The following is a 115,343-nucleotide window of genomic DNA, read 5'->3' on the forward strand; positions in this document are numbered from 1 at the left end:
TGACAAGAACGACAACTGCATTATCGTCTGTGCAATTGAGAACTTTGACCCGATGGGCGTTCACACCGGTGATTCAATCACGGTGGCTCCAGCACAAACTCTAACGGATAAAGAATACCAAATTATGCGAAATGCCTCGATGGCGGTTTTGCGTGAGATTGGTGTTGAAACCGGCGGTTCAAATGTTCAATTTGGTGTGAACCCTGCGGATGGTCGCATGGTCATCATTGAAATGAACCCACGTGTAAGTCGCTCTTCAGCGCTGGCTTCGAAAGCAACGGGCTTCCCGATTGCGAAAATCGCGGCAAAGCTTGCTGTGGGTTACACGCTGGATGAATTGGCAAATGATATTACAGGTGGTGCGACTCCTGCGTCGTTTGAACCTGCAATTGACTACGTTGTGACTAAGATTCCTCGCTTTAACTTTGAAAAGTTTGCCGGAGCGAATGATCGTCTCACCACTCAAATGAAGTCTGTTGGTGAAGTTATGGCCATCGGCCGCAACCAGCAAGAGTCGTTGCAAAAAGCATTGCGTGGTCTTGAAGTGGGTGCCAATGGATTTGACCCTATTGTTGCGTTGGATGATCCCGATGCAAAAGCCACGATTACGCATGAATTAAAAGAAGCAGGTGCCGAGCGTATTTGGTACATCGCTGATGCATTCCGCCATGGTTTCACCGTTGATGACGTGTTCGAATTGACCAAGGTTGACCGTTGGTACTTGGTACAAATCTTCGAAATCATCGAACTGGAAACCCAAGTCGCAGAAGCGGGTCTATCGGGTCTGAATGCTGAGTTACTGCGTCAGCTAAAACGTAAAGGTTTTGCTGACGCTCGCTTGGCTGTATTGCTTGGCGTGTCAGAAAAAGAAGTGCGTAAGCTGCGTCATAAGCAAGGCATTGTGCCGGTTTACAAACGTGTAGATACCTGTGCTGCAGAATTTTCTACTAGCACGGCATACATGTACTCTTCTTATGATGAAGAGTGCGAAGCGAATGCGTCTGATAAAGATAAGATCATGGTTCTTGGCGGCGGTCCAAATCGTATTGGTCAAGGAATCGAATTTGATTACTGTTGTGTTCACGCTGCGTTAGCAATGCGCGAAGACGGTTACGAAACCATCATGGTGAACTGTAATCCAGAAACAGTATCAACTGACTACGACACTTCAGATCGCTTATATTTTGAACCTGTAACGCTTGAAGACGTGCTTGAAATTGTGCGTGTTGAAAAGCCAAAAGGCGTAATCGTCCAATACGGTGGACAAACACCTCTGAAACTTGCGCGTGCGCTAGAAGCCGCTGGTGTTCCGGTGATTGGAACGAGCCCAGATGCAATTGACCGTGCAGAAGACCGTGAACGTTTCCAACAAGCGGTAGAGCGTTTAGGCTTGAAACAGCCTGAAAACTCAACAGTAACAACGATGGAAGATGCGGTACGCGATGCTGAGCGTATTGGCTATCCGTTGGTTGTTCGTCCTTCGTACGTACTCGGTGGTCGAGCAATGGAAATTGTATACGACGAAATCGATTTGCGTCGTTACTTCACTGAGGCTGTATCCGTTTCAAATGAATCTCCAGTATTGCTTGATCGTTTCTTAGATGATGCGATTGAAGTGGATATCGATGCGATTTGCGATGGCGAGCAAGTTGTCATTGGCGGCATCATGGAGCACATCGAACAAGCCGGCGTTCACTCAGGTGACTCAGCATGTTCATTGCCTCCGTATACCTTGGGTGCTGACATTCAAGCGGTGTTGCGCGAACAAGTCTCCAAACTCGCATTTGAGTTGGGCGTGATTGGCCTGATGAACACTCAGTTTGCGATTAAAGACAACGAAGTTTACTTAATCGAAGTAAACCCTCGTGCTGCGCGAACTGTGCCTTTCGTATCAAAAGCGACAGGTATTCCGCTGGCGAAAGTTGCTGCTCGTGTTATGGCTGGCCGCTCTCTTGCTGAGCAAGGTGTCACTGAAGAGATTATTCCTCCGTACTATTCGGTCAAGGAAGTTGTATTGCCATTCAACAAGTTCTTGGGTGTTGACCCAATTCTTGGTCCAGAAATGCGCTCTACAGGTGAAGTGATGGGGGTTGGCGAAACGTTTGCTGAAGCATATTCAAAAGCTCAGTTAGGCTCGGTCAAAGATGTACCGAAACAAGGCCGTGCTTTATTGTCTGTTCGCCCTGGTGATAAAAAACGCGTTGCAGAACTGGCAAAGCAGTTAATTGCCCTGGGGTATGAGTTGGACGCAACACGCGGAACCGCGACTATTTTGGCTCAAGCTGGTATTGAAGTTCGAGCGGTGAATAAGGTTCAAGAAGGCCGTCCTCACATTCTCGACCGTATTAAGAACAGCGAATATTCATACATTGTGAATACCACTGAAGGTCGTCAAGCGATTGAAGATTCTAAAGTACTTCGTCGCGGGGCATTGCAGCATAAAGTGAATTACACCACAACATTGAATGGTGCATTTGCTGCCTGCATGGCCCACTCTGCTGATCCGAGTGAACACGTTCGTTCTGTGCAAGAGTTGCATGAGCAAATAGAGAGTTAATCAAACTCAAGATGACCTGACCGGAAATTCGTATTAGAATGTTCGGCTAGGCTGATTCAGAACCGTCTCTTAGCCGACTAAGAGGCGGTTTTTTTTGCCAACTGATTAACTGATTAACCGATTAAGTGTGGTAATTCATCGAATGAAAATTCCAATGACTGTGCATGGCGCAGAGAGCCTGCGTGAAGAACTTGAGTATCTAAAGGGAACTCGTCGTCCAACGATCATCCAAGCAATTGCAGATGCGCGCGAGCACGGCGATTTAAAAGAAAATGCTGAATACCATGCTGCGCGTGAGCAGCAGGGATTCTGTGAAGGCCGTATTCAAGAAATTGAAGCGAAGCTTTCAAACGCCCAAGTGATTGACGTAAGTAAAATGGAAAATACGGGTAAAATTATTTTTGGTACCACCGTCCTATTGTTAAACCTTAGCACTGATGCTGAAGTGACCTATCGGATTGTGGGAGACGATGAAGCCGATCTCAAACAAAACTTAATTTCCGTGAATAGCCCTATTGCTCGAGGACTCATCGGTAAAATGGAAGGCGACGAACTCGTCGTGTCTACACCCGGTGGCGACGTTGAGTTTGAAGTGTTGTCGGTTGAATATAAGTAGTACCGATATCTAGCATAAAAAACCGGCAATGCCGGTTTTTTATCAATGCGAATCTTTCAAACATTAGGCTTTGGGTAATGTTATTACGCCGTCAGGTTTATTCATGAACAACACGGCTGTTTTACCAATGATCTGAACCAGCAAACATCCAGTTTCTCGTACGATTGCATCACAAATAGCCTGCCGCTCTTCTCGGTCTTCGCCCAAAACTTTCACTTTGATAAGTTCGTGGTGATCAAGCGCTATTTCAATTTCGGCAATGACGCCTTCAGTGAGGCCATTATTGCCGAGCAATACCACTGGTTTTAGTGGATGTGCTTGGGCTTTGAGGAAGTTTTTTTGTTTGTTGCTCAGTTGCATCATTAAGTTTCTTTTTGAAATGACTTGAATTCCCCCTAGTTTACCTCCATGTGAGGGAATACTGGTAACTAAAGATCGAAATTACCCATGAGTGGCAAAAAACGAAGTTCGAGCAGTACACGTTGGTTGCAAGAACATTTTGAAGACAAATACGTGAAAGAAGCTCAAAAACAAGGACTTCGTTCACGTGCTGTATTTAAGCTCGACGAAATACAGAAAAAAGACAAAATTATCCGCTCCGGTAACACCGTGGTTGATTTAGGTGCTGCGCCTGGCGGTTGGTCTCAATTCTGTGTGACGCAAGTAGGACAGAGTGGGCGAGTGATTGCCTGCGATATCTTAGACATGGATTCCATTGCGGGTGTTGAATTTTTGAAAGGCGACTTTCAAGAAGAAGCAGTACTCAATGCATTACTCAAACGCGTTGGTGATTCCAAAGTCGATGTTGTGTTATCGGACATGGCTCCTAATATGGCCGGTAACCCCAGTGTTGATCAGCCTCGACGTATGTATTTGGTTGAGCTTGCACTAGACATGTGCCATCAGGTATTGGCACCAAATGGAAATTTTGCGGTCAAAGTTTTTCAAGGTGAAGGTTTTGATGATTACTTAGATGATATTAGAAAAGCATTCAAAACCGTTCGAATACGTAAACCAGATTCTTCTAGAGCACGTTCAAGAGAAGTGTTCATAGTAGCGACCGGTTACAAACTAAGGTAATCTTCAGTAAGAAAGATTGCTGTAAACAGAATAAAAAAGCTGAGAGAGGAAAACTCCTTTGAGTGATATGGTGAAAAATCTAATACTTTGGTTAGTCATCGCAGTGGTGTTGATGTCGGTGTTCCAAAGTTTTTCACCCGGTGAGTCGGCCAAAGGGCAGATGGATTACACCGGTTTCGTGCAGGATGTGCGTCGTGGCGATATTCGTGAAGTCACAATTGATAACCAGACCATTAGTGGTGTTCGCCGCAGCGGAGAGCCGTTCGAAACGATCATGCCATTCTATGATCGCGATTTAATGAACGACTTGGTAAAGCAAAACGTCAAAACTTTCGGTAAGAAACCTGAAGAGCCGAGCTTTATCTCTCAAATCTTTATTTCTTGGTTCCCAATGTTACTGCTCATCGGTGTATGGATATTCTTCATGCGTCAAATGCAAGGCGGCGGCGGTAAAGGTGCGATGTCGTTTGGCAAGAGCAAAGCTCGCCTGATGGGCGAAGATCAAATTAAAACTACATTTGCAGATGTTGCGGGTGTAGATGAAGCCAAAGAAGAAGTTGGCGAACTCGTTGACTACTTGAAAGACCCAACTCGCTTCCAAAAGCTAGGCGGTAAGATACCGACTGGTATTTTGATGGTTGGCCAACCAGGTACAGGTAAAACCTTGCTTGCACGAGCTATTGCAGGTGAAGCTAAAGTGCCATTCTTTACCATTTCAGGTTCAGACTTCGTTGAAATGTTTGTAGGTGTCGGCGCTTCACGTGTTCGCGACATGTTTGAACAAGCGAAGAAAGCAGCACCGTGTATTGTCTTTATTGATGAAATCGATGCAGTCGGTCGTCAGCGTGGCGCAGGTTTAGGCGGTGGTCACGACGAACGTGAACAAACGTTGAACCAAATGCTGGTTGAAATGGACGGCTTTGAAGGCAATGAAGGTATTATTGTGATTGCTGCAACCAACCGTCCTGACGTGCTCGACCCTGCACTCTTGCGCCCAGGTCGTTTCGACCGTCAAGTTGTAGTGGGTTTACCTGACGTTCGTGGTCGTGAACAAATTCTTAAAGTACACATGCGCAAAGTGCCCATTGGCGACGATGTGAATGCTGCTGTTATTGCGCGTGGTACTCCAGGTTTCTCCGGTGCCGATCTATCGAACCTTGTGAACGAAGCCGCTTTATTTGCTGCTCGCGGTGGCAAGCGTAAAGTTGCCATGGAACAGTTCGAAAAGGCGAAAGACAAAATCATGATGGGCGCAGAGCGCAAGTCGATGGTGATGACTGAGTCTGAAAAAGAGATGACGGCCTACCACGAAGCGGGCCATGCCATTGTGGGGCGTATCGTTCCCGAGCATGATCCCGTGTATAAGGTTTCGATCATCCCACGCGGGCGAGCGTTGGGTGTGACAATGTATCTGCCTGAGCGTGACCGAGTGAGCCACTCTAAGCAGCACTTAGAAAGCATGATTTCGAGCTTGTTTGGTGGCCGAATTGCAGAAGCCGTCATTTATGGCGATGACATGGTGACGACAGGAGCGTCGAACGACATTGAACGTGCCACTGACATTGCTCGCAAAATGGTGACTCAATGGGGTCTATCTGACAAGATGGGACCACTGCTTTATGCTGATGAAGAAGGCGAAGTATTCTTGGGGCGTACAGCTTCAAAAACTAAGCACATGTCCGATGAAACGGCGCGAGCGATTGATGAAGAAATCAAACTCTTGATTGATCGTAACTATCAGCGTTCATTGACCATTCTAAAAGAGAACATTGATATTCTTCATACCATGAAAGAAGCATTGATGAAGTACGAAACCATTGATGCGCTGCAAATTGATGATTTGATGGCGCGTCGCGATGTTCGTCCCCCAGCAGACTGGTCGAATGATGATTCTGCCAATTCAGGTTCGTCAGGCGATGACACCACTAAGATGGATGTCAACAAAAACGACGACAAAGATGCAGGCTCAGCAGAAGATGCTCCAGCGAAATAACCTTCTCAAGTGATTGAAAAAAGCCCCGTTATCGGGGCTTTTTGTTAGCTCAAATATAGTCACTACCACGATTCAGGTATTGAGTGCTTTATGTCTGATACGACACAAACCAAAATCGACTTCTCGAAGATTCAAGTAATGGGAATTCTAAACGTCACCCCTGATTCCTTTTCAGACGGAGGTTCGTTTAATTCCATTGATAATGCTTTGGCACAAGCAGAACAAATGGTCAAAGACGGAGCGACCATTATTGATATTGGTGGCGAATCTACACGTCCGGGTGCCGATGATGTGCTTGAGCAACAAGAGTTAGATCGGGTCATACCGGTGATAGAAGCGATTCGAGCTAATTTTGATATTCCCATATCCATTGATACGGTGAAAACCAAAGTGATGTTGGAGGCCGTGAATGTAGGCGCCAACATGATCAATGACGTGATGGCGCTGCAAGCTGCCGGAGCGGTGGATGTGGCGGCACAATTGAAAGTGCCTGTGTGTTTGATGCACATGCAAGGTTCGCCGCGAACCATGCAGCACAATCCGCAGTATGACAATGTCATTGCGGATGTCGAAAAATTTCTACTACAACGTGTTGAGGCGTGTTTAGCTGCGGGTATACCGAAAGACCTGATAATTCTTGACCCAGGCTTTGGTTTTGGTAAAACTCTCGACCACAATATAACTTTACTTGCACACACGTCCGAACTATTGAAACACGACTACCCAATCTTGATTGGGCTCTCGCGTAAGTCGATGTTTGGGCACCTACTGAATCGCGATGTAAGCGAGCGTTTAGCCGCAAGCCTTGCAGGCGTGATGGTGAGTGTGGAGCAGGGGGCAACCATTTTTCGCGTGCATGATGTGCGTGAAACAGTCGATAGTCTCCGTGTATGGAAGGCCATTAAGGAAAAGCAAAAATGACTGAACGTAAATATTTTGGAACCGACGGAATTCGCGGTCGAGTAGGCCAAGGGGCGATTACGCCAGAATTCATGTTGAAACTGGGCTGGGCTGCCGGTCGCGTCTTGTCAAAGCAGGGCACTAAAAATGTACTGATTGGCAAAGACACGCGTATTTCGAACTATATGCTTGAAGCTGCGCTCGAAGCAGGCCTTGCCGCTGCAGGCTTAAAAGCTAATTTAATGGGGCCAATGCCAACTCCAGCAGTTGCATACTTAACGCGAACATTCCGCGCTGAAGCGGGCATTGTATTGAGTGCATCCCACAATCCATATTACGACAACGGTATTAAATTCTTCTCTGCCGATGGCACCAAGCTCGATGATGAAATCGAACTTGCCATCGAAGCTGAAATTGACAAGCAACTGACCTGTGTTGACAACGCAGCATTGGGCAAAGCGGTCCGAATTGACGATGCGGCAGGGCGTTATATTGAGTTCTGTAAAAGTACAGTGTCTCAAGAAATGAACTTACAAGGCATGAAAATTGTTGTGGATTGTGCGAACGGTGCAACCTATGACATCGCACCATCTGTATTCCGTGAACTGGGTGCCGAAGTGGTTGCCATTGGTGTGAATCCGAATGGCATCAATATTAATGACAAATGCGGTGCAACGGATACTCAGCAATTAGTTGACACTGTATTAGCCGAAGGGGCGGATGTTGGTATTGCGCTAGATGGCGATGGTGACCGTTGTATCATGGTTGATCACACGGGCGAAGTGCTCGACGGTGACCAACTGATCTTTATCATTGCTCGCGATGCCATGCGCAACGGCCGCTTGAAAGGCGGGGTAGTGGGCACTCAAATGACTAACTTGGGAATGGAGATCGCTTTGGGTATTTTAGGTATTCCATTTGTTCGCTCTAAAGTGGGTGACCGATATGTGATGGAAATGCTCAAAGAAAAAGGTTGGATGTTTGGCGGCGAAGGCTCAGGCCATATCATTTGTCTTGACCGAACGACTACCGGTGATGGTATCGTTGCGGCGCTACAAGTGCTCAATGCCTCCTTTAACTCCGAGTTGACGCTCAACGAACTTGCCCGCGGTATGGAAAAATACCCGCAAGTATTGATTAACGTGCGCTTTACTGAAGGTTCCGATCCGCTTAATGCTGATTCAGTGAAACAAGCCGTGATTGATGCTGAACAAAAGCTGGGGCGAACCGGGCGTGTGCTGCTTCGTAAATCAGGAACTGAGCCGTTACTCCGAGTGATGGTAGAGGGCGATAACCACGAATTAGTACAAAAAAGTGCCGAATTAATTGCAGAGCAAGTGAAATTGGCTAGCGAATAACCGGTTGATCTTTTTGATGAAGAAAACCTCTAATTTACACTTGTAAGTTGGCAACAGGTTAGATACTATCTCGCCCGCCCTGAAGCTGGTGGGCTTGATAAGAGATAAGTCAGTACATCTGTACTGGTAAAGACAGAGTAAAACCATGTACGAACTAATTATCATTGTTTATCTGCTGGTAGCCCTAGCAATCATTGGATTGGTCCTTATACAGCAAGGTAAAGGTGCTGATATGGGCGCATCGTTTGGTGCAGGCGGCGGCGCATCAGCGAGTTTGTTCGGATCTTCTGGTTCTGGTAACTTTCTTACTCGTACCACAGCTTTATTAGCAACCGTATTTTTTGTGCTGAGCTTGGTGATTGGTAACCTTACCAACGAACGAGTAAAGCAAAGTCAGGAATGGGAAAACCTGGCAGACGACGCAGTAACAATTGTTGAAGAACAAGAAGTTCCAGCGACCGCACCGGAAAGTGATATTCCAAATTAAGTTTTAGCCGAGGTGGTGGAATTGGTAGACACGCTATCTTGAGGGGGTAGTGCTCGAAAGGGCGTGCGGGTTCAAGTCCCGCTCTCGGCACCAATTTATAACAAGTTGAACGCTTGAATACATTATAGTAAATCAAGTACAATTTGATGCAGTTACCGCGGGATGGAGCAGTCTGGTAGCTCGTCGGGCTCATAACCCGAAGGTCGTCGGTTCAAATCCGGCTCCCGCAACCAATCCTCCAGTCAAGACTTAGGTCTTGCAGGACAGGGTAAAGCAGCTTTAAGCCCCGTACCTAATGGGGCTTTTTGCTATGTGGGTTTTTGTCACAGGCAGAAACCAGACTGGGGCCTTTGAGCCCTTTTTTTGTTTCCGGGAGTTATATGGCGTCGTTGGAAAAACGTTTAACAGACATGCTTGAGCCTGCTGTTTCGGCAATTGGTTTTGAGTTGTGGGGGCTTGAATTTGTCCGTGCGGGCAGTCATTCAACCTTGCGGGTTTATATTGACCACGAAGATGGTGTGTCAGTTGATAACTGTGCTGACTGCAGTCGTCAAATCAGTGCCGTACTGGACGTTGAAGATCCAATTTCCAAAGAATATTATTTGGAAGTATCGTCTCCGGGAATGGAACGTCCACTCTACACAGTTTCACAGTACGAGGCCTATATTGGTCACGGGCTGAAAATTAAAACGCGGCTGCCTCAGTTTGGTCAGCGTAAATTCCAGGGAACCTTGCAAGCAGTCGATAACGGTATGATTACCATTGTGACGACGAAGCACGAGGTTGAGCTGATGTTTGATAATATTGAGCGCGCTCATTTGGTTGCAAAGTTTTAACTGGCGCGGTTAGGAAGAGGTCCAACACATGAACAATAAAGAAATCCTGCAAGTTGTAGATGCAGTTTCTAATGAAAAAGCAGTGCCGGAAGAGAAAATTTTCGAAGCACTCGAATTTGCCCTGGCTACAGCGACCAAGAAAAAGAACGCAGCTGATATCGAAGTTCGGATTGATATTGACCGTAAAACAGGCGAATTCGAAACGTTTCGTCGTTGGTTAATTATTGCCGATGATGAGCAAATGGAATTCCCAACAAAAGAATACACGCTAGAAGTAGCGCGTGCGCTTTGGGAAAACGAAGAATTAAACGTGGGTGATTATGTAGAAGAAACGATTGATTCAATCGTATTCGACCGAATCACCACGCAAACAGCGAAGCAAGTGATCGTTCAAAAGGTTCGAGAAGCCGAGCGTCAGCAGATTGTGGAGCAGTTTGCCGACCAAGAAGGCGAAATTTTAACCAGTACGGTTAAGAAAGTGAATCGCGACAGTGTTATCCTAGATCTAGGCAACAATGCGGAAGCGATCATGTACCGCGAAGATATGTTGCCGCGTGAATCATTTCGCCCGGGTGACCGAGTTCGTGGACTTTTGCATAAGGTTGACCCTGAAGCTCGTGGTGCTCAACTGTTCATTTCTCGTACCAAGCCGGAAATGCTAATTGAATTATTCCGCATTGAAGTGCCAGAAATTGGCGAAGAAATGATTGAACTAATGGGCGCCGCTCGTGATCCAGGAAGTCGTGCAAAGATTGCTGTTAAAACCAACGATCGCCGCATTGACCCCGTAGGAGCATGCGTGGGCATGCGTGGTTCACGTGTACAAGCCGTTTCGGGTGAACTTGGCGGAGAGCGCATCGATATTGTTTTATACGATGACAATCTTGCACAGTTTGTGATTAATGCGATGGCGCCAGCCGATGTCGCGTCCATTATTGTGGACGAAGACGCAGGCTCTATCGATATCGCAGTAGAAGCGAGCAATTTAGCGCAAGCGATTGGTCGTAATGGTCAAAACGTTCGTCTTGCCAGTCAATTGACTGAATGGGAACTGAACGTGATGACCCAAGAAGATATGGACAAGAAGCATAAAGCTGAGTCCCAAAAGTTTGTTGACGCTCTAACGGATTCGTTGGGGATTGATGAAGAATTTGCCGGTTTGCTAGTTGACGAAGGTTTCTCCACTCTCGAAGAGATTGCGTATGTACCTGTTAATGAGCTGCTGGAAATAGAAGAACTGGATGAAGAACTCGTTGAAGAGCTGCGTGATCGTGCAAAAGCTGCATTGACAACCAAAGCATTAGCTAACGAAGAATCACTAGATAAGAATGAACCTGCAGATGATTTGCTGAACCTCGAAGGCATGGAGCGTCAGTTGGCATTTAAACTCGCCAGCCGTGGAGTGGTGACGCTTGAAGATCTTGCAGAGCAGGGAGTTGACGATATCTCCGGAATCGAAGATTTAGATGAAACCTCTGCTGGTGAACTCATCATGGCAGCACGCCAGATTTGTTGGTTCAGCGACGAAGCATAATGCAGATTTAACGGGAGAGTAGCGAAGCATGTCAGAAGTAACTATCAATAAGCTCGCCACCGATGTGGGTACTAGCGAAGAACGTCTCGTAGAGCAGTTCAAAGAGGCTGGTATCACAAAGAAAGCTGGTGACATGGTCACCGAAGAAGAAAAGCAAACATTGTTGACTCACTTGAATCGCCAACATGGCGGTGAGGGTGATGCAGCACCAAAACGTATGACTTTACGTCGTAAGACCAAAAGCACTTTGGAAGTCACTGGTTCTGAAGGAAAAAATAAAAAAGTGACGGTTGAAGTCCGCAAGAAGCGTACTTACGTTAAGCGTGACCCTGAAGCAGAACAAGCGCAAAAAGAAGCTGAAGAGCAAGCGCAACGCATCGCGCAGGAAAAAGCTCAAGCTGAAGCTGACGCTAAAGCCAAAGCTGAAGCAGAAGCGAAAGCAGCAGCTAAGGCGAAAGCCGACGCGGAAGCCAAAGCCAAAGCAAAAGCCGAAGCTGAAGAAGCGCATCGCAAAGATGAAGCTAAACGCAGATTGGAAGAAGAGTCGATGACTCCAGAAGCCAAAGCAAAACGCGAAGAAGAAAACAAAGCTCGCGAAGCTGCTCGTTTAGAAGCTGAGGCTATTAAAGCGAAGCAAGAAGAAGAAGCTGCGCGTAAAGCGGAAGAAGAAGCGAAAAAGCAAGCTGAAGAAGCACGCAAACTCGCTGAAGAAAACGCTGCACGTTGGGCTGAGCAAGAAGCGAAGCAAAAAGCAGCGCTGGAGCAAGACGTTCACTTAACGAGCTCTCGTTATGCTCAAGAAGCCGAAGATCAACAAGACCGTGCCGACGAAACTCGTCGTCGCCGTCCGAAGAAAAAGAAAGGCCAAGATCGCCCGAACCGCAATGCTGGTCGTCGTGGACGCAACGCAAACAAGAGCGGTTCTTCATTGCAGCACGGTTTCAATAAGCCAGCTCAGCCTGTAGAACGTGAAGTTCGCATTGGCGAGACTATTTCGGTTGCTGAATTAGCTTCTAAAATGGCTGTAAAAGGCACTGAAGTGATTAAAGCAATGATGAAGATGGGAGTGATGGTGACGATCAACCAAGTGATTGATCAAGAAACCGCACAACTCGTTGCTGAAGAAATGGGTCACAAAACTGTTCTTGTCAAAGAGAATCAGTTGGAAGAAACCATTTTGGCTGAAGCGGAAGCTCAAGGCGAAACAACAGGCCGCGCGCCAGTTGTAACTATCATGGGGCACGTTGACCATGGTAAAACATCGCTACTTGACCGAATCCGCGAAGCTAAGGTTGCTGACGGCGAAGCTGGCGGTATTACCCAGCATATCGGTGCGTATCATGTTGAAACTGAAAACGGCATGGTTACCTTCTTGGATACTCCTGGTCACGCCGCGTTTACCGCCATGCGTGCCCGTGGTGCGAAAGCAACCGACATCGTGGTGTTGGTTGTTGCAGCTGACGATGGCGTAATGCCACAAACAGTTGAAGCGGTTCAGCATGCTCGTGCTGCTGGTGTTCCGCTTGTTGTTGCTGTGAATAAGATAGATAAAGAAGCGGCTGACCCAGATCGAGTTAAGAATGAACTGGCTCAGCATGATGTGATTCCTGAAGATTGGGGCGGAGATGTTCAGTTCATCCACGTTTCAGCGAAATCTGGCGAAGGCATCGACGCATTACTCGAAGGCATTCTGCTTGTTTCAGAAGTATTGGAGCTTGAAGCGGTTGCTTCTGGCCCAGCAAGTGGCATCGTGATTGAATCTCGTCTTGATAAAGGCCGTGGTCCGGTTGCATCAGTGTTGGTACAACAAGGTCAGTTGAACAAAGGCGATATTATCCTTTGTGGTCTTGAGTATGGCCGCGTTCGTGCAATGCGCGATGAAAATGGTCACGATATTGAATCTGCCGGCCCTTCAATTCCTGTTGAGATTTTAGGCCTGTCAGGCGTGCCATCTGCGGGTGATGAAGCAACAGCTGTTCGTGATGAGCGTAAAGCTCGTGAAGTTGCTTTGTATCGTCAAGGCAAGTTCCGTGATGTGAAACTGGCTCGCCAGCAGAAAGCTAAACTTGAGAACATGTTCGCTAACATGACAGATGGTGATGTTTCTGAATTGAACATCGTACTTAAAGCTGATGTTCAAGGTTCACTAGAAGCCATTACCGATGCCTTGTTGAAACTTTCTACTGACGAAGTGAAAGTGAAGATTATTGGTACTGGTGTAGGTGGTATCACAGAAACTGATGCAACACTTGCAGCAGCGTCTAGCGCTATTGTTCTTGGCTTTAACGTTCGTGCCGACGCAACTGCTCGCCGCGTGCTTGAGTCAGAAAGTGTGGATTTACGTTACTACAGCGTGATCTACAACTTGATTGATGAAGTCAAGTTGGCAATGACGGGTATGCTTGCTCCAGAATATAAGCAAGAGATTATCGGTTTGGCTGAAGTTCGTGATGTCTTTAAATCGCCTAAACTTGGTGCTATCGCCGGTTGTATGGTGACAGAAGGCCTTGTCAAACGCTCTGCTCCTATTCGTGTACTACGTGAAAATGTAGTGATTTACGAAGGCGAACTTGAATCGCTACGTCGCTTTAAAGACGACGTGCAAGAAGTGCGTAACGGCATGGAGTGTGGTATCGGCGTTAAGAACTACAACGATGTTCGCGCAGGCGACCAAATCGAAGTATTCGAAACAGTTGAAGTGGCTCGCACACTGTAGAAGTTATTGTTATCAAATAGCTTGAATGTGGGAGCCTTAGGCTCCCACATTTGTTTAAGGCGGTATACAAATGGCAAAAGCATTTAAAAGAACAGATCGTGTTTCACAGCAAGTGAAAAAGTCGATCGCGTTAATCCTTCAACGCGAAATTAAAGATCCTCGTATCGGCATGGTGACCGTGTCTGATGTTGAAGTGTCACGAGATCTGGCATACGCAAAAGTATATGTCACATTTTTGTTTGACGACCCCACTGAAATTGAAGGTGCTCTAGAAGCATTGAAAGATGCCTCGGGTTATATTCGCAGCCTAGTGGGTTCTCAGGTCAAAATGCGGTTGACGCCAGAACTCCAATTTATCTATGACAGTTCATTGACCGAAGGCATGCGTTTGTCAAACGTAGTATCGGGTGCAATTTCTGAAGATGAACGCAAACGAAAAGATAAAGAGCAAGATTCTTAATGGGAAGACGCAGGAAAGGGCGTCCAATCGATGGTGTTGTTTTAGTCGATAAGCCCACAGGAATGAGCAGCAATAATGTGCTGCAAAAGGTCAGGGCCATGTTTTTTGCGCAAAAAGCTGGCCACACCGGGGCTCTGGATCCGCTTGCAACTGGCATGCTGCCAGTCTGTTTGGGGGAAGCCACTAAATTTAGCCAGTACCTTTTAGATTCGGATAAGAAATATCGAGTGGTGGCTCGTTTAGGTCAACGGACGGATACATCGGATGCCGATGGTGAATTGATTAGCGAACGAGCTGTGAATGTTTCATGGGCTCAGGTTGACCAAGAACTGGAACACTTCCGAGGCCCAATTTTACAAACTCCTACCATGTTCTCTGCTTTAAAGCACGAAGGCAAGCCGCTGTATAAGTATGCACGCGAAGGCATTACCATCGATCGACCCGCACGTCCCATTGACATTTATTCGTTTGAGATCGTGTCACTAGACGCTGAACTGTTAACGATGGATGTGCATTGCAGTAAAGGTACCTATGTACGTACTTTGGTGGATGATTTAGGTGAAATGCTCGGGTGTGGGGCCCACGTTCAGGAGCTACGCCGTACCGCTGTTGCTCATTACCCCACCGATCAAATGATGACGATGGATGAACTCCAAGCACTGCGCGACAAGGCTAATGCTGAATCGAAGTGTCCTGGGGCTTATTTGGACGAACTATTGTTGCCCATAGATAGTGCTGTCGTGGCATTACCTAAAGTATGGATAGGTGAGTCGGCTGCCTCTTATGTGTTAAATGGAAACCCAGTACGTGTTGAGACTGAAGTCACAGACGGACAGGTGAGGATCATCCGCGAGGCATCAGACCAGTTTATCGGTGTGGGTGAAATTGTTGACGAACATATGCTCGCGCCAAAGCGACTGGTGGTGCCTACTCACGAAAGGGTTCCATCCTAAACTGCTGCAGAACATGGCCTATTTCTGTGAGTCGAGTAGAAGTTCTTGCAGTTTACCCGTGAAGTCGCTATATTACGCGGCCTCTACCAGCCGCTGAATTAGTGATCGGCGCTGGTTCATTCAATAAATCGGGAGATTTAATATGTCACTAAGTGCTGAAAAGAAAGCTGAAATTGTAGCGGAATACGCACAGGGTCAAGGCGATACTGGTTCTCCAGAAGTTCAAGTTGCTTTGTTAACTGCGCAAATCAACCACTTGCAAGGTCACTTCAAGACTCATATCCACGATCACCACAGCCGCCGTGGTCTTCTTCGCATGGTAAGTCAACGTCGTAAGTTGCTTGACTACCTTAAGCGTAAGAACCAAGAGCGCTACCAAGCAGTGATTGAAAAATTAGGTTTGCGTCGTTAATTCGAGGCTTATCCAAAAAAAGGGGCTTAATTGCCCCTTTTTTGTATCTAAAATTTAACACTTTTATGTCGTAGACCTTACCTTCCGCATACTCTGCACATTCATCGTCTATTTTCTGCGTGCAAAGCTTTGCAATACGCTGGATTCCAGTATACTTATGCGGCGAAATTGAAAGTGAAAATATAGAAAATTAATAGGAAATATAACGTGAAGCCGATTGTAAAAACATTCCAGTACGGTCAACACACTGTTACTTTGGAAACCGGCGTGATTGCACGTCAAGCTACCGCTGCTGTATTAGCAACGATGGATGACACATCAGTTTTGGTCTCAGTAGTGGGTAAAAAACAAGCAAACCCAGGCCAGGATTTCTTTCCACTGACGGTTAACTATCAAGAAAAAGCATACGCTGCAGGTAAGATTCCAGGTGGTTTCTTTAAACGTGAAGGACGTCCAACCGAAGGCGAGACACTGATTGCTCGTTTGGTTGACCGCCCAATTCGCCCTCTATTCCCTGATGGGTTCATGAATGAAGTGCAGGTGATTGCAACTGTTGTTTCATTGAATCCTGAAGTGTCTGCAGACATCGTTACTTTACTCGGTACTTCTGCAGCCTTGTCTATTTCTGGTATCCCATTTAATGGGCCAATTGGTGCCGCACGCGTTGGTTACATCGACAACGAATTTGTGTTGAACCCATTGCGCTCAGAACTACCAAATTCAAAATTGGATTTAGTGGTTGCGGGTACTGAATCAGCTGTATTGATGGTTGAATCTGAAGCTGAAGTATTGTCTGAAGAAGTCATGCTCGAAGCCGTTGTATATGGCCATGACCAGATGCAAACAGCGATTAATGCCATCAATGAGTTGGCTGCTGAAGTTGCTACTCCAGCGTGGGATTGGGTTGCTCCAGAGAAGAACGTAGCACTTTACGACCAAGTGCTGGCTGCTGCGGAAGCTCAATTTGTTGAAGCATACCAAATTACAGAAAAAGCTGAGCGTTACACCAAAGTTGGTGAGATTAAAGCTGCAGTCACAGCCGCTTTAACGGAAGCTGACGAAACAGTCGATGCACGCGAAGTAGGCGACATTCTTTACTCGGTAGAGAAAAACGTCGTTCGCCAACGTATTATTGCGGGTGAGCCACGTATCGATGGACGTGATCCAGAAATGGTTCGTGCGTTGCACGTAGGCACTGGCGTATTGTCACGTACGCACGGCTCTGCATTGTTCACACGCGGTGAAACGCAAGCGTTAGTTGCCTGTACATTAGGGACGAAGCGCGATGCTCAAATTCTTGATGAGTTGGCAGGAGAGCGCACTGACAACTTCTTGTTCCACTATAACTTCCCTCCATACAGTGTGGGTGAGACTGGTTTTATCGGCTCGCCTAAGCGCCGTGAAATTGGTCATGGTCGTTTGGCAAAGCGTGGTGTCGCTGCGGTAATGCCTGATGCCGAAGATTTCCCGTATACAGTTCGTATCGTATCGGAAATTACTGAATCTAATGGTTCAAGTTCAATGGCGTCTGTATGTGGCTCTTCACTTGCATTGATGGATGCTGGTGTTCCGATTAAAGCATCTGTTGCAGGTATTGCGATGGGCTTAGTATTGGAAGGCGACAAGTCAGTTGTATTGTCTGACATCTTAGGTGATGAAGATCACTTAGGTGATATGGACTTTAAAGTGGCCGGTACTAACGATGGTATCACTGCTTTGCAGATGGATATTAAAATCGAAGGTATCACTAAAGAGATCATGCAAAAAGCATTGCGCCAAGCACGCGCCGCTCGTTTGCACATCTTGACAGTGATGGACGATGCTATTGGTTCTGCACGTGAAGAAGTATCTCAGTTTGCTCCACGTATACACACTATCAAGATCAACCCAGAGAAGATCAAAGATGTGATTGGTAAAGGTGGTGCAACGATTCGTTCTATCACTGAGCAAACCGGTACAAGCATCGATATCCAAGACGACGGTACAATTAACATTGCTGCTGTTGATGGCGTTGCCGCTGAAGCTGCGCTTCAACGCATCAAAGAATTGACTGCGGAAATCGAAGTAGGTCGCATTTATGCTGGCCGTGTGACACGCATTGTTGATTTTGGTGCATTCGTTGAAATCTTACCGGGCAAAGAAGGCTTGGTACATATTTCTCAAATTGCTAATAAGCGTATTGAGAAAGTGACAGATTATCTCGAAAACAACCAAAACGTAGATGTGAAGGTTCTCGAGATTGACCGTCAAGGTCGTGTTCGCTTGAGTATCCGTGAAGCAAATCCTGAGCCAGCTGCAGAAACAACTGAAGCTGCTGCTCCTGAAGCCGCTGCACCAGAAGCAGAGTAATCTGCTCCTTATCGTCAACTAAAGTTGGCGATAAGATATCAAACACGCATAATGGGTCAATCAATCGATTGGCCCATTTTTTTGCACTAAGCGAATTCTATGATCAAATCTAATATCCTGGTTTTAATCGGGACACTATTGTTAGCAGCATGTTCTGCGACGTCCAATCACAGCGCTGATGCGCAAAACACCTTGTTGGCCGTTCCTCGCCAACCCGGTATTGAACAGCAAGCAGCCATTGCAAAGCTGACTGAAATTATCAATTTAACAGATGCATCCGAAGAGCAGCGTGCGCGTTTGTATTACGATCGTGGCGTGCGCTATGACTCTGTGGGCATGAAGGCTCTTGCTCATTTAGATTTTAATCGAGCATTGCACCTAAAGCCTGATTTTGCAGAAGCGTATAATTTCATTGGGATTCATTACACACAAGGTGAGCAGTTTGTAGATGCTTTTGAAGCGTTTGGCTCTGCAATAGAGCTCGATGCTAACCATCAATACGCGATGCTTAATCGCGGCATCGCTCGTTACTACGCTGGACGCGTTGAGCTAGCCACTGAAGATTTCTCTGAATTTTACCAACGCAGTCCGTCTGATCCGTATCGTGTGTTGTGGCTTTATATCAGTGAAGTCGAAACTGATGAAATCAAGGCTCAACAAAACCTCTTAACGCATCGCGAAAAACTGAATACTCAGGATTGGTCGACGAGTATTGTTGATTTGTACCTTGGACGCATCTCCGAAGAGCAGTTTTTATCACTTGTACCTTATGGTATTGAGAGCGAAGAAGCGTATGCAGAACGATTATGCGAAGCGTATTTTTACCTAGGCAAGCTCTTAGAGCATAACGGTGAATACAATGCCGCTGCCAAATACTTCAAATTGGCGTTAGCCACAAATATTTATGACTTCGTAGAGCATCGCTATGCACTGTTAGAACTCAAGCGAATCGCGCTGATTTCAATGAAAAACAATGAAGATAAAAGCGCATAGCGCCTCATGTCAGCTGTTTAAGTTACTGTAAAAAAGGGACCTTCGAGGTCCCTTTGTCATGTTTTGAGTGTTTAAATTTCAATGAAATTTCGATTTCGCTCAACGAGGGCAGATCCAACGCCTTTTACTTCGGTTAATTGATCGATCGAAGTAAAATCGCCATGCGCATCTCGATAGTTCACGATCGCTTCTGCTTTTTTCAATCCAATACCATAAAGTAAGTCAGCAATGACCTCGGCGTTTGCCATATTGATATTAACTTTATTAGTAATGACTGAGGTTTCAGAAGGGGCTGGTTCAGCCGCGATAGTGGGCTGAGATATGCATGTTAAAAGCGCAACAGAAACTGCTGCAACCAATTCTTTGGTCGATTTCATAATGCTTGTCCTTAAGCGTAATGTCATGAGAATGTCACAAACCGTGACGACATTACTTTAGAACGTAGATTAAATAAGGTCAAATTTTATACAAATAAGCACGTTAAAGAAAGGTTGCAGAGTCATCAACACGTCAGACTTAACCTTCGCCATATTTCAGTGTACTCTAGGCTACAAAATGTAAGATGTAGTCAGCTGTTCATTACTCAGCCGAGTATTTGGGCATTAAATGGCATGGATCGTAGCTATTTAAAATGGCCGATAAATAAGACTGAAGGACAAACAATGCAAGTAAAGAAGGCAGTTATTCCTGTTGCAGGTTTAGGCACTCGCATGCTACCCGCCACCAAAGCAATCCCCAAAGAAATGTTACCTGTTGTTGATCGCCCCTTAATCCAATATGTGGTTGAAGAGTGCGTTAAAGCAGGCATCAAAGAAATTGTGTTGGTGACTCATAGTAGTAAAAACTCCATTGAGAACCACTTTGATACAAGTTTTGAACTCGAAGCAACGCTGGAAAAGCGTGTGAAGCGTCAATTACTTGAAGAAGTTCAGGCTATTTGTCCAAAGGACGTAACTATTATGCATGTGCGTCAAGGCACAGCATTGGGTCTCGGCCATGCTATTTTATGTGCCAAACCATTAGTGGGCGAAGTACCATTTGCCGTTGTTTTACCTGATGTATTGATTGACCGTTACGATGCCGATCCAAAGCGCGACAACTTGGCCGAAATGTGCAGCATGTTTGAAACCACTGGTGCTAGCCAAATCATGGTTGAGGCTGTACCCCATGAGCAGATCAGTAATTACGGCGTGGTTGATATCGGCGGCAAAGATTTAGCCCCTGGTGAATCTTCGCAAATGCTTGGCACGGTTGAAAAGCCAGATGCAGATGAAGCTCCGTCTAACCTCGCTGTTGTGGGGCGTTATGTTTTAAGTGCTGAATGTTGGGATTTACTCGCATTCACACCTCCGGGAGCGGGCGGCGAAATTCAATTGACCGATGCGATTGGATCGTTGATGAAAGTTGAACCTGTTAATGCCTACTACATGAAAGGCAGAAGCCATGATTGCGGTAGTAAGCTGGGTTATATGCAAGCCAACTTAGAATATGGTGTGCGCCACAGTTCAATTGGTGAAGACTACAAAGCATTCTTAAAAGAATTTGTAGCGAAGCTTTAAGCGAGCATAACAATGGAAGTTTTAGTGACGGGCGGCGCCGGTTATATCGGTAGCCACACTTTGATTGCAATGATTGCTGAAGGCTATAAGCCGGTAGTGGTCGACAATTTATGCAACTCAAGCTCAATTTCACTGACCCGTGTAAAAGAAATTACCGGCCTTGATGAGATTCCATTTTATCAAGCCGATATTCGCGACGAAGAGGCTCTTGATGCAATCTTCAACGCGCACAATATCGACGCGGTGATTCATTTTGCAGGGTTGAAAGCCGTGGGGGAATCAACTCAGATACCACTGTCGTACTATCAAACCAACGTCGCAGGCACGTTAGTGCTTTGTGAGGCGATGAAAAAAGCGGGCGTTAAACGCTTAGTGTTTAGCTCATCTGCCACTGTTTATGGTGATCCGGCGTCGGTACCTATTGTTGAGTCATTTCCTACATCAGCAACCAACCCATATGGGCGTTCTAAACTGATTGTTGAAGAAATCTTAACAGACTTAGCTCAATCAGATGATGAATGGGATATCGTTTTATTACGATATTTTAATCCCGTTGGTGCGCATCAAAGTGGGTTGATTGGTGAAGACCCAAATGGCATCCCGAATAATCTGACTCCTTACATTACGCAAGTGGCCGTGGGTAAACTGCCCCAGCTCGGTGTGTTTGGAGGGGATTACGATACCAAAGACGGTACCGGCGTTCGTGACTATATCCACGTGTTAGACTTGGCTGACGGTCATGTCAAATCACTTCAGCATTTGAAACAGAAACCAGGTTTGGTGACCTATAACTTAGGCACCGGTATCGGCTACTCAGTGCTAGAAGTGGTTACGGCCTTTTCAAAGGCTTGTGCACGAGAAATCCCTTATCAAATTATGGAGCGTCGCCCCGGTGATATTGCAGAGTGTTATGCAGATCCGGAGTTGGCGTTTACCAAATTAGGCTGGAAAGCTGAGCGCGGCCTATCTGAGATGGCGATTGATGCTTGGCGCTGGCAATCGATGAACCCTGATGGATATCCATCGTAGTTGGGTGTGTTTCAACAAATTTATATTTATCTTAAAAAGTAGAAAGCGATGAAAGTTACTGTATTTGGAATTGGTTACGTTGGGCTTGTTCAAGCCGCGGTCATGGCGGATTTTGGTCATGAAGTCATGTGTGTTGATGTTGATGAAACACGTGTAGAGAACCTTAAAAAAGGAATTATTCCAATCTACGAGCCAGGCTTAACGCCACTCGTAGAGAGCAATTACAAAGAAGGTCGCTTGCACTTCACTACAGATGCTAAAGCGGGTGTTGAGTTTGGTGAGTTGCAATTCATTGCTGTGGGGACGCCTCCGGATGAAGATGGCTCTGCTGATCTAAAATACGTTTTGGCTGTGGCTCGGACTGTTGCACAGCACATGAATGGCTACAAAGTTGTCATTGATAAAAGCACGGTTCCGGTAGGAACAGCCGATAAGGTTAATGCGGCGATTGGAGAAGTCCTGAAAGAGCGCGGAGTCGATTTTGACTATGCAGTGGTGTCAAACCCTGAGTTCTTAAAAGAAGGTGCTGCTGTTAGCGATTGTATGCGCCCAGACCGAATCGTGATCGGCACTGATGATGAAAAAGCGCGTGAGTTAGTACGCGAATTGTACGCTCCATTTAACCGCAATCACGACCGTATCATTTTCATGGATGTACGTTCAGCGGAACTTACCAAGTACGCAGCTAACTGTATGTTGGCGACTAAGATCAGCTTCATGAACGAAATGTCAAATATGGCAGAACGTTTAGGTGCGGATATTGAAAAAGTTCGTCAAGGCATCGGTTCAGATGCGCGTATTGGTTATCACTTTATCTACCCAGGTTGCGGGTATGGTGGTTCGTGCTTCCCGAAAGATGTACAGGCTTTAGTTCGTACAGCCGATTCTATTGGTTATGATTCAGAACTCCTCAAAGCAGTTGAGTCTGTGAACTACGGCCAGAAAGAAGTCTTATTCAACCGCGTGAAAAAGTATTATGGCGATGACTTGAAGGGCAAAACCATTGCACTATGGGGGCTCTCTTTCAAACCCAATACGGATGATATGCGTGAAGCATCAAGCCGTGTATTGATGGAACGTTTGTGGGCTGAAGGCGCAAAAGTTCGTGCATTTGATCCAGAAGCGATGGAAGAGGTTCAACGTATTTACGGCACTCGCGAAGACCTTGAGTTGGTCGGTACGAAAGATGCTGCTCTGAAAGGTGCCGATTGCCTTGTGATTTGTACTGAGTGGAAAGTGTTCCGGGCGGCAAACTTTGAAGAGATTAAGTCTCAAATTTCAGATCCAGTGATTTTCGATGGTCGTAACTTGTACGAGCCAGAGATGGTTGAGCGTTATGGTCTTGAGTACTATGGCATGGGCCGTGGTGCCAGCATTAAACTCGAATCGTAAGGCTCGTTTATTACTATGAAAATACTGGTCACGGGTGCCGCTGGGTTTATCGGCTTCCATTTGAGCAAGCGATTGTGTGAGTCGGGTATTGAGGTTGTGGGTATCGACAACCTCAATAATTACTATGATGTGCAATTGAAGTTGGATCGTCTTGCGATTTTAGAGCCACTCGAAAGCTTTCGTTTTATCAAACTAGATCTGGCTGACCGTGAGGGCATGGCTCAACTATTTGAAACAGAGAAATTTGACCGAGTGATTCACTTAGCCGCTCAGGCTGGGGTTCGTCATTCACTCAAAGCTCCATTTGAATATGTTGATTCAAACCTAACAGGGATGATGTCAATCCTAGAAGGATGTCGACATAGTAAGGTTCAACATCTCGTGTTTGCATCATCAAGTTCAGTGTATGGCATGAATGAATCGATGCCTTTCACCACAGATGACAATGTTGATCATCCCGTGTCTTTGTATGCTGCGTCCAAGAAAGCGAATGAGCTGATGGCTCATAGCTATGCGCACTTGTATGGTCTGCCTACCACTGGATTGCGGTTCTTTACCGTATATGGCCCGTGGGGACGTCCTGATATGGCTTATTTCTTGTTCACTGATGCAATGTTGGCAGGCAAGCCAATCAAGGTATTTAATCATGGAAAAATGCGTCGTGACTTTACCTATATTGATGACATCGTAGAGGGAATTTTGCGGGTTGCAGACAAAGTGCCGCAACCGAACCCAGACTGGGCTTCTGCCGCGCCGTCGGCAAGCAAAGCACCTTATAAGATCTACAATATCGGCAATAACGAGCCTGAAGAATTGGGTGTATTTATTAGTACACTTGAGAAGCATTTGGGGATCGAAGCAGAAAAAGAAATGTTACCGATGCAAGCCGGAGATGTGCCTGCAACTGCTGCCAACATTGATGATCTCGTTCGAGATGTGGGGTTCTCACCTTCCACCACTATCGACAAAGGTTTAGGTGAGTTTGTGAAATGGTATAAGTCGTACTATTCCTAACTGATTGCTTAAAAAATAAAAGCTCCTTTGTAGGAGCTTTTTTTATGGATGACGTTTAATGGAGACTGAATGGAGTTATGCGTACTCTGCACTCAGTATTTCAAAGCATATATCCGTTAATGCTTGTGTATCTGAGTCTAAGTACGCCATGGTCTTTTGCAATTTAACCATTACCAAGTCAAAACCTCGATCGGTGACGTCAAACTGATGTTCTGCCAGTCGTTGTAAAAAGTGAACCTGAACTAAGGCAGGAAGGCATTCAAGCTCTTCTTTTGTCAAAGGTTGGCGCTCTGAATAGGTACCAATGATTAGCTTCAAACAATGACGCCAACCGTCTTCTCGGCTCGCTCTGCTTTCGCGTTGGCCATGCCCTTGTTCGACGCAATACAATGCGAACTGAAATAAGTCGTAAATTCTCAAATCTTTTCGCGCGTCATCTAAACCTAAACAGGCAACTAGCTTGGCATCATCATCGCAAAGAAAATTGGAGCGATGGAATGAGCCTAAAATATTAGTCTTTTGACATTTCTTGATAAGCTCAGGGGTCAACATACGCGACAAGCCCATCGCCATCGGCATGGCGCTGTGCATCAGGTTCAACATAGCATTAGCACATGCGTTGCTTTGTTCCAGCGTGTGTAACTCGCAGCGGTACGTCATTAACTTATTGGTTAATCCTGACAAGTTATAACTACAAATTTGTTGAGACGTTGAATTGAGCGCGAAGTCTTGACCCACTTGATGAAAAGTTGCCAGCCCTAAACTTAGGTTTCGAATGTGTTCATCGGTAATTCTTTCTCCTTCAGGAAATGTATTACCCTTGATAAATTCACTTGCTATGTACAGCTCTGAGCGCCGATATTCAGTGACCGGCTGCCCATTTTTATTCGCAATGACTCGCGGTGTAGGGCAACCGTTTTGATGAAGCTTTAAAGCAAATTCAGCTTCTTGATGAAGCCGACTCATACTGTTGTTTTGAATGTGGTGTTTTAAGGCGATCTTGCCGCGCTGAGTTTGAACAAAAAATATTTCGTTGACGCCAGATGTTGCGCAGATTTCAATATTGGCTTGAGGCTCCAAACCATAATGCTGAAGAACGTCTTCCAATCGCTTGAGAATTGGCGTTGCCATTGCATTCCCTCTAGTTACCGAACGTGCGTATCTATTTAGTATTAGCCGAGCTTTTTTAATTCGATAGCTCTTTCTATGTGAGCAAACATCGGATTTTGATAAATATTTACACTTCTGTGTTCCGGTGAGCCTAACAAATCTGACATAGAACGATGTATGAGCTTAGCTAAATCGGTTTTTTAGCAATCAGAGCAGCCCGCAGTGGGGCAGGATGGCCTTCGACTGTTTTATTGACGTCATTCGGGTCTAGAAAATCTGCAAGACTCTCATTTGTCATCCAGTCCGTTCGGCGTTGCTCGTCAATGCTGGTTTGATCCAAATCGATTAATTCAACATGGGTAAAGCCTACTCGATTTAACCACAATTCTAGTGCTTTTGCGCTAGGTAAAAACCATACATTTCGCATTTTTGCATATCGGTCGTCGGGCACTAGCACTTGCTGTTTGTCACCGGTAACGACCAAGGTCTCGAGGACGAGCTCGCCACCGGGTCTTAATAAATCGAATAATTGTTGAATGTGGTCAATAGGTGATTTGCGATGATATAAAACGCCCATTGAAAATACGGTATCAAATGACTGTAGGGCAGGCATTTGCTCTACCCCAATGGGTAACAAGTGAATGCCTGGGGGATTTCCAGCCAGTCGCTTGATTGCCATGAATTGCATTAAAAACAATTCAGCGGGATCGATACCGACCACCATACTTGCCCCAGCGCCTTTCATTCGCCACATGTGGTAACCATTGCCACAACCTACGTCGAGTATTGTGCGGCCTTCTAATGGCTGAATGTGGTGTTTGATCCGGTCCCATTTCCAATCCGAACGCCACTCGGTATCAATATGCAAACCATGTACGTGGTATGGGCCTTTTCGCCATGGGTGAAATTGAGTCAGTAAACCTTCGAGCTTGTTACGAAGACTTTCATCATTCCCTTCAAGCGGGCCAATTCGAACCATGTCTGAAAAGTTCACATCGGTGCAGGCATGCTCTGGTAATTTGTTCAACACGCGCTGCCAACCGGCAAACTTGCTATTGCGAAGCTCTCGTTGCCACTGACCGAGTTGCCCTGGAATGGTTTCTAACCAGTGGCTCATATTTGAATAGGCTAATTCACGGTAAAAATCGTCAAAATGAATCATTAAAAATACTCGGCTTAATCATGGTTGTTTGCGGTCCAATCTAATCGCATAGTTGGCATTGGAACGTCAGTTAGAAGTTTTATTTAATCGCGATGATAGAGCAGAAATTATAACTCTGGTACCACACGCCCGATTCGGAAAACCCAGCTTCACTAAGGCGCTGATGATGTAAATCAATGGTGTCGGTTTTCATGACATTTTCGAGCGCAGTTCTCTTTTGGCTAATTTCCAATTCGCTATAGCCATTGGTCCGCTTGAATTCGTGATGTAAATCGATCAATAGTTCATTCATCGATGCCGAATTATCGCGAACCTTTTCTGACAACAGCAGTAGTCCGCCAGGTTTTAGTCCTGCAGCAATCTTATTTAAGATGGCTTGGCGTTGCTCTGGTGGGACAAATTGCAAGGTGAAATTTAAAACAACGATGGAAGCGTTGGTAATTTCTGTGTCTTGAATATTCTGGCAGTGCAATTCGATAGGAGTGTCACCGCGATATGAGTCAATATGATGCTGGCATCGCTCAAGCATTGCTTCTGAGTTATCAACAGCAATTATTTTACAGTGGCTCTGAGTGTTGTGGCGGCGCATCATCAAGCTTGCTGCACCTAACGAGCAGCCTAGATCATATAGGTTTGTCTCAGCTTGTGCGTATCGCTCGGTTAGCAGTCCCAACGTGTGCAGTATGGTTTGGTAGCCCGGCACAGAGCGCTGGATCATGTCAGGAAAAACTTCAGCAACGCGCTGGTCGAAGTTGAAGTCGCTCATCTGTTCAATGGGCGAAGAGTATATGGTGTCGGTTAAGCGGTTAGTCACAATGGGTCAAAGCAAACAATTTATAATCCGCTAGTTTAACCGATGACGTGGCAGGAAGGTATTGTTCGGCGTAATCAGTTGCACGAACTTCCCTTGGGTGGGTAGCAGGTTGAGCTTGGTTTGCGTATAATTCCCCGCCGTTACAGGGTGTACCTAAACATTGATGTTGCATGCGGCAATATCAAAACACCCGAAGATCAGAAGATAGAGTTTTGAGGGTGTTATGCCAATTTACGAATATCGTTGTGATGATTGCGATCACGAACTCGAAAAATTGCAAAAGATGAGTGACGAGCCTTTAAAAGAATGCCCATCGTGTGGCTCACAAGGTTTGCGTAAACTGATCTCGGCGGCAGGCTTTAGGTTGTCGGGCAGTGGTTGGTATGAAACCGACTTCAAAAGCGGAAACAAGAAAAACCTTGCCGGAGATTCAGGTAAGTCGTCAAACTAAATTTGTTCGGTTTGAATGCAGATCTAGTCAGTTTTTAATTTCAGGCTTTACGGCGTGAAATCCAATATTTAAGGGAACAACATGCGCACAGTGTATTGCGGTCAGGTCAATCCTGAACAAGTCGATCAAACGGTTACTCTTTGTGGCTGGGTTAATAAGCGCCGAGATTTAGGGGGCCTTATCTTTGTTGATTTGCGCGACCGTGAAGGCATCGTTCAGGTTGTGTTTGATCCGGACAACACTGAAGTATTTGAAGTGGCCAACTCATTGCGCAACGAATACTGTGTGCAGCTTGAAGGTGTGGTACGCGCTCGTCCAGAAAGCCAAGTCAATGCCCAAATGGCGACAGGCGCAGTCGAACTGCTTGCAACCGGCCTTACCGTATTGAACGCCAGCGCACCATTGGCTCTCGACTTTAATCAAGAAAATAGCGAAGAGCAGCGTTTGAAGTACCGCTACTTAGACTTACGCCGCCCCATCATGAGCGACCGTATTAAGTTTCGCTCTAAAGTGACCAGTGCAGTGCGCCGTTTCCTTGATGACAATGGATTTTTGGACATTGAAACTCCAATTTTAACCAAGGCGACGCCAGAGGGCGCGCGTGACTACTTGGTTCCAAGCCGCACACATAAAGGCAAATTCTTTGCGTTACCACAGTCGCCACAATTGTTTAAGCAATTGTTGATGATGTCAGGCTTCGACCGCTATTACCAAATTGTGAAGTGTTTCCGCGACGAAGATTTACGTGCTGATCGCCAGCCTGAATTTACTCAAATTGATATTGAAACGTCGTTCATGAGTTCTGTGCAGGTCATGCAAACCACTGAATCAATGATTCGAGATTTATTCAATCAATTACTGGACGTTGATTTGGGTGAATTCCCAACCATGCCTTATTCAGAAGCAATGAAGCGTTTTGGTTCAGATAAGCCTGATTTACGAAATCCTCTAGAGCTGGTTGATGTAGACGATTTGCTCAAAGATGTAGAATTCAAGGTATTCTCTGGTCCTGCCAACGATGCGCAAGGCCGGGTAGCCGTATTGCGTATTCCTGGCGGCGCTAAACTCTCTCGCAAACAAATTGACGAGTATGGCAAATACGTTGGTGTGTATGGCGCGAAGGGCTTAGCGTGGATGAAAGTCAACAATGCGGCCGAAGGTGATGTGCAATCGCCTGTAGCAAAATTCCTCAATGAAGACGTTATTGCTGCGTTGATTGAGCGCACCGGCGCTCAAGATACCGATATTTTGTTATTCGGTGCCGACAACGCGACAGTCGTTGCCGAAGCGATGGGCGCATTGCGCCTCAAAGCCGGTGAAGACTTTGATTTAGTTGAAGACTGTTGGAAACCGCTTTGGGTTGTTGATTTCCCAATGTTTGAAAAACACAACGGTGGCCTAACGGCGATTCACCATCCGTTTACAGCTCCGATTGGCGTCAGCGCCGAAGAGCTCGAAGCAAACCCAGAAACAGCATTGTCGGATGCTTACGACATGGTACTAAACGGTGTTGAGCTTGGCGGTGGTTCGGTCCGTATTCACGACCAAGATATGCAAAGTGCAGTGTTCCGCATTTTGGGTATTAGCGATGAAGAAGCGCGCGAAAAATTTGGTTTCTTGCTGGATGCTCTGAAATTCGGTGCGCCACCACATGCCGGACTCGCCTTTGGTTTAGATCGATTAATTATGCTGATGACAGGTGCCACGTCTATTCGCGATGTGATGGCGTTTCCTAAAACCACAACAGCAGCTTGTCCGATGACAGAAGCTCCGGGATTAGCTAATCCTGCATCATTGGTTGAATTGGGTATTGAAGCCTATGCCGCCGATGAATCATCTTCTGAAAAATCAGCTGAGTAATATTGATGCTGAAGCGTCCAGTTTCGGTGCTGGTGGTTATCATCACTGAAACTGGCGACGCTGCGATCATGCAGCGAGCGGACGACGACCAATTTTGGCAGTCGGTCACCGGAAGTGTCGAATCAGGGGAAGACATAGAAAGTGCAGCGATTCGAGAGCTTGCTGAAGAAACCGGGCTGACCCCCAAAATGGGACGCTGGATCAATATGAATCATAGCGTTTGTTATACAATTCGCCCTCAGTGGAGGCACCGTTACCCCAGCGGTGTTGTCACCAATACAGAGCACTGGTTCGCATTGGTTTTACCCAAGACTGTTCCTTTGAAGCTCGCACCACTTGAACACCTCGATTACCGTTGGTTGACCGCGTCTCAAGCACAAAGCCAGTGCAGTTCGGCAAGCAACGCAAAAGCAATACAAAGATTACTCGACAGCATGTGATAACAGCACACGAGTCAAGGGAGTAGATTATGGCTGGCCACAGTAAATGGGCAAATATCAAACATCGCAAAGCCGCGCAAGATGCTAAACGCGGTAAGCTCTTCACCAAACTCATTCGCGAATTAACGGTCGCCTCAAGAGAGGGGGGGTCGGATGCCGACGCAAACCCTCGGCTGCGCGCAGCAATCGACAAAGCACTGTCGAATAATATGACCCGAGACACTGTAGAGCGCGCAGTAAAACGCGGTGCAGGCGAGCTAGATGGCCAAGAACTTGAAACGATTATTTACGAAGGTTATGGCCCCGGCGGCACCGCAGTCATGGTTGAAACCATGACTGATAATCGCAATCGAACGGTCAGCACTGTGCGCTCAGCATTTACCAAATCAGGAGGCAACCTTGGCACAGATGGTTCGGTTTCATACCTGTTTACCAAGCAAGGGCTCATTAGTTACGACGTTGGCATTGATGAAGACACGTTGACTGATGCCGCATTGGAAGCGGGAGCCGAAGATATTGTTGAGCATGACGATGGCACCTTTGATGTAATCACCACGCCTGAGACGTTTGGTGAAGTCAAAGACGCACTTGATGCCGCAGGTTTAGCGTCCGTAAATGCTGAAGTAACCCAAGTACCATCGACCAAAGCTGAATTGGATTTAGACACAGCAACTAAATTTATGCGTTTGATTGACACGTTAGAAGATGATGATGACGTGCAAGAGGTTTATCACAATGGTGATATTTCAGACGATGTTATGGCCCAATTAGGATAACCGCATTGGCAATTATTTTAGGGATTGATCCCGGTTCAAGAATTACCGGTTACGGTGTCATACGCGCCCAAGGTAGGCAGCTGGATTATATTGGCAGTGGATGCATTCGAGTTGCCGAAGCGAGCTTGGCAGAGAAGCTACGGCAAATCCACGATGGTGTGCGTGAACTGGTGATTCAATTTCAGCCCGAAGAGTTTGCGATAGAACGTGTTTTTATGTCGAAGAATGCTGATTCTGCACTCAAACTGGGGCAAGCTCGGGGCGCAGCGATTGTTGCTGCGGCCTGCCAAGGTCTACCCGTGGCGGAATATGCCGCCCGAGAAATTAAGCAGGCAGTTGTGGGGAGCGGGGCAGCAGACAAAGCACAAATGCAATCCATGGTGACTCATATCTTAAAGCTCAATGCCACGCCTCAAGCGGATGCGGCAGATGCGCTTGGAGTAGCTCTTTGTCATGCGCATACACGCCAAAGCCTCATTGCTATGGCAGGAAAAACGACCGGCACCACCCGCGGTCGATGGCGATAAACCTCCTTTACTCCTCAGAATACTGTTTTTTTTTACAGTGGTAATGCGCTCGTTTACTTTCTTGTGTTACTCTTCAACAAATTATTTGAGTTGTGGAAATAACACGTGATTGGACGTCTACGAGGTGAAGTTGCCGATAAGCAGCCGCCAGAGGTACTGCTGGAGGTTGGGGGCGTTGGCTACGAAGTTCAAATGCCAATGAGCAGTTTTTATAACTTACCTGAAATAGGTCAGCAAGCCACTATATACACCCATTTTGTGGTTCGAGAAGATGCCCAATTGTTGTTTGGCTTTGGCTCTAAGTCGGAACGCGCCTTATTTCGACAATTAATCAAAACCAATGGTGTAGGGCCTAAATTGGGCTTGGCTATTTTGAGCGGAATGACAGCAGAGCAATTTGTACGCTGTGTAAACCTAGACGATGTAACATCGTTGACCAAGCTCCCAGGCATTGGTAAAAAAACCGCCGAACGCCTTTTGATTGAAATGCGTGACAAACTCAAAGATTGGTCCGGAGATGAGACACAAGACTTTGAACTCACCGCGCCAAATAAAGATATTCAAGCACCAGAGCTCGACGCTAAAACAGATGCAATTAGTGCGCTTGAAGCATTGGGTTACAAACATGCACAAGCTAAACAAGCCGTTTCAAAAATTGCTCAAGCTGATATGAGCTCTGAAACGCTGATTCGCGAAGCTCTTAAATCGATGATGTAATCAAGTAATGGCGATGATACAAAGGATGATTCCATGATTGAAGCCGATCGTTTAATTCAAGCGGATGCGACGCGAGAAGATGACGTCATAGAGCGCGCCATTCGGCCTAAAACGTTGGCCGACTATGAAGGGCAGCCTCATGTAAGCGAGCAAATGAGCATTTTTATTGAAGCGGCTCGTAAACGCAGCGACGCGCTCGATCATTTGCTTATTTTTGGCCCTCCAGGGTTGGGTAAAACCACGTTGGCACATATTGTTGCCAATGAAATGGGCGTGAATATGCGTCAAACGTCCGGCCCCGTATTAGAAAAAGCGGGCGACCTTGCAGCCATGCTGACAAACCTAGAGCCCAATGACGTCCTATTCATTGACGAAATTCACCGCTTAAATCCTGCGGTTGAAGAAGTGCTTTATCCAGCAATGGAAGATTATCAGCTCGACATCATGATTGGTGAAGGGCCAGCAGCTCGCTCTATCAAGCTTGATTTGCCGCCTTTTACGCTCATTGGTGCAACCACAAGGGCTGGTTCTCTTACATCCCCGTTACGAGATCGCTTTGGGATTGTGCAGCGTCTTGAATTTTATAGTGACAAAGACTTAACCCGAATTGTTGGGCGTTCTGCTCAGTATCTGAACATGAACTTGTCGGATACGGGCTCGGAAGAAATTGCTCGTCGCTCAAGAGGGACGCCACGTATTGCAAACCGCTTATTGCGACGCGTGCGTGACTATGCTGATGTACGAAATGACGGGCAGGCCGATCATGATACCGCCAACAAAGCGTTAGATTTATTAGATGTCGACCCAAGGGGGTTTGATCTGATGGATCGAAAACTCATGCTTGCGATTATCGATAAGTTTGATGGTGGACCCGTGGGGCTAGATAACGTTGCGGCTGCGATTGGTGAAGAGCGAGAAACCATCGAAGATGTATTAGAGCCATTTTTAATCCAGCAAGGGTTTATTCAGCGCACTCCTCGGGGGCGAATCGCAACCGAAAGGGCGTTTTTACATTTCTCACGTACCATGCCTACGTCGAATTAATCTTAAGCAAATTTCAAGCAAAAAAAAGCCCGCGTAATACGCGGGCAAAATCTTATGCTTCAGGAAAGAAAATAAATTCAGGGAACTACAAATTCTTGAGATGAATAGGCTCTAGCAAAACCTATTCATCGTAAAAATTGTTGAAAACGAACGGTCATGCCGCTTTCGATGAGGTGCATACTAATGTGAGGGATATCGCGTTACAAACTAGATTTTCTTTGCTTTTTGATTAGAAAAACTAATGCTTTCAGGATTATTTTGATAGTGTGAATAATTTATTAAAATGCACCAGTATCGTTATCTTCTGTGATTGAATAAATCGAATAGATTTAGTGAATAACTACTCAATAATAAGTTTATTTCATTCATAACCATTCATTCGGAAGCGAACTGGCCTAGCATTCGATGAGGTGAGTTAAATTTATATGAAACTTTCTGTATCATTTGACGCTCTTATAAAGAGTGCATAGAACATCAATCAGGGACATTTGTGACAACGGAATTACTATCTTTTGAATGGCCGATACGAGTGTATTACGAAGATACCGATGCGGGGGGGGTCGTGTTTTATGCTAATTACCTCAAATTTATGGAGCGGGCTCGCACCGAGTGGCTCCGACAAATGGGTATTGAGCAAGATCTGTTTCTGACTCAAGGTATTGCCTTTATGGTGCGGCGTACAGAGGTTGATTATCGCGCTCCAGCAGTCTTCAATGACGAGCTCATTGTTGTGAGTCAAATTGTTCAAAAAAAACGCGCCAGCTTAATCTTCCAACAAACAATTCAGCGTAAAAATGAAGTTAGCGCAATCGTGACTGGTCAAGTGACGATTGCGTGTGTAGATTTAGAGCGCGGAAAACCTATTGCTATACCCAAATCTATCATGGAGGTGCTGGCACGTGTCGGCTGAAATTTCTATATTCGGGCTTTTCTTAGAAGCCAGCGTTCTTGTTCAGCTTGTAATGCTGACATTGCTCGGTCTTTCGGTTGTGTCGTGGGCCATGATTTTTCAGCGCAGTCGTATTTATCAGGTGGCACAAACTCGGTTGGGCAAGTTTGAAGACAAATTTTGGTCGGGTTTAGATCTCAATCGTCTTTATCAAGAGGTTAACTCTCGTTCCGATGTTGTTGGGCTCGAGAAGATTTTTCAATCTGGATTTAAAGAATTTGTAAAGTTACGCCGTGTTTCACAACGAGATGCAGGCCAAGCGCTGGAAGGCACTCGCAGAGCCATGCGTGTTGCATTATCACGTGAAGTCGACAAGCTTGAGGTCCATCTTCCATTTTTGGCAACAGTGGGATCTACGAGCCCTTACATCGGATTATTTGGAACAGTGTGGGGCATCATGAACGCCTTTATCGCACTGGGCGCAGTTCAGCAGGCAACGTTGCAAATGGTCGCCCCAGGGATTGCCGAAGCACTGATTGCAACAGCCATGGGGCTGTTTGCTGCTATTCCCGCGGTGATTGCATATAACCGCTTTTCAACGCGTGTTGAAAAACTCGAAAATGCATACATTAACTTTGCCGATGAGTTTCTTTCTATCCTCCAGCGTCAAACTGTTGGAGATGAGGCCAAAGAGTCTTAATTATGTCGTTTGAGCGTAAGCGCCGCAAAAAAGTTGCTGAGATCAATGTGGTTCCATACATTGATGTGATGCTGGTGTTGCTGATCATCTTTATGGTGACTGCTCCCCTAATTACTCAAGGGGTGAATGTTGAGCTGCCGCAGGCAGAAGCTGAACCGTTGCCCACCGATACCAAACCGCCTTTGATTGCATCGGTTGATATTGATGGCAATTATTTTCTAACAGTGGGTGATGAACAAGAAACTCCGCTAGAAGTCGATGAGCTTGCAGAATTAGTGGCGGCTCACCTTCAACTTGAACCTGAAACACCCGTCGTGGTGAAAGGCGACCGTCGTGTGCCTTATGAAACGGTCATCGATTTGATGGTGGTTTTACAAAAAGCGGGCGTACCTTCGGTAGGTTTGATGACTGATGATAGTGAGTAGATGTAGGAAGCTGTGGTGAAATCAGGCTCAATGCGCATTTATATAATTATTTCTGTGGTTGTTCATGTGGCAGCCATTGCTTTGTTGTCGCTCAATATGGCGGCCACCCCTAAACCTCCCAAGCAAAACAAACCTCAAGGTCAGCCTATCAAAGCGGTAGCCGTGAATCAAAGTGCGGTTGCTGAACAGGTTGAAAAACTTAAACAAGCGAAAGAAGACAAACGTCTCGCTGAGAAGAAGCGGCTTGAGGACTTGGAACGTAAGCTCAAAGAAGCGGAAAATAAGCGCAAAGCTGAAGAAAGTCGTCTTCGAAAACTTGAAGCAGAGCGTAAGCAAAAAATTGAAGAAAAGAAAAAGGCTGATGCAGCAGCCAAAAAGGCCAAACAGCAGCAGAAAGTAGAGGCAGAGAAAGCTAGAAAAGCTGAAGCCGAGCGCAAGAAACGCGAAGCCGAAAAGAAAAAGGCCGACGAAGCCGCTGCCGCCAAAAAGAGAAAAGAAGAGGCAGAGCGTAAGCGAAAAGAAGAAGCTAGAAAACGCAAAGAACAAGAAGCGCGTGAGCAAGCAGAGCTTGAGCGAATGATGGAAGATGAATTGAATGCCGAAAACCAAAAAATTGGAGAGCAACGTCAAGCTCAAATTTTGTCAGAAATGGACAAATATACAGCGCTCATTCGTGCCACGGTGCAGCGGCACTGGTTGGTTGATGACAGTATGGCTGGCCAGCAGTGCCAATTGAATATCAAACTTGCAAGTAATGGATTTGTCATTTCCGTTGATAACGGGGTGGGCAATAGACTTGTCTGCTCTTCGGCGCGCAATGCCGTCCTTAAAGCTGGCACCATGCCAATGTCTGCCGATCCCGAAGTAAACCAAAAAATGCGAAATATTAAATTGACCATGGAGCCAAATCTCTAATGAGTAAGTTGTTACGAACCTTAATCGCTGCCACGCTAGTGCTATTGGCTATCCCAGCGAAAGCTGCTTTGGAAATTGTGATTACTGAAGGAATTGATAGCGCGCGTCCAATTGCTATTGTTCCATTTAGCTACCAAGGCCAACCGCAGTTACCGCAAGATATTGCTTCGGTTGTTTCTTCGGATTTACGTCGCAGCGGTAAATTCAACCCGATCGCTGTGCAAGCGATGCCCGAGAGGCCTTCGCAAGCAGGCCAGGTTAACTTTGATAAATGGGCGACGTTGGGCGTTGAAGCCATTGTCACAGGCAACGTTACATATATTGGTGACGACAGATATCAGGTTAGCTTTGAGCTGTTGGACGTACTTCAAGGGCAAATGTCTAAGGGAGATGTGGCTATCTCTGCCGACGGCGCTGTCATTTCAAGCCAATCATTTATCTTGGATGGTCGTCGTACTGTCGTGACGGGTAAACAGATGCGTCAATACGGTCATCGTATTAGCGATATCGTATACGAGCGGCTCACCGGCGAACGCGGTGCGTTCTTAACTCGAATTGCTTATGTTGTGGTGCAAAATGATCAGAGCCACCCTTATCAGCTGATGGTTGCCGATTACGACGGTTACAATGAATTAAACCTGCTACGCTCTAAAAAGCCTCTGATGTCACCGGCTTGGTCTCCTGATGGGCGCAAACTTGCCTATGTGTCGTTTGAAAAACACAAAGCGCAAATTTATATTCAGGACTTATACACGAGTGAACGCACACTGCTTACTGATTTTGAAGGTATTAATGGTGCTCCTCGCTGGTCGCCAGATGGTAAGAAAATGGCCGTTGTGTTATCAAAAGATGGCAACCCTGATGTCTATGTTATTGATATTGAAACGAGGGCGGTAAAACGCGTTACAAGAAGTCGTAGCATCGATACAGAACCAAATTGGACCCCTGATGGTGGCAGCCTTGTGTTCACTTCTGAACGGGGTGGCAATGCTCAGCTTTATCGAGTAGAGTTAGCCTCAGGTAAGATAAAAAGGCTTACTTTTGAGGGCGATATGAACCTGGGTGGTTCAGTCAGTCCTGATGGTAAGCAAATGATTTTGGTGAATCGCACGCGCGGCAATTATCATATTGCACGGCAGGACCTGCAGACGGGTACTTTACAAGTGCTGACAGGGACTCGACTGGACGAATCACCGAGCATTGCGCCCAATGGCGGAATGATTATTTATAGCACCGTGCATGGAAATAAACAGGCCTTGGCACTGGTCTCAATGGACGGTCGTTTTAAAGCACGACTCCCTGCGGTAAACGGTCAGGTTAAAGCGCCTGCTTGGTCTCCGTTTTTGCAGTAAGTATAAATAATTAACTTAGATAAAAGGAAACTGTCAATGCAACTGAAACCTTTGACGAAAGGCCTTATGCTGGCTCTGCCGCTTATGGTTCTGGCCGCATGTAGCTCTACAGATGATAACGCTGCAGGTTCTACTGACGATTCAGCAATCACTGGTACTGCGACCCCAATGTTAACGCCTGAAGAAGAGCGTATGCAGCGTTACGCGGAAATGCGTAAAGAGCACATCATCTACTTCGACTTCGACCGTTCAGACGTTCGTGGTGAATTTGCAGAGTTGTTAGCAGCTCACGCAGACTACTTGGTGAAAAACCCAGGTGTAAGCGTTCGCGTTGAAGGTCATGCCGATGAGCGTGGCACGCCGGAGTACAACATCGCATTGGGCGAGCGTCGTGCAAAAGCTGTGACTAACTACCTCATGAGCTTAGGTGTTTTGGCAAGTCAAATCAGCACTGTTTCTTACGGTGAAGAGATGCCTTTAGTGGCTGGCCATAATGATGAAGCGTGGTCTAAAAACCGCCGTGCAGTATTAGTCTACTAATTAGAAACTAATGATCAGACGTCATATTGTTGTTTTGGCCGCGACCCTTTCGGGCGTGGCCTTTGCTGCTGTACCCGTGAGGGATGCCAATGGCAGCACAGAAGAGCGTATCTCACGTTTAGAGCGCATGGTTGAGTCGCGTAACCAAGTTCAGCTTGGAATGCAGCAGCAGCTATCAGAGCTCGAACTAGAGGTTCAAAATTTACGCGGAACGCTAGAACTTCATAGCCACAAGCTCGAAGAGATCCTGGCCCGTCAACGCGACCTATACCAAGACATTGACCGCCGATTAGGCAGCGGTGCTGGTGCTGTTCCAGCCGCTACTTCTCCGGCAGTTCCGGCGTCAGCAGCTTCAAATGTGTCCAGTGCTGATGTAACCGCTAATGTCGCGTATGAAAATGCATTTAAGCTGCTGAAAAATAAAAAGTACGATGATGCATCTGTCGCATTCTCAAAATTTGTGGCTGACTATCCTACATCCAGCTATGTAGCGAATGCGCATTACTGGACAGGGCAACTTAGTTATCGTGACGGTGACCTCGCAAACGCTAAAACGTCGTTTGCAAGTGTGGTAAGTAAATATCCACAGTCGTCTAAACGTGCTGAATCTATCTTTAAACTTGGCTTAATTGCAGAGAAAGAAGGCCAAGCCGAAGAAGCGAAAAGCTACTTTAAACGAGTGGTTGCTGAATACCCAAGCGCAAGCGTAGCGCAGATGGCAAAAGCCAAACTTTAGTCGTGACTTTGTTGTAACAATTGATTGAGCTTTGAGCAGTCGCATTAAAAGTTTCATTTTCTTGTTGCAACTCAGAGTCAGATAAGTATTATACGCACCGCGTCAGGGGTTACGGCAAATCGCACGAACTAGGTAGTCTGACCGAAATTAGATACGGGTTGTTAGCTCAGCTGGTAGAGCAGTTGACTTTTAATCAATTGGTCGCAGGTTCGAATCCTGCACAACCCACCATCTAATTCTAACTATTCCTACCAGTTAATCAGGTCTTCTTTACGGCTTGATGACAGAGAAGAAAACGGGTTGTTAGCTCAGCTGGTAGAGCAGTTGACTTTTAATCAATTGGTCGCAGGTTCGAATCCTGCACAACCCACCATTTTCTCTCACACTTTCTACTGTGGGTTGTTAGCTCAGCTGGTAGAGCAGTTGACTTTTAATCAATTGGTCGCAGGTTCGAATCCTGCACAACCCACCATTCTTTATGACCTCTTAAATACTTCCAAACCTTTAAGCACACATGCATTGGCTTCCTCGCAACCTAACATGTAATTGATTCAACAAATCTTTTTGATGTAGAAATGTGTTATGTCGGTACTCACTATCCGCATATTTATAATGCAATTATAGTGTTGTCGGGCTAGACTCAATTAATTAACAGCTCCGAAGCCTCAGTTCCTAATCGTTTGTAATCTCAAATGTATGGTGTTTTGGCCGTGACTCAGAGTCACCGGGTTTAGCTTGAAAAGGCTAAGCCTCCCGTGTTTGGAAAGGGGTAACATGGCCTTATCTGACCCATTCGGTCGGCAGTTTCACTATGTGAGGTTGTCGATAACCGACGTATGCAATTTTAGCTGCGATTACTGTTTGCCTGATGGTTATCAGTGCGACGGTGATCGTAACTTTCTGTCTGTGGATGAAATTCGACGCGTCAGTCGAGCATTCGCGAATCTTGGCGTAAAAAAAATTCGAATCACAGGTGGTGAGCCGAGTTTGCGCAAAGACTTACCAGAAATCATCCAAACTGTTGCCCAAACGCCCGGCATTGAACGGGTTGCACTGACCACCAATGGTCATAAAATGGCGCGTCATTTAGATAAATGGCAAGCGGCTGGCCTTCATGCCATTAATGTCAGCGTTGACAGTTTAAATCCTCACGTGTTCCACCAGATCACCGGGCATAATTCGCTCACCGATATTCTTGATGCGATGAACACTGCACAGGCAATGCCGTTTGATCGCCTGAAATTAAATGCAGTGCTGATGAAAGGCGTGAATGCTCATGAGCTTGAAAGTTACATGGGTTGGCTTAAAGACAAGAAAATCAGTTTGCGATTTATTGAACTGATGGAAACTGGCGATACGCGTGATTTTTTTAAAAAGCACCATAGCTCCGGCCAAGCCATTGTTGACCACCTTATAGCGAACGGCTGGGAACAAGTGCAAAGAGGTGTTACTGCCGGCCCAGCGCAAGAGTATTGGCACCCTGATTGGAAAGGCAGAGTCGGTGTGATCATGCCTTACAGCAAAGATTTTTGTGAAAGCTGTAATCGCTTGCGCATGTCATCTCGTGGCGATCTTCATTTATGTTTGTTCACTGAACACGGGCTTAGTGTGCGTCATTTGATGCAAAAAGATGAAGACATTCCTTTGTTGATGCAGCGTTTACAAGAGCTGCTCCATCAAAAGCATGCGACTCATTATTTGCCTGAGCATCAAGTGGGCGCGACTCGTAATCTATCGTCTATTGGCGGGTAGTCGCTGTGACTCGCCAAACAGACTTATCTCGTCGCGCTTTATTTCGTGCAAAAAGCAAGGCTAGCTTGCCGGTTCGCCCGCCGCATACATTGCCCGAAAGTCAATTTATTGATGCCTGTACCCGTTGCGAAAAATGTATCACAGCGTGTCCCACAGATATTATTGTCAAAGGCAGTGGCGGATTCCCTGAGATCGACTTTGCTCAAGGTGAAGGTCTCTGTGAGTTATGTGAAAAGTGCGCGGATGCCTGCCCAGACAATGCATTTGAAGAGGTCAGAGAGTCACCTTGGCCGTGGCATATTGCATTAGATGAGCAGACCTGTCTTGCTCACAAAGGTATAACGTGCCGCACATGTGCAGAGCAATGTGATCAGGGGGCCATTCGAATTAGGCCCCAATTGGGTGGCGTGTTCATTCCCAATTTTTCACTGGATGCGTGCAACGGCTGTGGCGCTTGCCTTGCTCCTTGCCCTGTGGATGCTATCTCTATTAAACGTTAGCCTTATGCTTTGATGCAATTTAGCGTATAATTCTCTTCCCAAATTTTGACCTAACAGAAACTCCCGTTGGAGCTTGCCATGACTGACGTATTAGACATTGATGTATTATCGCCGGCATATCCTTTTCCGCCCAAACCTGCACCCATGAGTGCGGTGGAGCGCGCAGCTGCGATAGAAAGAATTAAGCGTCTACTGAAAGAGAAAGATGCGGTCTTGGTGGCTCATTACTATACCGATGATGATATTCAGGCATTGGCAGAAGAAACAGGAGGTTGCGTTGCTGACTCACTTGAAATGGCACGTTTTGGTAATCAGCATCCAGCATCCACATTACTTGTAGCAGGCGTTCGCTTTATGGGCGAAACGGCGAAGATCTTAACGCCAGAAAAGAAAATTATCATGCCGACACTTGATGCGACGTGTTCGCTTGATATTGGTTGTCCTGCAGATGACTTTGCCAAGTTCTGTGATGAGCACTCTGATCGAACCGTAGTTGTATATGCCAATACCTCTGCAGCAGTAAAAGCCAGAGCTGATTGGGTTGTTACTTCAAGTATTGCACTGGATGTTGTGGATCATTTGGACAGTGAAGGTGAAAAGATATTATGGGCACCGGATAAGCACTTGGGTGGGTATGTTGCGAAGCAAACCGGCGCAGATATGCTGTTGTGGCAGGGAGCGTGTATTGTTCATGATGAATTTAAATCGAAAGCGTTGCACGATTTGAAAATTCAATACCCGAATGCTGCGGTACTGGTGCACCCCGAATCACCAGAAAGCGTTGTTGACATGGCCGACGCTGTGGGTTCAACAAGTCAATTGATCAAGGCTTCTCAAGAAATGGACAATGACATGTTCATTGTTGCGACTGATCGCGGCATTTTTTACAAGATGCAACAGTTGTCGCCAGAAAAGACCTTCATTGAGGCGCCAACGGGTGGACAAGGTGCAACATGCAGAAGTTGCGCGCATTGCCCGTGGATGGCCATGAATGGCTTACAGGCGATTGAGGAGGCGCTGTTGGACGGTACCGGCAAAGAAGTATTCGTAGATGCCGACATTCGCGAAAAGGCGCTTGTTCCTCTTAATCGAATGCTCAACTTTCAAGTGAATCGCTAAACCCTGCGCTCAATGTGTAACAATATTTGATTCGGTCGCTAGATTAAGGTTGCCAATAGGTGATAACCTTAATTTTTATAAAATTTTTAAAGTATTTATATGAATTACAAGGATGTAATCCGTTCTACTGTGTTCGCGGTATTGACGGTGGGTGTCATGTCGTGCGCTTCCCCTCATCGTAATGTCAGTCATTTGGACGCAGGTCAAGCAGCCCACGGTTCGCTTGAAGGCGAAGCTGAAGTGATTGAGCGTGCTGAGCAGTTCCATCAAAAGCTGATTGAGCAAGGCGTAATTATTCGTGCGGACAAAAAGACCAAAGAATATTTCGATGCCATTCTTGCTTCGTTATTAACCGAAGAAGAAAAGAACTCGAATGTTTACAAGGTCTACTTAACTCGTTCTCCCGATTTTAATGCCTTTGCATTAGGCAATGGTCATATATATTTCAATTTGGGCTTAGCTGCGGGCTTAGCCAACGCAGAGCAAATTGCATTTGTCATGGCGCATGAGATTGAGCACATCAATCAGCGCCATAGCATGGTGACATATTATCGTATTAAGGAGCAGCTCACCGCCGCAAGTGTAATTGATATTGTCCTCTTGGGAACCAAACTGTCTTATCTAGGCGCAGCGAGCAACCTATCAAAACATAGTCAGCAGCATGAATTAGATGCCGACCGATTTGCCATAGAGCGAATTGAGCGTTCTGGTTATGATGCATGCGTGGGCTATGCTGCTCTTGATCGTATTGAAGAGATTGCGCCTAAGTCCGATCCTGATGCATGGTTTGCGTCTCACCCTTCATTTATCGAGAGAACCTCGCAACTCGCTTCGTATCAGAGCGACGATTGCTATGCCGCAGATAACACCCCTGAATATTTAGAAATGCGTCAAAGCATTTTTGCCAAGGCTGTGGATTCAATGCTCAAAGGAGGATATGTACTTTTAGCGCAAAAAACGTTAAATGCGGCTCCGAATTTATTGCCTCAATGGCGTTTCCATCAGCTTAATGCGCAAGCTTACTATCAACTATCGATGCGCCCTGAGCAAGCAGGAAAAGAAACAGCATTATGGCAAGGTGAAGAGTATGAAGCCGAATACACGGAACCATTTAGACTTGCTCAAGACGACAATGCACTCCTCGCTGTTGAACAAGCAACGTTGGCCGTAGAGCTTGCTCCTCAAGAGCCACAAGCTTACAAAACGTTAGGAATGTCATTACAAGAGCAAGACCCAGCAAAGGCCGTACAAGCCTTTGAAACCTATATCGCGTTAAAGCCCAATGGGCGCGAAACTCGTTTTATCCAACATAAAATCAATACACTTAAACGTTCAAAGGAAATGAACCTATGATTCAAATTCTAAAATCCATTTTTGTCGGGCTATGTGCGCTCGTTATTCTCTCGGGATGTGCCGCGAATTACACCAGTGAGAGAGCTCACCCAGATTATGTAAATAACAAAGTCGACATCGAGCGCATTGCAATTGTGCCACCTATCGTTGAATACAACAGCCTAGAATTCTCAGGAGAAAATGTTCCGATTCCAGAGCGTGAAGAGGAAATGAAACAAATCATTGTCGATTTTGCTGCAGAAGAATTGAGAGCGCGAGGGTATGAACCCGTTGTTGTTAAACGCGAAGAAGTTGAAGCCGAATTAGATAATTACAACATTGATTTAGGCAAATTGCGTGAACAGTATTCTCAAATAAGAGATGTGCTTTACGAAAAGTCCGTGGTAAAAATTGAAGACTCTGTGAAGTTTGAACAGTCGGTGGGTGAAGCTGCGGCTATTGTTGCGAGCTACTCTGACGCCGATGCCGTGTTGCTGATGCGGTATTACGCCTACGAAAAAACCTCTGGAGCGATTGCGAAAGATGTAGCCGTGAGTGTTTTGGTTGCAGCTTTGACCGGGGGCGTAGGCGTACAGCCAACATCAGGAGAAGCCGTTGAAGTGGCCGTACTTGATGGCATTTCAGGCAATGTACTTTGGACAAACCATGCCAGCCTTCCTTCTGTTGAAGCCGCCTCATTGAAGCATGCGATGCAAAACTTAAAGCATGATATTGACGACATAGAAACGAATGGGCCTGAACATGTCGGTATTCCAGCAGCGCCGGAAACAGACGTTGATACATCTGCGGCTATTCTCCCTGAAAATGAAGTAAAAGTTGGCAGCTAAACATAGATAAAAAGCAATTAGCGTTGACGTAGGCTGTCGTTTTACTTAAGATACGCCGCGCTCTAGAGAGCGGCGTACGTGAGCTACACGGTTAAATAAAGCAGACAATCAGTTTTAAAGTGCGGTGAGGTGTCCGAGTGGCTGCTGAAGTTAAGCATGGAGTCACGCATAGCGTGCGACTCAGCCACTTAAAATAAAGCCAACGTGAGCTACACGGTTAAATAAAGCAGACAATCAGTTTTAAAGTGCGGTGAGGTGTCCGAGTGGCTGCTGAAGTTATGCATGGAGTCACGCATAGCGTGCGACTCAGCCACTTAAAATAAAGCCAACGTGAGCTACACGGTTAAATAAAGCAGACAATCAGTTTTAAAGTGCGGTGAGGTGTCCGAGTGGCTGAAGGAGCACGCCTGGAAAGTGTGTAAGGGGCAACCCTTCGAGAGTTCGAATCTCTCTCTCACCGCCATCTATTTGAGAGCCTGCGAGTATTCGCAGGCTTTTTTCGTCTTAGTCTTTCAAAATCTTCGTGTGAATTAACTTAGGCATCGACCCTAGCACTTTGTGGCGTTAGAGAGTTCGAGCTGAGCGCTTTGGCAAAAGCGCGAAACAACGTCGCTTTAGCGGCGGCCCGAAGGGAAGGTGCTTTGCACCGCATCATCTCTCTCTCACCGCCATCTATTTGAGAGCCTGCGAGTATTCGCAGGCTTTTTTCGTTTTAGTCTTTCAAAACCTTCGTGTGAATTAACTTAGGCATCGACCCTAGCACTTTGTGGCGTTAGAGAGTTCGAGCTGAGCGCTTTGGCAAAAGCGCGAAACAACGTCGCTTTAGCGGCGGCCCGAAGGGAAGGTGCTTTGCACCGCATCATCTCTCTCTCACCGCCATCTATTTGAGAGCCTGCGAGTATTCGCAGGCTTTTTTCGTTTTAGTCTTTCAAAACCTTCGTGTGAATTAACTTAGGCATCGACCCTAGCACTTTGTGGCGTTAGAGAGTTCGAGCTGAGCGCTTTGGCAAAAGCGCGAAACAACGTCGCTTTAGCGGCGGCCCGAAGGGAAGGTGCTTTGCACCGCATCATCTCTCTCCGCTATCGAGTTTCAAATGGAGCTGATTGTTCACTTAAGCGACTGTCTTATTTTTGGGAGCCATCTCAGTGTGGCAACCGGAGATGTAAAAAAGCCGTAGCATTCTAACTAAAGAAGCTACGGCTGATATGAATGGCTTAGCGCCATTTGAATAACAGGGCTTAGTTATTCAATTTCTTGCCACATCTCTGGCCAATAGCGGTAAATACTATGACCATACTTGGCTAGTTTTTCTTCCGCTTCAGCAAGATAATCTAGGCTCTGTTGCTTCGCAGCTGCTTGATCCCCAATCAGTAAGGTGTAGCAGTTGTCGGCTATTTGTTCGCCCTGTGCATTGCTCAAGGTAATCTCAATATCAAACGTACCTTCGGCATCCGCTGGAATGTCCCAATCAATGTCTACAAATTGCTCTGCACTGTCAGTCGCAACTTGAATTTCGACTGAGCCTGCAGCATCAGTTGCTTTAGACTGGTATTTCACAACCCAAGACAGTGTGAGGTCTGAGTAATCGAATTGATGGTCATTCACAACCCAAATGTCAGCATGGAATTTGGAGCCTGCAGACCAGCGTCTCTTCTCAAAGTTCAAACTTGGCAATAATGGTTGATACGTACGCTTGAGCCAGTCAAATGCTAATTTTTTCTTACCGTAGTAATCAATGATGCCCCACTTAATGTCAGGCACGTGTGTCATGAAGTGACATAACGACACGCCGCTCATTTTCGGCTTACGTCGGCGGTATGTTTCCAATGCAAATTGGATCACAGTGCCTTGCGCAATTTGGGTGGCCTCAACAAACTCTTCTAAAGAACCCATTTTGTAGTCATTGAAGACTTCAAAATTAAGGTTTTTCAAAATGTCGATATCAGCCCAGTGGTATGCCCAGCTGGGTCCCATAGGCCATAGTTCATCTTCAGGAATAAATTTTTTCAGACTGTCGATTGATGGAGCCGATGCAGCTGTGAGCTCAGGGATAATCGCGCAATCTAATGAAGGATAGTATTCCTCCATGAACTCTTTGCCGCCTTGATAATAGTGTTCGTTGGCATGCATGGATTCGTTGGGTCTAAAGCCAATATTCTGGCCTGACTCGGAGCTAAGCGGCGACGCCAAGCCATAAGGCACATTGGTGTATTGCGCCACAGTATCGCCAATCACTTCCATGAGCTGCTTGTTACCACTGCGCTCGTGAGCGCCTGAGAAGAATACTTCTTCTCCGCCCATCCAAAATATTTGAGAAGGGTGATTGCGTCGCGCTTTCACGGTTTCAACACACTCATGGAGTACGCCGTCTACAAATTCTTTGTCGCTTGGGTATGCTTGTGTGGCCAAGGTAAAGTTAGTCCAAACGGTGATTCCCAGCTCGTCACATAGGCGATAAAACTCTGGCGTTTCTGGTGGATGCCAGCCAAAGATTCGTAAGTTGTTGATGTTGGCTTCTTTCACCATGGCGACACGGTCTTCGTATTTTTTCAACGAGTTACGGCCATACAAAAATGACGGTTGGCCACCCCAGCACGCAGAACGCAAGAAGTGACGCTTGCCGTTGATCATGAATGTCCAAGGGAACTCATTGTCGTATCCTGGATTGAACTCCATCTTGACTTCACGCAGACCAATGACTTCGTCTTTGCTGTCTAGAACTTCATCACCTTCGCGAATAGAGGCCGTGAGTTGATACAGGTTCTGATCGCCCATATCCCAAGGCCACCAAAGTTTGGCATGAGCTACGATCATTTGGGTATGAACTGTGTTTACGCCGGGTTCAGCAATCACTTCTGTCTCAGCGCTGTACTCATGAGTTTCACAGTTGTGACCCACTAAGTGGCTGGCAATTGTCACAGACTTTGCTTTGTTGGAGTGGTTTACAATTTCATAGCTTGCCGTGAGCGTTGCTTTGTCTTCGCTATGAACTTTGACGTCAGTGCGAATGTTGTCAACGCGCACCATGTCTGTTGCTTCCACGCGAATAGGTCTCCAGATACCGAAAGGTACTAGCCCTGAGAAGTAGTCGCCGGAAAAGTTTACTTTTTTACCACCACAGTTACGATAGTTTTTAGGTGGCGGATCGAGTTTGATCATCAACATGTTTGAACCGTCACGCCAGTCTTCGTAACTCACAACATCCGTGATATCAAATTCAAATTCAGAGAACATGCCTTCGTGGCGTCCTAAGAATGTACCGTTTAGCCAAACGCTACAGCTATAGTCGACGCCTTCAAAAATAATACGTACTTTTTTGCCTTGCATTTCATCAGGTACAGCAAAACGATGACAGTACCACCACTCGTAATCGGCAACCCACTTCGCGCGGTGCATATTGCGGCCAAAGTATGGGTCTTCAATTTCGTTGGCTCGATGTAAGTCTGTGTATACATCACCCGGTACTGTGCCAAAGTTCCAGCTAAAGTGGGTGCCTTGGTATTCTGCGGGCAAAAGGTGCAAACCTTCAATTTCACCTTGGCCTGGACGCATGCGCTCCATTTGCCAGCGGCATCCGGTCAAATCTAAGTTTATTCTAGACATCAGGTGTTCCTCTAAATCGGTGCTCAATTCTTGTTATTTAGGTCAGCTGCTGTAATTGACGCGACATAATTCGCGTCAATCGAAGAGCAAACTGGGTAAAAATTAATTAGTCGTAATTAAAATAAATGGTTCTTTTTTGCAGGTAGTTTTCGATGCCGTAAACACCGTCTTCTCCGCCAGTGCCGCTGCGTTTGTGGCCACTGTGATAACCTTGTACGTAGCCCACAATTTGCTTGTTAACGAATACTGTTCCAACTTGCATATCGCTAATAGCATTGAAGACTGTGTTGATGTTTTGGCTGTATATATAGGCCGACAACGCGTCTTCGCGGTCGTTACAAATGTCTAACGCGTGTTGATAATCTTTCACTGCAATAATGGGCATGATAGGGCCGAAAATTTCATGTTTGGCCAGTGGCATGTCCGCCGTTACATCGGTCACTACTGTTGGTTCATACCAGTTGCCATTTTCGAATTCGGCGCCGTCTGGACGCTTGCCTCCCAATGCGACTGTGGCTCCCATTGCGACTGTGCCTTGCAACAGTTGGTCAATGCGTTCGACTGAATCAGCAGTAACGCTCGGCCCCATATCGGCACCCGACAACGGATCGCCAACAGTGATCTGCTTAACGCGTTCGAGTACTTTTTGAGTGAATGCTTCGGCCACGCTTTCTTCAACTAAAACCAGCTCATTGCAAATGCAGACTTGGCCGCAGTTTGCGTAGCGAGAGGTCACCGCAGCTTCAGCGGCTTTATCAAGATCGGCGTCTGCCAGTACGATGAAAGATGCCTTGCCACCAAGCTCCAAAATCAAGCCACTTACATTTTCAGAAGAGCTTTTGTAGATTGCCTGACCTGCACGGGTACTGCCGGTGAGCGACACTAAACGTGTTTCTGGGTGGGTGACCAAGGCTGAGCTCACTTCAATACCAGAGCCGCTGACCAGATTGATCACCCCTTTAGGGAAGCCTATTTCATCAACTACTTTACAAAACTCAGATGCCGTGACTGGCGTTGCTTCATGAGCTTTCAGAATAATCGTGTTACCGGTGACCAATGCTGGGCCAACTTTTCGACCAATCAGCGCGAGAGGGTAGTTGTAGGCACATAACCCAAGTGTCACACCGTAAGGTACTTTTTGAATCCAAAGTTGCTCTTTTGGATTCTCTGACGGGTAGATATTGCCTTCAATTCTGCGGGCAGCTTCAGCTGAATACTGCAAGTAATTCAATGTGTCATCGAACTCACCGTAAGCTTGAGGCAGCGTTTTGCCTTGCTCTTGAACAATGAGTTGCGCGAAATGATCGCGTTTAGGTTTTAGCCCTTCAATAAGCTTGAATAACCAGCGGCCTCGCTCAATCGCGGGTAATTTAGACCACGACATAAACGCCTGCTGAGAAGAGGCCATCGCCAGTTCAACATCATCTTTATTACAGTCCGGAATGGTGGCCCATATCTGTGCATTCGAAGGGTTTTCGACTTCAAATGTTTTTTGGCTTAAAGACTCATGCCAAGCACCGTCGATATAACAAGGGTAATGTGTAACTGTAGAATTATTCATAGTGAACCTCGTTGTCTATTGCCCTTGAAAAACCGCTGGGCGTTTGTCGATAAAAGCGTTAAACCCTTCTGCTGCGTCTTTGGTATCGTAGAGTTCGTTAACCAATTTCTGCTCCAGCGCTAACCCCTCTTCGAGTGTTAATTCAACACCTTGTCGAAGGGCTTTTTTGGTCGCTGTTACTGCAAGCAACGGGCCGTCTGCGATTTTTTTGGCGTACTCGAATGTGAATTGATCCAGTTGGTCTTTTTCAACCAGTTGATTAATCAAGCCCATTTCAGTTGCTGTATTAACTGAAAATGAGTCGCCAGTTGCTAAAAATTCCAACGCTTTGGCGAGGCCCACAAGGCGAACCAGCCTTTGACTTCCGCCATTTCCTGGAATCAACCCAAGCTTTATTTCAGGCAGGCCTAATAAGTAATTACCTTTGGCTGCAAATCGAAGGTCGCAAGCCATAATGAGCTCTAAACCGCCGCCCAGAGCATGGCCGCTAACTTGGGCAATCACGACTTTATCGCTTTGCTCCAGTGCAGCTGTAGTGCGCCGGGCCATGTCCACCAATTTTTGGTTGGTGGCAGTGTCGTTTGTTTGAAACTCTTTAATGTCGGCCCCAGCACAAAAAAACTTCTCGGACTGACTGTTAACGACTAATGCGCCGACGGATGAATCTGCGTTCATGTCGACTACGGCTTGGTGAAGCTCTGTCATCAAGTCGAGGTTATAGGCATTAGCCGGAGCACGATTGAGGGTGATGTAACCAACATTCTCGCGCTTTGATAAGACGATGTGATTCATGATTTGGAAAACTCCTGAATGACGTTCGCTGTGTGCTGGCCAAGTGATGGCGCACCTATGGCATTGGTGATGATTGATTCATCGAATCGAATAGGGCATCGAGTGGTTTGATAGCTGTGGCCAAGTCCGTGAGTCACAGACTGCACCATATCTAACACTTTGAAACCGTCGTGCTCTACCAACTGAGTCCAGTTCAATACCTTGGCGCACCAAATATCGGCAGGCTCCAAAATAGCTAACCAATACTCAGTGGATTCATGGCTGAGATGAGCGGCCAACACGGCTTTAATGGCATCGCGCTGCTTATACCAAGTGTTTGGATCGGCAAATTCGTTGAGGCCATCGCAGCTTAAAAGCTCGGCTAGTTTAGGAATGGCACCCATGGCCAGCGCCAAATACCCTGTGGTTGTTTTATACAAGCCGTAAGGAGCGCCAACCAGAGGGTGTGCTGCGTTTACGTCGCCGCGTACGATGGGTTCACCGCCGTCTTGGTAATACAAGGTCAGAGGCTCAAATTGAAAGTCCAACATCGCTTCTAGCATGCTGACTTCAACTTCAGCCGACTCGTCGGCTAACAGCGCAGCTAAGATGCCTTGCACTAGTTGAGCCCCCGCAAATACATCGGCAATTGCGTATCCCATTGGCGTTGGACCATCGCTGTCTTTGCCGGTTTGCCAAACGTTCCCAGACAAGGCTTGAACCAATAGATCTTGGCCGGGTTTTTCAGCGTAAGGGCCTTGGTTGCCGTAGCCCGAAATGCTGCCATAGACAATATTTGGGTTAATGCTTTTGACGTCAGCGTATGCGAGTCCGAGTCTTGCCATTACGCCGGGTCTAAAGTTGTGCACGAGGATGTCGGCTTTTTCGACAATGCGTTTGATCACTTCCAGATCATCGGCACTTTTTAAATTGGCTTGAACGCTTTCTTTGCCTCGATTTACAGCTTGATAGAAAGCGGAATCACCCTCAATGTTGAGGTGCGACGCGTACATTGAACGTGTGATGTCGCCATGCAAGTGATGTTCAATTTTAATCACACGAGCGCCTAAGTCGGCTAAGCGCAATGTCGTGCTTGGCCCGGACAAAAACTGAGAGAAATCGACGACTAACAGTCCATCTAATGGCTTGATCATAACCCGAGCTCCTCAAACAGGTAGTCGTTGGCATTGCCAAGAACTGGTGCGGCTACATTCGACGTTAAACGAGATTGGTTGATCCGAATTGGGCAGCGTGTTGTGGTGACTGAAACATTGTTTCCGCGGCTGACTTTCTGCTCCATTTGGAGCAATTGATATACCTCAGAGGACGTTAATTTGTCGTAATCAAATACGTCTGAGCACCAATAATCAGCGGGCTCAAGTAACGCAAGCCAGTGTGCAGTTGTTTGGCTTTTCAGGTGTGCAGCAATGATGTTTTTAATTTCATCACGCTTTTCAAAGCTTGTGTTGCTAGCTTCGTATTCTGCCAATGAATCAAGCCCAATCAGCTGACCTAACTTATCCAAAGAACCCATTGCGATTGCAATATGGCCGTCTTGGGTAGGGTAAATCCCATAAGGTGCCTCTAAATAAGGATGTGCATTTGCAGTTTCACTTCGCGTTGGAAGCTGTTGGCCGTTGTTGAAGAAATGAGTGAGGCCTTCAAATTGAAGATCTAAAATAGACTCCATCAAACTGACTTCAACTTTCGCGCCTATGCCGTGGCGTTTCTTACGCACCAGTGCAGCCAAAAGCCCTTGGGCTAAGTGAGTACCACACATCATATCGGCTACAGCAACGCCAAATGGCGTAGGTGGTGCGGCGCGGTCGGCGGAGACCCATGTGAGGCCCGAAAATGATTGCGCGAGTAAATCTTGGCCTGGCTTGTCTTTCCAAGGGCCAACTTTGCCGTAGCCGCTCACTTCACCATAAACAATGGTGGGATTGATGGCTTTGACACTGGCGTAATCCAGCCCAATGCGCTCCATGATGCCAGGCCTGAAGTTGTGCGTGATCACATCCGCTTTGCTGATCAGTTGCTTCACTTTTTCAAGATCATCAGCATCTTTCAAATTGGCTGCGTAAGATTCTTTATTGCGGTTGATGGTGTGGAATAACACACTGTCGTTATCGACCCGCAGATTTTTGGTGGCAAGTTGTCGGCAGGCATCACCCCATTTAGGCCGCTCGATTTTGATCACGCGAGCGCCTAAGTCTGCCAAGCGAAGGCCCGCATAAGGCCCTGCAAGGTACTGACTAAATTCTAAGACAACTAAACCTGCTAATGGTTGTTTCATAATCGGGACTCTTCTCAACCGTTATTTACATTGGAGTGTTTTAGATTCTTGATACATTTGGTTGATCTTGCTGAGTAAAGATTTGGCGCTACCGCCTACGCGTAGGTATTCTTGGATTGGATCACCTACATGGTCTTGGAACTCGAGATAACCGTTATAGCGAGGGCGCACAAATGCTCGGTCGAGGGTTGGAAGCGTGTCTTTGAAGAAGCTTGAACACAACTGATCATGCGCTTCGTTAGTCCAAGCGCTACGATGACCCGGCTGGCCACCAGATGTGAAAAATACGGTGTTTTGGACATGGGCTGAGGCAATGTATTTTACAAACTCAACGGCTTCTTCAATGTTTTTAGACTTGGCAGAAATGGCAATGCCGGTGCCGCCGAGCATAGTTGCTCCGGGGCTAGACGCTTCAATACCAATCACATCTCCAAACTTCACTAACTTGGGTGAATAACCTTCGCGAGAGTAATTGGTGTAGCCATAGGTATAAGGTGCGTATGCAAACTCGTCGGTTTGCGACATGACTTCCATTGTGCGGATGGGGTTTAATTCAAAAAACTCTGAAGGCACTACATCAGATAGTTGCTTTAAGCGTTCTAAAGCGAGTAGACAGTCTTTCTCTGGCGCAACTTCAAAATCGTTGGTGAAAATATCGACCTTGGCAGCTTGCAACAAATTCAAGAAGTTGCCGTATACATCCAATGGAATACTTGGGCAACACACTAAGCCTTTTTTGCCCAGCGCGATCAATTGATCGAAGGTTTGAGGGACTTGCTCATTCGCTTTTTGCAGTAGATCAGGGCGGTAAGCTGAAACGGGAGCTGCTGCATCAATTGCTAAAGCCCATTGATGATTGTTGTAGGCATAGCTTTCGCAGGACTTGCCAACGCTATTTTGCTGTTGGTCGAGTAGATACTCTTTAGGCAAATATTCGTCCAGTGGCAACAATACATCGTGCTCTGCTACGTAACCCATCCAAGGGTTATCGATCACTAATAAATCAAAATCTCCCACCATATCGACCAGTGGCTTATCAGCAAATTCTTGCAACGTTCGTTTTTTCCACTCTACGTCTGTTTGAGGATTAAGTTCATTGAACCTTTGAGCTGACGCGACAGCAGAAACAAACCCGCGCGTATGATTCCAAGTAATACCTTTTAAAGTGGTCACGATGTATTCCTATATGAATGTTGTATTTCTATATGAATTATAGTGCGACTGATATCTGAGATTGTCAACTGAAAGATCACCCTTGTTTTATGCATTGCAGGTCTGGATCAAACTTTTAGAATCGACCGTATTTGTTGGCACGAGAAATAATTAAGCAAAGCAGCACCAAGCCCAGGAATCGGGCGCGATAATAGGCTCATTCGTTCGTTGTTTTTCTCTCGCTGACTTGCTGCTTCGTTATTGCTAGCATGGGGCCATGCAAAGGAGAGGTGTTGATGAAACTATTTCGCAAGGTTGCGTATGCACTAGCCATGTTTTGGTTGGTGGCGACGGTAGGTAGCTGCTCGGAGCTAAACGCTGAGCCGGTTGTTGCTAAATTTACAGTCGTCCCACTTGGTACAAACGGTGGACTGATGGAATCAAATCTGTCGTGCTACTTGATTGCGCCATTTGGGCAAACCGATTTTATTGCGTTAGATGCCGGCACTGTCTTTAAGGGATTGCAAAAAGCCAATGCCAACCTAAACAATGCAGAAGAGCGATTAACGCCTTCACACATTAAAGCTTACGCAATTTCTCATGCTCACCTTGATCACGTATCGGGCATGGTGCTCAATTCTCCGGAAGATACATCAAAGCCTATTTTGGCCTTGGCTCCGACTATAAACACCATTCGCGATCACTTATTTAATTGGGAAGTGTGGCCCAATTTTGCCAACGAAGGCGAAGGGCACACCCTTAATCAATATCACTATGTGCGATTAAAGCCAGAGCAGACATATGCGGTGAAAGATACTCAGATGACGATTACTGCATTTCCTTTGAGTCATTCCGGACACTCAGCATCCACTGCTTTTTTAGTTAAGCATCATGCGGACTCTGTGCTCTATTTAGGCGACGTGGGGCCTGATGTTATTGAGAAATCTGATCAGCTCTATCATGTTTGGAAAACAGTCGCGCCACTCGTTCAGGCTCATCAATTACGCGCTATTTTTATGGAATCCTCGTTTCCGAACTCGCATCCCGATCACCTTTTATTCGGCCATTTAACGCCTAAATGGATGATGAGTGAATTGCAAACATTGGCAGAATTGGTGGACTCGTCTAATCCAAACGCAGCGCTTGAAGGTTTAAAGGTGGTCGTCACTCACATTAAACCTAGCGTTGCTGGGCCAGCGATTGCTGAGCTGCGCATCATGGAAGATCTGAACGCTTTGAATCATCTAAAGCTTCAATTCATTTTACCGGAATCCGGAAAACCGTTGAGCTTATAATGGTCAGCTATTGATTGGCTGATCGATGATCGAATCTTAATGTGTTTAGAAAGGTTATCGGTATTGGTAAGTGGTGCTTGGCTTTGAAATGACTCATTGTTCAAGTGGCGTGTTGGCTTAGCCCTTTAGTATACTTAGATCATTGTATGCTGCTCTTAGTCCGACTAGAGTTTGATGATTGTTTGAGTCAATTTAATTAAAAGGTATATTCAGTCCATGAAATCATTCAATGTGTCGGCTGTTGGTGTGTTGATGAGTGGAATTGCCCTCAGTGCTCCCACAATTGCAGAAGTGACCAATACTGTGGTGCTTGCGTCTGATATCGAGTGGGGGAAACTTAACCCTGCACGGGGTGACAAAAGTCCCAAAGCTGCAAATTTATGGGGTGACCGAAAAGCAGACGTTGCGACCGGGTTTCTGGTTGAGTTTGAAGATGGATTCTCATCGCCTCCTCATATTCACAATGTGACTTATCGGGGCGTGGTGATTAGCGGAACGGTTCACAATGATGATCCGCAAGCGGCGCATACTTGGATGCCTGCGGGTTCCTTTTGGACACAAGTGGTGGGTGAGTCGCACATTACTGCGGCAAAAGGAAAGCGAAACCTGACCTACATTGAAATTGACAGCGGCCCTTATTTAGTTCGCCCGTTGGAACAAGCATTCGAGACTTCTGAGCGCTCGATTAATATCGACCAAACCAATCTTGTGTGGTTAAGCGCGGCTGATACACTTTGGATCAACAGCCAATCGTCAAAGCTGCCACCTGCCCAATTGCCTCATATCTCTTTTCTTTGGGGGAATCCTGAGAATAGCGAACCCAATGGCACATTCTTGAAACTCCCCGCACAAACATCCGGACAACTTCACAGCAGCGGTAAAATTCGAGCAGTGCTCATTCAAGGCAAACTTAATTATGCCGGCTCTGATGCCGTGCTTGAGCCGGGAAGCTTATTTAGCGCTGATGGTGCATCAGTGCATAAAATTTCGACGACTGGTCAAAGCGACGTTGTTATTTATGTGCGCACAGAAGGGCAATATCAATACAAGGTGGATTAGTCACTTGGGGTTCCAATGATGCGATAAATGACTGATTATCAAGTTCTAAGATAGCTTTATTTAAGTAAAGTGTTGACACAGATCAAAGACCAAGCTAGTAATAGTGTGATTCATAAACATATGATGAATGAAGTTATTGACCATACTGTTGTCGTTAATTGCACTATGTTTAAACATCCAGATTGAGCTTGCTTAAAAATAAAAACTATGAGTAATCAGTTCAGTGATTTATTAACTCGTTGGTACCCCAAACGCGATGAACTCGAATGGGTTTTGGGCACTATTATTGGTACCCAAGGCTCAGCTTATCGCAAAGCGGGTGCCATGCTATTGATGAATAGCTTGGGGCAATATGACGGATTGCTCAGTGGTGGCTGCTTAGAAAGCGACATTATGCGCCAAGCGCAACGCGTGATGGACTCAGGCGAGAGTCATATCATTGTGTATGACATGCAGCATGATGACGATCTTGGTTGGCAACTTGGCATTGGTTGCGGTGGAACGGTAGAAATTTTATTGCAGCCCTTGCATGCCGGTAACGACTATCAAGGTTTGGCGCAACTTCATCAATTATTGGGTCGTCACCAAGACGCATACTTGGTGGTTGATAAATTTGGGGAATCCCATAATAAGCTATTTGACCATGAGAACTTGGCCGCTCAATACATTCAAAATATCTGTCAAACTCCAGTAGATATCACACGTCAGTCAAAGCAGCTGGTGGCCGGACGTTATTGGGTGTTTCAACAAACCTGTGCCCCTCAAATTGCTGTTTTTGGTGCTGGGGCTGATGCTCGTCCATTAGTCTCGTTGGCTGCCACCTTAGGTTGGCACGTACATTTAGTTGATTCTCGCAGTGGCTACGCCAGACCAGCCTATTTCCCACTGGCTCGGCATATCTACCATCAGGCATTTGATGCACTTCAGGAAGAGCCCTTTTTACAGCACATCGATGCGGCTGTTGTGATGGGGCACAGTATTGGCTTTGATGCTGCAGCCATAGCGTTGCTGCAACACAGCCCTGTGCAATATGTGGGTTTATTGGGACCAAGCCATCGCAAAAACAAAGTATTGCAGGCCTGCGATGTGGACGAGTTTAAACGTCCCATTGCAGGGCCTATTGGTTTGAATCTAGGAGGGGAGTTGCCCGAATCGATCGCGCTTTCCATATTGGCCGAAATTCACGCGCATTTGTTCAAATCGGATGCGCGCTCGCTTTCCAATATGCTGATCAAAAATAATCGCACATCTCAGGGAGTTGCGTAGCGTGTCGTACGCCATTGTATTGCTCGCCGCTGGGCGCGGCTCTCGGTTTCAGTCAATTAAACAACTGGCGATGCTAAACGAGCAATTGCTGGTTAATCGACAGCTTGGATTTTATTGTCGATTTCAGCGCCCGCTATATCTTGTTCTAGGTGCCTATCAAGCGCAAATAGAGGCGCAAATTGAACCGAAATATTTGTCGGATATTACGATTGTTTCAAACCCTGATTGGGCGTTAGGAATGGGGCATTCGATCTCACAGGCGATGGCTTATATCACAACCCATAGCAACTACTCTCATGCGCTCATTGCTTTGTTGGATCAGCCTTGTATTACGCAAGCCGATATTGAGTTGTTGATGGCGCAAAGTCATCGCGAACCCGATTCCATTATTAGTGCAGGGTATGCCGAACAAACGGGTGTTCCTGCTATTTTTCCCGCACAACAGTTTCATGCCTTGCAGTCACTTCAAGGTGACGTAGGCGCAAAAAAAATCATTCATAAAAGTCATCACAAACGGATTGTCGATATGCCCAATGCCGCATTCGATATTGATACACAGCAGCAACTGAACGAAATAAGGAATTCTTTATGTTAACCATCAAGGTCAATGATCAACAACACGAGGTTGATGTAGAGCCGGAGACCCCTTTGCTTTGGGTGATTCGGGATGTACTGCAAATGACAGGTACCAAGTTTGGCTGCGGTAAAGGCTTATGTGGTGCATGCACGGTGCACTTTAATGGAAATCCTGTGCGCTCATGCTCGCTGCCCGTGGAAGCCGCGGTAGGCGCCAACATTACTACGATTGAAGGGGTTGAAGAGAACCTGATTGTTGCGCCAAGTGCCAAAGCCGTGAAACAAGCATGGGTGGCAGAAAATGTGCCGCAGTGTGGCTATTGTCAATCGGGACAGATCATGTCGGCTATTGCGCTGGTGAAATCCAACCCCCATCCGTCTGATGACGACATTGATACCGCAATGAGCGGAAACTTATGCCGCTGCGGTACATATCAGCGCATTAAAAAAGCCATTAAAACGGCGGCTAAGGCATAGGAGCAAGATCATGGATATCAAGTTATCGTCACCAGTTGAAAATGTCAGCCGTCGTCGTTTTTTAAAAGCGCTTGGGGTGACGTCCGGCGGTTTTGTACTAGGTGGAGTGGTGCCTTTGTCAGCACCCGCTTGGGCAGATGAGTCCGCTGCTGCAAATCAACTTAATTTGTTCATTAGTATTAACACCAACAACCAGGTTGATATCGTCTGCCACCGCTCAGAAATGGGGCAAGGTGTGCGCACAAGTGTACCGCAAGTCATTGCCGATGAGCTGGATGCTGACTGGGATTTGGTGAATGTGGTTCAGGGAATGGCGAACGATGCATATGGAAGCCAAAATACCGACGGATCCACATCGATTCGAAATGCTTATATGCGCTTACGCCAACTTGGAGCTTCAGCACGAACCATGCTGGAGCAAGCTGCTGCGCAAGTGTGGAAGGTTCCAGTAGAGCAATGTAAATCAGACTTTCACAAAGTGGTGAATGTGAAGACTGGACAGTCACTCAGCTATGGCGAGTTGGCACCTGTCGCTGCTGGAATAAAACCGCCCGAAACGAACACCGTTAGTCTCAAGGAAAAGTCTGAATTTCGTTATATCGGCAAAGGCTTAGCCAGTGTAGATTTGCCCGATGTTGTGAATGGCACCACTGAATTTGGTCAAGATATTCAAATTCCGGGGATGGTGATTGCGAGTATAGAGCGTTGTCCGGTCTTTGGTGGCACCATGAAGACCTTTGATGCAGCTGCGGCTAAGAAAGTGAAGGGAGTGCTCGATGTAATCACCATCAAAGCAACGCCGGGCGCGCCTGTGTTTCATGCACTTGGCGGGGTGGCTGTGCTGGCGTCAAATACTTATGCTGCGCACAAAGGTCGCGAGAAGCTCAACATTGAATGGGATTTGGGGCCGAATGTGTCCCACAATTCTGATGAATATCTGCAGCAACGCATTGATGCGGTGAATCAACCCGCTAAGCCGGTTCGTTTTGCTGGCGATGTAAAGCAAGCCTTTGCTGATAGTGACAAACAGGTAGCGGCCACGTATACAGTGCCTTATCTTGTTCATGCACCGATGGAACCGCCGGCCGCCACCGCCATGATGCATACTGATGGCAGTTGCGAGATTTGGGCTTGCACTCAAGCGCCTCAAGGTGTTCGTGATCATGCCGCCAAAGCCCTTGGGCTGAAAAAAGAACAAGTCAGAGTACATGTGACTTTGTTGGGTGGGGCGTTTGGTCGCAAAGCCAAAGCTGATTTTGCCGTGGAAGCAGCCCTATTAGCTCAGGCCTCCGGCAAGCCTGTAAAAGTGGTTTGGTCGCGTGAAGATGATATTCAACACAGCTACTATCATGCGATTAGTGCTCAGCACTACGAAGCAGCACTCGATGACAAAGATGCACTCAGCGCTTGGGTAGGGCGCACCAGCTTTCCAACCATTGCCTCTACATTTAACCTCAAACAAAAAGAGCCAATGTCGTTTGAACAAGGAGGCGGATTTGCCGATGTTCCCTTTGCAGTTGAGAACATTAGTTGTGAAGTGACGCCAGTAGACAGCCATGTTCGGATTGGTTGGATGCGATCCGTGGCGAATATTCACCACGGATTTGGTGTGGGTAGTTTTGTGGACGAGATTGCAGCTGCGAAGCAGCAAGATCCAAAACAATGCTGGATTGAACTCCTTGGCAATCATTCAAATGTAGATTTAAACCAAGGTGATTATAAAAACCCGAATTATGGTGCATCGGCGGCTGATCATCCAATTGATACAGCTCGCTACAAAAATGTCATTGAGCTGGCGTGCGGCAAAGCTGGTTGGGGCAAGAAGCTACCGGCCGGAGAAGGGTTAGGTTTGTCAGTTCATCGCTCGTTTCTCGCGTATGTGGCTGTAGTGAGTCATGTTAAAGTGGAAGGCAAGAAGCTCACGGTGAAGCATATGTATTGCGCCGCTGACTCAGGCACAATTGCCAACCTTGATCGGGTCGAATCACAAATGGAAGGAGCGATGATCTTTGGCTTGAGTATTGCTCTGATGAGTGAGATATCGACCAAAAATGGGGCCATTGAACAGTCAAACTTCAATGATTACATGGTGGTTCGAATGAATCAGTCTCCCGACATCGACGTACAAATTGTGCAAAGCGATGCTTTACCTGCTGGGGTGGGAGAGCCGGGTGTACCTCCTGTTGCAGCAAGTATTGCAAATGCTGTGTATGCGGCAACGGGTAAGCGCTATCGAGACTTGCCTTTGAACAAGGCGTTTCGTGTTTAGTACTGGCTGATATTAACATAAAAGCATTACGGTAAGCTTTACTGCGTGAGAGTTTGTTTTCTCATGTCCTATCTAGCCCCGCACAAAACCGCTGAACATAGTTGGTTTTGTGCGGGTTCTTCAAACGGTTTTACGGTTGTGGATTGGGCGTGCCAAATACGTGTATTTTATTTGCATCAACGCCCGTCAATTGTGCCGTTGTTCCATCTCTCCAACGTACCTGAATGCGCTCAATTTTTGTGTCGTGGCCGAGTCCAAAATGAGCCATGTTTAACGTGCTTTGAGAGTGCGTAGCGCTGCCCGAACCAATGCGTTTGAATTGGCTGCCGCTTTTGGTGGTTACCTTTACCTCGGCACCAATGGGGTCAACGCCATTGCGAGAGTATCCAATGTGAGCGTGTACATATGAGTGCGTGTTAGACGAGCCTAAGTTGCGATACAAGCGCCATTTGCCATCATCGTCATCACCGCTAAATATGTCTAAATCGCCGTCTTGGTTGTAGTCGAAGGCTGCTCCCATATCGCCGTGTCCGCCATCAGATAATACATTCGCTTGATGGTCTAGGCGCTGGCTGAACATTTCACTCCCTTCGTTCACTATCAGCACGTCTGCAATGCGTGTTTTGAGTTCTCCAAATCGATAGATAAAGAAGTCTTGGAATGTGTCGTTGTTAAAATCTCCAGTGATCACGCCCCAATTATTATCGCCACTGAGAGCGGGTAACTTGGTTGAGATATCAGTGAATGTATCGCCGTCATTGCGCAGTAATAGATCCTGAACACCCAAATGTTGAGGCTCCCAGTCGGGAGTGACAGACGTTAAGCCAGTAACCGAAGCACGAATATCCCACGCTAGATTGCCATTAAGTTTCCATTCCATGCGCCATTTACCATTCCCCAAATAGCCCAAATACCAGCCGTTTTCTTGGACGGAGTCGGGGAAGCCTAAGGCTTCTTGTTGAGTCACAGTCACGCTGCTAGTTGGGGTGTCTAATGCAACTTTGTTCTTCCCTAAGAAAACCGGAAAAGTCACTTTGATATTCCGTGGCCAGTGCCAAAAATCACTCAGTACGACATCGCCTTCTGCGTCAAAACTAATGCCGTCATGACTTTTGTTGCCTTCGTCTCTAAGATCTAATCGAGTCGTTTGAGGGTTAAATGAGACCGCATTGTTGGCGATTTGATAATAGGTTTTGCCGCGAGCGACGTAATAGTCCAGATCACCGTCATTATCAATGTCGGCTTCGGCTACAGCCGAGATGAAATCGTCATCTTCAAAGCCTTTAGGTAAGCGCGATTGAGTCACATCCGTGAAGGTGAAATCATTATTCCCCTGTAGAAACTGAAGTGGCGAAAAAGCCACTAAATCAGGAATATGATCGCCATTGAAATCACTGACCAACACCTTTTCTGCATCGAGCTGATCAAACACCGCGCTGCTGCGATAGGTGAAGGTTCCATCCCCAAGGTTTTCAAACAATAAGTTACGAGGACCCGTTTCACTTTGAAGCTGAGCTGCATTGATTTGTAGTAAATCTAAGTCGCCATCAGAGTCGAGGTCAATCCAACGAGCAGAGCGCCCTCGAGCTCCCATTTCTGCGATGCCGGATGACTGCGTGACGTCTTTGAATTCACCGTTGTTGTTTTGAATAAAGCGAGGCGGCTTTGGATTTGCACCATTTCCTCCGCCCATAGCAATAATGATATCGCCATCGCCATCATTGTCGTAATCACCAGCGGCAATACCGTGCAAGTCCCATTGGGCAATGGCTTCGTGGTGTTCGGTATAGGTATTATCGGCCTTGGCCCAAAATAACTGAGCGGGAACTCTATCGTGGTTTCCGAGCATCAATTCATAGCGACCATCCCCGTTCAGGTCGGCTATTGCTGGGCCGCCATACTTCCATGAGGGGCTCGAACGAATTCCTACTTCTTCAGTGACATCACTAAACAGGATCGGCACATTTTTTGGGGATGCTTTCGAGTCTTTTGCAAAAGAGCATCCGTTTTGCAATAACGCGAGGGGGATGAGTAATACTAGAGTTTTTAGTTTCATCAGAGGTAGACACTTAAATGGGGTCGTTGATGAAGCGCATCCAGCGCTCAACAAAACGAGAAATAAGTAGTACTTCTATGATGCAGAGATTTGAATAAATGACAATTGATGATCGTTAACAATATTAACTGGATCGTGTTAAGTGCCAAATTCCCTTGATTTACCCGCGAATCTCATCGGTTTCAATATGAGTCTGAGGCTGCGACTTTTTCAAATGCCAATAAAGAATGAGGCATACAGATGCCATAAACGCGGTTGTAAACGCACCTAAGCTGACATGCCTAAAACTCAAAAATTGACCGATGATGCCGGTGCCGGTCGTACCGATCATCATGCCAATTTTGATTGAATTGGAATAGAAGGCAGAGGTAAACCCAATGCGCTCGGGTAACTCTTCTTGCAATAATGTGAGGCCAACACCAGCAAATAAGCCATAAAATAATGCATTCACAAACTGTAGTGCAATGAACTGCCAAACTTGGGTGGAGAAAAATATACCCGTGTAAAAAAACATCCCACAAATAAAAGAGATACCAATCAATTTAGTCTTGCTGATGCGACGAGACAGTCGACTGGAAAAGAGCATTACTGGAATCTCTAAGCAAGCCACCAGCCCCATGAATAACCCCGGTGTGTAGTTGTCAAAACCAAGCTCTCGAATGGTGTACAACGGCAACGAAGATGAATACAAAATATTCCCTGATGCGCCTAATGTGAGTGCAAGGCCTAACATCCAAAATGAAGCGCTGATTTTATTGGGGGTAGCGGCTTTTGAACGATTTAAACAAGTGTCTACTTCAGGTATAAAGCGATATGCAAATAAGAAGGAAACCACCGCACATATTGCAGCAAGGTAAAATGAACCACTAAAACCAACACTGGCAGCCAGAGCGAAGCCTAGCGGAGGGCCAACAATCCAAGCCAAAGAGATGGCAGCCCTTAAACTGGCATTGAAACCCGCAATATCAACATTTTTTTCGCGTTCGGCCCATTGTCGGGCAATGGTTAACATTTGAGGTACTGCTGCATTACCAACCGACAAAAGCACTATTCCAGCCGCCAAAACCTGCCAAAATGACGTTGCATTGGCATAGATCAACAGCGCGAATCCCATTCCCGACACGGCCAACATAAACATCTTTCGAGCGCTCACACCTCGGTCTGCCAAATAGCCTAACCATTGACTAAAAATAAGGCCTGCAATGGTGACTGAAACAGTATAAATACCAATGAAAATTGGGGGGCTATCCAATTGCTGTACTAAAAATAAGCTCATTAATGGGTACACAAATGAACCGATTAAACCGGTTAATGTGCTGAGTACTAAAAATAACCCACGTGCATCTTTGAGACCGCTAAACAACATGATGGTGTGACAACTTAATTGGAAAAAGAGACGAGCTCTTGTTGAAGAGCTTTTGAAGGCGCGGGGTATTATAAAAGCTTATGCGCAAACATCTAGTGAAAGCCAGCATTTATTCACGCCATTTTGCGTCAATAAATACGCCGGGTAGCACCTTAGAGCCGATTCATGACGCGAATGCAAGAATACGGCACTAAGGTAAAAGTGAAGATTGGTTTAGCGATTTTGCAGGCGATTAAAATCGAATAAACCAGCTTCAATAGGTTGGTTTATTCGATATTGCTGATGTAATTGGTCGCTAAACTGCCAGAAATCAGATGTGGTTCGTCTGACCCCATAGCGGTCCAATAATCGACGGTAATCGTCTTCAGATTTTATATGCATCGCTTCAATCGCAAGCTCCGGCAGTTGGCTTTCTTTGACCCGCCAAAATGCACTTGGATAGCTACCCACTAAACCTCGAGTGAGCGTGAGATTGTCATTTTTGTGGTCTCGATTCGACGCTTCAGAAAACAAGCTCGATACATTCTTATGGGCACTATTGCGCAACAGTGAGAAGAGTTCTAGACGGCTTGAACTGTTGCTGTGCGCTGAGTCGGGCTCCACTGCGATGAATGTGACTTCAGGAAAAATAGATGCAGATTGGCCGTTAATGGAACCGATCAAATGCAGCGCTTGTTTGGCTTTATTTGATAATGCAGACGCGTCGATGGTATAGCGAACGGACTGAACATTTGCCAACCTTTGTTTGAGTAAGGCGTATAACTCAAGCTTGGGCGTGTTGGTGACAAAGTTAATACCAGAAGGCTGATCAAACTGATTGATGTCGCCTTGGATGAATTCTGTCAGATTTTGATTGGCACCTTGGTACCAGTTTTTCAGTTCTGCGTGCCTTACATCCGTGGGCAGCAATGACAAAAAGTTTGATTCACCTTCCATGCGTAAAAAGTCCATGTACATGCGTGTCATCAGCTGGTGGCCAAAATTACCGTACACGTCAAACCCTGCCACTAACAAATAATGAATGCGCTCGAGTAACGAGTAGTCAATCACCCAGGCGGTTTTAGGTGGCTCGCCCACTAGACCTTGAGTGACCGTTGAGCTATCGAAATGACGAAAAACAGTGAGTGTTGCATTGGGGTTAGTGCCGTTGCCGTCCCAAACTAGCTCTGTGGTGAGGTGAGCACCATTGGCAAGCTCATTGGCTAAAAACTTGTTTTTGGCTCTTAAGAATCGTCCTTGTTTCTTTGCATAAGAAATCCAATTGATCACAGGCAAAGCATTACTTTGCTTTTCTGCGGGCAAGGTTAAATTTTTAGCTTGCGATGCGTAAAAATTCTTAAGCGCAGTATTTTTAACTAATTCAGGATCAACAAAGAATACCCAAAAGTGATCATTAATCACGTTTAAAGCAAGTTGCCCCCGACAAACGGGGCCTTTAATAAAGCCCATGATGGTATTTTGGGCTTCCTCAATCATGAATTTGTAACGAGCATAAACCGGCAATTGCGCAAAAGATGTAAGGGGATCGGCTGCTTCTTTGGGATCGTAACTGGGCAGTGATATCACTTCGTAATCAGCGTTGATAAACAGTTCATTGATGGAAGCTAACTTGGCATCGTTGAGCGCATATGGCATGTGCGTTTTGTCCACGATGGTGCTTTGCACTTGTACAAGCCGATAGAAAAAAGTTGATGTGTTGGGATCGTCAAATGGGCGGCGTGAAGCGATTTCTATTGCTTTTTCACCCGGCGGGGTGGTGGAGCGAATGAGGCGGAAAAAGTGGGGGTGCTTTTGGTCATCAAAATATAAATGAGATAAGAATAAATGCTCGTAGATGTAACGGCTGCTGAGTTGATGTTTTAAGCTGGATTGGTTGAAGAATTGTTCCCATTTTTCAACATTTGCTAATTCTGTCGCAGACGGTGCAAATGCTTCACTCATAGGCGCGCCACTGCGCACCCAATCCATCATGATGTTGTACTCTGAATCAGACAATTTAGGCAAGCCGTATGGCATTCCCCATAATGGGTAATTGGTTTCATACGCTGTCATTTCTTCAATGGAGGCACATTGCTGATTACGATCCAGTGAAAAGTCCCAACTGTCGTCCAAAATGGTATGCCCGGGCAAAGGGTTTTTTTGCTTGAGTTCCAGCATTCGTGCCAACACGCTGACTTGGGTATTGGCAACCGGTGTTTGAATGCGTTCGTTTAGCACGGCATTAAAACCTCGATTTCTCCATTCCTCAGTGTCTACGGCATCGATAAACAGACGCGAAGGTGCAGATGCTAGCAGACGAGTGCCTTGGTAGACCTTTTCTTTGCTTGCGCCTCGGTCAATTCCCTGAGGCGACGACATTTTGAATTGGCATGGGGCGTCATAACAGGCATGGCACACCACACAACGACTTTCGATCACGGGTTTGACAGTGTTGTGATAGGTCATCGCTTGAGGTGCTAAAGCGTCGCTGATGCGATGCTGAGCAGATGGCGCCCCATAGAGTTGGTTGAGACTATAACCGGCGTATGTCGCACAACCCGATAGCAAGACTATCAGCGTAATCAATAGTTTTGGCGAAGTGCGTAACATGTATATTTTTATCATTAAAAAGTCATTTAACTCGATATCGTACTCTAAAAGAGTAAGGGCAGTTTTGATCCTTAATTTTAACAGCGTTTTGGGCAGTGTTCTTCATTGGTTTTGAGTCAATGTGTTCGAGACGTAAAATTATTGCTGCGAAGTCCAATAAATGATGTAAATGAATTGAGACTTATCAATGGCTTTGAGATGCTTACCGTTTGACGGTGAAGACGGAACATACAATGCGTTGGCGATTCAGAGTTTTGTTAGTGGGTACGCTATTATTCGGGCTTACAGGCTGTTTTTCAAACGAGCAACAAGTCGGCACCATTGGCGCTAAAATGACCAGTGGAGATGTACTCGCCCCCAGTGATGCCTTTGTTGGGTTTTATGACTCCAATTTGTATTTAGTGTCAGCAAAGTTTGAACGTTACTCTGAAGAAATTGATCGCTACATCGAACCGGTCATGCAAGGCAAACGCCCAACTCGATTACCGGCAGAGATGCGCCAACATCCATACGCTCCTGCGCTTATCTCTGCCGCTGATAAATACTATCAATCTAAGACTAAGTTTGTGGCCAAACATCAATACGATATCACGGCGTTCCAGCACTCCATCGCGAAATCGTTAGCTCAAACTAAGCGAGAGTTAAAAGCAGCACAAGCGCAACTCAAAGTGCACCATGAAGCCTTAATTCCTGAGCTGGATGCGTTTGAGCAAATCTCATTGGCTATTTTCAAAACGGAAGAACAAATTAATATTCTGCAAGCTGAGTCAGAGCAAGTTGAATCCCCCCAACTGAAGGCTGAAATTGATACCCTCACCGCCAAGCTAGGTAGTCCTTTTAACTTAGAAAGTAGTGAATTTCGATTAAAGCAGCTCCGCCCTTCAAGTTTTGAAGAAGGCAGCCTATATGCCAAAGCCTATGCGGCAAAAGTGGCCATTTATGATCGTGCGCGCAAGGTAGGAATTACTGACTTATCTGATCTTGAAATTCGCCTGAATAAAAGTGAACAAGCTGCTGAACACTTTCAGCGTCAGTTGGAATTCGGTTATCTGCCAGAAGAAGAGCAAATTTACTTTGAACAACAGCAGCAAAAAATGATTGATGAACTCTTATTGTCTGCTGATAGGGCGCGTCAGCGGTTGCTGTATGTGCTGATGCACAACCACTTGATTAAGAGTGTTTCGGTTGACAAAGCAGGGCATTTTGAAATTGTTGAAGACGCTCGCTTTCTCGTTGCCAAAGCATCGCTTCAAGGTCATACACAACAGCAAATGTGGTTTGTGAATATGTCACATCACAAAGACTCTGAAGCGCTCATGTTACATCAACGTAATTCACTGGATGGAGGCTACTCCACTGTACTTGAAAAAATTAACAAACTGGCATTTTTGAAAGCCCAAGATGACTAAATCATCCAGCAATGGTGAAACACCGGCCCGTTCAAGCTGTTTTTCGCCATTGCATTGATATCGAACATACATCTTTACATCATCGTTTTGCTTTTCCTTCCTTCGCGTCTTGAAACTATTTTATAGGCTGATACTTTGACTGTGTTATCGCTACAGCAAACTCATAATTGTTGAGCGTTCTTATGCAATAAATTTAACACTACAAATTTAAACGACTTAAAAACCGAGGACAGTCATGCCTAAAAGGATTATCACGTTGGCTTGTGCATCTGTTTTAACCGCGCTTGTGGGATGCGGAGAAACAACTGAAAGCACAGCAACAACCGAATCAAAAGCTCCGATGCAATCTCAGCCTGAAGCCCCCCAAAAAAAATCAGCAAATACCCTGCTTGCCGATTGGGCTGGGCCGTATCAAGGCGTTCCAGCATTCGATAAAATGGCCTTATCTGACCTGAAAGCTGCGCTAGAAACCGCAATGGCGGAAGGCTTGGTGAATATCGAAGCGATAGCCAACAACCCAGCGCCTGCCAGTTTTGACAATACCATTGCTGCATTAGAGGGATCCACGCAAACGCTCGATCGCGTATTTACCTATTACTACATCTGGATGGCGAATAATTCGTCTGAAGAATACCGAAGCATTCAAGGCGAAATGGTGCCGGCCCTTTCGGCATTTAGCTCGCAAATTACCCAGAATAAAGCGTTATTTAATCGCATTGAAACGGTCTTTAAAAATCCGTCTTTTAAAGATTTACGTGCGGACCAACAACGTTTGACGCAAATCGTATATGGCAACTTTGCTCGCAATGGTTCCACGCTTGAAGGTGAGGCAAAAGACCGTTATGCCGAAATAGAAACACGTCTAGCCGAACTCTATACAAAATTTAGTAACAATGTGCTGCACGATGAACAAAACTATGTGATCTATTTAGATGAAAGCCAGCTTTCGGGTTTGCCTAAATCGTTTGTTTCTGCGGCCAAAGCTGCTGCGGAAACGAAAGGAGAAAATGGCAAATATGCGGTGTCGAATACGCGCTCATCCATGGACCCATTTTTAACCTACTCGGAAGAGCGAGCGTTGCGTGAACAAGTTTGGCGCAGCTACTACAGCCGTGGTGACAATGGCGATGAATATGATAACAATGCCATTATTGCTGAAATTCTAAAGTTACGTGAAGAACGCGTTCAATTGCTTGGCTATGATAATTATGCGCAGTGGCGTTTAGAAGACCGTATGGCCGGAAGCCCAGACAATGCAATGGCGTTGCTTGAGTCGGTATGGCCGGCCGCAATTGCGCGTGTGAACGAAGAAGTGGCCGACATGCAAGCCATTGCAGACGCAGAAAGTTCTGAGAAAATCACGATCGAGCCTTGGGATTATCGTTTTTATGCCGAAAAAGTTCGCAAAGCCAAGTATGACCTTGACTCCAATGAAGTGAAGCAATATTTGCAGTTAGATAAGCTGCGCGAAGCCATGTTTTATGTAGCAGGCCGTTTATTTAACTTTGAGTTTACGCCAATTACCGATGGTTCAGTGCCGGTGTTTCATGAAGATGTGAACGTGTGGGAAGTGACCGACAAAACCACGAAACAACACATTGGTTTATGGTACCTCGACCCCTTCGCGCGCGAAGGAAAACGCTCTGGCGCTTGGGCCACCACCTATCGCCAATTCAGTGACTATGACGGCGTGACAAATGTATTGGCATCGAACAATTCAAATTTTGTAAAAGGCGCAGCTGGAGCTCCGGTACTTGTATCGTGGGATGATGCTGAAACCTTCTTCCATGAATTTGGGCATGCATTGCACTACCTCAGTTCAAGCGTTTCATATCCGTCATTGAGTGGCGGAGTGCGAGATTACACCGAGTTTCAGTCGCAGCTGCTGGAGCGTTGGCTGATGACCGACGAGGTGATCAATCAGTTCTTAACGCACGTTGATACGGGCAAGCCAATGCCTGCTGAATTGCTGGCAAAAATAAAGAATGCAGCAACCTTTAACGAAGGTTTTGCCACGACCGAGTATTTAGCGTCTGCCATCATTGATTTGAAACTGCACATGGTAGAAGCCGCCGATATCGATCCCGATGCTTTTGAGCGTGACACGCTAACACAAATGGGTATGCCCAAAGAGTTAGTCATGCGTCATCGCACACCTCATTTTGGTCATGTGTTCTCTGGTGAAGGGTATTCAGCGGGTTACTACGGCTATATGTGGGCCGAGGTGCTGACCTCAGATGCAGCCGCAGCCTTTGATGAATCTGAAGGTGGCTATTACGATCCTGTGATGGCTGATAAGCTCGTGAAGCACTTGTTCCAAGTGCAGAACTCGGTTGACCCAGCGGAAGCTTATCGAGCGTTTAGAGGTCGCGATGCCAATGTTGAAGCTTTGATGCGAGACCGTGGATTTCCGATTAATTCGGAACAGTAATTTCGGGTAAGTTTATCGGGCGCAAAGTCTGTGTCTGATAAACCCATTAAACTCAAAGCCTCGCCGGTGTGCGGGGTTTTTTTATGAACCAATAATGGGCTAGGCCAAGCTAAAAGCAATTGTTATGATGAGGCTTATTCACAGGATTTTCACGCAATGCTCGACAACACCAACACGCTTAAAAAGCTAGTCACGGCACGCATGCCATTTGGTAAATACAAAGGGCGACTACTGTTTGATTTACCGGCAGCCTATTTGATCTGGTTTGAAAAAACAGGGTTCCCCAGCGGAGCCATTGGCGAGCAGTTGGTATTGATGTACCAGCTAAAAATGGACGGTAATGGCGACATCTTAAGGCAACTACACAAGCAGTTGTCAGCGCATTCAGCGCAAGCCGATTAATAGGGTTAGGGCGCTAGCGACAGCACTTGGCAATGCGCATGCAAACCCGGCTCATCACGATGACTCACGTATAACAGTTGGCTGACTTGAGCCTCTATAATTCGATTAATGGCTGTCAGTACCAATTGTGCGTTACTTTCATCCAAGCCTTGCAGCGGCTCATCTAAAATGAGCAATAGTGGACTTTTAACCAAGGCTCTTATAATCAGAACTAAGCGTTGTTGACCATAACTTAAACCGTGAAACGGTTGATTGGCTAGCTCGGCAATACCAAACCAATCGAGCCAATTTTTGGCGTGATTTTTATGACATTGGCTGATCTCACGGTACACGCCTACAGAGTCGAAATAGCCTGAAATAACAGCGGTGATCACATTCACTTTAACGCGGTAATTAAGCTGCAATTCCGCATTGACTAAACCTATTCTGCGTTTGATGTCCCAAATGGTCTCTCCATTTCCTCGCTGCATACCAAATTGGCGTATCCAATTGCTGTAACATTGCGGATGATCGCCACATATAAGCTTTAGCAACGTTGTTTTTCCAGAGCCGTTGGGCCCAATCACACGCCAATTTTCGCCTTGTTCGATACGCCAGTTTAAATCTTTGAAGACTTGATTGTTGCCATAACTAACTTGGCCAGAGCGAATTTCGAATATGGGTTCATTTATAGCAAGCGTATCAAATTGTTCCAGTGGAGTAGGGCAAGGACTTGATTGATGCGCTGTGGTGAGGCTCTGCCACAAACAACTTGCGAGTACACTTTGTTTGTCTGCCGCTAGGGCTAATTTTCCTGTCTCGAACACTGCAATATGTTCAAGCCAATGGGGGATATCTGAGGGGCGGTCAGACACATATATTAATTGCACTCCAGATCGGCTCAACTGCTGAAGCAACGAATCAACATATTGCGTGGCATTGATATCAAGGCCTTCATATGGATCATGTAGAAGCAGCGTGTTGGGGCGTTTTAGTAAAGCCCTGGCGAGAATCAACTTACGAGTTTCTCCGGTTGATAAGGACCTAAAACCATGATGTATCAACGCGGATAACCCGAGCTTTTCTGCGAGCCCTTCGCACTTGTTTTGTTCATTGGTTACTTCTTGCATGAGTGCAAGTACGCTTCGGCCGTTATCAATTTCGTCGATTAAATCGCTTTCGTCCTCTTTAATTTCTCGTTCTACCAAACGTTGTTGCTCTGCAAAACTAACCACAGATACCGGGCCATTCATACCCGTTAAAGAGCCCTGCATGTCGAGATGCCCAGCCAGCAGCTCCAAAAGCAACTCTTTGCCACTGTTGTTGCGGCCTGTGACTGCCCAGCTATAGCCGGACAAATTCCAATCGGTAACAGTAATAGAGTGGCGAACATGACGGTTTGGTAGAGAAATAACAGAAGATAAGTACATAACGTAGCGCTGTTTAATGGCTATTGAACAGCATTGTACTCGCTCATATTAAGAAGTGGAGTGCCCCTTTGGTATATTTCACAAAATACCCCGCTCTTTTACTTTGACCGAGACGAGTCGGGCTGATTGAGTGGCGTGGTGTAGCGATGCGTCCATTCAATAAATTCAACGGCTGGCATGGGTTTCGCGAAGTGATACCCCTGATATATATCGCATTTCAATGCTTCAAGAGCATCTACTTGTTGAGCTGTTTCTACGCCTTCTGCAACCACATCAAGTTTCATCTGATGACTCATAGAAATCATGGTGCTGGCAAGTGAAGATGTTGCGTTTGTTTCGAGTTCATCGACGAATAATTTGTCGATTTTGAGAATATCCAGAGGGAGTTGCTGCAAATAGGCTAGAGAGGAGTAACCTGTTCCAAAATCATCCAGCGCGATCTTAAGGCCAAATGTACGGAGTTGCTTCAACTTGTTTACCGTATCACCAATGTCGCTTAAAAGGCCTGTTTCGGTTAATTCAATGCAGAAATATGAAATGGGCAAGTTGCTGCGTTTGATGCGCTCGGTGGTGCGTTCTACAAAACCAGGTAAGGCAAACTGCCATGCTGATACGTTAATGGATAAGTGACCATCAAATTGGTTGTTATTGTGCCAAACAGTAAGTTGCTCAATGCATCGTTCGAAGACCCAATCTCCGAGCTTATGAATCAGACCTGATTGCTCTGCAATGGGCACAAATACAGCCGGTGATATTGGACCTTGTGGTGAATTAGGCCAGCGAACCAGAGCTTCGGCTCCAAACAGTTTACCGTTTGCATTGACTTGAGGTTGATAGTGCACCTCAAGCTCGTTGTTAGTAATGGCCTGTTTCAGGAGTGTTTGTATGATGAGGTTATTTTTGGCTTCAGATTCGAGAGAATCTTCGTATTCATAAAAACTACCCCGAACGTTATCTTTAGCGTGATACAAAGCAAGTTCCGACTGACGAATCGCCGCAAGTGAGCTTTGTGTGTGCTGAGATAACTGGACGATACCAATAGTCGCCGACACATCAACCACATGCTCACCAATGCTAATCGGTTGATGAAATGCGCGGAGGACTTCGTGGGCTAGCTCCACGGCTGTTTGTGACGTATTCATCGATATAAACAACAATTCATCTCCGCCATACCTAGAAATGAAAACGCTGGGCGGAAAAAGTTCACGCATCTTAATGCTAATGGCATTAATGATCTGATCGCCGGTACTGTGGCCCAATTCATCATTGATCATTTTGAAGTGATCAATGTTGGCATTCAGTAGCGTAGCTGTTTGCGGCGTGCTGCGAATAGTTTTGAGCAATGATGCTAGGTGTTCGTTGGCCCGCGCTCGGTTGGGAAGGCCGGTTAAATGGTCTTCATAAGCCATTCTATTCATGCGGGTTTCAGCTGTCTGACGCTGAATCTCGGCGGATGCACGAGCTGCCAGAATGTTTAAAATATGAATGAGATGGGGCGTTTCAACAATAGGTTTGATATCCAGTATCGTGAGAATGCCAATAATCTCAGATTCTTTGTCGAACAAGGGAACACCCACATAGCTTTCTATATTCAGTTCTCTCAAGGTGGCGTCTTCTGGGAACGCGGCTTGAATGCCCTGAGCAAAATGGCATTCTCGATCGGTGATCACTTTAAGACTTGGTGTTCCATTGAGATCGTAAGTGACATTACGAGTGATTTTGCCATTCACCATCAATGACACGGTTTCAATCTGCTGTTTGTTGCTTGTGATTTTCCCTACAAATGCCGCACTTGCGCCCACTAAAGCTGATAAATGGCTGACCAAACCATCGAAAAAACTCGAATCAGAGCTATAAGATACGCTGCGTGCTAAATGTTCGAATGCTTGTTGGCTAAAGTACTCTTCGGTGACATCTCTTGAATAGATTACAATCAAATCGATTTCGTTGTTTAAATCGACTGTTGTATATATATCAAACTCAAGTGTGATATTGCTGGGTAAATACTGATTGATAGTGTTGGGGAGTTTGTTCGACTTTATGGGCGGTAGTGTTAAATGACCCATGGCTGATATTGCGTGCGGGCGCAAATTAAAGCCACCGTAGGTCACTGCTAGTTCATTCAACAAATTGATGTTGGATTGGTCGAGTCGCCCGCCCCAAAAATCAATTCCAGCCTGATTCATAGACGTTACAGTGCCACCATTCTCACAAATTACAATGGCATTTGGCGATTGCTCAACGACTTGAACCAATTGGTTTGAGCGGGTTTTATGAGCGCTACTGCGGCGAAGCTCTTGATCTAATTTGAGTGATGTAATGCCCAGTTTACGATTATTTGAACGCCGCTCTGCGGCCTGCGAGATACTCGCTTGAATCATCAACAAAATACAGGCAAAACCGGATAGATAGAAGAAATCGAGATGCCCCGACTCAATGAGTATCGCGCTTACCAATGCCACAAGTAATAAGCTCGCAACGCAGGCTATGTAGGTGGTTGCCCGAGAGTGTTTAATAAGGTGTTTAAATTGCAACGATACCCAAACCAGCACCGCAAAACAAATTACATACTGAATATAAGAAATGGGGCTGATGTTTCCTTTGAGAACAGAGACTTCCTTGCCCCAAATGGTGAAGGTTCTTAGGCCTTCTAAAGTCTCATACCGCAAACCAAAAGGCATTATAAAGTTGAATGGCATGAGAGCGAGTAATAGCAGCACCACAACGTAGGGCATGCGAGGGTAACGAGTTTGCTGGCAACACGCTGCTGTATAGGCACAAAACAGCGGTATGCAAATTTGTAAAAATAAGTTCTGAAAACGTAGGGCTAAAACTGAGCCTTCGATGTCTGGGGAGACAAAGTATTGTAGTGTGAAATATTGGTAGAATCCTACGCAAATGGCGAGCGCGGCGAACCAGAGTTTGTCTGAGTTACGACGGTTTAATGCCGCAAAAGAGAGTGCATTAAACGCGGCGTAAAGAATAAAGCCGATGGAGATGTAAAAAACCAGTTCAATCAAATCATGCAATCCATAATGGCGGTAGACTTTCTATTTATGTGTGTTGGCGAGCACCTACAACTTCCTTTCTTAGTAAAGCACATGATTGGATCGTGGTCTGGGAATATGGATCACATACAATGAAGAAAATCAGTCTAATATGAATAGAATACGATCAATTTGAGAAGGTGCGATGGATTTTTCAGAACAACAAATGCGAGAACAGATCAAATTCATGTCGGGCATCGACATTGGGCTTTTCTCGAAGGATGAAATCGGAAACCTTCGTTGGGAGAATGTTCAATTTGAAGTTGAGTATGAAAGAAACGTGACAGCAAAAGGTCACTTTTCTGTCAAAAAAGCGAATGTCATCCACTTTAGTGTAGAAATCTATTGTGCTGAATATGACTTTACCTTTTATATTGATCAACAAACAAATGCTCAATCAGTAGGGGTTCTTATGGATGATCGTTTTGAAGTGAGGCCAATTTCAAATCAAGGGCGATTGAGTTGTATTCAGGTTAAGTGTGAAGATGGACGAGCCTTTGAGATGGTTAAAAATGGCGACTTGAACGTCGTGGACCATCTCAGGCCATTACCCAATTGGAAGTAGGCGAACTCGAGGTTAAATAACTCGTGTTCGCTTATTTCAGATGCGAGCCTACTTAGGCTGGGCGCAGCGTTCGTTGATTCGTTCTTAATGCCAACAGGCCCAACGCAATTAAGATCAGCGAAGATGGGTTTGGAATCTGCGTTGTTGGTGGCTTCGGTGGTTGTGGTCCTCGATATACCGGCGTGTGGAATTGCTGAGAACCTTGGAAGGTTTTAACGGCCACGGAGCCATCAAATTGTGAGCCACCCGACACTGACGCAAATGGTGCTAAAACTGCACCCACCATTTGTGCGTTGCCAAAATCAATGGTTTCAGCTTCAAAGAAGTTCCAAATGATTTTACTCCAATCAAAATGATTACCGTTATTAAAACCATCAAGTGGTTTTTGATTTCCAAATTCAATATTTTTGCCAGAAACATTGATGACAATGTTTTCAGCATTGCCTGCATCTAGGTTAAGATCTAGATTGCTGTTGAGGTACAAGCCACTGTCAAAGTCAAACACTGCTGTATCGTCTACACCTGAGTACTCGAACAATACTTTGCTGCTGACCACACCGACGGTGCCATTTGCAGACAAAGAGTTGTAGCTGCTTGTTGCTGCAAATAGTTCATCTGCAACAGCTTTTATCGACATGCTGGGGTCGTAGTAAACCTCACCACCGCCGTTTCTATTTATATGCGCAGCGTTGTTGGTACCGCCGTAAATTAGATTTGTGCCATTTTCTAATGTGATGCCCACATTCCCAATATTGCCGACCACTTCTAGAGAAGTTCCGCCCGAAAGGCGTGATCCGAACCCCAAACTGTGATTTGAGTTGCTTGGATTAAGGTTGCCGCCTACGAGGGTTTTACCTTGCACGTGACCCGACAAATACTCCAAATCCTCTAAGACAATGAGGTTATAGGTGTCGAGCGGCAATGCCAAAACGCTGGCGCTAAAAAAGGTAGCGGCGCATACCAGTGACTTCATAATTCCGTGTCTCACGAATATCCCCAAAATTAGTTAAATCTTTGTTTTTATATTTCTTAATCTTTAAATAGCAAGAAACGTACCATCTGGAGTAAATGCTTTATTTTACAAGGTTGTATGATTTTATTGTGGTTTTCAATAATGCCGATGTGTAAATGTTCCTGACACTGATGGGGCATTGATTATGAACGAATTGGACTTTCACTCGTCAGTTTCAATGATGCGCTTCAAACAATCTGGCAATAAGCTGCATTCCTAATGCAATAATTGACGGTTGTCATAAAAATCGTTAATTCTTGCTTTATAAGTGGTTTATTGACGCTATTGGTGTGACGGTCAGCTTCAGAATGAACTAGACTTACTGACTTATTAATATTTTTTAAAATATAGCGGGAACAGAGCGTTTTTATGCGTGCTTGTTCGCTGCTAATAATAAATCCATAAGAGTTGCATAACGCAACCGCTGGAGAGCCACCATGAGTACTTTGGAATCCATTATTTGGCATATTCTCGGATATGCTGCGATGCCGATGATCTTTATTTTCGGATTTATCGGAGTCGCCCTCGTTTCACTTCTGTTTCTTCATCTACGCGGTGTAAAACCCGTTGAGGACGGCGAAACTTTATGAGCCTCTCCAGTATCCATACGGATGATTTGGTAGAGGAATCTGTTCACTTGTCGGGAGTGCTGGTTCGATGCATGCCCGAGCGAGTGGTAGACGTTTCTGCTCAAATCAATCAATTGAAAGGCGCGAGTGTGGACTCATTAAGCACCGATAATGCACTAATTGTCATTATCGAAGAGCTTGAGGACAGCATGAAACTCGCCGACCAAATGCACCACATTCAATTAATGTCTGGCGTAATTTCCGCCTCCATGATTTATCACCATAGCGACAAATATCTGGAACCTAGTTCGAGATCTGCTTCTGAGGAGACAGTGCAGTGAAACTGAATCGACGCGACTTTATTAAAACCCAAGCGGTTGCTGCGACAGCGGCAGCAGCAGGTATCAGCACGCCGATTTTGGCGAGCAATGTGACAACAGACTCAAGCACGAACACTGTGTCTTGGGAAAAAGCACCTTGCCGTTTTTGTGGTACCGGTTGTAGTGTTTTAGTCGGCACTCAGCATGGTAAGGTGGTTGCCACTCAAGGTGATCCCGAAGCCCCCGTGAACAAAGGCCTAAATTGCATTAAGGGTTACTTCTTATCAAAAGTAATGTACGGCACAGATCGCCTCACCACGCCATTATTACGTATGAAAAACGGCAAATATGATAAGAGTGGTGATTTTGCGCCAGTCAGCTGGGATCAAGCGTTTGATGTGATGGCTGACAAATTTAAAGTTTCTTTAAAGAAAGATCTCGAAGCCAATAAAGGTAAACCCGCTGATCAGTTGACTTCGTCAGTGGGTATGTTTGGCTCTGGCCAATGGACGGTTTGGGAAGGTTATGCCGCCTCCAAGCTCATGAAAGCAGGATTCCGATCCAATAACATCGACCCGAATGCACGTCACTGTATGGCTTCAGCGGTGGTCGGTTTTATGCGTACTTTTGGTATGGATGAACCGATGGGCTGTTATGACGACATCGAGCATGCCGACAGCTTCGTTTTATGGGGCTCGAATATGGCTGAAATGCATCCTATTTTGTGGTCACGTTTAGCCGACCGCCGACTCAGTCATCCGCATGTAAAAGTGCATGTGTTGAGTACCTTTGAGCATCGTAGTTTTGAACTGTCAGACAATGACATGATTTTCACGCCGCAAACTGATTTAGCGATTCTGAATTACATTGCCAATTACATTATTCAGAATAAAAAGGTCAATAAAGACTTTGTCAATAAGCACACTCAGTTCCGCCGAGGCGATACTGACATTGGTTATGGTTTGCGTCCTGAAAATCCATTGCAACAAGCGGCAGAAAACCCTGATTCAGGCGGCTCAAAGCCAATGAGTTTCGATGAATATGCAAAATTTGTTGCTGATTACGACGTTGAATCGGTGTCTAAGCTATCAGGGGTGCCTGCTGACCATCTTGAAAAGCTCGCCCAAGACTACGCTGATCCAAAAGTGAAAGTCACATCGTTTTGGACCATGGGCTTTAACCAACATACTCGTGGTGTTTGGGCCAACAACTTGGTGTACAACATCCATTTGTTAACCGGTAAAATATCAACACCGGGTAACAGTCCATTTTCGTTAACGGGTCAACCGTCTGCATGTGGTACCGCACGTGAAGTGGGAACCTTTGCTCACCGACTACCGGCCGACATGGTTGTGGCGAATCCAAAACACCGAGCAACCGCAGAAAAAATCTGGAATCTGCCAGAGGGTACCGTGCCCGGTAAGGTAGGTTATCACGCCGTATTGCAAGATCGCATGCTGAACGATGGCAAGCTCAATGCCTACTGGGTGATGTGCAACAACAACATGCAAGCAGGCCCCAATATTAACGAAGAACGCTTGCCGGGTTATCGCAACCCTAACAACTTCATTGTGTGTTCTGACCCATACCCAACAGCCACGGCACAAGCTGCAGACTTGATCCTCCCGACTGCAATGTGGGTAGAAAAAGAAGGTGCATACGGCAATGCCGAGCGTCGAACTCAGTTCTGGCATCAGCAAGTCAAATCACCTGAAGGTGCAAAGTCAGATTTGTGGCAGCTTATGGAGTTCTCCAAACGCTTCAAGGTCGAAGAAGTTTGGCCTGCCGACTTAATTGCCAAAGAGCCATCGTTGAAAGGTAAAACTTTGTATAACGTGTTGTTCGAGAATGGCAATGTCAATAAATTCCCAGTGGAAGAATGCACTGCTGAATTGAATGATGAATCACATGAATGTGGTTTCTATGTTCAAAAAGGTCTTTTTGAAGAGTACGCAGCATTTGGCCGAGGCCATGCACATGACTTAGCGCCATTTGAAACATATCACAACGAGCGTGGTTTACGGTGGCCTGTTGTTGATGGCGAAGAAACTCTGCGCCGCTACAAAGAAGGCAGCGATCCTTATGTGAAAGACGGAGCCGACTTTGAGTTCTATGGCAAACCCGACGGTAAGGCCATCATTTTTGCATTGCCGTTTGAACCTGCTGCGGAATCGCCAGACGATGAGTTTGACTTGTGGTTAAGCACAGGCCGAGTGTTAGAACACTGGCATACTGGCACCATGACCCGCCGTGTTCCAGAACTTTACAAAGCCGTGCCGGATGCAGTGATTTACATGCACCCAGACGACGCCAAGTCACGTGGATTACGCCGAGGCGAAGAAGCTCGCATTGTTTCTCGTCGTGGCGAAGTAAGAACACGAGTGGAAACGCGAGGCCGTAACAGACCGCCAAAAGGCCTCATTTTTATGCCGTTTTTTGATGCCAAGCAGTTGGTGAATAAAGTCACGCTAGATGCCACCGATCCGCTATCTAAGCAGACCGATTTCAAAAAATGTGCTGTTAAAGTGATCAAGGCTTAAGGGGATTCGACATGAAATTTTTACTGAAAGTCGCTGCAACACTCCTCGCTGGTGCATCTGTGGTTGCCATTGCTGCTGATTCTAACAGTGAATATGTGAGCAATGGTGGTGTGAAGTCATTGCGAGGTGAGACTGAACTGAATCAAGAAGCGCCTGCGGAACGTTTGAAAGCGCCGCGTCGCGAAACCGGAGGCACGCTTGATCGAAATTATGTGTATCAACCGCCTATGATTCCGCACGCAACGCGCGATTATCCAACCGATTTAAATAGCAATAAATGTTTGACGTGCCATGGTTGGAAGTACGCAGGCAAAATGGGAGCTCCCAAAGTGAGCCCCACTCACTTTGACAGTCGTGCGGGTGTGACGCTGGCAAACATTTCTCCTCGTCGTTACTTTTGTCAGCAGTGCCATGTGTCTCAAGACGATGCAGCGCCGTTGGTGGGTAATACATTTGAACCCGTTGATGCGTTACGGATTGACCATCCTGCGGCAGCACAGTAGAGGTTAATCATGACTAACAACAAACAACCATTGTGGAAGTCAATGTGGCGCTTGTTTTGTAAGCCTGCAGGTATCGCAACTTGGGTGGTATTGTGTTTAGGCTTTGTGGGCGGCATCGTTTTTTGGGGTGGATTTAACTGGGGAATGGAGGCGACGAATACCGAAGAATTTTGTTCGAGCTGCCACGCGCCGATTGTGGAAGAAATTGCCACTACAATCCACTTTACCAACCGCTCAGGTGTGAGAGCCATTTGTTCAGATTGTCACGTGCCGCATAAATGGACCGACAAAATTGTGCGAAAAGTGCAAGCCAGCAAAGAAGTATTTGCACACTTAATGGGTACTATTGATACCCGTGATAAGTTTGAAGCGCGCCGTTTGCATTTAGCTGAGCGAGAGTGGGACCGACTTGAGAAAAACAATTCATTGGAATGCCGTAACTGCCACGACTTTGAATACATGGACTTCTCTGTTCAGAACCCGAGAGCTATGCAAAACCACAGTACATATCTGGCCAAGGGCGAGAAAACCTGTATTGATTGCCATAAAGGCATTGCGCACCGCCTTCCTGATATGGAAGGGGTGAAGGGCTGGGAACAGTAATATCACGCTTAGTCTTGGCTCTATTTGGAGCCAAGACTTTTTAATACCTCGCATTCAGTCAACTTGTGTTGTCAATCTGCTCTTCACTTTATTGCACTAATCTTGAGTTAGTTGACCTCGCTAGACTCTCATCTATTACGCCTATGTGGTACTATCTGCCGCAGTAAAGCACCGCTGCTATTAAGGATTAAACGTGATTTCTCTGGGTCAAATGAATCGCCTCTCTGTGACTGAACGCCAAGACGAAGCTTGGTTGTTACATGCAGAAGGGGACGACCGCCAAGTTATGCTTCCCATCGAAGATGCGCCTAATAACATGAAGATAGACGACTCCATTCAAGTGTTTGTCTATCGCGATACCAATGAAAATTTAGTGGCAACAACGGCCCGCCCGCAAGTGATGGTTGGGCAAATGGCAATGCTTACGGCCAAGCACAACACTGCATACGGAACGTTTTTTGACTGGGGCTTGCCGAAAGATATCTTGGTCCCCCGACGTGAACAGCGAGAGCCGGTTGAACCAGGCGAAAAAATGTTAGTGTATGTATATATTGATGATGCCGACCGTATTGCCGCCAGCGGTAAATATAGAAACTACATTGATTTAGAACGTCACTCATATCAGGACGGCGATGAAGTCCATATCACTGTAGGTGAAGAAACTCCCCTGGGCTTTGGGGTTGTGATTGATTATAAATTTTCGGGCTTAATTTACGAAGACGAGCTGTTTCGTAAAGTTAAAATTGGCGATCAGTTCAAAGGTTATATTCGTCAAGTTCGTGAAGATGGTTTGTTAGATGTATCTACGCAGCAACCCGGCTATGGAAAAGTGCCCGTATTGGCCGAACAAATCCTTAAAAAGTTGGAAAAAACTGGCGGTAAATTGATGATGTCAGATAAGTCTGATCCACGCGATATTAAACGTGAATTTAACTGCAGTAAAAAGGCCTTTAAGCAAGCTATAGGGGCACTGAAAAAGAATCAGACCATTGATATTTTTCCAGATTCAATCGTACTTAAAAAGTAATGAACATGAGCTTTAGTCATCTGAATGTATGGGCTGTTGCTAGACCGTTCGCTGTATTGTGGGCAGTCTTGAGTTTGAGTGGCTGCGGCGATGTGCTCACCGATGTGAAAAAAGAGTTAGTGTCTCAACAGCAATCCAACGAGAAGCAATTGACTACCGATGAAGAAAAACTGGCGCATTTAATTTCTCGCTATTGGAGTTTTCGGTTAGAAATTTCTCCCATGTCTGCCTCTTATATGGGCCGCCCCGATATTTTAGACGTGGACGATATGTCGCCATTAGCGGTGTCTGAACGCCAAGTTTACTCAGAGATGTTTACCAATCGTGCACTCGAAATTAACCGCGAAAATCTATCAGACGAATCCAAACTCAATTTAGATATTGTTCGGTATCAAATTGAGAATTATGCGTCGTATTTTAAATATCAGCAGCATCTCATGCCGTTGACATCTGAATACGGTTTTCATAGTCAGCTTATTTCATATCTCAGTCGTCAAGTCATTTCTGATCAAGCTAAGGCTGAGCAGTACCTCGCAGCGTTATCTAAAGTTCGACTCTACATGGCGCAGCAAACAGATTGGTTGAAAATTGGCATCAATCGAGGTGTCACTCAGCCGCAAGAGGTCATGCAAGGTTTTGAAGCAAGCATTGAGGCCTACATAACCCAGCTGCCGCAAGACCATGTTTTGTATCAGCCATTGGCCCAACTGCCAGATTCAATCAATGCCGAGCAGCAGCAACACATTCAAAGCAAAGCTAAAGCCTTGATTAAATACGAAATTAATCCAGCCTATGAGCAGTTTTACGACTTCTTTGTGAATACTTATTTGCCCTCGGCTCGTCAAACTATCGGTGTGTCTGAAATACCAAGAGGCTCGGAGTTCTACCAGGATCGTGTTCATTACTTTACGACTCAACCCATGACTGTGGAGGAAGTACATCAGTTAGGATTGTCTGAAGTGGCTCGCATTCGAGCTGAAATGCAACAGATCATCGACCAGCTTGAATTTGAAGGAAGTTTCGCGGATTTCCTGCTCTACTTGCGAACAGACCCTCAATTTTATGCAACAACGCCGGAGCAATTGCTCAATGTAGCTTCGCGGATCGCGAAACGCGCAGATGCTCAATTACCTAAGTTTTTTAAAACCTTACCTCGCAGGCCGTATGGGGTAGAACCTGTGCCTGAAGCCATTGCGCCCAAATATACCACGGGGCGCTACGTGCCACCGCACAATGAAACCGATGCAGGTTATTACTGGGTAAATACCTATGCACTCGACAAGCGACCATTGTATGTATTGCAGTCGCTCACCTTGCATGAAGCCGTTCCCGGTCACCACCTACAAGGTGCGCTGAGCAGTGAACAAAAGAATTTGCCGGATTTTCGCTCTCATTCTTACATTTCAGCCTTTGGCGAAGGATGGGGCTTGTACAGCGAGTACCTTGGTTTAGAAATGGGGTTCTACCGAGGCCCCTATGACAACTTTGGGCGCTTAACATATGAAATGTGGCGCGCATTGCGATTGGTGGTTGATACTGGTATTCATGCCAAAGGCTGGACACGCCAACAGGCGATTGACTACATGGCTGAAAATAGTGCGTTGAGCATGCATAACATTCAGACAGAGGTCGACCGTTATATCACATGGCCGGGCCAAGCGTTGTCATACAAAGTGGGGGAGCTGACCATTAAACGTCTCAGAGCTAAAGCCGAACGGGAACTCGGCGAACATTTCGATATTCGAGAGTTTCATGATGAAGTACTGCGCCATGGCTCTATCCCGTTAAATGCGCTCGAAACTCAAATTGACGCGTTTATCCAGCATCACATGCCACGCCCAAAGAACACTTAAGTTGCTAAGAGTGATGGCTTGATAAAACGCCCAGCAATGCTGGGTGTTTTATCAACAACCAAAAACTCCATTTAAATTCTCGCCTCTATCCCGCAATCTGAGATTTAGTTACATACGAGGCAAAATAAATGCTCAAGACTCTAATGACCGTTTGTTCGTTCTATAGTCTCAGCGCTGTGGCTGTCAATACAGAGCTGACCCATGCCGCAAGTACCCCAACCATTGTTCAAGACTTTTTTAATGGAAAGGATTTTACGGGATGGAAAACGTCCACCAACAACGGCGTATCTGAAGGGCACGAATTCTGGCGTATCTTACCCGACGGTACGCTAAGGGCTGAAGGCGATCCAGATCATAATCCAACCACGCGACAGCAAAGCGGGCTTTATACTGTGCGTCAGGACTACGGTAATTTTGAGCTTTCGTTCGACTATCGTTATACGGGCAAAGAACGGGGTAAAAATAGCGGTGTTTGGGTGCTTGGCGGTGCGCGCTTTGTGAGTTCTGGAGGTGCATTTCCTGCATCAATTGAAGTTCAGTTGCGGTTAGGTTGGGAAGGGGATTTACTGCTTAAGCAACTTTCATTGGAGCCAGAACAAGGTTATGTGCTTTCCAATGATGCGCGTCGACCCAATGCTCGATTAGCAGCGCGGCGCGAGGGCCTCTCGATTAATCCAGTTCAGCAATGGACTGCGATGAAGATTCGGGTAGAAACAACCGCCAAAGAGGGCACCAGCGTTAGTGTTTGGCTTGATGGCCAGTTGGTGAATAAGGGCATTCATGCAGGGCGGGACAAAGGGCGGATTATTTTTCAAAGTGAAGGCGCAGATATTGAATGGCGCAACATTCAGTTCGCGCAGCTAACCACACCAGAATAAAGTAACTATGCACGCTGACGAACACGGCGCCTATTGATGTGCGCCCTGTACTATAAAATGTGTAAGGTTTGATTGACTAACCTGCAAGCGCATGCTGCTGGGCGAGTTCCCACGTCATGGCTTGTTGGTATGCTTGAGACAGGTTGGTAGCGTCGAATCCAAGCGCCTCTGCAATGGCTTCCGCTTCGTCAAATAAGCCCCGTTCGAGTTTTTCAGTAATGGCTAAACATCCACCTAATGTACCTTCCCTTTCAGTCAGTGCGCGTTGCAGATCGTGCTGCAAAGGAATGCGTTTCACAACTTCCGACATGCTCGTATTGAGCAACACATCCAACGTCGATAACAGTCCTGCTAAAAATGCAGTTTCTGCTTGCTCTGAAGTTAGATAAGACTGAGCAATAAGCTCACACATACGCGAGCGCACCATTGCTACTCGGGTTAGTTCCGGTTGCGTTGAACTTCCCAGTTCAGCTGTTACCAATAATGCCACAAACCGTCGCAGTTGAATTTCACCTAAATATGCAACCGCTTGGCGTATCGACTTAATATCGACTTGGCGCCCAAATGCCGGTGCGTTCAAATAGCGCAGTAAGCGATGCGACAGGGGCGGGTCTTGCTCAAACAGCCGAGTGATTTTATCGTACGAGAAATTGGGTCTCATGACCTCTTGGCTAATGGCCACCAACATTGCGGTGTTGTTCTCAATATCGCTGCTTTCGATAATTTCTGGCTTAGCAAAATACCAGCCCTGAAAGTAGTCAAAGCCCAGAGCCCGAGTTTTTTCATACTCTTCAAGTGTTTCCACTTTCTCAGCTAACACACGGATGCGTTTTCGCTTCTGGTCGTCGCGCAATTTGTGAATGTGGCGCAACGCTTTTTCAATGTTCTCCATTGAGTCGCTTTGAATATCAAATTTAATCATGCGAACAAACGGCATAAACCGATCCCATTCGGGCGTATAAATAAAGTCATCAAGAGCGAGCTTGTGACCGTCATGAAATAGCTTTCGAATGATCTCGAAGGTTTCGTCGTTGGGTTTGACGGTTTCCAAAATTTCCAGCCACAACCGGTCGCTTGGGATCATGCCATTGCCATACTTCAATAACATTTCGTAAGGAAAATTTACCAACGCAGCTTTGCGATGGGTGATGTCGTCAATATCCATGGTGAGGAAGGAGTTAACCAACAAACGTGAAGTCGCAACATCTTGAGCAACATGCATTGGAAAACGGTTTTCTGAAGAGTCTCGAAATAAAAGTTCATACGCAACTACGCGATTAAAACGATTAAATATTGGCTGACGAGCTGTGTACACTTGAGACAATAGAGTGCTCCTACAGTCATCCATGACGCATGTTGGTTAAGTAAATAGACAGTAAACTTGCATGCCGACAAGTCTTAGACATTACATTGATAAACAGTTCATTTTAAAATGGCTAAAACACCATAATTTTAGTGTAAATTTGGCAGAGTGCCGTATTGCACTTGCCTCAATCAAGCGTTGGCTTTAATCTGCGCTCGACTCCACCCAAAAAGAGACTGCTATGACCCACTGGGATTGCATTATTATCGGCGCGGGCGCTGCTGGACTGATGTGTGCGGCGGAAGCCGCAAAGCGCGGTGTAAATGTACTTTTGCTGGATCATGCAAAGCAAGCGGGCAAGAAAATTCTAATCTCAGGTGGGGGGCGTTGTAACTTTACAAACTACAACATCGAACCCAGTGCTTACCTCAGTCAAAACCCTCATTTTTGTAAATCGGCGCTGAGCCGTTATACCCAGTGGGACTTTATAGGGCTGGTCAGTGACTATGGTATTGCCTACCACGAAAAGACCCTCGGCCAATTGTTTTGTGACGATTCTGCTAAAGAAATCGTCAGCATGCTTATGTCCGAATGCACCAAAGCAGGCGCCAAAGTGCAGTTACGTACGGCCGTACAAGAAGTGACGTACGATGCTGAATCGTCCACATATACCGTATTAACACCCAACGGCAAGCTCGAATGCAATAAATTAGTCATAGCCAGCGGAGGGCTATCCATGCCTAAACTCGGCGCAACCGGCTTTGGTTATGAGATTGCCCAGCAGTTTGGTTTAGATGTACTTCCTACACGTGCGGGTTTGGTGCCATTTACCTTACAGCCCGACGAAAAATCTCACTTCGAGCCGCTATCGGGTGTCAGTGTGAATGCACGAATCACCACGCAAGATGGCACCAGCTTTAACGAAAATATACTCTTTACCCATCGAGGACTCAGTGGGCCTGCCGTGTTGCAAGGATCTTCGTATTGGGCTCCGGGTGAAGACGTTTCAATTGATATCTTGCCCAACGAATCTGCCATCGATTTTTTACTTAAAGCGAAAACAGAGCAGGGCGATAAGAGTATTAAAACCGTATTGGCCACCGTATTGGCTAAGCGCGTTGCAGAACTCTGGTTAGAGTACGAAAAGATAGAAGCGAAGCCACTCAAACAATTTTCAGAAAATCAGCTCGAAGCGATTGCTCAACGCTTGAACGCGTGGACCATTAAGCCTTCAGGTACCGAGGGCTACCGCACTGCTGAGGTGACATTGGGGGGCGTGAATACAAACGAATTATCGTCGAAAACAATGGAAGCCAAAAAACAACCGGGGTTGTATTTCATTGGAGAAGTGATGGACGTGACCGGCTGGTTAGGTGGTTACAATTTTCAATGGGCTTGGAGTTCTGGCTGGGCATGTGCTCAAGCGCTTTGATGTTGTAGCACAGAATGAAAACAGATACTTTCAGATCTAAACAGATACTATCAAGAACTAAAATAGATACAAATCCCCTATTAATAATCAATGACTGCCGCATAGACTATACCTCTATCACCTCACGCAATCGCGTTTGCTGAGGAGTCTCACCAAACAACCGCTTGTAATCATGACTGAACTGCCCAAGGTGAAAAAAGCCAAAATCAAATGCTGCCTCGGCAATCGAGTCATGCTCACAATTGAGCAGAGCACGTCGAACTTGATTCAAGCGAATTAACTGGATGTACTGTTTTGGCGACATGTCACAACAGTGGTTAAAGGTGTACTGCAAGGTTCGACGGCTCACATGCACCGCTTGGCACAATTCATTAATCGTCACAGGCGACTTTAGTCGCGTTTCAGTTAAATACTGATGTACTCGTGCCATGATTCTCTGGCGTTGCTGAGGCGCCACTTGAATAGGCGAGGATGGCTGAACCTGACTGAGTAACTCAAGTACTGCATCCTGAAGAATATGTTCCTGTGTGGATTGGCTCCAACGACTCCCGGCGGGTGTGAGCAGTAAGGTCAAATACTGCCTGAATGTCATAAGCGTTTGTTCGTCAATGGTATCGAGCCATAGCTCATCGGTAATACTGCAGATGGGTTGAAGGTTTGCTTCATTGGCGTATTCACTAAATAAGCTTTTGTGCAGCACTAAACCAAAAATAGAAAAGTTGTCGGGCGTGAGCAATTCAAAGTCTAAGCTGCCAGGGCGACATAACAGTTGATCGGTCACCGTGCGTTCGTTGTTAATTCTGCAGGATTTAGCGTTGGCGCTAAATCCTAACCAAAGACCGCCATCTTCTACTCGGCATTGCTGGCGCAGCCCTAAATTGGTGTCTTCTCTAAATGCGTGAATATGTGAAAAATTAATTTCGTGAATAGTACCGGCAAAGCTGCCTGGGCTGAGCTGATCGTATTCTTGTTGCCAATTGACAAGGTTGTCAGCTTGATGATTTGCATCATAAGAGTGAAGTGTGCACAACATTGACTCGTTGGCGGGCGCGGACTGTTTCTGCATGTTTTACATCCTTGGCTCTAAATCTGTTCCAATTCAGGGCATAACCATACTCATTATGTTGTTATTTATAGGTTTTTTATTGTTGCTAATTCTCGATAGTGACTGGGAACAGACATTGCTTTGTATTCATGTGTTCTTACAAAGCTGTCTTGCGCATTAAATAGAGCAAAAACTGAACCAAGTTCATTGTAAACAAGACAATTTTATAAGGCCTGTTGTCCGCAGTGAGTGTCACGCTGCACGCGAGAAACGCTGTGGTTTTGGGGGGAGTTGGCTCCCATGTTGTAAGCGAGAAGGACATGTAATGCCCAGTTTTATAGTTGCCTATGTGACGTACATCGACGCGTTTAATCGCGCGATAGGGCGCTTTATGATGTACGGAATTTTCCTAATGGTTGGTGTTCTGTTGTGGTCGTCAATCTCCAAAACTTTCTTCATGCCATCACTTTGGACACTTGAGTCTGCTCAATTCCTAATGGTTGCCTACTACATTTTGGGCGGTGCATACGCGATTCAGCTCAATGCCAATGTTCGGATGGATTTATTTTACGGCGAGTGGTCGGCTCACAAGCGTGCTTGGGTGGACGCGTTCACTGTGTTCTTTCTTATTTTCTATTTAGGTGTGCTGCTCTATGGGGGCTTAGAAAGCATGTTGTATTCATTGGAGTACGGCCAGCGCAGCCGATCGGCTTGGCGACCTTACTTATGGCCCATTAAGGCGGCCATGTGTGTGGGCTTTGTGATGATGATTTTGCAGGCTATCTCGCAGTTGATGAAAGATATTGCAGTAATTCGAGGAGTACCGATCAAATGAGTTATGGAATGATCGCAATTGTCATGTTTTCGTCGATGATGCTGCTGATGATCACCGGCCAGCGCGTGTTTGCAGCCATTGGAGCGGTGGCCTCTGTTGCCGCGATCGTGCTGTGGGGCACTGGCGGTGTGGAAATACCTTTCACTGCCACTATGAAATTAATGAATTGGTACCCGTTGTTAACTTTGCCCATGTTTATTTTTATGGGGTACATCCTTTCTGAATCCAAGATTGCCGATGACTTATACAAGATGTTTCATGTTTGGATGGGACCCATGCCTGGCGGCTTGGCCATTGGTACCATTGGCTTAATGGTGTTGGTGTCTGCCATGAATGGCCTATCGGTGGCGGGAATGGCCATTGGCGCAACCATTGCGTTGCCCGAATTGTTAAAGCGTAAGTACGACAAACGCATGGTTACAGGGGTGATTCAGGCGGGGTCGTCGTTGGGAATTTTAGTTCCACCTTCTGTGGTACTGGTGCTATACGCCATGATCGCTCGTCAGCCTGTGGGGCAACTTTGGTTGGCTGGCGTGATTCCGGGCTTGGTGATGGCCTCACTGTTCGTGATTTACATCGCAGTGCGCTGCCGCATGAACCCAAGTTTAGGGCCTGCTCTTGAAGCGCAAGAACGCGATGTTCCCATGGCTGAAAAACTACGTTTGTTGGGTGCCGGCGCGCTGCCCTTTGGTATTTTTGCGGTGATGATGGTGCCCTTTGTGAACGGCTGGACCAGTCTGGTAGAAAGCTCAGCGATTGGCGCTATGGCGGCCTTACTTGCTGCCATTGTGAAAGGGCGTTTAACCAAAAAAGTATTCGAAAATTCAGTGCGTAGTACGTTGGCTATATCGTGCATGTTCATGTGGATCATCTTAGCAGCGTTGGGCTTTGGTGCGGTGTTCGACGGCCTTGGTGCTGTTAAATCAATTGAAGCGTTGTTTACCGATCAATTGGGCTTGAGCCCGTGGACCATTCTGATTTTGATGCAGTTGTCATTTTTGATTATGGGTACCTTCTTGGATGACACAGCAATGCTGGTGATTGTTGCTCCGCTCTATGTGCCGCTGGTACATGCTCTCGGATTTGACCTTATTTGGTATGGCGTGCTTTACACCATTACCTCGCAAATTGCCTATATGACCCCGCCTTTTGGTTACAACCTTTTCCTCATGCGAGCCATGGCTCCGCCTGAAATTAGCCTGCGCGATATATACGGCTCTATTGGCCCCTTTGTGGCCATTATGGTGGCCTCGCTGATTCTTATTATGGTGTTCCCTCAACTGGCGTTATGGCTACCGGAATATGTGTATGCACGCTAACGAAAGTGCATGTTTTAGTGATTGCGAATGACAAATTACGGAGTAGGCAACGGGGCCTACTTTGAATCTCAAACGGAGTGACAACCATGAACTCAAGACGTAAGTTTTTAACCGGTGCTGCGGCACTCACGACCAGTACGATGTTGGCGCCAGCCAAAACGTTTGCGGCAAGCCCCAAAATTAAATGGCGAATGCAAACATATGCGGGGCCGTCATTGGCTGAACATGTGGTGAAACCAGCGATTGAAACCTTTAATCGAATCGCCGGTGAAGAGATGCAAATTGAGCTTTATTACGCCGACCAACTAGTGCCTACGGGAGAGCTTTTTCGTGCCATGCAAAAAGGCATTATCGATGCTGTTCAATCGGATGATGACTCGATGGCTTCGCCGACTGAAGTCACAACCTTTGGTGGGTACTTTCCATTTGGTAGCCGCTATTCGTTAGATGTTCCAGTACTTTTCAATCAGTACGGGCTAGGTGAAATCTGGCAAGAAGAATATGCCAAAGTAGGGGTGAAACATATTTCAGCCGGAGCTTGGGATCCATGTCATTTTGCCACCAAAAAACCCATTACCAGCTTAAGTGATTTAAAAGGTTTACGTGTGTTTACTTTTCCAACCGCTGGGCGTTTCTTGTCAAAGTTTGGCGTGGTGCCTGTGTCTATTCCTTGGGAAGATGTGGAAGTGGCTTTGCAAACCGGAGAACTAGACGGCATAGCATGGTCTGGTATTACCGAAGACTATACTGTGGGCTGGTCAAAGGTGACGGACTATTTCTTAACCAATAATATATCGGGCGCTTGGATCGGTTCGTTCTTTGCCAATATGAAGCGCTACAACGAATTACCTGAACATCTCAAAGAGTTGTTAGCCTTGTGTATGGACAGTTCACATTACCATCGCCAGTGGTGGTACTGGGGAGGCGAGGCAAAATTGCGAGTAGAAGGCACAGAGATGAAGCTGACCTCTATTCCTGATGCAGAGTGGGCAACGGTTGAAGCTGAAGCTCATAAATTTTGGGAAGAAATTGCCAAAGAGTCTCCAACCAAAGCCAAGGTGGTTGAAATATTTAAGAAGTACAACGCTGATATGGTCAAAGCGGGTCGCCCATATCGTTATGGGTAAGCGCTGCGAGCACCAGCGAAATATTTGCTGGTGCTCTGTATGAGTGTGAGGCTCGATTAATAGGCATGTGTGTGAGGCAATAAAGGACAAGTGATGAGCGCACCCTACCGTTGGCAACAGGGCCATCAAGTTTACGTGTTTAATACGTTAGCTGAGCTGATGGCAAAAGCCACTCCAGAGCGTTCGGGAGACGCGTTGGCGGGTGTGTGCGCAGCCAATGCTGAAGAGCGAGTGATTGCGCAAATGACATTGGCCAATGTTCCTCTCAAGACCTTTTTGAATGATGTGATCATTCCTTATGAATCTGACGAAATTACTCGTTTAATCATCGATCAGCATGACCTAAACGCCTTTTCTATAGTGTCGCATATGACAGTTGGCGACTTTCGAAATTGGCTACTGAATGATGATGTTGATGGCGCAGCTTTGGCGAATCTACGTGCAGGATTGACGCCAGAAATGGTTGCAGCGGTGAGTAAAATTATGCGCAATCAAGACCTTATTTTGGTGGCGAAAAAGTGTCGAGTAGTGACAGCCTTTCGAAATACCGTTGGCCTTGAAAACCGGCTTTCCACCCGCTTACAACCCAATCATCCAACCGATTCACTCGACGGTATTGCCGCGACTATTTTCGACGGCTTGATGTATGGCAATGGTGATGCGGTGATTGGTATCAATCCAGCCACTGACAATGTGGCACAAACCATCAAATTGTTAGGTATGCTTGAAGAAGTGATCGAGCATTATCAGATCCCCACTCAGTCGTGCGTACTCACGCACGTGACCAATACCATAGAAGCAATAGAGCAAGGCGCAGCCGTTGATTTAGTGTTCCAATCCATTGGCGGAACGCAGGGCACAAATGATGCTTTTGGCATCAATTTAAACGTATTGCAAGAAGCGCAAGATGCTGCACATTCGTTGCAACGCGGCACTGTGGGTCGCAACGTCATGTACTTTGAGACGGGGCAAGGCACCGCGCTTTCGTCTAATGCATATCATGGAGTAGACCAGCAAACTTGTGAGGCGAGAGCTTATGCCGTGGCGCGGCATTTTGATCCATTGCTAGTGAATACCGTGGTGGGTTTTATTGGTCCGGAATATTTGTTTGATGGCAAACAAATTATTCGTGCGGGATTAGAAGATCATTTCTGCGGTAAATTGTTAGGGCTGCCCATGGGCTGTGATATTTGTTACACCAATCATGCCTACGCAGACCAAAATGATATGGACAACTTACTGACGTTATTGGGCGTGGCGGGATGCTCATTTATTATGGGGATCCCTGGCTCAGACGACATCATGCTGAATTATCAAACCACCTCATTTCACGATGCTCTATACGCGCGCAAAGCGCTTGGGCTCAAGCCCGCCCCCGAATTTGAACAATGGTTGACTGATATGGGCATATTCAGTGATGTAGGCCAAGTGCACTTGAGCCAAAGTTCTGCCAAACCTTTTCGTGATGTCATTTCTTTGCTGAGTCGGGAGGATGTGTGAGCAAATATTCTGATAAATCGGCATTGATATGCCCGACGCTGGTGACTCAAAATCCTTGGCAGGAGCTAAACCAGTTTACCTCAGCTCGGATCGCTTTAGGCCGCGCCGGAAATAGCATTCCAACGGATAAACTATTGGCCTTTCAACTCGATCATGCGCGGGCAATTGATGCGGTTCACAATGCATTAGAGACCAAAGCACTGGTTGCACAATTTAGCACCAATCAGACGTTGGCGAACTCGGCGCTGTTACCGCCTTATGTGGTGACCAGTAAAGCCCGAGATCGCATGATTTATTTACAACGCCCCGATTTAGGTCGACAGCTTAATGATGATGCATGGCAACAGCTTCAGAGCTCAGTCCCGAAAGCTACGGCCCATAAAACACATTATGATCTAGTCATTGTGGTAGCCGATGGGTTATCAGCGTCGGCTATTCATCATCATGCCTTAGCGGTGATTGAACGCCTTGTGAACTTATTATTCGCGGATAAAACACATGATTGGTCGGTTGCACCGTTAACTTTTGTGACTCAAGGTCGAGTGGCAATTGGGGATGATGTAGGCGAGTGTTTGAACGCTGATATTACGATGATTTTGATCGGAGAACGGCCTGGCTTAACCTCGCCTGACAGTATGGGCATTTATCTCACATGGGCCGCCAAGCGCGGGGCAAAAGATTCGCAAAGGAACTGCATTTCTAACATTCGCCCTGAAGGTCTGAATTATGATGATGCCAGTCAAAAAGCGTTTTATTTGCTCAAAGAATCCCAAACTCTGAAACTCTCAGGCGTGGGGTTGAAAGACCGAACATCGAGCTCTGATGTCGAAGCTTCTATATCGTCTAATTCGCCTTCCCACTTCCTAACGCCTACTGAAAAATAGTCACAGAGATGTTTTTGTACAGATTTTTTGGTTGATAAACGTTATGTGTAAAATGGTTCGAGAGCCTCATTAATTAATGGCTTTAGATAATTATACGGTTTGTTTGACAAGCAGTTATCATAAGTTGAATGAGATCCGAGTCTGCTTTTTGAATATTTCATATTGATACAGATCAATTCAGCTATGTAACATTGTTAACAATAAATCATCATCTAACCGTTGGGTTGTACATGGCTAACTATCAAAAAACTGCACTTGCTATTTTAATCAGTTCCTCTTTCGCGACATACGCTGCAGACTGGGATGGACTTCCTGTTCCTGCTGATGCCGGTGAAGGAAACGTTTGGGTATTACAATCGTTATCTGATGATTTTAACTATTCTGCGCCAGCTGCCGACAAAGGTGAAGAGTTTGCTACGCGCTGGAAAGAAGGTTTTATCAATGACTGGCAAGGCCCAGGTAAAACAGTGTGGAAGCCAGACAATTCATCGATTGAAGGTGGAGAACTGATTCTACGTGCGAGCCGTATTCCACTTGATTTTGAAGATGATGCTAAAGCCGGCGGCGTTTATGTTGGTAGCATTACTTCAAAAGAGCACGTGAATTACCCGATTTATTTAGAAGCACGCGCAAAATTAAGTAATACGGTATTGGCCAATGCATTCTGGTTGTTGAGTGACGATTCAACGGAAGAGATCGACATTATCGAAGCCTATGGTGCAGATGGTGTTGATACCGATGATGATGGTGTTATCGACGTTGATAACTCGTGGTTTGCAGCACGTATGCACCTGAGTACGCATACCTTTATTCGTGACCCGTTTACAGATTACCAGCCAAGTGATAGTGAGGACGTGCTAGGGACTTGGTATCATGAGACAGGCAGAACGAATTGGCGTGAAGAGTATCATCGCGTAGGCGTTTACTGGAAAGCCCCTAACCATATTGAATATTACATTGACGGAAACTGGGTACGAACCATGACCGACACTGGCTATTCATATCTTGACCCCAACGGTGTGGTTAGATCGTTTGAGACCGACTTTAACCCGCTCGATAAGTACGACTATACCAATGGTACGGGTTTGAGTAAGCCGATGTCTGTAATTATTAATATGGAAGATCAAGATTGGCGTGAGGAGCAAGGTATCACGCCAACGGATACGACTTTGGCCGACGATACCAAAAACAACTACCGTGTTGATTGGGTTCGTTTTTATAAGCCTATGAGTGAAGCTGCCGCAAAAGATACATCGGAATGGGAAGAAGGTGAGCGAGTTACAACTACGTTTGGGTCATTCATTGAAACCGGTAAAACGGGTGAAGAGTGTTGTGGCGATACGGTTTTGGGATTTAACGTCAATGGTGATCTCATCAACTACAACACCTCGGGTGATTGGGGTGAGTACACGGTTGAATTCGCAGAAGCAGGGCACTATCGCACTGAAGCTCTGATTGCCACGTCGACTGCGACGAATATTGGTTTGACCGTCACTCTTGATGATGAACTGATGCAAAGTATGAGTTTTGACGGAACAGGTGACTGGGGCAATTACGAAGCTAGAAAGTCAGGCGATAGCTTCTACGTAGCGTCTGCAGGCACTAAAACAGTTCGCATTGCCAGCACTGGTAGCAGTGATTGGCAATGGAACGGTGACAGCTTTAGCTTCATTCATCTCATTGACCCTGATGCGGTAGAAACGGATCCAGAAGAAACGGATCCAGAAGAAACGGATCCAGAAGAGACTGACCCAGAAGAGACTGACCCAGAAGAAACGGACCCAGAAGAGACTGACCCAGAAGAAACGGATCCAGAAGAGACAGACCCAGAAGAGACAGACCCAGAAGAGACAGACCCAGAAGAGACTGATCCAGAAGAGACTGACCCAGAAGAAACGGACCCAGAAGAAACAACTCCTGAGACTCCAGCTCCAGAAGAGGAAAAATCTTCAAGTGGCGGTTCATTCGGTATTCTCTCTGTCGCATGGCTTGCGTTGCTCGGTGGAGTGTCTGCTTTCCGCCGCCGTCAACAGAAGTTGTAATATTCGACATTCGAGTTTGATGGAGTACCGCCCACAAGCGGAGTCAGAATTTCTGCCTCCGCTTTTCTTTTTGCCCACCAACTCCATTCAATGCCAGACTCATTCAAACCTTCTCAAATCCAATTTTGACGATTTTTTAAGCTCATACGAGATTTCGATTCTTGACTATAATCTTCGATCCGAATGGTAAGAAGAGCATGGCAATATGAAATTATTACGGAATTTATCATTTCGATTAAAGCTCACGCTGCTTGTCGCTCCGGCTTTACTGGGTGCCATTGTGTTGTCGGTATTGCAGTTAGATAGCAAACTTGATGAACAAGCAGAAATTACTGAGATTACGCCAATTGTCGATCTTTCTATTGTTGGGACTCGAATTGTTCATGAGTTGCAAAAAGAGCGGGGTGCTTCCGCTGCTTTCCTGGGCTCAAAGGGCAAGAGTTTTGGTAATACGCTAGCTGGGCAGCGCCGAGAGACCGATCAAGTACTCTCGGGTTCGTTACCATTTTTGAAAGCGCTGAATGAAAATATCCGAGAAAGTCATGATGAAGTGCATCGAGATCTCACCTCTATCATCAGTGCTCTGTCTCAGCTAACTCGGCGAAGAGCAGAGGTTGATGCACAATCTATTTCGATTGGTGATGTGGTTGGGTTTTATTCGTCGCTGAACACGCTGTTTTTCAAACTCAGTGCTGCGATCTCCAACTCTTCGAATGATGGGCGAATGACAACTCTGTTGGGCAACGTCTACATCTTGAGTCAAATTAAGGAGCTTTCAGGTTTAGAACGTGCAGTGCTGAGTACGATTTTATCCAGTCCGCAACCTACCCAGGACATGTATGACTTGTTTATAGGTTGGGAAAGCACGCAGCTTGCCATGCTGAATATCTTTAAACAATTTGTAACTGCAGATATTACACAACAAGTAGGTGCTCTTGAGAGCAGCAGCGCTGCAGTGAATGTGAAACGAATTCGCAGCATTGTTCGAGCCAAATTCAATGATGGTGATTTTGGTGTAGATGGTGAAGAATGGTTTCAATCATCTACTAGCCGAATCAATGGTTTGAAAGACCTAGAAGACCAACTCGCTGATAATTTAGTAAAGATGGTGGAAGGCAAGAAATCAACGGCCAATCGCCATATTCTCTATTACTCCGTTTTTATTGCGTTATTGATGCTCTTGAGCTTTGGGCTGGCTTATTCAGTGTCTAAATTATTAATTTCTCAAGCGCAGGAATTAGCAAATACGATTAACCGGGTTGCTCAACACAAAGACTTATCGCTCAGAGCGCCAGAGATGTCGAGCGATGAACTTGGGCAAAGCGCACAAAGTTTAAATGTCATGATGGATGTGATGAGCGACATGCTCTCGAAGATTGAGAATAATAGCGTGAGGTTGAGCGCTGCGGCAGATCTTACCAATTCATCGGTGGCGGAAAATGCCGGTAACCTCGACCGTCAAAGCATGGAAACCTCTCAAGCTGCAACGGCTACCGAGGAGATGACCGCAACAGTCAATGAAATTGCCAGCAGCACAACCATGACGGCTGATTCCGCCAAACATGCCGCTGAAATGAGTGCATCCGGATTGAGTGAAGTTCAGAGCAATGCCGAAAAAATGAATATGCTGAATATGCAAATGTCTGAAGCGAACACGCAAGTGCTTCAACTGAAAGACTCCAGTAAGGAGATCAATGAAATTGTTGATGTGATTAAGTCTATTGCGGAGCAGACCAATCTATTGGCATTAAATGCTGCTATTGAAGCTGCTAGAGCAGGAGATCAAGGGCGAGGCTTTGCTGTGGTGGCTGATGAAGTTAGAACGTTGGCACAACGTACTCAAGAATCTACAGAAAAGATTGAGTCAATGGTGTTGCGGTTTCAAAATGAAGCCGACGGTGTATCCAAGTCGATTGAAGCGAGCTTTTCAGATGTGCGCACGTCATTAGAGAATACGGTGTCGGTAAAAACTAAACTGGATGAAATCAATAGCGCCATCTCTTCAATTACCGGTATGTGCAACCAAGTAGCAACGGCAGCTGAAGAGCAGGTTGCAGCCACCAATGAAATAGCGATGAATATTCGGGCCATTAACGATTTAGCCAATATTAGTGCTGAAGTAGGAAAGACAATATCTGAAGCCGCTAAAGAGCAAAAGGATTTGGCCGAATCACAGCAGGCTCTGGTCAAGCAATTTAAGTTAAGCGCTTAGGCTCTAATCGTTTGTTCAGGATACCCCTGGCTGCGCGAAGCGTTTTTTGTCAGCATTATATTCAAGCTGTCGATATAAAAAAGGCTGGCTACAGGCCAGCCTTTTTCGATCATGGAATGGGGTTATTCAGACTTAGCCGGCGCTGCTATCGCGCTTCCCATACCTAGCTTTTCATGCAACCACTCACGGGTGTGCTGAAGCACTGAATACAACGGTGGAATTAACATAATTCCGATGACCGAGGAGGCAATCATTCCTCCAAATACTGCGGTACCTACACTCTGTCGGCTGAGCATGCCAGCTCCGTCGGCAATGACGAGCGGAATTAGACCTGCAATGAATGCAAAACTAGTCATCATCACGGCGCGAAAACGAAGTTTGGCACCCTCGATGGCAGCATCGTTAATTGACAGGCCGTTCTCCCGTTGTTCTTTGGCGAACTCAACAATCAGAATCCCGTTTTTGGCCGAGAGTGCGATGAGCACCACAATACCAATTTGCGCATAGAGGTTGATGTCTAGATTGGTGATCAACAAGGTTAGCATTGCACCAAGCAACGCAACGGATACCGACAATACAACGCCAACCGGAATACTCCAACTTTCATACAAGGCGACTAAGAACAAGTACACGAACAACAGAGCTGCGGCTAAGATTGGACCTGTTTGACCTTCCGCGCGCTTCTCTTGGTAAGCCGTTGCCGTCCACTCAAAACTATACCCAGGAGGTAGTGATACCTCTGCCAGTGATTCCATGGCTGCAAGTGCGTCACCGGAGGAGTAGCCATCGGCTGGAGCTCCGCTAATGGTGAGGCTTCGGTTGTTGTTATAACGCATTACATACTGTGGACGGAGCTGAATCTCGGTTTCGGCCACAGAACGTAAAGGCACCATTTCACCTTGGTTGTTCTTCACGTGAAGCCTGAAGATATCGTCCACTGCATTGCGGTCTTCAGCTTCAGCTTGAACGTTCACCTGCCAAGTCCGACCAAATGCGTTGTAGTCGTTCACGTAATATCCGCCGAGCATTGTTTGCAAGGTCAGGAAGATGTCATTTACGGCAACGCCAAGTGTTTGAGCTTTGTCGCGATCAACATCCAAGTACACCTGAGGTGTATTGGCGGAGAAGGTCGTAAACACCCGATCCAACGGTTCTTTTTGGTTGGCTTGAATCATGACGTTTCTGCCAAGCGCAGCTAAGTCGGTGATCTCTTTACCTTGCAGATCGAGCAATTGAAACTCAAACCCAGAACCCGTACCCAAACCAATAATAGGAGGCAGGTTAAACGGAAATATATTGGCATTTTGGATGGTGCTGACCTTCGCCCCAAGCTGCTGAATAATAGCGTGAGCGTCGAGCTCATCGGTTTGCCGTTCTTCAAATGGGTCGAGCACAACAACCAGGAAACCTGCATTAGATTTGACGATACCGTCAACCAAGCTGTAACCAATTACTTCAGTAACTTCAGCAATGCCTTCAACCTCTGAAGCAACTTGAGCGGCTTCACGAACTACTGCATCGGTGCGATTAACTGATGAGCCCTCAGGTAGCTGAATCTCTACCATGAATGCGCCTTGGTCTTCGTCAGGCAAGAAGCCCGTTGGTACCAATGCACTGGTGCCATAAATGCTAAAGAACACCACCGCAACAGCTGGAATACTAAAGATGGAAACGCGCACCAAACGGCGCACAATGCTGACGTAACCGTCTCGTGCTTTGTCGATTCCACCAATCACATATTTGATGATGCCTTTTTTAGGGCCGTGAGAGGGTTTTAGGAATACAGCACATAAAGCCGGGCTGAGGGTCAGTGCGTTAATTGCTGAGATCACCATGGCTGCAGAAACCGCAACGGCAAACTGATTGAACATTTGTCCCGATATACCCGGAATAAATGCAACGGGTACGAATACCGCGAGCAGTACCGCTGTAATGGCTAAGATAGGTGCGGTGATTTGCCCCATCGCGATTTTGGCCGCTGCAGCGGGACTTAACGATGGATCCTTCTCCATCACCGCTTCAACGTTTTCCACCACTATAATGGCATCATCCACCACAATCCCGATGGCTACCACGAGTGCTAGCAAAGAGACTGTATTCGCGGTAAATCCGAACGCCAGCATCACGGCAAATGCACCCAGTAACGATACTGGAACCGCAACAATTGGAATAATAGTGGCGCGCATATTCCCCAAGAATAAATAGACCACGATCACCACGAGGACGAGCGCTTCAACTAAGGTGTGAAGTACCGAATTAATACTTTCTTCCACGAAGATCGTCGTGTCGTAGGTGACTTTGTAAGCCAAGTCATCAGGGAATGCCTTGGCAGCTTCGTTCATGATGGCTTTTACGCCTTCAGCCGCTTCAATGGCATTGGCTCCTGGAGATTGGTAAATACCAATCATGGCTGAAGCACCGCCTTGGAAACGGGTGGTAATGTCTTCAGAATCACCGCCTAGCTGGGTTCGGCCTACATCTTTAATGCGAACGAAAGAACCATCTGGGTTCGAACGCAAAACAACGTTGTTAAATTCTTCAACGGTGCTCAAGCGTCCCATGGTTTGGATGTTGAGCTGGAAGTCTTGGTCGTCAGTAATCGGTTGAGCACCGACTCGACCTACAGCGGCCTGTACGTTTTGTGACTGCAATCCGGCAATCACATCGTTCACTGTGAGGTTTAGGTTAGTCAGTCGATTGGTGTCTAACCAAACACGCATACTGTAACTTGGGCCGTATAAATACACATCGCCCACGCCAGGAATACGCTTGAGTGAATCGATGAGGTTGATGTTGGCATAGTTACTCAAAAATAGCGTGTCGTATGTTGTGTTTGGTGAATACAACGCGATCATTTGGAGCAGGGCAGACGACTTTTTCTGCACGCTCACACCAATTTTCTTCACCTCTTCAGGCAAACGAGATTCGGCTAAGTCCACTTTGTTTTTGGTGTTGACAGTATTTAAGTCTGGATCTGTACCGGTCTCAAAGGTTAATAGCAGACTATAGCTACCATCACTGCCGCTGGTGGACTTCATGTACATCATGTCGGTCACACCAAGCAACTCGGCTTCGATGGTTTGTGCAACTGTTTCCTCTACCACTTCGGAGCTTGCGCCGGGGTAACTTGCAAAAACTTCTACCTGAGGTGGCACAATGTCAGGAAATTGGGCAACAGGTAGTGCCTTATATGCAATTAAACCCGCAATTGAGATCACCAATGAAATGACGATGGAAAATCGGGGTCGGTCAATAAAAATAGAAGAGAACATAAGCTTTAGCTCCCTTCAGGCGTGGTGATGGTTGCATTGACTTCAATGCCAGGACGAACTTTTTGAACACCAAGCGTAATGACTTTATCGCCTTCTTTGAGGCCTTGGTTAATGACCAAGTTCCCGTTTACAGTTGGGCCCGTTTCGATGCGCTGAATGACGACTTTATTAGTGTCGTCTACGAGTAATACATACTTACCAACCTGGTCAAACTGCATTGCTGCTTGCGGAATCACAATGTGCTGTTCTGGATTTGCATCTTCGATCACGACATTAACCAACTGGTGATGAACCAATATGCCGTCGGGGTTCGCAAACTTAGCTCGAACAATAATGGTGTCGGTGCTGGGGTCGGCTTCAACGTCTACAAAATCAATGGTGCCGCTTAGATCATAAAAGCTCTTGTCTGCGAGCTGAAGCTTTACGTTTACGTCAGCATTGTCTCCATTGTTTTTACTTTTTTGCACCGCTAATAGCTGGCGTTGGCTAATTGGAAATTTGACATACATGGGGTCTTGGCTGACCACTGTTGCGAGAGACCCGCTAGAAGGTCCTACAAAATCACCGACCGAGAAAGGCGACAACCCGATACGACCAGAGATTGGTGAGCTTACATCGGTATAAGATAAATTCAGCTCGGCTCTGACTAACTCAGCTTGCTGCGACAACAAATCACCATCGGCTTCGGTCACATTGGCAATAGCAACATCTAGCTGCTCCTGCGCAATAGCCTTAGTTTTTACAAGTTTGGCACGACGATCACGCTCGATGATCGATAAGCTTTTAGCGCCTTCGAGTTTTTTAATCGCGCCTTTTGCTTTGTCTACGTCGGCCTGGTAGTGCTCTTTTTCAATGGTAAACAACAAGTCACCCACTTGAACGTCTGAGCCTTCGTTCACCAAGCGAGCACTTAAGTACCCTTCAACACGGGCGCGTAATTCAACACTATCGATCGCTTCTACTCGGCCGGTAAATCCTGTTGTAGGTCGCACATCCGCAAGTTTTGCTTCAACAACAGTTACAGTCGGAGGTGGCGCATTTTGAGCACCTTGGTTTGATGAATCGCAACCCCAAAGAGCCACAAGTAATGAAGTGGCGAGCAACGGGCGCGTTATCTGTTGCCAATATTTGGGTTTGCTAAGGTGAATTGTCATGATGTGTACCTTGTCGATCTAAAATAATGTTGAGCAAGCGCAGAATTGCTGCGTTTTTAATTCAGAGTGTCCTCAAGCTATAAAGATAGTTTCTATATTGTTTAGTAATCATAAAATTTAAAAAAAACTAACAAAAATATACAATTTGGATCGTTTTAGAGTTGCTACAAACGGGGAAGCTGGCATCTACCTAGTCGTGGCTGCTTGGTTATCCCTTCTCGCATCTATGTTATGCTCTATATTCAGGCGCATGTTCTGCGCTATTTAATTCTTTATTGGATAATAAATGAGCGAAAAATTACAAAAGGTGTTGGCACGTGCCGGCATCGGCTCACGTCGTGAGATGGAGCAGGTGATTAGTGCTGGCCGCGTGAGTGTGGACGGTGAAATTGCGAAGTTAGGCGATCGTGTTGAAGAATCAGCCGTGTTGCGCGTTGATGGAAAGGTGATTGCGGTTCGTAAAGAAAGTGAAGCTATTTGTCGTGTTCTTGCTTATCACAAGCCGGAGGGCGAGGTGTGCACACGAAAAGACCCGGAAGGGCGTCCGACTGTTTTTGAACGTTTACCTAAAATGCGCAATGCGCGTTGGATTGCAGTGGGCCGATTAGATTTAAATACGTCGGGTTTGTTGTTGTTTACGACTGATGGCGAACTTGCGAGCCGTTTGATGCATCCGTCCTATGAGCTAGAACGTGAGTATGCTGTTCGTATCTTTGGTGAAGTGACCAAAGAAATGCTGCAAAATTTGAAGAAAGGCGTGATGCTGGACGATGGCTTAGCGTCATTTGATAGCATCGTCAATGCTGGCGGTGAAGGTCAAAATCATTGGTATCATGTGACTTTACATGAAGGGAAGCATCGTGAAGTGCGTCGTTTATGGGAAAGTCAGGGAGTGTTAGTGAGCCGCCTGATCCGAGTGCGTTATGGCAATACACTATTGCCTCGGCGCTTACCACACGGCGCCTGGATGGAATTACCGTTAGAAGATGTCAATGTATTGCGTAAAACAGTGGCATTGGATGAAGAAACGCGAACGGTGCTTGACCCATCAAAAGAAAAAGAAAATAAGCCGAATAGCCATCGATTGAGACGTACGGCAGATCGCAGCCGCACACGTCAGAATCAACGTCGAGGCAATTCTCAAACTAAACGCAAAGGCCGTTAATCGTCTCTCGACGATGGGTATTAAAAAGCCGAGTTGATGAAAGTCATCTCGGCTTTTTTTATGGCCACTTTGGGCTGCGATAATGTTATTTACTATTTAGGTTGTGCATCAATGCTTTGGCCGTTTATATCTGCGCTTTGGTCACTCATGAGATAGAGGTAAAGAGGCATTAGGTCCAAAGGCGTTTTTAGTTGCTCGGTTTCTTCCGCCGGATAAGCTCGGGCCCGCATGGCTGTGCGAGTTGCGCCAGGGTTAATGCAGTTCACTCGAACTCGAGTATTGCTCATCTCATCGGCCAATGTTTGCATTAAGCCTTCGGTGGCAAATTTAGAAATAGCATAAGCACTCCAAAAGGCTCGGCCCTTTTTACCCACGGATGAGCTAGTGAACACAATACGTCCTTGCTCAGACTTCTTAATCAATGGCAGCAGTGCTTTGGTCATCATGAAGTGTGACGTCACATTCACCTTCATTACTTTTTCAAAGCTTTCCAAGTCGGTTTGCTCGATGGTTGAAAGTACACCAAGCTCTCCGGCGCTATGCAGCACGGCATCTAATCGCCCTAATGTGCTTTCGATCGTGGAAGCCATGTCTTCATAGTGCTTCTCAGTAGCGCCTTGTAAATCCAACGGGATAATTGCGGGTTGAGGGGCGCCCAAAGCGACTATTTCATCATAGGTTGCTTCGAGTTTGGCGACGGTTCTGCCCAGCAATACAACGGTAGCCCCATGCTCTGCATAGCTTATTGCAGCTTGCTTTCCAATGCCATCTCCGGCACCAGTGACGAGGATGATTTTGCCGTTCAAAGCGTCGGCGTCGACTTGATACTGTTGCATGCTAATTCTGCGCTCTTCAAATGATATGGCGCAGTTTACCTGAGGATGCGGCTATACCCAAATTGTGAGTTATGCGATCAAGGTAACAATGAAAGACTAGTGCAATAGCTCACATTGGTTTAACTTTAACAGGAATTTAAACGCAAGTTTGAAAATTTGTAACAGATGTTTGCTAGCGAAAGACGTCTGATCAAAATAATAAAAAGATATTGGGGAGTTGTATGAATAACAAAGTATTGACGCTGGCCGCGCTAGGAAGCATAGGCTTAGTCGGATGTGGGGGCGATTCGCTTTCAGATATCGCCAAGGATCAAGAGCCCGCAGTTCCTTCATCAAGAATCCTTTTTGATCCCGCAGCTGGAGTTGTGGCCCTGCCTTCAGACCTACTTTTACTCACCACAACGGATGGTAGCCTCGATGTACCGTCTGATGATCCGTCGGATGTTACCGACCCTGCCAACGCCCTGAGTGCGCTTGATGGTTGGGGAACTGCAGCACCAATGAGTATTGATGTGAGCTTTCCGGGCGCATCCTTTGGTGAGTTTAGCGTGAATCAAGCATCAGCTCAGCAACCTGGAGCGGTAGAAGTTCTTGAAGTCATTCTGGGTAACCCACTCTCTGCGGACCCTGATTGTACCAGTGTGCCTACTGGCCTTTTATGTAAAGTGACAGGCCAACTGACGTATGGAATCGACTTTGTAAGCTCAGCTGACGAAGACAGTATTTTGGTTGTGCCGCTAAAACCGTTGAAACCTAAAAACTCTTATTTAGTCGCTACAACAACGCTCGTTGAAGACTCTTCTGGCCGTTCTATTTTGCCATCCTCAAGTTATGAATTGTTGCGTTTGGACTACCAAACGCAACCGTTAGGTACGGAAGAGCAGCGTCAACTGCAAGCAGCAGTGAACAGTTATGAAGCAGGCTTAGCTGGTGCAGGTATTGATGTCGAAAACGTGACTTACAGCATGCCGTTCACCACTCAGTCGGTCACTGATGTGATGGGCGTTGCCCGTCTAGTGATTGCGCAATCTCAACCTGTATTTGCGCCTTACATCGATACCATGATGACATCAGCGGATGTGCTTACCGTGATGAATGGTGGGGCACTCGCACCTGAAATTGAAGCGGTTGCAAGCGCAGCGAAGGTGATGACAACCAGCATTCCGTTACCGATGATGATGGATATTGCCACGGTAGATACATGTGACTTAACTGATTTGGTCACAACGGGTGTGTGTGATGTGTTGTTCTCGCGTTGGGACGCTCAAGGAAGCAGTCCTGTGTCTGTTGCAGGAGCATTAACAGATGGTTCGCTAAGCCAAGAGAATTTTGCCACTCAAGCTTTTACGCAAAACCCAGCATTAACGCCTGAAGATTTGGCAAACCCAGCCAAGTGGGTAGGTTTGAACATTAACAACGATGCAGGTGTCCCGGTTGATACCGAGAAGCATGTAACGCAATACAATCCATTGCCTGAAATCAAAGGTTTTCAATTGGCAAACGTGGTGATCACCATTCCAGATCCTGCTGTTGTAAACGCATTACGTGCTCAACAATTGGGCATTCCGGTGGCTTCGTTGCCAGCAGAAGCACAACTCACCATGCCTGCTCAAGGTTGGCCTGTGGCGATATTCGGCCATGGTATTACAGGCACGAAAGAGATGGTGAATATTGCAGCGGGCACCTTAGCGTTACAGGGCCTTGCGACAATCGCAATTGATTTACCGATGCATGGCGAGCGCAGCGCTGATCTCACAGGGGATGGTCACTATGAACTTACCGCCACTAACCCCCGATTTGGACCACAGTATGCGAATTCGTCAATTTTCACATACTTAAATCTTTCGAGTTTGCTGAGTGTACGTGACACACTGCGTCAAAGTTCTGCAGATTTCTTGACCGTGCGCGCTGCGATTACTTTTTCTGCAATGCGCGATGCAGCAATGCTGCAACAGCCTTTGCTAGACGCGAGTAACGTGACATTCTTTGGTCACTCGATGGGCGCGATTACAGGCGGTAATTCTGTCGCTTTGGCAAACGTACCCTTCGTATTACCAGATGGTACAGCGTCACAGAACCCATTCACCATTAATGCTGCGGTACTCAGCGTGCCAGCGGGAGGCTTTGGCCCAATGGCCGGATACTCACCTGAATTTGGTCCGTTAGTGAAAGCTGGATTAACGGCATCGGATTCTTTCCAGGAGCAATTGCAAGCGGCATCAGGTTTAACGGCTGAAGAATTGGAATTGTTGCAGGCAAATGACCCAGATAGCTACAACGTGATTGTTGATCAAGTTTATCCACCGTTCTTAAGCGCCTTTATGTTTGCCGCACAACAAGCGATTGATGCGGGTGATCCAATCAACTTTGCAAATTTGTATGGTGCATTGGGCACTCCGATATTACTCCATGAAGTGGTGGGCAATGGTGCCGATAACTTGAGCGACCAAGTTCTGCCGAATTCAGTGGCAGCTGACGGCTGGCCTGTATCAGGAACGGAACCGCTTATTGCAGCTCTTGGTTTGGATGGTATCAGCAGTTCTGTTCAAAACGATGCAGGCGTTAGTGGTGCGGTTCGGTTCATGTATGGCCATCACTCGTCTTTATTAGATTCGAGTGTGGTGCCCGGTGTTGCAGAAGATGCAGCTAAAAATGCGATGGTGACGCAAATGATGCAACTGCAAGTGGCGGAATTCTTATCGTCGAATGGTACTCAGGTAACGTTTACTGATGCTGATACGACTTTGGTTGTACCTGCGAATTAAATTAATGCGTTGAATCTCCCATAAGCCCAGCTCTAAGCTGGGCTTTTTTCGTTTACGCGGATGGGTATAATGTGGCCACATTCAATGTGTGTTTATGCTAGGTTTAGGTGCTAACCCGCATAATTCTTCAAACCACAAGAGACCCCTTATAGTGAGAATCATGAGTAAAGCGTGTTTAGTTGCGACCCTAATGTTCGGTTTGTCAGGATGTGCAAGTCACATGGAGGAGCAACGCAATATCTTGCTCGAAGGTGTAGATACCATTATTCAACAGCGAGTCGATGAATCGGCTGAACACTTAATAGACTCGTGTAGAGCTTACGATGCTGTGGATGAAGAGCGCAAAAAGGCGTTCATGCAGCTACTTAACGATGTGAGTGAAAATATTAACGAGATTAAACAAGAGCAACCGGCTATGGCGGCTCAAATCGAGCAAACCTGTACGCAAGCAATTGATACCGAGTCTTTTAGTTCACAGGGCGTGCGCTTTTTAACAGACGGCAAAATGATTGTGGGTGAAAGTGAAATTGTTCACTTAATGCCGCCAGCAGAAGATTTTTATGCTCGGGTGGACTCTGGCGCGACCACATCGTCTCTGGATGCACGTGATATGGTGGTATTTGAACGCGATGGTGAAGACTGGGTTCGATTCAATCTGGTTCACAATGATACAGGTGAAGCGGCAAGCATAGAGCTTGAGGTTGAGCGGTTTGTGAAAATTCGCCAAGCAAACTCACCCAAGCCAGAGCGCCGCCCTGTGGTGAAACTTAAATTGCGGTTAGGTTCGTTTGATGACTATGTAGAGTTTTCACTCGCTGACCGTTCAGCCATGGTTTACCCCGTTTTACTTGGCCGCCGTTTCTTACGTGACGTTGCCGTAGTAGATGTAGCACGTCAATATGTTCAAGGCGGAGAGGAGCTGGTCTCAGATGTTGACTAAATATGGCTTTCGAATCTTTATCGCATTTCTGTTTATCGCCGGTTTGGGACAGGTGATTTACCGTCATGTTGAATACGGGATCCCGCTCGCACCAAGTGAACGCAGAGATGTGTGGCACATTGATGCCAGCATTCAATTCATGGGTAATGATGGGCCGGTCAATGTTTCATTTGCCCTGCCAGAAACTCAAAAGGGTTACAACTTACTCACCGAGAATATGGTTTCTCCCGGCTTTGGTGTTGCTGTGGTGGGCGACGGTGAACTGCGCCGTTCAGAGTGGACGATTTCACAAGCCAATGGCCCTCAAACGCTGTTTTATAAAGTGCAATTTGCAGCTGACAATTTGCTACAAAATAGTCATTTTGAAGCCCCAGCTGAAGCACCTAAGTCAACGTGGATGCTTGAAGAGCCTTATCGAACGGCGGCCAACCAAATTAAAAATGATGCCATTAAGCGCTCTGCTTCGGCTTTGTCATTGGCTCGTCAAATCGGCGTGAACCTCGCCAACGATACCGACCAAAATGTGGCCTTGTTGATGACGCGAGATAAGCCCTCGGTGGTGATGGTCAATTTACTTGCAGAAGCCGGAGTGAATGCTCGTGTGGTCAATGGTTTGTTACTGGATGATGGGCGTAGGCGTCAGAGTTTAAAGTCTTATGTACAGGTTTATGATAATGAGGAGTGGCACTTCCTCGATCCTGAAACAGGCAACAATAATAAGCCACAAGATCTGCTGATTTGGGGGGCTGGGCACGACTCAGTGCTTGAGGTCGTAGGGGCATCGAATTCAAGTGTTCGCTTTTCTATGCTACGTCAAGAGGAGTCTGCGCTGAGCAGCATTAATGAGCAGTTGCATAATTTGGGCTGGGATAATTTTTCGATTTATTCGTTACCGCTCGACCAGCAAACCATGATTAAGAGCATTCTATTACTGCCCATAGGTGCGCTTGTGGTGGTGTTCATGAAAGTTGTCATCGGGTTGCGCACCAGCGGCACCTTTATGCCTGTATTGATTGCCATGGCATTTGTGCAAACCAGTTTGTTGCCCGGTCTGACGAGCTTTATTTTGGTAGTTGGCACTGGGTTATTGATTCGTTCATACCTGTCTAAAATTAATTTGTTGCTGGTGGCGCGAATATCAGCGGTGATCATTGTAGTGATTGGACTGATTATCTTCTTCACACTCACTAGTTATCAGCTCGGTATTACTGACAACGTTGGGTTTGCGTTATTCCCGCTGATTATTATGGCGTGGACCATTGAGCGTATGTCGATTCTGTGGGAAGAAGAAGGTGCTAACGAAGTCTTGGTTCAGGGCGGCGGCAGCCTATTGGTGGCGATGATTGCTTATGTGCTGATCAGTACGCCTTTGTTGCGTCATCTGTCATTCAATTTCTTGGGGCTCCAGCTCATTGTGTTATCACTCATTTTGTGGATGGGGCAATACAATGGGTATCGCTTGACTGAACTGTGGCGTTTTAAAGCCATGTATCAGGATGATGGGAAATGATGGGTTTATTCCGCAAGCTATCTGATCGGGGCATGTTGGGCATGAATCGGCGCAATATCAGCTATATTGGCCGCTACAACGAGCGCTCAAAGTACCCTTTGGTCGATGATAAGCGGCTCACTAAACAAATAGCGGTGGAAGCCAACCTCAATGTGCCGAATTTGCTGGCTGTGGTTGATGAACAGTCAAAAGTACGCAGTATTCACCAGATGGTTCAGGGGCATGAAGGGTTTGTGATTAAGCCTGCGAAGGGCTCTGGCGGCAAGGGTATTTTAGTGATTTTACGCCGCGACGGTGACAACTATGTAAAATCTAACGGTGATGTGGTGTCGCGCTCGGATGTTGAACGGCACCTATCTAATACGCTTAGCGGCTTATTCAGCTTAGGCGGAACCCCCGATGTAGCCGTAGTTGAGGCGCTCATCGACTTTGACCCTGCTTTTGCAGACTATAGTTTTGAAGGTGTTCCGGATATTCGGATTATTATCTTTCAGGGCTTCCCTGTGATGGCGATGATGCGCTTGGCAACTCGCGCCTCCGATGGCAAAGCCAATTTGCATCAGGGAGCGGTTGGTGTGGGACTTGATATAGCCCAAGGCAAGACCCTTCGGGCAGTGCAGTACAATCAACCGGTGAAACATCATCCAGATACCGGTGCAGAATTGGCTCAATTAAATGTTCCGCACTGGCGAACCATGCTCGACCTCGCTGCGGGCTGTTATGATATTACCGGTCTTGGTTACATGGGCGCAGACATTGTCTTGGATCAGAAAAAAGGGCCAATGCTGCTGGAATTGAATGCGCGTCCAGGATTATCGATTCAAATTGCAAACGGTGAAGGCTTGTTGCCACGACTCAGACACATTGAACAGTCGAATTTAGATTTTGCCACAGTCAAGGAACGCGTGGACTATGCGGTTGAAAATTTCACAAATTAAACTGATTTCATTTTTCTGTGCTCTGCTGCTGAGTGGCGTTGGTCACGCTATTGCGACGGAGCAGAGCGTTTGGCCGAACACTGTCTCTGAACTAAATCAGCAATGTGATACCGCTGATGCGGCGTTTGACCCGCCGATCAAATTTGATGAGGCCGATGAGCGCGTCCTGTTCGAGCTAGATAGCCGACTCCAGCAGGTCCATGAGCAATTAAAACGCGTGATGGTGATTGCAGATGCAAGCTCAAACAGTGCGCTTAGAGATGCTGCTGTTCAGTGCATTGACAGGCTGTCCTATCGCGAAAATCATTGGTTCCAAAAGGATAGTGTCGTTACCGCATTAACTGATTTGGAAGACGAGCCTTTATCAAAGCAAGGTCAGCGTGTGATGAGTTTGTGGCGCTACCAAGGTGCTTTGAATGCGACACAAAGAGCAGCGCATGCATCAGATCTTCTGGCGGTGACGGAATCGGCCTATATCGACAACATTAAGAAAATCAAAAAGCGCTTAAGAATGCCTGAACGTTGCTTACAAGGCGTTCAACCAGAACGGGTGTTAAAATGGCAGTTTGAAGGCCAGTTTGAACTCCCTTTGTCGGGAAAAGATGTCTCCATATTCTTAGCTTCAGATGCTGCAGTGGAATGCCGAAAAATGGCATGGACGGCCTATCATTCTCGAGGGCTTCCAGAAAACATCATTCCTTTTGATGCCATGATGTCACAGCGTCGGCTGTTGGCATCGATGCTCGGTTTTGATAATTGGGCGAGTTGGCGATTAAGAACATCAATGCTCAATTCTACCGAGTTGGTGAATGATTTTTTAACCACAATGCATTCGAAGCATGCCCCGAAACAGCCGCTCGATCCCGATTGGTTATGGACGCTTGAACGTCGCTCAAATAGCAGCGCTCAATACATTGAAATGACTCCGACCGAAGTGATAACACAAAGCTTTGAACAGCTTGAAAAATATGGCTTAACGGCGAGCAGGGTATCTCGGGGAACGTTGTGGCACCCTTCTGTACAAGTTTACCAAATAAGCGCTAACGATCAGCCTTTAGGCCTGCTAATGCTTGATGTGTACAGTAGAAAAGGTAAATTCTCAAAACCTCGCATGCGAGGTTTGAAACGCGCCGTGTACGAGCAGCAACATGCAGAAACTGCTGTTATCGTCAGTTTGCCACGTCGAGAATGGGATGCTGGACATGCCCTAGTGTATTACCAGCAATTAGGATTGGCGCTACAACATATCATTGCTCGCGCCGATTACCATACCTTGAGCGGAGGGCCAATTGAGCCGGACGTTCGCCGTTTAGGCGCGCATTTAGGGACGTTGATAGCGTTTGAAAACTCAGGGCCGAAACATGCTGAACAGCAACAAATTTGGCGTAAACAATTAATCGAAGAAAGCCATTTGACGGATACCAACCGTTTTGCAAAGCAACTGTTTAATGCATCAAAAAGCCTCAGCTACCACACTATAGAAGCCAATTCCCCAGCCGACTATACCGATATCAATGCCCCGCTATTTAGAGCGTGGATGAGCGTGCCTATGCCGACTGGCTTAGCACCGCAGTACAGCAGTGCTTTCTTAGCGCATGAAGAAGTGTTGTATTTTGCTCGCATTTGGAGCGAACAATTGGCTCTATTTGTTTGGCGTTGCGATAAGAAAGTTTCTTCAACACAACTACTGCAACAACTATTTCGTCCAGCGGGGCAGAATGACATGATCGAGAATATTGCCGATACGTGTCGGAACATTAAATCTAAAGCTGATTTAGTTCAAACCGTTGCCACCCAAGCGCGGCAGTAGAGAGTGTTTAAATTTATCAAACTGGTAAGGCGTTGTAGGTCTGGTACAATCCGTGGCTGATTCGTACAATTGCTGTTGAATAGAGAGAATTACGTTGGAATTTTTGTTTGAATACGGGCTGTTTTTGGCGAAGTCGGCCACTGTTGTTGTGACTATCGGGTTAATCGCAGCCATTGTTTTTGCTAATTCAGGCAAAGCGAAGGGGGGTAAAAAGGGCACTCTTGAACTGACTGATTTGGGTGAGAAATACGAAGATCATGAGTTAATGATGCAGGAACAATTGTTAACTGAAGAAGAGATTAAGCAAGCTCGAAAAGACGAAAAGAAACGTCTCAAAGAAGAGAAAAAACAAGCCAAAAAGAAAGGTGATGACAAAGCAGATGAAGTGCTAACGTCGCGCGTGTTCGTATTGAAATTTAATGGCAGTGTTGACGCGCATGAAGTCGAGTCTTTGCGTGAAGAAGTTTCGGCTATTTTATCGGTCGCAGATAAAGAACGCGATGAAGTCTTGCTCAAACTTGAAAGCGGTGGTGGTGTTGTTCACGGGTACGGCTTGGCCGCGTCGCAACTTGATCGCCTCAAAAAAGCAGAAATACCACTCACGGTAGTGGTAGACAAAGTAGCCGCCAGCGGTGGTTATATGATGGCATGTTTGGCAGATAAATTATTTTGTGCGCCATTTGCGATTATTGGCTCAATTGGTGTTATCGCTCAGGTTCCAAATTTCAATAAACTTTTGAAAAAACATGATGTTGAGTTTGAACAAATTACTGCTGGGGAATATAAGCGCACTTTGACCATGTTTGGTGAAAATACCGATAAAGCACGCGAAAAATTCCAATTGGAAATTGATGAAGTGCACGGTTTATTTAAAGATTTTGTTCAGCGCTACCGGCCGGAATTAGATCTTGCCAAGGTTGCAACGGGTGAACATTGGTTTGGGGCGCAGGCACTTGAGCTAGGACTTGTTGATGAACTCGCAACGTCAGACGAACTGTTGGGCCGATACTACTCTGAAGACAAAGAATTGCACCTTGTTGAATTTGTTGCTCGCAAAAAGTTATCAGAGAAAGTGGCCGAGAACGTCGTGTCGTCGTTTGTAAGTTCAGCCACAAATAAACTCATGAAAATTCGTCACTGGTACCAATAAGTAGATCGATAAAAAATGTAATTATAGGGAATTGGAAGCCCTCAAATGCCAGGAGGGCACAATGATTCATCAATCAGATCGAAACAATCTCATTTCTATGTCGGATGAAACACCGGCAGGAATCGCAGGGCCGCGCATCAGTCTGATGATGCATTGTGTCGCCATTGGCCCTGTCATCTCGCTCACTATTTATCATGTCTTTTTTGGCAAACCAGGAGTGGGCTTAGCATTAGCTTGCGTCTGTGCCATTTTATTGTTTGCCATTTGCTTACTTCTTGCTCGCCCAGAGTCAAAAGCTCATCAGTTGATTGATGGGCTTTTTATGTTCATTAGTTTGCCGGTTTTATTGTGGAGCCTCACGCAAGAAAACATGTATGGCATTCACCTAATTGCACCTTCTATTTTTGCAGCCTTTATTGTGCTGCCTGTTCGGCTTTCTAGTGTACTCATGGCGATTTATACGCCTGTGGCGATTGCTGTGTATTGGCACCTAAACGGCCCAGAAGAGGGCATACGTGTGTTATTTGGGCTGATGTGTGTGTATTTCTTTGGTTTTGGCTTGTCGCATATTTTGGTCAGCATGCACCGCGACATGGCCTATTCCGCTTACATAGACACACTGACAGGAGCGTATAATCGAAATCGACTATTCGACCAATTGAAACTTCATCTTCAAAGTGTGCGCCGTGGCCAATCAACGGTGACCTTGGTGCTGTTAGATTTAGATCATTTTAAAGCGGTGAATGATGAATATGGTCACGCTGTAGGAGACGATGTATTGAGTTGGTTTGCTCAAACATTGATGAGTTTTACGCGCGAGGAAGATTTACTGTTTCGGTATGGTGGGGAAGAGTTTTTATTGATTATTCCTGGCCAAAATAGTGATGATTGTGAAAACACGATAACTAAAATTAGAAGTCGGATGAAAGATGCAGAAACGCCATATGGACTT

Annotated in this window: 94 protein-coding genes, 6 tRNA genes and 1 riboswitch (2 of these 101 running past the window's edge); of the genes, 78 read left to right on the top strand and 22 right to left on the bottom strand. The window is 46.2% G+C overall.

Annotated elements, in window-relative coordinates:
* On the top strand, positions 1–2,557 hold the 3' portion of the coding sequence (gene carB, locus NAF29_RS08285) for a carbamoyl-phosphate synthase large subunit (RefSeq protein WP_251261108.1). The gene continues 665 nt to the left of window position 1, outside the view; 2,557 of the gene's 3,222 nt are visible here — the last part of the coding sequence; its start codon lies off the left edge, out of view; it ends in the stop codon at positions 2,555–2,557.
* Between the two features lie 142 nt (positions 2,558–2,699).
* Positions 2,700–3,173, top strand: coding sequence for a transcription elongation factor GreA (gene greA / locus NAF29_RS08290; protein WP_251261109.1), 474 nt, complete (start codon positions 2,700–2,702; stop codon positions 3,171–3,173).
* Between the two features lie 63 nt (positions 3,174–3,236).
* Here the strand turns inward: greA and yhbY are convergent, their stop codons facing one another.
* Positions 3,237–3,533 carry a ribosome assembly RNA-binding protein YhbY gene (gene yhbY, locus NAF29_RS08295; RefSeq protein WP_251261427.1) on the bottom strand — a complete coding sequence of 99 codons (297 nt, stop codon included), beginning with the start codon at positions 3,531–3,533 and terminating at the stop codon, positions 3,237–3,239.
* 87 nt (positions 3,534–3,620) lie between these two features.
* On the opposite strand from yhbY, the gene rlmE reads away from it, so the two are divergent.
* The 15 genes from rlmE (at position 3,621) to nlpI (ending at position 19,244) form a co-directional block, all read left to right on the top strand.
* Entirely contained in the window at positions 3,621–4,253 is a 633-nt protein-coding gene (gene rlmE, locus NAF29_RS08300; protein WP_251261110.1) for a 23S rRNA (uridine(2552)-2'-O)-methyltransferase RlmE, read from the top strand.
* Between the two features lie 58 nt (positions 4,254–4,311).
* Positions 4,312–6,246: an ATP-dependent zinc metalloprotease FtsH gene (gene ftsH / locus NAF29_RS08305; protein WP_285817682.1), complete on the top strand. Its 1,935-nt coding sequence runs from the start codon at positions 4,312–4,314 to the stop codon at positions 6,244–6,246.
* 90 nt (positions 6,247–6,336) lie between these two features.
* The gene (gene folP, locus NAF29_RS08310) at positions 6,337–7,167 is read left to right on the top strand and encodes a dihydropteroate synthase (protein ID WP_251261111.1); all 831 of its coding nucleotides are present in this window, start codon (positions 6,337–6,339) and stop codon (positions 7,165–7,167) included.
* Positions 7,164–8,504, top strand: a complete 1,341-nt coding sequence (gene glmM / locus NAF29_RS08315; protein WP_251261112.1) for a phosphoglucosamine mutase — start codon at positions 7,164–7,166, stop codon at positions 8,502–8,504. The genes folP and glmM overlap by 4 nt, the downstream gene beginning before the upstream one ends.
* 145 nt (positions 8,505–8,649) lie before the next feature.
* Complete coding sequence (secG, locus tag NAF29_RS08320) at positions 8,650–8,991, top strand: preprotein translocase subunit SecG (protein WP_251261113.1); 342 nt, start codon at positions 8,650–8,652, stop codon at positions 8,989–8,991.
* A gap of 6 nt (positions 8,992–8,997) precedes the next feature.
* Positions 8,998–9,084 (top strand) — tRNA-Leu (locus NAF29_RS08325).
* 63 nt (positions 9,085–9,147) lie between these two features.
* A tRNA-Met gene (locus NAF29_RS08330) sits at positions 9,148–9,224 on the top strand.
* Positions 9,225–9,371: 147 nt separating this feature from the next.
* Positions 9,372–9,827 carry a ribosome maturation factor RimP gene (gene rimP, locus NAF29_RS08335; RefSeq protein ID WP_251261114.1) on the top strand — a complete coding sequence of 152 codons (456 nt, stop codon included), beginning with the start codon at positions 9,372–9,374 and terminating at the stop codon, positions 9,825–9,827.
* A gap of 28 nt (positions 9,828–9,855) precedes the next feature.
* Positions 9,856–11,361, top strand: a complete 1,506-nt coding sequence (gene nusA, locus NAF29_RS08340; protein ID WP_251261115.1) for a transcription termination factor NusA — start codon at positions 9,856–9,858, stop codon at positions 11,359–11,361.
* Positions 11,362–11,389: 28 nt separating this feature from the next.
* Complete coding sequence (infB, locus tag NAF29_RS08345; protein ID WP_251261116.1) at positions 11,390–14,077, top strand: translation initiation factor IF-2; 2,688 nt, start codon at positions 11,390–11,392, stop codon at positions 14,075–14,077.
* Positions 14,078–14,147: 70 nt separating this feature from the next.
* Positions 14,148–14,537, top strand: a complete 390-nt coding sequence (gene rbfA / locus NAF29_RS08350; RefSeq protein ID WP_251261117.1) for a 30S ribosome-binding factor RbfA — start codon at positions 14,148–14,150, stop codon at positions 14,535–14,537.
* On the top strand, positions 14,537–15,490 hold the full coding sequence (truB, locus tag NAF29_RS08355; RefSeq protein ID WP_251261118.1) for a tRNA pseudouridine(55) synthase TruB: 954 nt from the start codon (positions 14,537–14,539) through the stop codon (positions 15,488–15,490). Before rbfA ends, truB begins: the two co-directional genes overlap by 1 nt.
* Positions 15,491–15,632: 142 nt before the next feature.
* On the top strand, positions 15,633–15,902 hold the full coding sequence (gene rpsO / locus NAF29_RS08360; RefSeq protein WP_251261119.1) for a 30S ribosomal protein S15: 270 nt from the start codon (positions 15,633–15,635) through the stop codon (positions 15,900–15,902).
* 207 nt (positions 15,903–16,109) lie between these two features.
* Positions 16,110–18,251, top strand: coding sequence for a polyribonucleotide nucleotidyltransferase (gene pnp, locus NAF29_RS08365; protein ID WP_251261120.1), 2,142 nt, complete (start codon positions 16,110–16,112; stop codon positions 18,249–18,251).
* Positions 18,252–18,350: 99 nt separating this feature from the next.
* Entirely contained in the window at positions 18,351–19,244 is an 894-nt protein-coding gene (nlpI, locus tag NAF29_RS08370) for a lipoprotein NlpI (RefSeq protein WP_251261121.1), read from the top strand.
* Between the two features lie 71 nt (positions 19,245–19,315).
* Here the strand turns inward: nlpI and NAF29_RS08375 are convergent, their stop codons facing one another.
* The gene (locus NAF29_RS08375) at positions 19,316–19,621 is read right to left on the bottom strand and encodes a ComEA family DNA-binding protein (protein ID WP_285817683.1); all 306 of its coding nucleotides are present in this window, start codon (positions 19,619–19,621) and stop codon (positions 19,316–19,318) included.
* A 285-nt stretch (positions 19,622–19,906) separates the two neighbouring features.
* On the opposite strand from NAF29_RS08375, the gene galU reads away from it, so the two are divergent.
* Genes galU through NAF29_RS08395 form a run of 4 tightly spaced genes read left to right on the top strand, consistent with a single transcriptional unit; the run spans position 19,907 to position 24,238 of the window.
* Positions 19,907–20,803 carry a UTP--glucose-1-phosphate uridylyltransferase GalU gene (galU, locus tag NAF29_RS08380; RefSeq protein ID WP_251261122.1) on the top strand — a complete coding sequence of 299 codons (897 nt, stop codon included), beginning with the start codon at positions 19,907–19,909 and terminating at the stop codon, positions 20,801–20,803.
* 12 nt (positions 20,804–20,815) lie between these two features.
* The gene (gene galE, locus NAF29_RS08385) at positions 20,816–21,832 is read left to right on the top strand and encodes a UDP-glucose 4-epimerase GalE (protein ID WP_251261123.1); all 1,017 of its coding nucleotides are present in this window, start codon (positions 20,816–20,818) and stop codon (positions 21,830–21,832) included.
* A gap of 48 nt (positions 21,833–21,880) precedes the next feature.
* Positions 21,881–23,224 (top strand): UDP-glucose dehydrogenase family protein, encoded by a 1,344-nt coding sequence (locus NAF29_RS08390; RefSeq protein WP_251261124.1) that lies wholly within the window; start codon positions 21,881–21,883, stop codon positions 23,222–23,224.
* 15 nt (positions 23,225–23,239) lie between these two features.
* Positions 23,240–24,238 (top strand): NAD-dependent epimerase, encoded by a 999-nt coding sequence (locus NAF29_RS08395; protein ID WP_251261125.1) that lies wholly within the window; start codon positions 23,240–23,242, stop codon positions 24,236–24,238.
* Positions 24,239–24,313: 75 nt separating this feature from the next.
* On the opposite strand, the gene NAF29_RS08400 is transcribed toward NAF29_RS08395, so the two are convergent.
* From NAF29_RS08400 to cmoA, 3 genes are all read right to left on the bottom strand, one after another.
* Positions 24,314–25,369 (bottom strand): phosphotransferase enzyme family protein, encoded by a 1,056-nt coding sequence (locus NAF29_RS08400; RefSeq protein WP_251261126.1) that lies wholly within the window; start codon positions 25,367–25,369, stop codon positions 24,314–24,316.
* A 166-nt stretch (positions 25,370–25,535) separates the two neighbouring features.
* Positions 25,536–26,510 (bottom strand): tRNA 5-methoxyuridine(34)/uridine 5-oxyacetic acid(34) synthase CmoB, encoded by a 975-nt coding sequence (gene cmoB / locus NAF29_RS08405; protein WP_251261127.1) that lies wholly within the window; start codon positions 26,508–26,510, stop codon positions 25,536–25,538.
* A gap of 79 nt (positions 26,511–26,589) precedes the next feature.
* Positions 26,590–27,324 carry a carboxy-S-adenosyl-L-methionine synthase CmoA gene (gene cmoA, locus NAF29_RS08410; protein WP_251261128.1) on the bottom strand — a complete coding sequence of 245 codons (735 nt, stop codon included), beginning with the start codon at positions 27,322–27,324 and terminating at the stop codon, positions 26,590–26,592.
* A 223-nt stretch (positions 27,325–27,547) separates the two neighbouring features.
* On the opposite strand from cmoA, the gene NAF29_RS08415 reads away from it, so the two are divergent.
* The 23 genes from NAF29_RS08415 to NAF29_RS08525 all read left to right on the top strand — a co-directional run bounded on the left by NAF29_RS08415 (position 27,548) and on the right by NAF29_RS08525 (position 44,710).
* Positions 27,548–27,775 (top strand): FmdB family zinc ribbon protein, encoded by a 228-nt coding sequence (locus NAF29_RS08415; RefSeq protein ID WP_251261129.1) that lies wholly within the window; start codon positions 27,548–27,550, stop codon positions 27,773–27,775.
* Between the two features lie 81 nt (positions 27,776–27,856).
* Positions 27,857–29,635, top strand: coding sequence for an aspartate--tRNA ligase (gene aspS / locus NAF29_RS08420; protein ID WP_251261130.1), 1,779 nt, complete (start codon positions 27,857–27,859; stop codon positions 29,633–29,635).
* Between the two features lie 5 nt (positions 29,636–29,640).
* Complete coding sequence (gene nudB, locus NAF29_RS08425; protein ID WP_251261131.1) at positions 29,641–30,075, top strand: dihydroneopterin triphosphate diphosphatase; 435 nt, start codon at positions 29,641–29,643, stop codon at positions 30,073–30,075.
* Positions 30,076–30,104: 29 nt separating this feature from the next.
* Positions 30,105–30,851 carry a YebC/PmpR family DNA-binding transcriptional regulator gene (locus NAF29_RS08430; RefSeq protein WP_251261132.1) on the top strand — a complete coding sequence of 249 codons (747 nt, stop codon included), beginning with the start codon at positions 30,105–30,107 and terminating at the stop codon, positions 30,849–30,851.
* A gap of 5 nt (positions 30,852–30,856) precedes the next feature.
* On the top strand, positions 30,857–31,378 hold the full coding sequence (gene ruvC, locus NAF29_RS08435) for a crossover junction endodeoxyribonuclease RuvC (protein ID WP_251261133.1): 522 nt from the start codon (positions 30,857–30,859) through the stop codon (positions 31,376–31,378).
* Positions 31,379–31,483: 105 nt separating this feature from the next.
* Entirely contained in the window at positions 31,484–32,095 is a 612-nt protein-coding gene (gene ruvA / locus NAF29_RS08440) for a Holliday junction branch migration protein RuvA (RefSeq protein ID WP_251261134.1), read from the top strand.
* 33 nt (positions 32,096–32,128) lie between these two features.
* Positions 32,129–33,139, top strand: coding sequence for a Holliday junction branch migration DNA helicase RuvB (gene ruvB / locus NAF29_RS08445; protein ID WP_251261135.1), 1,011 nt, complete (start codon positions 32,129–32,131; stop codon positions 33,137–33,139).
* A gap of 490 nt (positions 33,140–33,629) precedes the next feature.
* Positions 33,630–34,049 carry a tol-pal system-associated acyl-CoA thioesterase gene (ybgC, locus tag NAF29_RS08450; protein ID WP_251261136.1) on the top strand — a complete coding sequence of 140 codons (420 nt, stop codon included), beginning with the start codon at positions 33,630–33,632 and terminating at the stop codon, positions 34,047–34,049.
* Positions 34,039–34,728 (top strand): protein TolQ, encoded by a 690-nt coding sequence (gene tolQ / locus NAF29_RS08455; RefSeq protein ID WP_251261137.1) that lies wholly within the window; start codon positions 34,039–34,041, stop codon positions 34,726–34,728. The genes ybgC and tolQ overlap by 11 nt, the downstream gene beginning before the upstream one ends.
* 2 nt (positions 34,729–34,730) lie before the next feature.
* Positions 34,731–35,153, top strand: a complete 423-nt coding sequence (tolR, locus tag NAF29_RS08460) for a protein TolR (protein ID WP_285817684.1) — start codon at positions 34,731–34,733, stop codon at positions 35,151–35,153.
* Positions 35,154–35,183: 30 nt separating this feature from the next.
* Positions 35,184–36,068, top strand: coding sequence for a cell envelope integrity protein TolA (tolA, locus tag NAF29_RS08465; protein WP_251261138.1), 885 nt, complete (start codon positions 35,184–35,186; stop codon positions 36,066–36,068).
* Positions 36,068–37,420, top strand: a complete 1,353-nt coding sequence (tolB, locus tag NAF29_RS08470) for a Tol-Pal system beta propeller repeat protein TolB (RefSeq protein WP_251261139.1) — start codon at positions 36,068–36,070, stop codon at positions 37,418–37,420. The genes tolA and tolB overlap by 1 nt, the downstream gene beginning before the upstream one ends.
* A 36-nt stretch (positions 37,421–37,456) precedes the next feature.
* A complete protein-coding gene (pal, locus tag NAF29_RS08475) occupies positions 37,457–37,960 on the top strand; it encodes a peptidoglycan-associated lipoprotein Pal (protein WP_251261140.1) in 504 nt (167 codons plus the stop codon).
* A 10-nt stretch (positions 37,961–37,970) separates the two neighbouring features.
* Positions 37,971–38,696: a tol-pal system protein YbgF gene (ybgF, locus tag NAF29_RS08480; RefSeq protein ID WP_251261141.1), complete on the top strand. Its 726-nt coding sequence runs from the start codon at positions 37,971–37,973 to the stop codon at positions 38,694–38,696.
* 155 nt (positions 38,697–38,851) lie between these two features.
* Positions 38,852–38,927 (top strand) — tRNA-Lys (locus tag NAF29_RS08485).
* Positions 38,928–38,993: 66 nt separating this feature from the next.
* A tRNA-Lys gene (locus NAF29_RS08490) sits at positions 38,994–39,069 on the top strand.
* A 23-nt stretch (positions 39,070–39,092) separates the two neighbouring features.
* Positions 39,093–39,168 (top strand) — tRNA-Lys (locus NAF29_RS08495).
* A 171-nt stretch (positions 39,169–39,339) separates the two neighbouring features.
* Positions 39,340–39,482: riboswitch (molybdenum cofactor riboswitch) on the top strand.
* The gene (moaA, locus tag NAF29_RS08500; RefSeq protein WP_251261142.1) at positions 39,471–40,448 is read left to right on the top strand and encodes a GTP 3',8-cyclase MoaA; all 978 of its coding nucleotides are present in this window, start codon (positions 39,471–39,473) and stop codon (positions 40,446–40,448) included. (Overlaps the previous riboswitch by 12 nt.)
* A gap of 5 nt (positions 40,449–40,453) precedes the next feature.
* Positions 40,454–40,948 (top strand): ferredoxin-type protein NapF, encoded by a 495-nt coding sequence (gene napF / locus NAF29_RS08505; protein WP_251261143.1) that lies wholly within the window; start codon positions 40,454–40,456, stop codon positions 40,946–40,948.
* A 78-nt stretch (positions 40,949–41,026) separates the two neighbouring features.
* Positions 41,027–42,067, top strand: a complete 1,041-nt coding sequence (gene nadA / locus NAF29_RS08510; RefSeq protein ID WP_251261144.1) for a quinolinate synthase NadA — start codon at positions 41,027–41,029, stop codon at positions 42,065–42,067.
* A 99-nt stretch (positions 42,068–42,166) separates the two neighbouring features.
* The gene (locus NAF29_RS08515; RefSeq protein WP_251261145.1) at positions 42,167–43,420 is read left to right on the top strand and encodes a M48 family metallopeptidase; all 1,254 of its coding nucleotides are present in this window, start codon (positions 42,167–42,169) and stop codon (positions 43,418–43,420) included.
* Positions 43,417–44,247 (top strand): hypothetical protein, encoded by an 831-nt coding sequence (locus NAF29_RS08520; RefSeq protein WP_251261146.1) that lies wholly within the window; start codon positions 43,417–43,419, stop codon positions 44,245–44,247. The genes NAF29_RS08515 and NAF29_RS08520 overlap by 4 nt, the downstream gene beginning before the upstream one ends.
* Positions 44,248–44,622: 375 nt before the next feature.
* A tRNA-Ser gene (locus tag NAF29_RS08525) sits at positions 44,623–44,710 on the top strand.
* Between the two features lie 780 nt (positions 44,711–45,490).
* On the opposite strand, the gene NAF29_RS08530 is transcribed toward NAF29_RS08525, so the two are convergent.
* The 6 genes from NAF29_RS08530 to NAF29_RS08555 form a co-directional block, all read right to left on the bottom strand.
* Positions 45,491–47,851 carry a glycoside hydrolase family 2 protein gene (locus NAF29_RS08530; protein ID WP_251261147.1) on the bottom strand — a complete coding sequence of 787 codons (2,361 nt, stop codon included), beginning with the start codon at positions 47,849–47,851 and terminating at the stop codon, positions 45,491–45,493.
* A gap of 106 nt (positions 47,852–47,957) precedes the next feature.
* Positions 47,958–49,412 carry an aldehyde dehydrogenase family protein gene (locus tag NAF29_RS08535; protein WP_251261148.1) on the bottom strand — a complete coding sequence of 485 codons (1,455 nt, stop codon included), beginning with the start codon at positions 49,410–49,412 and terminating at the stop codon, positions 47,958–47,960.
* Positions 49,413–49,427: 15 nt separating this feature from the next.
* Positions 49,428–50,204, bottom strand: a complete 777-nt coding sequence (locus NAF29_RS08540; protein WP_251261149.1) for an enoyl-CoA hydratase/isomerase family protein — start codon at positions 50,202–50,204, stop codon at positions 49,428–49,430.
* Positions 50,201–51,337, bottom strand: coding sequence for a CaiB/BaiF CoA transferase family protein (locus tag NAF29_RS08545; protein ID WP_251261150.1), 1,137 nt, complete (start codon positions 51,335–51,337; stop codon positions 50,201–50,203). The genes NAF29_RS08540 and NAF29_RS08545 overlap by 4 nt, the downstream gene beginning before the upstream one ends.
* Entirely contained in the window at positions 51,334–52,479 is a 1,146-nt protein-coding gene (locus NAF29_RS08550) for a CaiB/BaiF CoA transferase family protein (RefSeq protein WP_251261151.1), read from the bottom strand. Before NAF29_RS08550 ends, NAF29_RS08545 begins: the two co-directional genes overlap by 4 nt.
* Positions 52,480–52,500: 21 nt before the next feature.
* Complete coding sequence (locus tag NAF29_RS08555; protein WP_251261152.1) at positions 52,501–53,652, bottom strand: ABC transporter substrate-binding protein; 1,152 nt, start codon at positions 53,650–53,652, stop codon at positions 52,501–52,503.
* A 275-nt stretch (positions 53,653–53,927) separates the two neighbouring features.
* Here NAF29_RS08555 and NAF29_RS08560 point away from each other — a divergent pair, with 275 nt between their 5' ends.
* The 6 genes from NAF29_RS08560 to NAF29_RS08585 all read left to right on the top strand — a co-directional run bounded on the left by NAF29_RS08560 (position 53,928) and on the right by NAF29_RS08585 (position 60,573).
* On the top strand, positions 53,928–54,926 hold the full coding sequence (locus NAF29_RS08560; protein ID WP_251261153.1) for an MBL fold metallo-hydrolase: 999 nt from the start codon (positions 53,928–53,930) through the stop codon (positions 54,924–54,926).
* Positions 54,927–55,142: 216 nt separating this feature from the next.
* Positions 55,143–55,985: a DUF4437 domain-containing protein gene (locus NAF29_RS08565; protein ID WP_251261154.1), complete on the top strand. Its 843-nt coding sequence runs from the start codon at positions 55,143–55,145 to the stop codon at positions 55,983–55,985.
* A gap of 207 nt (positions 55,986–56,192) precedes the next feature.
* Positions 56,193–57,251, top strand: coding sequence for an XdhC family protein (locus tag NAF29_RS08570; protein ID WP_251261155.1), 1,059 nt, complete (start codon positions 56,193–56,195; stop codon positions 57,249–57,251).
* Position 57,252: 1 nt separating this feature from the next.
* Positions 57,253–57,846, top strand: a complete 594-nt coding sequence (locus NAF29_RS08575; RefSeq protein WP_251261156.1) for a nucleotidyltransferase family protein — start codon at positions 57,253–57,255, stop codon at positions 57,844–57,846.
* Positions 57,840–58,304, top strand: coding sequence for a (2Fe-2S)-binding protein (locus NAF29_RS08580; protein ID WP_251261157.1), 465 nt, complete (start codon positions 57,840–57,842; stop codon positions 58,302–58,304). The genes NAF29_RS08575 and NAF29_RS08580 overlap by 7 nt, the downstream gene beginning before the upstream one ends.
* 10 nt (positions 58,305–58,314) lie before the next feature.
* Positions 58,315–60,573, top strand: a complete 2,259-nt coding sequence (locus tag NAF29_RS08585) for a xanthine dehydrogenase family protein molybdopterin-binding subunit (protein ID WP_251261158.1) — start codon at positions 58,315–58,317, stop codon at positions 60,571–60,573.
* Between the two features lie 130 nt (positions 60,574–60,703).
* Here the strand turns inward: NAF29_RS08585 and NAF29_RS08590 are convergent, their stop codons facing one another.
* The 3 genes from NAF29_RS08590 to NAF29_RS08600 all read right to left on the bottom strand — a co-directional run bounded on the left by NAF29_RS08590 (position 60,704) and on the right by NAF29_RS08600 (position 66,599).
* On the bottom strand, positions 60,704–62,629 hold the full coding sequence (locus NAF29_RS08590) for a CRTAC1 family protein (protein ID WP_251261159.1): 1,926 nt from the start codon (positions 62,627–62,629) through the stop codon (positions 60,704–60,706).
* Between the two features lie 160 nt (positions 62,630–62,789).
* The gene (locus tag NAF29_RS08595) at positions 62,790–63,995 is read right to left on the bottom strand and encodes a sugar efflux transporter (RefSeq protein WP_251261160.1); all 1,206 of its coding nucleotides are present in this window, start codon (positions 63,993–63,995) and stop codon (positions 62,790–62,792) included.
* Between the two features lie 213 nt (positions 63,996–64,208).
* Positions 64,209–66,599 carry a fatty acid cis/trans isomerase gene (locus tag NAF29_RS08600; protein ID WP_251261161.1) on the bottom strand — a complete coding sequence of 797 codons (2,391 nt, stop codon included), beginning with the start codon at positions 66,597–66,599 and terminating at the stop codon, positions 64,209–64,211.
* A 218-nt stretch (positions 66,600–66,817) separates the two neighbouring features.
* On the opposite strand from NAF29_RS08600, the gene NAF29_RS08605 reads away from it, so the two are divergent.
* From NAF29_RS08605 to NAF29_RS08615, 3 genes are all read left to right on the top strand, one after another.
* On the top strand, positions 66,818–67,993 hold the full coding sequence (locus tag NAF29_RS08605; protein WP_251261162.1) for a hypothetical protein: 1,176 nt from the start codon (positions 66,818–66,820) through the stop codon (positions 67,991–67,993).
* 235 nt (positions 67,994–68,228) lie between these two features.
* Positions 68,229–70,424: a M3 family metallopeptidase gene (locus tag NAF29_RS08610; protein WP_251261163.1), complete on the top strand. Its 2,196-nt coding sequence runs from the start codon at positions 68,229–68,231 to the stop codon at positions 70,422–70,424.
* Between the two features lie 156 nt (positions 70,425–70,580).
* Positions 70,581–70,826 carry a DUF3820 family protein gene (locus tag NAF29_RS08615; RefSeq protein ID WP_251261164.1) on the top strand — a complete coding sequence of 82 codons (246 nt, stop codon included), beginning with the start codon at positions 70,581–70,583 and terminating at the stop codon, positions 70,824–70,826.
* Positions 70,827–70,831: 5 nt separating this feature from the next.
* Here NAF29_RS08615 and NAF29_RS08620 read toward each other — a convergent pair whose 3' ends face one another.
* Both NAF29_RS08620 and NAF29_RS08625 read right to left on the bottom strand, forming a co-directional pair.
* On the bottom strand, positions 70,832–72,235 hold the full coding sequence (locus NAF29_RS08620) for an ATP-binding cassette domain-containing protein (RefSeq protein WP_251261165.1): 1,404 nt from the start codon (positions 72,233–72,235) through the stop codon (positions 70,832–70,834).
* A gap of 98 nt (positions 72,236–72,333) precedes the next feature.
* Complete coding sequence (locus NAF29_RS08625) at positions 72,334–75,255, bottom strand: EAL domain-containing protein (protein ID WP_251261166.1); 2,922 nt, start codon at positions 75,253–75,255, stop codon at positions 72,334–72,336.
* 172 nt (positions 75,256–75,427) lie between these two features.
* Here NAF29_RS08625 and NAF29_RS08630 point away from each other — a divergent pair, with 172 nt between their 5' ends.
* Entirely contained in the window at positions 75,428–75,847 is a 420-nt protein-coding gene (locus NAF29_RS08630) for a hypothetical protein (RefSeq protein WP_251261167.1), read from the top strand.
* A gap of 52 nt (positions 75,848–75,899) precedes the next feature.
* Here the strand turns inward: NAF29_RS08630 and NAF29_RS08635 are convergent, their stop codons facing one another.
* Positions 75,900–76,835 carry a choice-of-anchor A family protein gene (locus tag NAF29_RS08635; protein WP_251261168.1) on the bottom strand — a complete coding sequence of 312 codons (936 nt, stop codon included), beginning with the start codon at positions 76,833–76,835 and terminating at the stop codon, positions 75,900–75,902.
* 461 nt (positions 76,836–77,296) lie between these two features.
* Here NAF29_RS08635 and NAF29_RS08640 point away from each other — a divergent pair, with 461 nt between their 5' ends.
* From NAF29_RS08640 to NAF29_RS08675, 8 genes are all read left to right on the top strand, one after another.
* On the top strand, positions 77,297–77,449 hold the full coding sequence (locus NAF29_RS08640; RefSeq protein WP_251261169.1) for a TIGR02808 family protein: 153 nt from the start codon (positions 77,297–77,299) through the stop codon (positions 77,447–77,449).
* Positions 77,446–77,769 (top strand): chaperone NapD, encoded by a 324-nt coding sequence (locus tag NAF29_RS08645; protein WP_251261170.1) that lies wholly within the window; start codon positions 77,446–77,448, stop codon positions 77,767–77,769. The genes NAF29_RS08640 and NAF29_RS08645 overlap by 4 nt, the downstream gene beginning before the upstream one ends.
* Positions 77,766–80,288, top strand: a complete 2,523-nt coding sequence (napA, locus tag NAF29_RS08650) for a nitrate reductase catalytic subunit NapA (RefSeq protein ID WP_251261171.1) — start codon at positions 77,766–77,768, stop codon at positions 80,286–80,288. Before NAF29_RS08645 ends, napA begins: the two co-directional genes overlap by 4 nt.
* 11 nt (positions 80,289–80,299) lie before the next feature.
* The gene (locus NAF29_RS08655) at positions 80,300–80,791 is read left to right on the top strand and encodes a nitrate reductase cytochrome c-type subunit (RefSeq protein ID WP_251261172.1); all 492 of its coding nucleotides are present in this window, start codon (positions 80,300–80,302) and stop codon (positions 80,789–80,791) included.
* A gap of 42 nt (positions 80,792–80,833) precedes the next feature.
* Positions 80,834–81,394, top strand: a complete 561-nt coding sequence (locus NAF29_RS08660; protein WP_251261431.1) for a NapC/NirT family cytochrome c — start codon at positions 80,834–80,836, stop codon at positions 81,392–81,394.
* Positions 81,395–81,587: 193 nt separating this feature from the next.
* Positions 81,588–82,421: a CvfB family protein gene (locus tag NAF29_RS08665; protein WP_251261173.1), complete on the top strand. Its 834-nt coding sequence runs from the start codon at positions 81,588–81,590 to the stop codon at positions 82,419–82,421.
* A 5-nt stretch (positions 82,422–82,426) separates the two neighbouring features.
* Positions 82,427–84,274, top strand: a complete 1,848-nt coding sequence (locus NAF29_RS08670; protein WP_251261174.1) for a DUF885 domain-containing protein — start codon at positions 82,427–82,429, stop codon at positions 84,272–84,274.
* Positions 84,275–84,402: 128 nt separating this feature from the next.
* A complete protein-coding gene (locus NAF29_RS08675) occupies positions 84,403–85,152 on the top strand; it encodes a 3-keto-disaccharide hydrolase (RefSeq protein ID WP_251261175.1) in 750 nt (249 codons plus the stop codon).
* A 76-nt stretch (positions 85,153–85,228) separates the two neighbouring features.
* On the opposite strand, the gene NAF29_RS08680 is transcribed toward NAF29_RS08675, so the two are convergent.
* The gene (locus tag NAF29_RS08680) at positions 85,229–86,467 is read right to left on the bottom strand and encodes an EAL and HDOD domain-containing protein (RefSeq protein WP_251261432.1); all 1,239 of its coding nucleotides are present in this window, start codon (positions 86,465–86,467) and stop codon (positions 85,229–85,231) included.
* A gap of 229 nt (positions 86,468–86,696) precedes the next feature.
* On the opposite strand from NAF29_RS08680, the gene NAF29_RS08685 reads away from it, so the two are divergent.
* Positions 86,697–87,887 carry a BaiN/RdsA family NAD(P)/FAD-dependent oxidoreductase gene (locus NAF29_RS08685; protein ID WP_251261176.1) on the top strand — a complete coding sequence of 397 codons (1,191 nt, stop codon included), beginning with the start codon at positions 86,697–86,699 and terminating at the stop codon, positions 87,885–87,887.
* A gap of 106 nt (positions 87,888–87,993) precedes the next feature.
* On the opposite strand, the gene NAF29_RS08690 is transcribed toward NAF29_RS08685, so the two are convergent.
* On the bottom strand, positions 87,994–88,953 hold the full coding sequence (locus NAF29_RS08690) for a helix-turn-helix domain-containing protein (RefSeq protein ID WP_251261177.1): 960 nt from the start codon (positions 88,951–88,953) through the stop codon (positions 87,994–87,996).
* A 304-nt stretch (positions 88,954–89,257) separates the two neighbouring features.
* Between NAF29_RS08690 and NAF29_RS08695 the strand changes: the two genes are divergently transcribed.
* The 7 genes from NAF29_RS08695 (at position 89,258) to NAF29_RS08725 (ending at position 98,851) form a co-directional block, all read left to right on the top strand.
* Entirely contained in the window at positions 89,258–89,767 is a 510-nt protein-coding gene (locus NAF29_RS08695) for a TRAP transporter small permease subunit (protein WP_251261178.1), read from the top strand.
* The gene (locus NAF29_RS08700) at positions 89,764–91,086 is read left to right on the top strand and encodes a TRAP transporter large permease (RefSeq protein WP_251261179.1); all 1,323 of its coding nucleotides are present in this window, start codon (positions 89,764–89,766) and stop codon (positions 91,084–91,086) included. The genes NAF29_RS08695 and NAF29_RS08700 overlap by 4 nt, the downstream gene beginning before the upstream one ends.
* Positions 91,087–91,172: 86 nt before the next feature.
* A complete protein-coding gene (locus tag NAF29_RS08705; protein ID WP_251261180.1) occupies positions 91,173–92,213 on the top strand; it encodes a TRAP transporter substrate-binding protein in 1,041 nt (346 codons plus the stop codon).
* 93 nt (positions 92,214–92,306) lie between these two features.
* Complete coding sequence (locus NAF29_RS08710; protein WP_251261181.1) at positions 92,307–93,713, top strand: ethanolamine ammonia-lyase subunit EutB; 1,407 nt, start codon at positions 92,307–92,309, stop codon at positions 93,711–93,713.
* The gene (eutC, locus tag NAF29_RS08715; protein WP_251261182.1) at positions 93,710–94,597 is read left to right on the top strand and encodes an ethanolamine ammonia-lyase subunit EutC; all 888 of its coding nucleotides are present in this window, start codon (positions 93,710–93,712) and stop codon (positions 94,595–94,597) included. Before NAF29_RS08710 ends, eutC begins: the two co-directional genes overlap by 4 nt.
* 230 nt (positions 94,598–94,827) lie before the next feature.
* On the top strand, positions 94,828–96,639 hold the full coding sequence (locus tag NAF29_RS08720; RefSeq protein ID WP_251261183.1) for a carbohydrate-binding protein: 1,812 nt from the start codon (positions 94,828–94,830) through the stop codon (positions 96,637–96,639).
* Positions 96,640–96,844: 205 nt separating this feature from the next.
* Positions 96,845–98,851, top strand: coding sequence for a methyl-accepting chemotaxis protein (locus NAF29_RS08725; RefSeq protein ID WP_251261184.1), 2,007 nt, complete (start codon positions 96,845–96,847; stop codon positions 98,849–98,851).
* A 122-nt stretch (positions 98,852–98,973) separates the two neighbouring features.
* On the opposite strand, the gene NAF29_RS08730 is transcribed toward NAF29_RS08725, so the two are convergent.
* Positions 98,974–102,123 (bottom strand): efflux RND transporter permease subunit, encoded by a 3,150-nt coding sequence (locus NAF29_RS08730; protein ID WP_251261185.1) that lies wholly within the window; start codon positions 102,121–102,123, stop codon positions 98,974–98,976.
* Between the two features lie 5 nt (positions 102,124–102,128).
* The gene (locus tag NAF29_RS08735; RefSeq protein ID WP_251261186.1) at positions 102,129–103,277 is read right to left on the bottom strand and encodes an efflux RND transporter periplasmic adaptor subunit; all 1,149 of its coding nucleotides are present in this window, start codon (positions 103,275–103,277) and stop codon (positions 102,129–102,131) included.
* A 286-nt stretch (positions 103,278–103,563) separates the two neighbouring features.
* Here NAF29_RS08735 and rluB point away from each other — a divergent pair, with 286 nt between their 5' ends.
* Positions 103,564–104,442, top strand: coding sequence for a 23S rRNA pseudouridine(2605) synthase RluB (gene rluB / locus NAF29_RS08740; RefSeq protein WP_251261187.1), 879 nt, complete (start codon positions 103,564–103,566; stop codon positions 104,440–104,442).
* A gap of 92 nt (positions 104,443–104,534) precedes the next feature.
* Here rluB and NAF29_RS08745 read toward each other — a convergent pair whose 3' ends face one another.
* Entirely contained in the window at positions 104,535–105,278 is a 744-nt protein-coding gene (locus NAF29_RS08745) for a YciK family oxidoreductase (protein ID WP_251261188.1), read from the bottom strand.
* 221 nt (positions 105,279–105,499) lie between these two features.
* Here NAF29_RS08745 and NAF29_RS08750 point away from each other — a divergent pair, with 221 nt between their 5' ends.
* From NAF29_RS08750 to NAF29_RS08780, 7 genes are all read left to right on the top strand, one after another.
* Complete coding sequence (locus NAF29_RS08750) at positions 105,500–108,043, top strand: VolA/Pla-1 family phospholipase (RefSeq protein WP_251261189.1); 2,544 nt, start codon at positions 105,500–105,502, stop codon at positions 108,041–108,043.
* A 160-nt stretch (positions 108,044–108,203) separates the two neighbouring features.
* The gene (locus NAF29_RS08755; protein WP_251261190.1) at positions 108,204–108,983 is read left to right on the top strand and encodes an ATP-dependent zinc protease family protein; all 780 of its coding nucleotides are present in this window, start codon (positions 108,204–108,206) and stop codon (positions 108,981–108,983) included.
* Positions 108,973–110,493 (top strand): inactive transglutaminase family protein, encoded by a 1,521-nt coding sequence (locus NAF29_RS08760; protein WP_251261191.1) that lies wholly within the window; start codon positions 108,973–108,975, stop codon positions 110,491–110,493. The genes NAF29_RS08755 and NAF29_RS08760 overlap by 11 nt, the downstream gene beginning before the upstream one ends.
* Entirely contained in the window at positions 110,490–111,431 is a 942-nt protein-coding gene (locus NAF29_RS08765) for an alpha-L-glutamate ligase-like protein (RefSeq protein ID WP_251261192.1), read from the top strand. Before NAF29_RS08760 ends, NAF29_RS08765 begins: the two co-directional genes overlap by 4 nt.
* Positions 111,406–113,241: a M3 family metallopeptidase gene (locus NAF29_RS08770; protein ID WP_251261193.1), complete on the top strand. Its 1,836-nt coding sequence runs from the start codon at positions 111,406–111,408 to the stop codon at positions 113,239–113,241. The genes NAF29_RS08765 and NAF29_RS08770 overlap by 26 nt, the downstream gene beginning before the upstream one ends.
* A gap of 94 nt (positions 113,242–113,335) precedes the next feature.
* On the top strand, positions 113,336–114,391 hold the full coding sequence (sohB, locus tag NAF29_RS08775; RefSeq protein WP_251261194.1) for a protease SohB: 1,056 nt from the start codon (positions 113,336–113,338) through the stop codon (positions 114,389–114,391).
* 61 nt (positions 114,392–114,452) lie between these two features.
* Positions 114,453–115,343 carry the 5' portion of a GGDEF domain-containing protein gene (locus NAF29_RS08780; RefSeq protein WP_251261195.1) on the top strand. The gene runs 144 nt beyond the window's last position, so only the first 891 of its 1,035 coding nucleotides appear in the window; it begins with the start codon at positions 114,453–114,455; its stop codon lies beyond the right edge, outside the window.

The sequence above is a fragment of the Echinimonas agarilytica genome, from assembly GCF_023703465.1.
GTDB classification, from domain to species: domain Bacteria; phylum Pseudomonadota; class Gammaproteobacteria; order Enterobacterales; family Neiellaceae; genus Echinimonas; species Echinimonas agarilytica.

Bases quoted from the DNA above. Each gene is read 5' to 3' on its own strand.
- NAF29_RS08395 (WP_251261125.1), top strand. From the start codon at position 23,240: ATGAAAATACTGGTCACGGGTGCCGCTGGGTTTATCGGCTTCCATTTG.
- NAF29_RS08745 (WP_251261188.1), bottom strand. From the start codon at position 105,278: ATGCAACAGTATCAAGTCGACGCCGACGCTTTGAACGGCAAAATCATC.
- NAF29_RS08535 (WP_251261148.1), bottom strand. From the start codon at position 49,412: ATGAATAATTCTACAGTTACACATTACCCTTGTTATATCGACGGTGCT.
- NAF29_RS08640 (WP_251261169.1), top strand. From the start codon at position 77,297: ATGAGTACTTTGGAATCCATTATTTGGCATATTCTCGGATATGCTGCG.
- tolR (WP_285817684.1), top strand. From the start codon at position 34,731: ATGTCGTTTGAGCGTAAGCGCCGCAAAAAAGTTGCTGAGATCAATGTG.
- nadA (WP_251261144.1), top strand. From the start codon at position 41,027: ATGACTGACGTATTAGACATTGATGTATTATCGCCGGCATATCCTTTT.
- NAF29_RS08755 (WP_251261190.1), top strand. From the start codon at position 108,204: ATGAGTAAAGCGTGTTTAGTTGCGACCCTAATGTTCGGTTTGTCAGGA.
- NAF29_RS08600 (WP_251261161.1), bottom strand. From the start codon at position 66,599: ATGATAAAAATATACATGTTACGCACTTCGCCAAAACTATTGATTACG.
- NAF29_RS08700 (WP_251261179.1), top strand. From the start codon at position 89,764: ATGAGTTATGGAATGATCGCAATTGTCATGTTTTCGTCGATGATGCTG.
- aspS (WP_251261130.1), top strand. From the start codon at position 27,857: ATGCGCACAGTGTATTGCGGTCAGGTCAATCCTGAACAAGTCGATCAA.
- NAF29_RS08610 (WP_251261163.1), top strand. From the start codon at position 68,229: ATGCCTAAAAGGATTATCACGTTGGCTTGTGCATCTGTTTTAACCGCG.
- NAF29_RS08590 (WP_251261159.1), bottom strand. From the start codon at position 62,629: ATGAAACTAAAAACTCTAGTATTACTCATCCCCCTCGCGTTATTGCAA.
- nlpI (WP_251261121.1), top strand. From the start codon at position 18,351: ATGATCAAATCTAATATCCTGGTTTTAATCGGGACACTATTGTTAGCA.
- NAF29_RS08695 (WP_251261178.1), top strand. From the start codon at position 89,258: ATGCCCAGTTTTATAGTTGCCTATGTGACGTACATCGACGCGTTTAAT.
- NAF29_RS08670 (WP_251261174.1), top strand. From the start codon at position 82,427: ATGAGCTTTAGTCATCTGAATGTATGGGCTGTTGCTAGACCGTTCGCT.
- rpsO (WP_251261119.1), top strand. From the start codon at position 15,633: ATGTCACTAAGTGCTGAAAAGAAAGCTGAAATTGTAGCGGAATACGCA.
- NAF29_RS08705 (WP_251261180.1), top strand. From the start codon at position 91,173: ATGAACTCAAGACGTAAGTTTTTAACCGGTGCTGCGGCACTCACGACC.
- NAF29_RS08595 (WP_251261160.1), bottom strand. From the start codon at position 63,995: ATGTTGTTTAGCGGTCTCAAAGATGCACGTGGGTTATTTTTAGTACTC.
- NAF29_RS08735 (WP_251261186.1), bottom strand. From the start codon at position 103,277: ATGACAATTCACCTTAGCAAACCCAAATATTGGCAACAGATAACGCGC.
- NAF29_RS08760 (WP_251261191.1), top strand. From the start codon at position 108,973: ATGTTGACTAAATATGGCTTTCGAATCTTTATCGCATTTCTGTTTATC.
- galU (WP_251261122.1), top strand. From the start codon at position 19,907: ATGCAAGTAAAGAAGGCAGTTATTCCTGTTGCAGGTTTAGGCACTCGC.
- NAF29_RS08580 (WP_251261157.1), top strand. From the start codon at position 57,840: ATGTTAACCATCAAGGTCAATGATCAACAACACGAGGTTGATGTAGAG.
- NAF29_RS08585 (WP_251261158.1), top strand. From the start codon at position 58,315: ATGGATATCAAGTTATCGTCACCAGTTGAAAATGTCAGCCGTCGTCGT.
- NAF29_RS08620 (WP_251261165.1), bottom strand. From the start codon at position 72,235: ATGTACTTATCTTCTGTTATTTCTCTACCAAACCGTCATGTTCGCCAC.
- NAF29_RS08770 (WP_251261193.1), top strand. From the start codon at position 111,406: ATGCGGTTGAAAATTTCACAAATTAAACTGATTTCATTTTTCTGTGCT.
- NAF29_RS08520 (WP_251261146.1), top strand. From the start codon at position 43,417: ATGATTCAAATTCTAAAATCCATTTTTGTCGGGCTATGTGCGCTCGTT.
- NAF29_RS08615 (WP_251261164.1), top strand. From the start codon at position 70,581: ATGCTCGACAACACCAACACGCTTAAAAAGCTAGTCACGGCACGCATG.
- NAF29_RS08415 (WP_251261129.1), top strand. From the start codon at position 27,548: ATGCCAATTTACGAATATCGTTGTGATGATTGCGATCACGAACTCGAA.
- NAF29_RS08400 (WP_251261126.1), bottom strand. From the start codon at position 25,369: ATGGCAACGCCAATTCTCAAGCGATTGGAAGACGTTCTTCAGCATTAT.
- folP (WP_251261111.1), top strand. From the start codon at position 6,337: ATGTCTGATACGACACAAACCAAAATCGACTTCTCGAAGATTCAAGTA.
- ruvB (WP_251261135.1), top strand. From the start codon at position 32,129: ATGATTGAAGCCGATCGTTTAATTCAAGCGGATGCGACGCGAGAAGAT.
- NAF29_RS08765 (WP_251261192.1), top strand. From the start codon at position 110,490: ATGATGGGTTTATTCCGCAAGCTATCTGATCGGGGCATGTTGGGCATG.
- NAF29_RS08570 (WP_251261155.1), top strand. From the start codon at position 56,193: ATGAGTAATCAGTTCAGTGATTTATTAACTCGTTGGTACCCCAAACGC.
- NAF29_RS08560 (WP_251261153.1), top strand. From the start codon at position 53,928: ATGAAACTATTTCGCAAGGTTGCGTATGCACTAGCCATGTTTTGGTTG.
- moaA (WP_251261142.1), top strand. From the start codon at position 39,471: ATGGCCTTATCTGACCCATTCGGTCGGCAGTTTCACTATGTGAGGTTG.
- rluB (WP_251261187.1), top strand. From the start codon at position 103,564: ATGAGCGAAAAATTACAAAAGGTGTTGGCACGTGCCGGCATCGGCTCA.
- glmM (WP_251261112.1), top strand. From the start codon at position 7,164: ATGACTGAACGTAAATATTTTGGAACCGACGGAATTCGCGGTCGAGTA.
- NAF29_RS08725 (WP_251261184.1), top strand. From the start codon at position 96,845: ATGAAATTATTACGGAATTTATCATTTCGATTAAAGCTCACGCTGCTT.
- NAF29_RS08530 (WP_251261147.1), bottom strand. From the start codon at position 47,851: ATGTCTAGAATAAACTTAGATTTGACCGGATGCCGCTGGCAAATGGAG.
- rlmE (WP_251261110.1), top strand. From the start codon at position 3,621: ATGAGTGGCAAAAAACGAAGTTCGAGCAGTACACGTTGGTTGCAAGAA.
- pal (WP_251261140.1), top strand. From the start codon at position 37,457: ATGCAACTGAAACCTTTGACGAAAGGCCTTATGCTGGCTCTGCCGCTT.
- NAF29_RS08390 (WP_251261124.1), top strand. From the start codon at position 21,881: ATGAAAGTTACTGTATTTGGAATTGGTTACGTTGGGCTTGTTCAAGCC.
- NAF29_RS08660 (WP_251261431.1), top strand. From the start codon at position 80,834: ATGTGGCGCTTGTTTTGTAAGCCTGCAGGTATCGCAACTTGGGTGGTA.
- NAF29_RS08515 (WP_251261145.1), top strand. From the start codon at position 42,167: ATGAATTACAAGGATGTAATCCGTTCTACTGTGTTCGCGGTATTGACG.
- NAF29_RS08430 (WP_251261132.1), top strand. From the start codon at position 30,105: ATGGCTGGCCACAGTAAATGGGCAAATATCAAACATCGCAAAGCCGCG.
- infB (WP_251261116.1), top strand. From the start codon at position 11,390: ATGTCAGAAGTAACTATCAATAAGCTCGCCACCGATGTGGGTACTAGC.
- tolB (WP_251261139.1), top strand. From the start codon at position 36,068: ATGAGTAAGTTGTTACGAACCTTAATCGCTGCCACGCTAGTGCTATTG.
- rbfA (WP_251261117.1), top strand. From the start codon at position 14,148: ATGGCAAAAGCATTTAAAAGAACAGATCGTGTTTCACAGCAAGTGAAA.
- NAF29_RS08375 (WP_285817683.1), bottom strand. From the start codon at position 19,621: ATGAAATCGACCAAAGAATTGGTTGCAGCAGTTTCTGTTGCGCTTTTA.
- NAF29_RS08630 (WP_251261167.1), top strand. From the start codon at position 75,428: ATGGATTTTTCAGAACAACAAATGCGAGAACAGATCAAATTCATGTCG.
- NAF29_RS08685 (WP_251261176.1), top strand. From the start codon at position 86,697: ATGACCCACTGGGATTGCATTATTATCGGCGCGGGCGCTGCTGGACTG.
- galE (WP_251261123.1), top strand. From the start codon at position 20,816: ATGGAAGTTTTAGTGACGGGCGGCGCCGGTTATATCGGTAGCCACACT.
- nudB (WP_251261131.1), top strand. From the start codon at position 29,641: ATGCTGAAGCGTCCAGTTTCGGTGCTGGTGGTTATCATCACTGAAACT.
- NAF29_RS08675 (WP_251261175.1), top strand. From the start codon at position 84,403: ATGCTCAAGACTCTAATGACCGTTTGTTCGTTCTATAGTCTCAGCGCT.
- NAF29_RS08750 (WP_251261189.1), top strand. From the start codon at position 105,500: ATGAATAACAAAGTATTGACGCTGGCCGCGCTAGGAAGCATAGGCTTA.
- NAF29_RS08565 (WP_251261154.1), top strand. From the start codon at position 55,143: ATGAAATCATTCAATGTGTCGGCTGTTGGTGTGTTGATGAGTGGAATT.
- NAF29_RS08720 (WP_251261183.1), top strand. From the start codon at position 94,828: ATGGCTAACTATCAAAAAACTGCACTTGCTATTTTAATCAGTTCCTCT.
- yhbY (WP_251261427.1), bottom strand. From the start codon at position 3,533: ATGCAACTGAGCAACAAACAAAAAAACTTCCTCAAAGCCCAAGCACAT.
- NAF29_RS08645 (WP_251261170.1), top strand. From the start codon at position 77,446: ATGAGCCTCTCCAGTATCCATACGGATGATTTGGTAGAGGAATCTGTT.
- cmoB (WP_251261127.1), bottom strand. From the start codon at position 26,510: ATGATTCATTTTGACGATTTTTACCGTGAATTAGCCTATTCAAATATG.
- NAF29_RS08545 (WP_251261150.1), bottom strand. From the start codon at position 51,337: ATGATCAAGCCATTAGATGGACTGTTAGTCGTCGATTTCTCTCAGTTT.
- NAF29_RS08710 (WP_251261181.1), top strand. From the start codon at position 92,307: ATGAGCGCACCCTACCGTTGGCAACAGGGCCATCAAGTTTACGTGTTT.
- NAF29_RS08540 (WP_251261149.1), bottom strand. From the start codon at position 50,204: ATGAATCACATCGTCTTATCAAAGCGCGAGAATGTTGGTTACATCACC.
- NAF29_RS08690 (WP_251261177.1), bottom strand. From the start codon at position 88,953: ATGCAGAAACAGTCCGCGCCCGCCAACGAGTCAATGTTGTGCACACTT.
- NAF29_RS08730 (WP_251261185.1), bottom strand. From the start codon at position 102,123: ATGTTCTCTTCTATTTTTATTGACCGACCCCGATTTTCCATCGTCATT.
- rimP (WP_251261114.1), top strand. From the start codon at position 9,372: ATGGCGTCGTTGGAAAAACGTTTAACAGACATGCTTGAGCCTGCTGTT.
- NAF29_RS08655 (WP_251261172.1), top strand. From the start codon at position 80,300: ATGAAATTTTTACTGAAAGTCGCTGCAACACTCCTCGCTGGTGCATCT.
- secG (WP_251261113.1), top strand. From the start codon at position 8,650: ATGTACGAACTAATTATCATTGTTTATCTGCTGGTAGCCCTAGCAATC.
- NAF29_RS08605 (WP_251261162.1), top strand. From the start codon at position 66,818: ATGCGTTGGCGATTCAGAGTTTTGTTAGTGGGTACGCTATTATTCGGG.
- ybgF (WP_251261141.1), top strand. From the start codon at position 37,971: ATGATCAGACGTCATATTGTTGTTTTGGCCGCGACCCTTTCGGGCGTG.
- nusA (WP_251261115.1), top strand. From the start codon at position 9,856: ATGAACAATAAAGAAATCCTGCAAGTTGTAGATGCAGTTTCTAATGAA.
- greA (WP_251261109.1), top strand. From the start codon at position 2,700: ATGAAAATTCCAATGACTGTGCATGGCGCAGAGAGCCTGCGTGAAGAA.
- tolA (WP_251261138.1), top strand. From the start codon at position 35,184: ATGCGCATTTATATAATTATTTCTGTGGTTGTTCATGTGGCAGCCATT.
- truB (WP_251261118.1), top strand. From the start codon at position 14,537: ATGGGAAGACGCAGGAAAGGGCGTCCAATCGATGGTGTTGTTTTAGTC.
- NAF29_RS08550 (WP_251261151.1), bottom strand. From the start codon at position 52,479: ATGAAACAACCATTAGCAGGTTTAGTTGTCTTAGAATTTAGTCAGTAC.